The organism is Agrobacterium sp. O3.4 (assembly GCF_041414895.1).
In the GTDB taxonomy this organism is placed as follows: Bacteria; Pseudomonadota; Alphaproteobacteria; order Rhizobiales; family Rhizobiaceae; genus Agrobacterium; species Agrobacterium cucumeris.
Map to the genome: position 1 here is coordinate 455,037 of NZ_JALPZP010000001.1, position 114,611 is coordinate 569,647.

104 protein-coding genes and 2 other RNA genes (2 of these 106 cut by a window edge) are annotated in these 114,611 nt (G+C 59.5%); 65 read left to right on the forward strand and 41 right to left on the reverse strand.

The features are described from left to right. The 6 genes from M0412_RS02135 to M0412_RS02160 all read right to left on the reverse strand — a co-directional run. On the reverse strand, positions 1–364 hold the 5' end (the start) of the coding sequence (locus tag M0412_RS02135; protein ID WP_269703250.1) for a zinc-dependent alcohol dehydrogenase family protein. 680 nt of this gene lie to the left of the window's left edge; the window shows 364 of its 1,044 coding nt (coding positions 1–364); its start codon is at positions 362–364; its stop codon lies beyond the left edge, outside the window. A gap of 77 nt (positions 365–441) precedes the next feature. Then, complete coding sequence (locus M0412_RS02140) at positions 442–1,500, reverse strand: ABC transporter ATP-binding protein (protein ID WP_269703248.1); 1,059 nt, start codon at positions 1,498–1,500, stop codon at positions 442–444. A 13-nt stretch (positions 1,501–1,513) separates the two neighbouring features. Next, complete coding sequence (locus M0412_RS02145) at positions 1,514–2,296, reverse strand: iron ABC transporter permease (protein ID WP_065113804.1); 783 nt, start codon at positions 2,294–2,296, stop codon at positions 1,514–1,516. Continuing rightward, positions 2,293–3,177, reverse strand: a complete 885-nt coding sequence (locus tag M0412_RS02150; RefSeq protein WP_269703246.1) for an ABC transporter permease subunit — start codon at positions 3,175–3,177, stop codon at positions 2,293–2,295. The genes M0412_RS02145 and M0412_RS02150 overlap by 4 nt, the downstream gene beginning before the upstream one ends. A gap of 102 nt (positions 3,178–3,279) precedes the next feature. Next, a complete protein-coding gene (locus tag M0412_RS02155) occupies positions 3,280–4,386 on the reverse strand; it encodes an ABC transporter substrate-binding protein (RefSeq protein WP_269703243.1) in 1,107 nt (368 codons plus the stop codon). 290 nt (positions 4,387–4,676) lie between these two features. Further along, a complete protein-coding gene (locus M0412_RS02160) occupies positions 4,677–5,555 on the reverse strand; it encodes a MurR/RpiR family transcriptional regulator (protein ID WP_046798027.1) in 879 nt (292 codons plus the stop codon). A 178-nt stretch (positions 5,556–5,733) separates the two neighbouring features. Between M0412_RS02160 and M0412_RS02165 the strand changes: the two genes are divergently transcribed. From M0412_RS02165 to M0412_RS02200, 8 genes are all read left to right on the forward strand, one after another. Next, a complete protein-coding gene (locus M0412_RS02165; protein ID WP_269703240.1) occupies positions 5,734–6,507 on the forward strand; it encodes an N-formylglutamate amidohydrolase in 774 nt (257 codons plus the stop codon). A 213-nt stretch (positions 6,508–6,720) separates the two neighbouring features. Next, positions 6,721–8,235 (forward strand): amino acid permease, encoded by a 1,515-nt coding sequence (locus M0412_RS02170; protein ID WP_269703238.1) that lies wholly within the window; start codon positions 6,721–6,723, stop codon positions 8,233–8,235. Between the two features lie 63 nt (positions 8,236–8,298). Beyond that, the gene (locus M0412_RS02175) at positions 8,299–9,666 is read left to right on the forward strand and encodes a glutamine synthetase family protein (protein ID WP_080818662.1); all 1,368 of its coding nucleotides are present in this window, start codon (positions 8,299–8,301) and stop codon (positions 9,664–9,666) included. Between the two features lie 18 nt (positions 9,667–9,684). Beyond that, positions 9,685–11,073, forward strand: coding sequence for an aldehyde dehydrogenase family protein (locus M0412_RS02180; protein WP_137452950.1), 1,389 nt, complete (start codon positions 9,685–9,687; stop codon positions 11,071–11,073). Continuing rightward, entirely contained in the window at positions 11,070–12,215 is a 1,146-nt protein-coding gene (locus M0412_RS02185; protein WP_269703232.1) for an iron-containing alcohol dehydrogenase, read from the forward strand. The genes M0412_RS02180 and M0412_RS02185 overlap by 4 nt, the downstream gene beginning before the upstream one ends. 381 nt (positions 12,216–12,596) lie before the next feature. Further along, the gene (locus tag M0412_RS02190) at positions 12,597–13,313 is read left to right on the forward strand and encodes a ParA family protein (RefSeq protein ID WP_269703230.1); all 717 of its coding nucleotides are present in this window, start codon (positions 12,597–12,599) and stop codon (positions 13,311–13,313) included. Positions 13,314–13,457: 144 nt separating this feature from the next. Next, a complete protein-coding gene (locus tag M0412_RS02195; RefSeq protein ID WP_269703295.1) occupies positions 13,458–14,105 on the forward strand; it encodes a TetR/AcrR family transcriptional regulator in 648 nt (215 codons plus the stop codon). A gap of 46 nt (positions 14,106–14,151) precedes the next feature. Next, positions 14,152–15,357, forward strand: a complete 1,206-nt coding sequence (locus M0412_RS02200; protein WP_269703228.1) for an MFS transporter — start codon at positions 14,152–14,154, stop codon at positions 15,355–15,357. A gap of 69 nt (positions 15,358–15,426) precedes the next feature. Here M0412_RS02200 and M0412_RS02205 read toward each other — a convergent pair whose 3' ends face one another. Beyond that, entirely contained in the window at positions 15,427–16,818 is a 1,392-nt protein-coding gene (locus M0412_RS02205; protein WP_269703226.1) for a L,D-transpeptidase, read from the reverse strand. 156 nt (positions 16,819–16,974) lie between these two features. Between M0412_RS02205 and M0412_RS02210 the strand changes: the two genes are divergently transcribed. The 3 genes from M0412_RS02210 (at position 16,975) to M0412_RS02220 (ending at position 18,665) form a co-directional block, all read left to right on the forward strand. Continuing rightward, a complete protein-coding gene (locus M0412_RS02210; protein WP_269703225.1) occupies positions 16,975–17,808 on the forward strand; it encodes an aldose 1-epimerase family protein in 834 nt (277 codons plus the stop codon). 127 nt (positions 17,809–17,935) lie between these two features. Continuing rightward, positions 17,936–18,274: a TIGR01244 family sulfur transferase gene (locus tag M0412_RS02215; RefSeq protein ID WP_065113791.1), complete on the forward strand. Its 339-nt coding sequence runs from the start codon at positions 17,936–17,938 to the stop codon at positions 18,272–18,274. A 49-nt stretch (positions 18,275–18,323) separates the two neighbouring features. Beyond that, positions 18,324–18,665 (forward strand): RidA family protein, encoded by a 342-nt coding sequence (locus M0412_RS02220; protein WP_052818029.1) that lies wholly within the window; start codon positions 18,324–18,326, stop codon positions 18,663–18,665. A gap of 211 nt (positions 18,666–18,876) precedes the next feature. On the opposite strand, the gene M0412_RS02225 is transcribed toward M0412_RS02220, so the two are convergent. The 4 genes from M0412_RS02225 to M0412_RS02240 form a co-directional block, all read right to left on the reverse strand. Next, positions 18,877–19,641, reverse strand: coding sequence for a HugZ family protein (locus M0412_RS02225; RefSeq protein WP_269703221.1), 765 nt, complete (start codon positions 19,639–19,641; stop codon positions 18,877–18,879). A gap of 187 nt (positions 19,642–19,828) precedes the next feature. Next, entirely contained in the window at positions 19,829–21,481 is a 1,653-nt protein-coding gene (locus tag M0412_RS02230; RefSeq protein ID WP_269703219.1) for a thiamine pyrophosphate-binding protein, read from the reverse strand. Beyond that, a complete protein-coding gene (locus tag M0412_RS02235; protein WP_269703217.1) occupies positions 21,478–22,680 on the reverse strand; it encodes a CaiB/BaiF CoA-transferase family protein in 1,203 nt (400 codons plus the stop codon). Before M0412_RS02235 ends, M0412_RS02230 begins: the two co-directional genes overlap by 4 nt. Before the next feature lie 168 nt (positions 22,681–22,848). After that, positions 22,849–23,829: an alpha/beta fold hydrolase gene (locus tag M0412_RS02240; RefSeq protein WP_269703215.1), complete on the reverse strand. Its 981-nt coding sequence runs from the start codon at positions 23,827–23,829 to the stop codon at positions 22,849–22,851. A gap of 147 nt (positions 23,830–23,976) precedes the next feature. Here M0412_RS02240 and ettA point away from each other — a divergent pair, with 147 nt between their 5' ends. The 3 genes from ettA to metF all read left to right on the forward strand — a co-directional run bounded on the left by ettA (position 23,977) and on the right by metF (position 27,695). Further along, complete coding sequence (ettA, locus tag M0412_RS02245) at positions 23,977–25,626, forward strand: energy-dependent translational throttle protein EttA (protein ID WP_046798039.1); 1,650 nt, start codon at positions 23,977–23,979, stop codon at positions 25,624–25,626. A gap of 160 nt (positions 25,627–25,786) precedes the next feature. After that, positions 25,787–26,800, forward strand: a complete 1,014-nt coding sequence (locus M0412_RS02250) for a metalloregulator ArsR/SmtB family transcription factor (RefSeq protein ID WP_142840290.1) — start codon at positions 25,787–25,789, stop codon at positions 26,798–26,800. A gap of 1 nt (position 26,801) precedes the next feature. After that, a complete protein-coding gene (gene metF, locus M0412_RS02255; RefSeq protein ID WP_161991240.1) occupies positions 26,802–27,695 on the forward strand; it encodes a methylenetetrahydrofolate reductase [NAD(P)H] in 894 nt (297 codons plus the stop codon). 465 nt (positions 27,696–28,160) lie between these two features. Here the strand turns inward: metF and M0412_RS02260 are convergent, their stop codons facing one another. From M0412_RS02260 to M0412_RS02295, 8 genes are all read right to left on the reverse strand, one after another. After that, complete coding sequence (locus M0412_RS02260) at positions 28,161–29,387, reverse strand: lytic murein transglycosylase (protein ID WP_046798042.1); 1,227 nt, start codon at positions 29,385–29,387, stop codon at positions 28,161–28,163. Positions 29,388–29,510: 123 nt separating this feature from the next. Beyond that, the gene (locus M0412_RS02265) at positions 29,511–30,290 is read right to left on the reverse strand and encodes a GH25 family lysozyme (protein WP_142840289.1); all 780 of its coding nucleotides are present in this window, start codon (positions 30,288–30,290) and stop codon (positions 29,511–29,513) included. Between the two features lie 252 nt (positions 30,291–30,542). Then, on the reverse strand, positions 30,543–31,259 hold the full coding sequence (locus M0412_RS02270) for a class I SAM-dependent methyltransferase (protein ID WP_269703209.1): 717 nt from the start codon (positions 31,257–31,259) through the stop codon (positions 30,543–30,545). Further along, complete coding sequence (locus M0412_RS02275; RefSeq protein ID WP_046798044.1) at positions 31,256–32,506, reverse strand: DUF3419 family protein; 1,251 nt, start codon at positions 32,504–32,506, stop codon at positions 31,256–31,258. Before M0412_RS02275 ends, M0412_RS02270 begins: the two co-directional genes overlap by 4 nt. A gap of 258 nt (positions 32,507–32,764) precedes the next feature. Further along, positions 32,765–33,847 (reverse strand): transglycosylase SLT domain-containing protein, encoded by a 1,083-nt coding sequence (locus M0412_RS02280; RefSeq protein ID WP_269703206.1) that lies wholly within the window; start codon positions 33,845–33,847, stop codon positions 32,765–32,767. A 125-nt stretch (positions 33,848–33,972) separates the two neighbouring features. Continuing rightward, entirely contained in the window at positions 33,973–34,608 is a 636-nt protein-coding gene (locus M0412_RS02285; RefSeq protein WP_269703204.1) for a LysE family translocator, read from the reverse strand. A 51-nt stretch (positions 34,609–34,659) separates the two neighbouring features. Beyond that, complete coding sequence (locus M0412_RS02290; RefSeq protein ID WP_269703202.1) at positions 34,660–35,871, reverse strand: pyrophosphate--fructose-6-phosphate 1-phosphotransferase; 1,212 nt, start codon at positions 35,869–35,871, stop codon at positions 34,660–34,662. 24 nt (positions 35,872–35,895) lie between these two features. Next, the gene (locus M0412_RS02295; protein WP_269703200.1) at positions 35,896–36,165 is read right to left on the reverse strand and encodes a hypothetical protein; all 270 of its coding nucleotides are present in this window, start codon (positions 36,163–36,165) and stop codon (positions 35,896–35,898) included. Positions 36,166–36,202: 37 nt separating this feature from the next. Between M0412_RS02295 and M0412_RS02300 the strand changes: the two genes are divergently transcribed. The 21 genes from M0412_RS02300 (at position 36,203) to M0412_RS02400 (ending at position 57,730) form a co-directional block, all read left to right on the forward strand. Beyond that, positions 36,203–36,943: a DnaJ family molecular chaperone gene (locus M0412_RS02300; protein WP_035220735.1), complete on the forward strand. Its 741-nt coding sequence runs from the start codon at positions 36,203–36,205 to the stop codon at positions 36,941–36,943. Further along, positions 36,940–37,719, forward strand: a complete 780-nt coding sequence (locus M0412_RS02305) for an N-acetylmuramoyl-L-alanine amidase (RefSeq protein ID WP_269703198.1) — start codon at positions 36,940–36,942, stop codon at positions 37,717–37,719. The genes M0412_RS02300 and M0412_RS02305 overlap by 4 nt, the downstream gene beginning before the upstream one ends. Before the next feature lie 247 nt (positions 37,720–37,966). Next, on the forward strand, positions 37,967–38,506 hold the full coding sequence (locus M0412_RS02310; RefSeq protein WP_269703173.1) for a lytic transglycosylase domain-containing protein: 540 nt from the start codon (positions 37,967–37,969) through the stop codon (positions 38,504–38,506). A gap of 153 nt (positions 38,507–38,659) precedes the next feature. Next, complete coding sequence (locus M0412_RS02315) at positions 38,660–39,847, forward strand: FAD-dependent oxidoreductase (RefSeq protein ID WP_269703171.1); 1,188 nt, start codon at positions 38,660–38,662, stop codon at positions 39,845–39,847. 59 nt (positions 39,848–39,906) lie between these two features. Continuing rightward, positions 39,907–41,097 (forward strand): FAD-binding oxidoreductase, encoded by a 1,191-nt coding sequence (locus tag M0412_RS02320; RefSeq protein WP_269703169.1) that lies wholly within the window; start codon positions 39,907–39,909, stop codon positions 41,095–41,097. A 56-nt stretch (positions 41,098–41,153) separates the two neighbouring features. After that, positions 41,154–41,555: RNase P RNA component class A (rnpB, locus tag M0412_RS02325), an RNA gene on the forward strand. A 118-nt stretch (positions 41,556–41,673) separates the two neighbouring features. Next, positions 41,674–41,952, forward strand: coding sequence for a type II toxin-antitoxin system ParD family antitoxin (locus M0412_RS02330; RefSeq protein ID WP_142840281.1), 279 nt, complete (start codon positions 41,674–41,676; stop codon positions 41,950–41,952). Positions 41,953–42,031: 79 nt separating this feature from the next. Beyond that, the gene (locus M0412_RS02335) at positions 42,032–42,376 is read left to right on the forward strand and encodes a type II toxin-antitoxin system RelE/ParE family toxin (RefSeq protein ID WP_269703166.1); all 345 of its coding nucleotides are present in this window, start codon (positions 42,032–42,034) and stop codon (positions 42,374–42,376) included. A gap of 417 nt (positions 42,377–42,793) precedes the next feature. Then, a complete protein-coding gene (gene mraZ, locus M0412_RS02340; protein WP_142840279.1) occupies positions 42,794–43,234 on the forward strand; it encodes a division/cell wall cluster transcriptional repressor MraZ in 441 nt (146 codons plus the stop codon). Between the two features lie 14 nt (positions 43,235–43,248). Further along, a complete protein-coding gene (rsmH, locus tag M0412_RS02345) occupies positions 43,249–44,274 on the forward strand; it encodes a 16S rRNA (cytosine(1402)-N(4))-methyltransferase RsmH (protein ID WP_269703164.1) in 1,026 nt (341 codons plus the stop codon). Between the two features lies 1 nt (position 44,275). Then, on the forward strand, positions 44,276–44,830 hold the full coding sequence (locus tag M0412_RS02350) for a hypothetical protein (protein ID WP_269703162.1): 555 nt from the start codon (positions 44,276–44,278) through the stop codon (positions 44,828–44,830). Then, entirely contained in the window at positions 44,830–46,572 is a 1,743-nt protein-coding gene (locus tag M0412_RS02355) for a penicillin-binding protein 2 (protein ID WP_142840277.1), read from the forward strand. The genes M0412_RS02350 and M0412_RS02355 overlap by 1 nt, the downstream gene beginning before the upstream one ends. A 59-nt stretch (positions 46,573–46,631) precedes the next feature. Then, the gene (locus M0412_RS02360) at positions 46,632–48,092 is read left to right on the forward strand and encodes a UDP-N-acetylmuramoyl-L-alanyl-D-glutamate--2,6-diaminopimelate ligase (protein WP_269703160.1); all 1,461 of its coding nucleotides are present in this window, start codon (positions 46,632–46,634) and stop codon (positions 48,090–48,092) included. Continuing rightward, positions 48,089–49,522, forward strand: coding sequence for a UDP-N-acetylmuramoylalanyl-D-glutamyl-2,6-diaminopimelate--D-alanyl-D-alanine ligase (locus M0412_RS02365; RefSeq protein WP_142840275.1), 1,434 nt, complete (start codon positions 48,089–48,091; stop codon positions 49,520–49,522). The genes M0412_RS02360 and M0412_RS02365 overlap by 4 nt, the downstream gene beginning before the upstream one ends. Positions 49,523–49,545: 23 nt before the next feature. Further along, positions 49,546–50,646, forward strand: coding sequence for a phospho-N-acetylmuramoyl-pentapeptide-transferase (gene mraY, locus M0412_RS02370; RefSeq protein WP_046798061.1), 1,101 nt, complete (start codon positions 49,546–49,548; stop codon positions 50,644–50,646). A gap of 3 nt (positions 50,647–50,649) precedes the next feature. Next, positions 50,650–52,059 carry a UDP-N-acetylmuramoyl-L-alanine--D-glutamate ligase gene (gene murD, locus M0412_RS02375; RefSeq protein ID WP_269703156.1) on the forward strand — a complete coding sequence of 470 codons (1,410 nt, stop codon included), beginning with the start codon at positions 50,650–50,652 and terminating at the stop codon, positions 52,057–52,059. A gap of 5 nt (positions 52,060–52,064) precedes the next feature. After that, positions 52,065–53,219 carry a putative lipid II flippase FtsW gene (ftsW, locus tag M0412_RS02380; RefSeq protein WP_003522198.1) on the forward strand — a complete coding sequence of 385 codons (1,155 nt, stop codon included), beginning with the start codon at positions 52,065–52,067 and terminating at the stop codon, positions 53,217–53,219. Between the two features lie 6 nt (positions 53,220–53,225). After that, positions 53,226–54,362 (forward strand): undecaprenyldiphospho-muramoylpentapeptide beta-N-acetylglucosaminyltransferase, encoded by a 1,137-nt coding sequence (gene murG, locus M0412_RS02385; RefSeq protein ID WP_269703154.1) that lies wholly within the window; start codon positions 53,226–53,228, stop codon positions 54,360–54,362. Next, positions 54,359–55,774 (forward strand): UDP-N-acetylmuramate--L-alanine ligase, encoded by a 1,416-nt coding sequence (murC, locus tag M0412_RS02390; RefSeq protein WP_142840271.1) that lies wholly within the window; start codon positions 54,359–54,361, stop codon positions 55,772–55,774. Before murG ends, murC begins: the two co-directional genes overlap by 4 nt. After that, a complete protein-coding gene (gene murB / locus M0412_RS02395) occupies positions 55,771–56,736 on the forward strand; it encodes a UDP-N-acetylmuramate dehydrogenase (protein ID WP_046798066.1) in 966 nt (321 codons plus the stop codon). The genes murC and murB overlap by 4 nt, the downstream gene beginning before the upstream one ends. Before the next feature lie 184 nt (positions 56,737–56,920). Further along, positions 56,921–57,730 (forward strand): GGDEF domain-containing protein, encoded by an 810-nt coding sequence (locus M0412_RS02400; RefSeq protein WP_269703151.1) that lies wholly within the window; start codon positions 56,921–56,923, stop codon positions 57,728–57,730. A 75-nt stretch (positions 57,731–57,805) separates the two neighbouring features. Here the strand turns inward: M0412_RS02400 and M0412_RS02405 are convergent, their stop codons facing one another. Next, positions 57,806–59,110 carry an MFS transporter gene (locus tag M0412_RS02405; protein WP_269703149.1) on the reverse strand — a complete coding sequence of 435 codons (1,305 nt, stop codon included), beginning with the start codon at positions 59,108–59,110 and terminating at the stop codon, positions 57,806–57,808. Positions 59,111–59,653: 543 nt separating this feature from the next. On the opposite strand from M0412_RS02405, the gene M0412_RS02410 reads away from it, so the two are divergent. From M0412_RS02410 to M0412_RS02450, 9 genes are all read left to right on the forward strand, one after another. Then, on the forward strand, positions 59,654–60,580 hold the full coding sequence (locus M0412_RS02410; RefSeq protein ID WP_269703292.1) for a D-alanine--D-alanine ligase: 927 nt from the start codon (positions 59,654–59,656) through the stop codon (positions 60,578–60,580). After that, positions 60,568–61,500 carry a cell division protein FtsQ/DivIB gene (locus M0412_RS02415; protein ID WP_161991238.1) on the forward strand — a complete coding sequence of 311 codons (933 nt, stop codon included), beginning with the start codon at positions 60,568–60,570 and terminating at the stop codon, positions 61,498–61,500. Before M0412_RS02410 ends, M0412_RS02415 begins: the two co-directional genes overlap by 13 nt. Next, positions 61,497–62,828, forward strand: a complete 1,332-nt coding sequence (ftsA, locus tag M0412_RS02420; protein ID WP_003522206.1) for a cell division protein FtsA — start codon at positions 61,497–61,499, stop codon at positions 62,826–62,828. The genes M0412_RS02415 and ftsA overlap by 4 nt, the downstream gene beginning before the upstream one ends. Before the next feature lie 92 nt (positions 62,829–62,920). Continuing rightward, positions 62,921–64,672: a cell division protein FtsZ gene (gene ftsZ, locus M0412_RS02425; protein ID WP_269703146.1), complete on the forward strand. Its 1,752-nt coding sequence runs from the start codon at positions 62,921–62,923 to the stop codon at positions 64,670–64,672. 270 nt (positions 64,673–64,942) lie between these two features. After that, a complete protein-coding gene (lpxC, locus tag M0412_RS02430) occupies positions 64,943–65,902 on the forward strand; it encodes a UDP-3-O-acyl-N-acetylglucosamine deacetylase (RefSeq protein WP_142840265.1) in 960 nt (319 codons plus the stop codon). Positions 65,903–66,137: 235 nt separating this feature from the next. Next, positions 66,138–67,004: an outer membrane protein assembly factor BamD gene (locus M0412_RS02435; protein WP_142840264.1), complete on the forward strand. Its 867-nt coding sequence runs from the start codon at positions 66,138–66,140 to the stop codon at positions 67,002–67,004. Positions 67,005–67,019: 15 nt separating this feature from the next. Next, a complete protein-coding gene (gene recN / locus M0412_RS02440) occupies positions 67,020–68,693 on the forward strand; it encodes a DNA repair protein RecN (protein WP_269703144.1) in 1,674 nt (557 codons plus the stop codon). Between the two features lie 126 nt (positions 68,694–68,819). After that, positions 68,820–70,994 (forward strand): NAD-dependent DNA ligase LigA, encoded by a 2,175-nt coding sequence (gene ligA / locus M0412_RS02445; RefSeq protein WP_142840262.1) that lies wholly within the window; start codon positions 68,820–68,822, stop codon positions 70,992–70,994. Positions 70,995–71,058: 64 nt separating this feature from the next. Then, positions 71,059–71,955, forward strand: a complete 897-nt coding sequence (locus M0412_RS02450) for an aminoglycoside phosphotransferase family protein (RefSeq protein WP_269703141.1) — start codon at positions 71,059–71,061, stop codon at positions 71,953–71,955. Positions 71,956–71,959: 4 nt separating this feature from the next. Here the strand turns inward: M0412_RS02450 and M0412_RS02455 are convergent, their stop codons facing one another. Next, positions 71,960–72,496 (reverse strand): GNAT family N-acetyltransferase, encoded by a 537-nt coding sequence (locus M0412_RS02455; RefSeq protein ID WP_269703139.1) that lies wholly within the window; start codon positions 72,494–72,496, stop codon positions 71,960–71,962. Positions 72,497–72,789: 293 nt separating this feature from the next. Next, on the reverse strand, positions 72,790–73,716 hold the full coding sequence (locus tag M0412_RS02460) for a DMT family transporter (RefSeq protein ID WP_065113750.1): 927 nt from the start codon (positions 73,714–73,716) through the stop codon (positions 72,790–72,792). A gap of 199 nt (positions 73,717–73,915) precedes the next feature. Between M0412_RS02460 and gcvA the strand changes: the two genes are divergently transcribed. From gcvA to M0412_RS02475, 3 genes are read left to right on the forward strand one after another with little or no spacing between them, the layout of a single operon-like run. Then, positions 73,916–74,818, forward strand: a complete 903-nt coding sequence (gene gcvA, locus M0412_RS02465; RefSeq protein ID WP_142840259.1) for a transcriptional regulator GcvA — start codon at positions 73,916–73,918, stop codon at positions 74,816–74,818. A 43-nt stretch (positions 74,819–74,861) separates the two neighbouring features. After that, a complete protein-coding gene (locus tag M0412_RS02470) occupies positions 74,862–75,470 on the forward strand; it encodes a 3'-5' exonuclease (protein WP_174029814.1) in 609 nt (202 codons plus the stop codon). Between the two features lie 46 nt (positions 75,471–75,516). After that, entirely contained in the window at positions 75,517–76,008 is a 492-nt protein-coding gene (locus M0412_RS02475) for a CreA family protein (protein ID WP_269703135.1), read from the forward strand. A gap of 212 nt (positions 76,009–76,220) precedes the next feature. Here the strand turns inward: M0412_RS02475 and M0412_RS02480 are convergent, their stop codons facing one another. Next, complete coding sequence (locus tag M0412_RS02480; protein ID WP_003522339.1) at positions 76,221–76,688, reverse strand: chemotaxis protein CheW; 468 nt, start codon at positions 76,686–76,688, stop codon at positions 76,221–76,223. A 224-nt stretch (positions 76,689–76,912) separates the two neighbouring features. Here M0412_RS02480 and M0412_RS02485 point away from each other — a divergent pair, with 224 nt between their 5' ends. The 3 genes from M0412_RS02485 (at position 76,913) to M0412_RS02495 (ending at position 78,784) form a co-directional block, all read left to right on the forward strand. Then, complete coding sequence (locus tag M0412_RS02485; RefSeq protein ID WP_237681375.1) at positions 76,913–77,071, forward strand: hypothetical protein; 159 nt, start codon at positions 76,913–76,915, stop codon at positions 77,069–77,071. A 141-nt stretch (positions 77,072–77,212) separates the two neighbouring features. Continuing rightward, entirely contained in the window at positions 77,213–77,812 is a 600-nt protein-coding gene (gene sco, locus M0412_RS02490) for a cytochrome oxidase assembly protein Sco (protein ID WP_046798081.1), read from the forward strand. A gap of 93 nt (positions 77,813–77,905) precedes the next feature. Further along, positions 77,906–78,784: a 50S ribosomal protein L11 methyltransferase gene (locus M0412_RS02495; protein ID WP_269703121.1), complete on the forward strand. Its 879-nt coding sequence runs from the start codon at positions 77,906–77,908 to the stop codon at positions 78,782–78,784. Positions 78,785–78,932: 148 nt separating this feature from the next. Here M0412_RS02495 and M0412_RS02500 read toward each other — a convergent pair whose 3' ends face one another. Continuing rightward, positions 78,933–79,106 (reverse strand): hypothetical protein, encoded by a 174-nt coding sequence (locus M0412_RS02500; RefSeq protein ID WP_193559508.1) that lies wholly within the window; start codon positions 79,104–79,106, stop codon positions 78,933–78,935. Between the two features lie 293 nt (positions 79,107–79,399). On the opposite strand from M0412_RS02500, the gene M0412_RS02505 reads away from it, so the two are divergent. Further along, a complete protein-coding gene (locus tag M0412_RS02505; RefSeq protein WP_269703119.1) occupies positions 79,400–81,241 on the forward strand; it encodes an aminopeptidase P family protein in 1,842 nt (613 codons plus the stop codon). Here the strand turns inward: M0412_RS02505 and M0412_RS02510 are convergent. Both M0412_RS02510 and M0412_RS02515 read right to left on the reverse strand, forming a co-directional pair. Continuing rightward, positions 81,238–81,552 (reverse strand): AzlD family protein, encoded by a 315-nt coding sequence (locus tag M0412_RS02510; protein WP_269703116.1) that lies wholly within the window; start codon positions 81,550–81,552, stop codon positions 81,238–81,240. The genes M0412_RS02505 and M0412_RS02510 overlap by 4 nt on opposite strands. Continuing rightward, positions 81,549–82,268, reverse strand: coding sequence for an AzlC family ABC transporter permease (locus tag M0412_RS02515; protein ID WP_269703114.1), 720 nt, complete (start codon positions 82,266–82,268; stop codon positions 81,549–81,551). The genes M0412_RS02510 and M0412_RS02515 overlap by 4 nt, the downstream gene beginning before the upstream one ends. Positions 82,269–82,448: 180 nt before the next feature. On the opposite strand from M0412_RS02515, the gene M0412_RS02520 reads away from it, so the two are divergent. Next, the gene (locus M0412_RS02520) at positions 82,449–82,685 is read left to right on the forward strand and encodes a DUF2164 domain-containing protein (RefSeq protein WP_046798086.1); all 237 of its coding nucleotides are present in this window, start codon (positions 82,449–82,451) and stop codon (positions 82,683–82,685) included. An 8-nt stretch (positions 82,686–82,693) separates the two neighbouring features. On the opposite strand, the gene pncA is transcribed toward M0412_RS02520, so the two are convergent. Beyond that, complete coding sequence (pncA, locus tag M0412_RS02525) at positions 82,694–83,320, reverse strand: bifunctional nicotinamidase/pyrazinamidase (protein ID WP_142840252.1); 627 nt, start codon at positions 83,318–83,320, stop codon at positions 82,694–82,696. A 451-nt stretch (positions 83,321–83,771) separates the two neighbouring features. On the opposite strand from pncA, the gene M0412_RS02530 reads away from it, so the two are divergent. After that, positions 83,772–85,040, forward strand: coding sequence for a DUF2778 domain-containing protein (locus M0412_RS02530; protein WP_142840251.1), 1,269 nt, complete (start codon positions 83,772–83,774; stop codon positions 85,038–85,040). Between the two features lie 16 nt (positions 85,041–85,056). Here M0412_RS02530 and M0412_RS02535 read toward each other — a convergent pair whose 3' ends face one another. From M0412_RS02535 to M0412_RS02555, 5 genes are all read right to left on the reverse strand, one after another. Then, positions 85,057–85,482: a DMT family transporter gene (locus tag M0412_RS02535; RefSeq protein ID WP_142840250.1), complete on the reverse strand. Its 426-nt coding sequence runs from the start codon at positions 85,480–85,482 to the stop codon at positions 85,057–85,059. Next, the gene (locus M0412_RS02540; RefSeq protein WP_142840249.1) at positions 85,479–85,961 is read right to left on the reverse strand and encodes a DMT family transporter; all 483 of its coding nucleotides are present in this window, start codon (positions 85,959–85,961) and stop codon (positions 85,479–85,481) included. Before M0412_RS02540 ends, M0412_RS02535 begins: the two co-directional genes overlap by 4 nt. 286 nt (positions 85,962–86,247) lie before the next feature. Continuing rightward, positions 86,248–87,060, reverse strand: a complete 813-nt coding sequence (locus tag M0412_RS02545) for a glycosyltransferase family 25 protein (RefSeq protein ID WP_269703108.1) — start codon at positions 87,058–87,060, stop codon at positions 86,248–86,250. Positions 87,061–87,165: 105 nt separating this feature from the next. After that, entirely contained in the window at positions 87,166–89,640 is a 2,475-nt protein-coding gene (locus M0412_RS02550; RefSeq protein WP_269703105.1) for an ATP-dependent helicase, read from the reverse strand. A 102-nt stretch (positions 89,641–89,742) separates the two neighbouring features. Next, on the reverse strand, positions 89,743–90,153 hold the full coding sequence (locus tag M0412_RS02555) for a carboxymuconolactone decarboxylase family protein (RefSeq protein WP_269703103.1): 411 nt from the start codon (positions 90,151–90,153) through the stop codon (positions 89,743–89,745). Positions 90,154–90,379: 226 nt separating this feature from the next. Here M0412_RS02555 and M0412_RS02560 point away from each other — a divergent pair, with 226 nt between their 5' ends. Together M0412_RS02560 and M0412_RS02565 are read left to right on the forward strand one after the other, a co-directional pair. Beyond that, positions 90,380–91,546 (forward strand): efflux RND transporter periplasmic adaptor subunit, encoded by a 1,167-nt coding sequence (locus M0412_RS02560; protein ID WP_269703101.1) that lies wholly within the window; start codon positions 90,380–90,382, stop codon positions 91,544–91,546. Beyond that, entirely contained in the window at positions 91,543–94,692 is a 3,150-nt protein-coding gene (locus M0412_RS02565; RefSeq protein ID WP_269703099.1) for an efflux RND transporter permease subunit, read from the forward strand. Before M0412_RS02560 ends, M0412_RS02565 begins: the two co-directional genes overlap by 4 nt. A 97-nt stretch (positions 94,693–94,789) precedes the next feature. Here M0412_RS02565 and M0412_RS02570 read toward each other — a convergent pair whose 3' ends face one another. Continuing rightward, positions 94,790–95,692 (reverse strand): hypothetical protein, encoded by a 903-nt coding sequence (locus tag M0412_RS02570; protein ID WP_269703097.1) that lies wholly within the window; start codon positions 95,690–95,692, stop codon positions 94,790–94,792. A 294-nt stretch (positions 95,693–95,986) separates the two neighbouring features. Between M0412_RS02570 and M0412_RS02575 the strand changes: the two genes are divergently transcribed. Both M0412_RS02575 and M0412_RS02580 read left to right on the forward strand, forming a co-directional pair. Then, a complete protein-coding gene (locus tag M0412_RS02575; protein ID WP_269703094.1) occupies positions 95,987–97,399 on the forward strand; it encodes an FAD-binding oxidoreductase in 1,413 nt (470 codons plus the stop codon). A gap of 91 nt (positions 97,400–97,490) precedes the next feature. After that, positions 97,491–101,192, forward strand: a complete 3,702-nt coding sequence (locus tag M0412_RS02580) for an AsmA-like C-terminal region-containing protein (RefSeq protein ID WP_269703092.1) — start codon at positions 97,491–97,493, stop codon at positions 101,190–101,192. Positions 101,193–101,437: 245 nt separating this feature from the next. Here the strand turns inward: M0412_RS02580 and M0412_RS02585 are convergent, their stop codons facing one another. From M0412_RS02585 to ssrA, 5 genes are all read right to left on the reverse strand, one after another. Then, on the reverse strand, positions 101,438–101,767 hold the full coding sequence (locus M0412_RS02585) for a hypothetical protein (protein WP_269703089.1): 330 nt from the start codon (positions 101,765–101,767) through the stop codon (positions 101,438–101,440). A gap of 213 nt (positions 101,768–101,980) precedes the next feature. Next, positions 101,981–102,190 (reverse strand): ribbon-helix-helix domain-containing protein, encoded by a 210-nt coding sequence (locus M0412_RS02590; protein ID WP_269703087.1) that lies wholly within the window; start codon positions 102,188–102,190, stop codon positions 101,981–101,983. Between the two features lie 106 nt (positions 102,191–102,296). Continuing rightward, positions 102,297–102,500 (reverse strand): DUF4169 family protein, encoded by a 204-nt coding sequence (locus M0412_RS02595; RefSeq protein WP_269703085.1) that lies wholly within the window; start codon positions 102,498–102,500, stop codon positions 102,297–102,299. A 42-nt stretch (positions 102,501–102,542) separates the two neighbouring features. Then, positions 102,543–103,055, reverse strand: a complete 513-nt coding sequence (locus M0412_RS02600) for an SspB family protein (RefSeq protein ID WP_142840237.1) — start codon at positions 103,053–103,055, stop codon at positions 102,543–102,545. A gap of 229 nt (positions 103,056–103,284) precedes the next feature. Further along, positions 103,285–103,658, reverse strand: a transfer-messenger RNA (tmRNA) gene (gene ssrA, locus M0412_RS02605). Between the two features lie 142 nt (positions 103,659–103,800). On the opposite strand from ssrA, the gene M0412_RS02610 reads away from it, so the two are divergent. The 7 genes from M0412_RS02610 to M0412_RS02640 all read left to right on the forward strand — a co-directional run bounded on the left by M0412_RS02610 (position 103,801) and on the right by M0412_RS02640 (position 110,401). Then, positions 103,801–104,109, forward strand: a complete 309-nt coding sequence (locus M0412_RS02610) for a DUF2853 family protein (RefSeq protein ID WP_035242256.1) — start codon at positions 103,801–103,803, stop codon at positions 104,107–104,109. Between the two features lie 91 nt (positions 104,110–104,200). Beyond that, positions 104,201–104,995, forward strand: a complete 795-nt coding sequence (locus M0412_RS02615) for a thymidylate synthase (RefSeq protein ID WP_269703082.1) — start codon at positions 104,201–104,203, stop codon at positions 104,993–104,995. Continuing rightward, complete coding sequence (locus M0412_RS02620) at positions 104,992–105,519, forward strand: dihydrofolate reductase (protein ID WP_269703081.1); 528 nt, start codon at positions 104,992–104,994, stop codon at positions 105,517–105,519. Before M0412_RS02615 ends, M0412_RS02620 begins: the two co-directional genes overlap by 4 nt. Before the next feature lie 143 nt (positions 105,520–105,662). Further along, positions 105,663–106,784 (forward strand): FtsH protease activity modulator HflK, encoded by a 1,122-nt coding sequence (hflK, locus tag M0412_RS02625; protein ID WP_142840234.1) that lies wholly within the window; start codon positions 105,663–105,665, stop codon positions 106,782–106,784. Position 106,785: 1 nt separating this feature from the next. After that, complete coding sequence (hflC, locus tag M0412_RS02630) at positions 106,786–107,712, forward strand: protease modulator HflC (protein ID WP_142840233.1); 927 nt, start codon at positions 106,786–106,788, stop codon at positions 107,710–107,712. A 305-nt stretch (positions 107,713–108,017) separates the two neighbouring features. Then, positions 108,018–109,562: a Do family serine endopeptidase gene (locus tag M0412_RS02635; protein WP_269703078.1), complete on the forward strand. Its 1,545-nt coding sequence runs from the start codon at positions 108,018–108,020 to the stop codon at positions 109,560–109,562. 89 nt (positions 109,563–109,651) lie between these two features. Further along, positions 109,652–110,401: an SDR family oxidoreductase gene (locus M0412_RS02640; RefSeq protein WP_269703076.1), complete on the forward strand. Its 750-nt coding sequence runs from the start codon at positions 109,652–109,654 to the stop codon at positions 110,399–110,401. Positions 110,402–110,425: 24 nt separating this feature from the next. Here M0412_RS02640 and M0412_RS02645 read toward each other — a convergent pair whose 3' ends face one another. Together M0412_RS02645 and serB are read right to left on the reverse strand one after the other, a co-directional pair. After that, positions 110,426–110,998 (reverse strand): GNAT family N-acetyltransferase, encoded by a 573-nt coding sequence (locus M0412_RS02645; protein ID WP_269703074.1) that lies wholly within the window; start codon positions 110,996–110,998, stop codon positions 110,426–110,428. Further along, positions 110,995–111,885, reverse strand: a complete 891-nt coding sequence (serB, locus tag M0412_RS02650; protein WP_269703072.1) for a phosphoserine phosphatase SerB — start codon at positions 111,883–111,885, stop codon at positions 110,995–110,997. The genes M0412_RS02645 and serB overlap by 4 nt, the downstream gene beginning before the upstream one ends. Between serB and miaA the strand changes: the two genes are divergently transcribed. Then, positions 111,884–112,780: a tRNA (adenosine(37)-N6)-dimethylallyltransferase MiaA gene (gene miaA / locus M0412_RS02655; RefSeq protein ID WP_269703071.1), complete on the forward strand. Its 897-nt coding sequence runs from the start codon at positions 111,884–111,886 to the stop codon at positions 112,778–112,780. The genes serB and miaA overlap by 2 nt on opposite strands. A gap of 9 nt (positions 112,781–112,789) precedes the next feature. Here the strand turns inward: miaA and M0412_RS02660 are convergent, their stop codons facing one another. After that, a protein-coding gene (locus M0412_RS02660; RefSeq protein ID WP_269703070.1) for an ATP-binding protein crosses the window boundary here: on the reverse strand, positions 112,790–114,611 show its 3' portion. 188 nt of this gene lie beyond the right edge of the window; the window shows 1,822 of its 2,010 coding nt (coding positions 189–2,010); its start codon lies beyond the right edge, outside the window; the stop codon is at positions 112,790–112,792.

Consider the following 114,611-nt stretch of genomic DNA (forward strand, 5'->3'; position numbering starts at 1 on the left):
CATATTCGGCGAAGGAACCCCAATGGGTGAAGCCCGGCTGGAACTGCGCCTCGCAGACCTGCTGGTTGCCGGAGCGGCATTCATGGCAGTGGCCGCAGCCGGAAACGAAAGGCACCGTAACACGGTCGCCTGTCTTGAAACGGGTGACGTTCTTGCCGACCGCGGCTATGACGCCGGCGAATTCATGGCCTGGAACATGCGGCAGGCTAATATCCGTGTCATGCCCCATCCAGCCATGCCAGTCGCTGCGGCAGAGGCCTGTCGCTTTTACCTCGATGACCACGCCACTATCGGTCGGTTCCGGATCGGGCAGGGATGCAACGACAGGGGTCTCGCCGAATCGTTCGTAAAAAAGCGCGCGCATCATGGCCTCATATCGCTGGCATGCAGGTTCGAGTTCAATACCTGCTCTAGCCTCTTCCCCCAATGGAGAAAAGCGGTTTAGTCCTTGATCACCATCAGATCGCCTGCTGCGAATTTGAGCGTCACCTGTTCGCCAAGGGCAGGCGGCGCGGTGCCGGGATCATTGAACATGTCGAAAGACAGGGTCGAGCCGCCGAGATCGAGACGGGTGCGGATGACGGAGCCGAGGAACTGACTGGAGGTGACGGTGCCGGAAATGGCGACATCGCCTTTCGCGTCGTTGCCGAGCGAGCCCGCTTCCGGACGAAGCGCGAGGGTGATTTTTTCGCCGTTTACGGCTTCGACCGGTTTGTGCAGCGTCACGTTTTGCTCTCCGACACGAATGGTGTTGGTGGAGGAGTCCATGACCGTGGCGTCGATGAGGTTCAGCGTGCCGACGAAGGAAGCGACGAAACGGGTCGCGGGCTTGTTGTAGATATCGAAGGGCGTGCCGATCTGGTCGGCGCGGCCGGAATTCATCACCACGATACGGTCGGAGATCGACAGCGCTTCTTCCTGATCGTGGGTTACGAAGATGGTGGTGATGCCGAGCTTCTGCTGAATCTGGCGGATTTCCTCGCGCAGCGATACGCGGATCTTGGCGTCGAGCGCGGAAAGCGGCTCGTCCAGCAGAAGCACTTCCGGTTTCGGCGCCAGAGCGCGGGCAAGCGCCACGCGCTGCTGCTGGCCACCCGACATCTGGTAGGGATAACGGTCTGCCAGATGTTCCAGATGGATGAGCTGGAGCATTTCCTTCACGCGGGCGTCTATCTCGGCTTTCGGCTTGCCGGCGACTTTCAGGCCAAAGGCGACGTTTTCGTAGACATTCATGTTCGGAAACAGCGCATAGGCCTGGAACACCATGCCGATATTGCGCTGGTTGGGGCGCAGCGTCGTCTGGTCCTTGCCGTTGATGACGATGGAACCGCCGGTCGGGATTTCGAAGCCGGCGATCATGCGCAGCACGGTGGTCTTGCCGCAGCCCGATGGCCCGAGGAAGGAGACGAATTCGCCCTTTTCGATGGCCATGTTGAAATCATGCACGACCTGCACGGCGCCGAAGGATTTCTTGATGTTGCTAAGTGTCAAAAAGCTCATGAAAATCTTGTCCTCAGGCCTTGGGAGGCGCGCCCTTCTGGTAACGTGAAACGAGTTGGATCAGACCAAGGCAACCCCAGGTGATGCCGAAGGAAATCACGGCAAGGGCTGCCGGTTCATAGGCGCGGTTGGCGCCAAGCAGCTGCATGTAGGGGCCGAAGGCCGGGCGGTTCAAAAGCGCCGCCATGGTGAATTCACCGATGACGATGGCGAAGGTCAAGAACGCACCTGACAGCACGGCGACCAGAACATTGGGCAGGATGATGCGCGACAGGATGGTCGTCCAGCCGGCACCGAGGCTTTGGGCGGCTTCCGTCAGCGTCGAGACATCGATGGTTCTGAGGCCCGTATCGACGGCGCGGTACATATAGGGCAAAGCGAGTGTGGCATAACCAAACATCAAGAGCAGGTTGGTGCCGGAGGTGGTGCCGGTCAGCGGCAGCCAGCTGGAGGTGTTGTAAAGCCGGATATAACCGAAAACGATGACGATGGCCGGAATGACCAGCGGCAAAAGCGTGATGAATTCGATATAGGGCCGCAGGCCCGGCAGTTTCAGCCGTACCCAATAGGCGGTGGGCACGACCAGCAGGACCCCGAAAACGATGGTGAACAGCGCCATCACCACCGAATAGCTGAAGGTTTCCTGGAAACGCGGATCGGTCAGCACCTTGCCATAGGCGTCGAAGGAATATTCGCCGCGCCGCATTTTCAGCGAGAAGTTGGTCATGCCGATCAGCGGCAGGGCGAAATAGAGCAGGCCGAAGATCAGCGCGCCCCAGGCGAAAAAACGCTTCATTTCAGCCACCTTTCGCTGCGGGCACGCAGCCAGATATACAGCGCATTGGCGATGCCGGTGACGACGATCATGCCGAAGGCGAGTGCGTAACCAAGATGCGGATTGCCGAGAACGTCGCCGCGGATCTGCGCGAAGAGCAGGATCGGTACGATGTTGAGCGAGGAGCCAGTGAGCGCGATTGCGGTTGCCACAGCGCCAAAGGCATTGGCAAACAGAAGCGACATGGTGCCGAGCAGCGATGGCAGCAGGATGGGGAAGGCCACCATGCGCCAATATTGCAGGCCGGTTGCGCCGAGAATTTCCGCAGCCTCGCGCCATTCGCGCTTCAGACCGTCCAGTGCCGGCGTGATGATGAGGATCATCAGCGGTATCTGGAAGAACAGATAGGTGACCGTGAGGCCCCAGAAGGACAGGATGTTGAAGCCGAGGAGCCGAAGATCAATGCCGATCTGCGTCTTCAGGAAGACGGTGAGCAAGCCGACAGGGCCAAGCGTGGCGATGAAGGCGAAGGCGAGCGGCACGCCGGCAAATTGCGAGGCGACGCCCGAGAAGGTCAGAAGCGGCCCGCGAATGCGCTGCGGCAGACCGCCCAGCACCACGGCGGCGGCCACGGCAAAACCGATCAGGCAGCCGAGAGCCGCCGAAGCGAGGCTGATCTTGATCGAAATCCAGTAGGCCGAAAGAATGGACGGGGTGAAAAGCCCGGCGATGTTTTCCAGCGTGAAGCTGCCATCGGCATGCTGAAACGCGCCGATGACGATCTTCATCGTCGGCAGGATCAGGAAGAGCAGAACAAAGACGGCAAAAGGTACGACGCCTATCCAGTGCAGCGGCAACTTTCTGCCCGCGTCGGATGGTCCGCCGGTGTTGGTTGATGGCATGCCTTGTCCCCAAACGCCGTTTTCGAACGGTCTGTCTATTAAGGTCTTTATTATTAGAGAAACACCCCGGCTTTTTGATCAGCCGGGGTGCGTTTTCAACAATTACTTCACGTTTGCGCCGACGACGCTGTCCCAGCCGGCCGTAACGGCCGCCTTGTTGGCGTCAACTTCCTCGAGCGTCGGGAAGATCGCCTTTTCATAGGCTGCTGCCGGCGGCAGGCTGTCGATCAGTTCCTGCGGAACCTTGCCAGCCTTGACCATGGCGTTGAAGCGGATCGGGTGGCAATAGCCCTTCAGCCAGCCGAGCTGACCGTCGTCGGAATAGAGGTGTTCCATCCACAGCTTGGCGGCGTTCGGATGCGGCGCGTAAGCGGAGATGCCCTGAACGTAAACGCCGGCCAGAACGCCCTTCTCAGGGACGACGACTTCTGTCGGCGGGTTGTCGTTCAGCGTCTTCTTCCAGGACAGGGCGTTATAGTCCCAGGCGATGATGATCGGAGTTGCGCCCTGTGCCAGCGTGCCGGCCTTGCCGATAACCGGCAGGAAGTTACCGGCCTTGTTGAGGTCGGCGAAGTACTTCAGGCCGGCTTCACCGGCTTCCTTGCCGGATTTCGCACCGGTGGAAAGACCAGCGGCGAGAACGCCAAGGATTGCCTGGTTGGAAGCGCGCGGATCGCCTGCGAGTGCTACCTGACCGGAATATTCCGGCTTCAGCAGGTCAGCCCAGTCCTTGGGAGAGTTGGTGACGAGGTCCTTGTTCACGAACATCGACATGACGCCGTAATAGTCGCCGTACCAGTAACCGTCGGCATCCTTGACGTTGTCAGGAATTTCGTCCCAGGTGGAGACCTTGTAGGGCTGCAGCAGGCCTTCGGCCTTCATCTGCGGGCCGAAAGCAAGGCCGACGTCGACGACGTCAGGAGCCTGCGGGCCCTTGTTGTCCTTGTTTGCCTTGATTGCTTCCACTTCGTCGGCGGAGCCGGCGTCGGGGTTCAGTTCGTTGACGGTGATTTCCGGGTACTTCGCCTTGAAGGCGGCGACGACGTCGCCGTAACCGCACCAGTCGTGCGGCAGCGCAACGGTTGTCAACATGCCTTCCTTCTTGGCGGCAGCGATCAGTTCGGCGCTCGGTTCAGCGGCGGCGATCGCGGTGGAGGCGATGACCAGTGCAGTGGTCGTAGCAAGCAGTCGGCGGCAGTGAGAGATCACTTTTTTCTCCTCTTCGTGTTCTCATATTGCGGACGCTGATACGGATTCTAGATGAAGCTAATGTGACGGCTGGATTACAATTTATTTATCCGGATTCCGCCACTTTACGCCCATTTTCCGCCATCGTCAGGCTTTTTGCCTGCAATTGCGGGATAATCCCCTCATCATCCTATTGGCCAGATCTGTTCCCCAGCTTGGTTATGTACCCTGTTTTTCGTGCTGGTAGCGATCACAGGTATCCAATCAGCGCGCAGCATTCTCGTCAAGCAAGTTGCCGGCTATATAATTTCTCATGTTCTGTCCGGTCGGCGAAACAGCCGCGTCTGCTCGAACAGGCCCTCCAGCGCGTTCATGCGCTGCTTGGTTTCATCCCAGGTGCCGCTTTGCACCGCTTCGATCAGCGCTTCGACCACGAATAATGTGACGACCGAGGAATCCCAGGCCGAGGGCGCCTCGATCTTCACACGAAAGGTGTGCAGCGCGTGGCGCGCCACCGGCGATGTCCATTGATCGGTGAAGAGAATGATCTGCACGCCGTTTGCTTTCGCGACTTCGGCGAGCGTCGTCATATCGTGTTCGTAACGGCGGATGTCGAAAATCACCAGCACGTCGCCGGCGCTCATATTCAGCATATATTGCGGCCAGGCGCTGGAATTTGATGACATCAGCGTCGTTTTCGGCCGGATCACCTGCATATGGGTGAAGAAATATTCGGCAATGGCGCCGGTGATGCGGCCGCCGACGAAATAGATGCTGCGTTTGCGGTCGGAAAGCAGGGCCGCGGCATTGTCGAAGACGGCGGTGTCCAGATCGCTCAACGTGTCGCGCAGATTGCCGGTGATGGCATCGGCAAAGCGGTTGAGGATATGCAGCCCCGGCGCATTGGTGGCCCAGCGGTCGTGTTTGGCAACCGGGCCGGAGATTGTCGCTTCAAGCTCCTGGTGCAGATGCGCCTGAAATTCCGGATAACCCTTGTAGCCAAGCTTCTGCACCATGCGCGCCACCGTCGGCGTCGAAACGCCGGCATTTTCAGCGATGGTGGTGATGCTGCCGAGGCCGGAGACGGGATAGTTGCCGAGCAGGCTTTCTGCCAGCCGTTTTTCCGAACGGGTCAGCGCATCGTAATGGGCATGGATGACATCCGACACGGTCGCCGTCGTGCTGCGCAAATCTTTCCCCCTTCCGGTCTTTCTGCCGGTACTTCCACTAAAATAAACATCTGTGTCGGCGATCGAGTCAATGGGAAAAATGAAGAGAAAATTTCAAAATTCCATTTGACACTGGCAATAATGTGAAGAATTCTTTTCGTCGTTGACGGAACAGCGGGTTTCCGGGTGGGGTTCGTGCATGACGGTGCGTTCACGGTTTTTCACAGAAATGGAAGGACAGGCGGTTGGCGTCGAGAACGCTGCGGGAAAGGGCGACGTCCTTCTCGTCTGCGAACACGCTTCCGCCACCATCCCTGAAAAATACGGTACGCTTGGTCTTTCGCCGGAGGTTCTCTCGAGCCATGCGGCCTGGGATCCAGGTGCCCTTGCCGTGGCGCGGCTGCTTTCGCAGAGCCTTGACGCCACGCTCGTCCATCAACGGTTTTCGCGTCTGGTCTATGATTGCAACCGGCCACCCGAATCGCCTTCCGCCATGCCGGTGAAAAGCGAGATTTATGATATTCCCGGCAATCTCGATCTTTCCGAAGTGGAGCGATTTGCCCGCACTTCTGCGCTCTATGTCCCATTTCACGACCGCGTCAGCGAGATCATCGCCGAGCGGCAGGCCTCCGGGCGCAGGGTGGTCGTGGTGACGATCCACAGTTTCACGCCGGTCTATCACGGCCAGTTTCGCGCCGTTCAGATCGGCATCCTGCATGATAGCGACAGCCGTCTGGCTGATGCGATGCTGGCGGGCGCCGAGAGGTCGGCGCTCACGGTCAAACGTAACGATCCCTACGGCCCGGAAGATGGCGTGACGCATACGCTGAGGCTGCATGCGCTGCCGGACGGGCTTTTGAACGTCATGATCGAGATCCGCAACGATCTTGTCACCAATGAAGGGGAGCAGGCGGCAATTGCCGGGTTCCTCCACGAGCTTATGGGGAAGGCGCTCTCATCAATCGATGAGTGAGGGAGCAAGGGCTGGCCAATGGTGAAAACACCGGGGCCGGCCACCAAACGAGACTGCCGACATTCAAGGAAAGCCGGAAAGGCATGAAGCGGCAAGGGAACAGCAAGTGCGTGCGGCACAGCGCGGAAACCTTCCGCAGGTGCTGAAAACTGGGGCACAATCGGCCAATAACGGCTGACTGGCTTGTTTTTTTCTTATTCAGGAGAGAAGGGCATGGACAGTTCATCGTCAGGCGTCAGCTATAAGAAGGCTGATGCATCCTATTTCGAAAAACGCGGACTTTCCCGTTATGCGGGCGTCTGGTCGCTCTGGGCGCTCGGCGTCGGGGCGGTTATTTCCGGGCATTTTTCCGGATGGAATTTCGGCTTTTCCACCGGCGGCTGGGGCGGCATGCTGGTGGCGGGCATCATCATCGCCATCATGTATCTCGGGCTGACATTTTCGATCGCGGAAATGAGCCCGGCCTTGCCGCATACGGGTGCGGCCTATTCCTTCGCCCGCACCGCGATGGGTCCCTGGGGCGGCTTCGTCACCGGACTTTGCGAGAATGTCGAATATGTGCTGACGCCGGCGGTCATCGTCACCTTCATCACGGCCTATATAAATTCCATTCTGGGGCTCGATCCGGCCTATTCACCATTTGTGTGGATAGGTTTTTATGTGATCTTCCTTGCGCTCAACGTTTTCGGGCTGGAGCTTTCCTTCAAGGTGACATTGGTCATCACGCTGATTTCGCTTGGTGTTCTGGTGTTCTTCTGGATCAGCGCCATTCCGAACATGGATTTCTCGCGTTTCGCGCTGAATATCGGCGTCGGTCCCGACGGCAAGGCCGTGGAACTGCCGGAGGGTGGCGGTTCATTCTTCCCCTTCGGTTTTTCAGGCGTTCTCGCCACGCTGCCTTTTGCGGTCTGGCTGTTCCTTGCCATTGAACAGCTGCCGCTGGCGGCGGAAGAATCGGTCGATCCGAAACGCGATATGCCGAAGGGCATCATTCTCGGTGTCATCACACTGATGGTTTCGGCCTTCATGATCGTGCTGCTCAACCCGTCGCTGCCGGGTGTTGGCGCCTTCCATCTCGGTTCTTCGCTCGAACCGCTGCTGGATGGCTTCAAGGCGATTTACGGTGATGGCGGCGTGGTGCTGCTCGGTCTCGTGGCGCTCACCGGCCTGATCGCCAGCTTCCATACGATCCTCTATGCGCAGGGTCGGCAGATCTATTCGCTGTCGCGTGCGGGCTATTTCCCGACCGTACTGTCGATTACCCATCCGAAATACCGCACGCCTTTTGTGGCCAACATCGCCGGTGCGCTTGTCGGTCTGGCGGTCATGCTGGTCATCTGGTTCTCGCTGGGCGCGGAACAGGGCGGCAGCATCATCGGCAGCGTGCTTTTGAACATGGCCGTTTTCGGTGCGATGTTCTCCTATATCCTGCAGGCGATTTCCTTCATTCTGCTCCGCAGGAACCTGCCGCATATCGAGCGGCCGTTCCGTTCGCCCTTCGGCATTCCGGGTGCGGTGCTGACGATCATCATCGCCATCGTCACGCTGCTTTATCAGATCCAGGATCCCAACTTCAGCAAGGGCGTGCTGTGGGTAGCGGTCTGGTTTGCCGTGGCGATCGCCTATTTCGCCTTTGTCGGACGCCATCGCCTCATCCTGTCGCCGGAAGAGGAATTTGCGCTGGAGCACAAGCAGGCTGCTATGGCAGCGGCGGCTGCAAAGGCCTGATGCCCAAACAAACGGGCGGCCGTATCCGGCCGCCCGGCCAGGACAATAAAGGGAACGGACAAAATGACGAGCTACACATTCGACGCGCTTAAGATGGATGTCGCCGAGGGGCGCATCGACACGGTTCTGGCCTGCCTTGTCGACATGCAGGGGCGTCTGATGGGCAAGAGATTTCAGGCCGAATTCTTCGTTGAAAGCGCCTTTGAGGAAACCCATAGCTGCAATTACGTGCTTGCCACCGACATGGAGATGGAGACCGTTCCCGGCTATAAATCCTCCAGCTGGGAAAAGGGTTATGGCGATTATGTGCTGAAACCCGATCTTTCGACGCTGCGGCGCGTGCCGTGGCTGGAAGGCACGGCGCTGGTGCTGTGCGATGTGCTTGACCATCACACCCATGAAGAAGTGCCGCATTCGCCGCGTGCGCTGCTGAAAAAGCAGGTGGCGCGGCTGGAGGCCATGGGGCTGAAAGCCTTCATGGCGACCGAGCTGGAATTTTTCCTGTTCGACCAGACCTTCGATGCGGCGCGCGCCAGCGGCTACAAGGGGCTGAATCTCGCCAGTGGTTACAACGAGGATTACCATATCTTCCAGACCACCAAGGAAGAGGACGTGATGCGGGCGCTGCGCAAGGGCCTGCAGGGCGCTGGCATTCCGGTTGAAAACTCCAAGGGCGAGGCGTCTCCCGGCCAGGCGGAAATCAACGTGCGTTATGCCGAAGCGCTGACCATGGCCGACCGGCACGCCATCATCAAGAACGCCACCAAGGAGATCGCCTGGTCCAAGGGCAAGGCGGTGACGTTCCTTGCCAAGTGGAACTACAATGCCGCCGGCAGTTCCTCGCATATTCACCAGTCGCTGTGGAGCCTCGATGGCAAGACGCCGGCCTTCCTTGACAAGGATGCCAAGCATGGCATGTCGGAGCTGATGCGGCATTATGTTGCCGGGCTTCTGGCTCATGCCAGCGAAATAACCTATTTTCTGGCGCCCTATATCAATTCCTACAAGCGGTTCATGGCCGGCACGTTTGCGCCGACCAAGGCGATCTGGAGCCTCGACAATCGCACGGCCGGATATCGCCTGTGCGGCGAGGGCACGAAGGGCATCCGCATCGAATGCCGCGTCGGCGGATCCGATCTCAATCCCTATCTCGCGATGGCTGCTCTTCTTGCAGCGGGCATTGACGGCATCGAAAATAAACTTGAACTTGAGCCCGCTTTTGTCGGTGACGCCTATGGCGGCAAGGACGTGCGCGAGATACCCAAGACCCTGCGTGACGCCACTGCCTTTCTGGACGGATCGAAAATGCTGCGCAACGCCTTCGGCGACGATGTGATCGATCATTACGTCCATGCCGGACGGTGGGAACAGGAAGAATACGACCGCCGCGTGACCGACTGGGAAGTGGCGCGCGGTTTCGAACGAGCCTAATCATTACGGGAAAACATCATGACCATGATCCAGAATATCTCGCCCATCGATGGCTCGGTTTATGCCGAGCGGGAGGCGATGTCGCTGGAGGCGGCGCGGGCCGCCGTTTCGAAAGCGCGCAAGGCGCAGAAAGACTGGGCTCGACGTCCACTTGAGGATCGCGTTCAGCTGGTTCTGAAGGGTGTGGCGCGCCTCAACGAAATGGTGGCGGAGGTTGTGCCGGAACTGGCGCATATGATGGGCCGTCCGGTGCGTTACGGCGGCGAGTTCAAGGGCTTCAACGAGCGCTCCAATTATGTCGCGTCGATTGCGGCTGATGCGCTGGCGCCGCTCGTCATCGAGGAAAGCGGCAATTTCGAACGTCGCATCGAGCGCGAGGCGCATGGCGTGGTCTTCGTCATCGCGCCGTGGAACTATCCTTACATGACGGCGATCAACACCGTCGCGCCCGCTTTGATGGCCGGCAATACGGTGGTCATCAAACATGCGGCGCAGACGTTGCTGGTCGGCGAACGCATGGTGCGGGCTTTTGTCGAGGCTGGCGTGCCTGACGATGTCTTCATCAACGTCTTCCTCGACCATGGCACGACCTCGGCGCTGATTTCCGAGGGCCTGTTCAACTTCGTCAATTTCACCGGTTCGGTGGAAGGCGGCCGTGCCATCGAACGCGCCGCTGCCGGCACCTTCACCGGCCTCGGGCTTGAACTCGGCGGCAAGGACCCCGGTTACGTGATGGAGGATGCCGATCTCGACGCCGCCGTCGATACGCTGATGGATGGCGGCACCTATAATTCCGGGCAATGCTGCTGCGGTATCGAGCGCATCTACGTCAATGAAAACCTCTATGACGAATTCGTCGAGAAGTCGGTGGCGTGGGTTTCGAACTACAAGCTCGGCAATCCGCTGGAGCAGGAAACCACGCTCGGGCCGATGGCCAACAAGCGGTTTGCCAAGGTGGTGCGGGCGCAGATTGCCGACGCCGTTGCCAAGGGCGCAAAGGCGCTAGTCGATCAGACGCTTTTCCCGGCCGATGATGGCGAGAGTGCTTATGTCGCGCCGCAGATCCTCGTCAATGTCGATCATTCCATGGAATTCATGACCGAAGAGACTTTCGGTCCCGCCATCGGCATCATGAAGGTCAAGAACGACGATGAAGCCATTGCGCTGATGAATGACAGCAAATACGGCCTCACCGCTTCGCTCTGGACGCAGGATGCGACACGGGCCGCGAGGATCGGTCGCGAAATCGAGACCGGAACCGTGTTCATGAACCGCGCCGATTATCTGGATCCGGCGCTTTGCTGGACCGGTGTGAAGGAAACCGGCCGTGGCGGTTCGCTTTCCGTCCTTGGTTTCCAGAACCTGACCCGCCCGAAATCCTACCATCTGAAGAAAGTCACGAAATGAATATCGTCGCCAACTGGAGCTACCCCACCGCCGTCAAGCTTGGCCGTGGCCGGATCAAGGAACTGGCGGAAGCCTGCAAGACGCTTGGCATCAAGAAGCCGCTTCTCGTGACGGATCGCGGGCTTGCCAATATGGCGATCACCGCGCATGCGCTGGATGTGCTGGAAGAGGCAGGCCTTGGCCGGGCGATCTTCGCCGAGGTCGATCCGAACCCGAACGAAATCAACATGGAAGCCGGCGTGAAAGCCTATCGCGATGGCGGCCATGATGGCGTCGTAGCCTTCGGCGGCGGCTCGGGTCTCGATCTCGGCAAAACCATCGCCTTTATGGCAGGACAGACGCGTCCGGTCTGGGATTTCGAGGATATTGGTGACTGGTGGACCCGGGCGGATGCCGCCAAGATCGCGCCCATCGTCGCTGTGCCGACGACGGCCGGTACCGGTTCCGAAGTCGGCCGCGCCAGCGTCATCACCAATTCGCAGACCCATGTGAAGAAGATCATCTTCCATCCGAAGCTCTTGCCGGGCGTCGTCATCTGTGATCCGGAGTTGACGGTCGGCATGCCGAAGGTCATCACGGCCGGCACGGGCATGGATGCCTTCGCGCATTGCCTCGAGGCTTATTCGTCGCCATTCTTCCATCCGATGAGCGCCGGCGTGGCGCTGGAGGGCTTACGTCTCGTCAAGGAATTCCTGCCGCGCGCCTATAGGGACGGCACGGATATCGAAGCGCGCACCAATATGATGGCAGCGGCAGCGATGGGGGCGGTGGCGTTCCAGAAGGGTCTCGGGGCCATTCACTCGCTCTCGCATCCGATCGGCGCGGTTTACAACACCCATCACGGCATGACCAATGCTGTCGTCATGCCGGCGGTGCTGCGCTTCAACCGCCCGGCCATCGAGGACAAGATTGCCCGCGCGGCCGCCTATCTCGGTATCTCCGGCGGTTTCAATGGTTTTTATGATTACGTGCTGGAACTTCGCAAGGAACTCGGCGTACCGGAAAACCTGACCGCCATGGGCATCAAGCCGGATCGTATCGACGAACTGGCGGCGGAAGCGATCAAGGATCCGAGCTGCGGTGGTAATCCGGTGCCGATGACGCTGGAAAATACCAAGGCGCTTTTTGAGGCTTGCTTTTAAGGAGCTACCTTTATTCATCAGGTTTGTGAGAGGTTGAGAGGGTGCTGCTTGTTTCTTCTCCCCGAGGGGGAGAAGTCCGCGGCAGCGGGATGAGGGGGCAAGCTCTCCGAAATCCGGCAAGGTTTCCCCCTCATCCGACCCTTCGGGCCACCTTCTCCCCGGCAGGGAGAAGAAACATGCCGCGCCTTCGTGCCATGCGAACTAAGCTCGAAGAGGACGCCGCTCTTTATCGACAGCCCGCGATTTATCGCGGGCTTTTCGTTGCCCGGCATAACCGTTCTTAGCCTTTTATTAACCCTGTTCGTTAAGATTATGGAAAGCACCATGAATTGCTTCGGTGCGTGAATGAGCATGAAACGGCTCTGACCAACAGGGGGTGTCATGTCAGTCATCACTTTCGCCAATACCAAGGGCGGTGCCGGAAAAACCACGGCCGTGCTGCTTCTGGCAACCGAACTGGCCCGCAGCGGTCACCGCGTGACGGTTCTGGATGCCGATCCGCAATTGTGGATTTCCCGCTGGCACGAATTATCAGGCGATATCGAAAATCTTTCGGTGATTTCGCATGTGACGATGGTGTCGCTTGAGGGTCATATTCGCGAGAATAAAACCAGCACCGACTGTTTCATCATCGATCTGCCGGGAGCGAAGACCCCGCTTCTGACCATGGCTCTTGGCATTTCCGATCATGTGCTGATCCCGGTTCAGGGCTGCGCCATGGATGCGCGCGGGGCCGCCGAGGTTCTGGACCATATCGAATTTTTGAACCGCAAGATGGGCAAGGAGATTGCTCATTCCATCGTGCTGACACGGGTGAACGCCATGGTGGCGACGCGTTCGCTGCTGCTGGTCAAGATGCTGCTGGCCGAGAAAAATGTCTCGGTTCTCAACACCCCGATCGTCGAGAGAGCCGCCTATCGCGATATTTTCGACCTTGGCGGCACGCTTCTCTGTTTCGATAAGACCAAGGTGAGCAATATCGACAAGGCGGTCGAGAATGCCAGAGCATTCGCGGGCGAAGTGCTTGGCCTGCTGCCGAAACGCCTGTTGCGGCTCGGTACGCCACCCGCGCGCCTTTTCACCCGTAAAGCCGCCTGAAACATTGCTTTCAACTTTCGATCCGTCTGCGGCGCTCATAACCGCAGACGGGTGATGATGCCTTGGACCATCGCGGCCATCAGGCTTGCCGGCGTGTCAGTCGTCGCTTTTCAGCGATGGCTTCATTATTCGCTTGATTTGGAAATGATCGTTTCCTATATTCCGGCCATGAGCAATATCAGCCACAACCAGTCCGAGGAACAGCGCCATCGCGGCAGGCCGCGCGAGTTCGATATCGACCGCGCGCTCGATGGTGCGATCCGGGTTTTTTCCAGGCGCGGTTATCACGCCACCTCTGTGGGCGACCTTACCGATGCGATGGAGCTGGCGCAGGGCAGTCTTTACAAGGCCTTCAAGGACAAGAAGGCCATCTTCATCGCCACGATGGAGCGCTACAGGATTGTGCAGACCGAGCGTTTCGAGGCGGCGGTGGCCGGTTACGATACCGGTCGCGAACGCCTGCGGGCAGGGCTGATGTTTTACGCGGAACGGTCGCATGGCGGTGCCGGGTCTGATGGATGTCTGGTTGTCGGTGCCGCTGCCGATCTGGCGGCGCTGGATGACGACATTGCCGTTGTGGTCGAGCGGGCCGTGAAGGCGAGGGAGCGGATCGTCGCCCGCCTCGTTGCCGAGGGGCAGAAGGATGGTTCGGTGAATTCCAAGGCCGATCCCGATGATCTTTCCCGGGCGATGCTCTGCATGATGTACGGCATGCGAGTGGTGGGAAAGACAGGGCGCAGCCTCAAGGACATGGTGGCCGTGGTGGATATCGCCATGAAGCTTGCCGAGTGATTTTATGTCTATTTAGGAAACGTTCGTTTCCATATTGGAGAAAATGATGACGACGCGTGTAATTGAAGGGGAGGATGTTGATGCAACATCCCTTTCCCCGGCTTTGACTTTTCTGCTGGCGACAGCCTGTGGGTTGATTGCCGCCAATCTCTATTATGCCCAGCCGCTTGCCGGCATCATCGGGGCGGAGCTTGGTCTTTCCGCCGGCGCCACCGGCCTGATCGTGACCCTGACGCAGATCGGTTACGGTGTCGGCCTGCTGTTCGTCGTGCCGCTCGGCGATCTCGTTGAAAACCGCAGACTGGTTGTCAGTGCCGTCTTGATGGCGGTGCTTTCCCTTGTGGCAGCGGCATTCGCGCCGCATGCGGCCCCGTTTCTGATTGCGGCCTTTCTGGTCGGCGTCAGTTCGGTCGCGGTGCAGGTCATCGTTCCCTATGCCGCCCACATGGCGCCGCACGCCATTCGTGGCCGGGTGGTCGGCAATGTCATGAGCGGGCTGATGGCCGGCATCATGCTGGCGCGGCCGGTCTCCAGCCTGCTGTCGGAAGTGGTTTCATGGCGCGGCGTCTTTCTGACGTCGGCGGCAGTCATGGCGCTTCTTGCCGTCGTGCTTTTCCGGCTTTTACCGCCGCGCATGCCGGAGGCAAGGCTGGGTTACGGCTCGCTGATGGCCTCGATGGGCAGACTTGCCCTCCACAAGCCGATCCTGCGGCGGCGGGCAATTTACCATGCCTTCCTGTTTGCAGCCTTCAGCCTGTTCTGGACCACGACGCCGCTTTATCTGAGCGGGCCGCATTTCAACCTGAGCCAGGGTGAGATCGCGCTGTTTGCGCTTGCCGGTGCTGCGGGCACTGTGGCTGCGCCAATTGCCGGGCGGATGGCCGATCGCGGCTGGACCCGTGCGGCCACTTTCCTTGCATTGGTGGCGGTGGCGCTCTCCTTCGCCGTCACGCATCTTGCGCCCGAAGGCTCGCATCTGGCGCTTGCCATTCTGGTGGTCGCTGCCATCGTTCTGGATTTCGGCGTCACCACCAATCTGGTGCTTGGCCAGCGCGCCATCTTCACGCTGGGGGCGGAATTCCGCAGCCGTCTGAACGGCATATACATGGCGACGTTTTTCATGGGCGGCGCAATCGGTTCCGCCGTGGGTGGCTGGGCTTATGCTGTCGGCGAATGGCAAGCCGCCTCGTGGATCGGTTTCGCCTTGCCGGTGGCCGCCCTGCTGTATTTCCTGACGGAGAAGCGCGACTGAAACACCACTGAATGAAAAAAGCCCGACGGACCAAACCGCCGGGCTTTTTCTCTTTTATTCCGGTCGATCCTATTCCGCGAATTCGACCACAACGCCGGGACGGACCATCTTTGCCAGTTCGGTCGCATCCCAGTTGGTCAGGCGGATACAGCCATGGCTGTTTGTCTTGCCGATCTTCGAAGGTTCCGGCGTGCCGTGAATGCCGTAGGTCGGCTTCGACAGGGCAATCCAGACCGTGCCGACCGGGCCGTTAGGACCCGGCGGGATCTGCAGGATCTTGTCGTTCTGGCCCTGCTTGAAGTTGATCTTCGGATTATAGGTGTAGCCGGGATTGAGCGCGATCCGCTCCACCGTGTGCGTGCCGCTCGGCGAAGGCGTATCCGTGGAACCGATGGTGGCGGGATAAGCGGCGATCAGATTGCCGTCCTGGCCATAGGCGAAGACCTGCTTGATGCCCTTATGCGCGACGATGCGGGCCACCTGTCCCTTTTTCGTCTCGCCCGGATTGACCACCTTGATGATGGTGCCGGGCACCGTGAAGTCGATGCCGGGGTTCAGTTCCTTCAGATAGTTCTCATCCATATGGAAGCGCTCGGCCAGCGCCTCGGAGGTGGAGGTGAAGGACAGCGCGGGCAGCTGCGACTTCTCGGCATAGTCGTCCGGAATGGAGGCGACATAGGGGCCGGCGGCATCGGCGGCGGTGATGGTGTAGTCGACGATCGGCATGCCGCCGGAAGAGCGCAGGCGTTCCAGAATGTCGTCGGAATTGTTCGGGTCCAGCTTTTCGCCGGTCATGTCCTGCCAGGCGGCAATGGCCTTGTTGACGTTGTCACCCATCTTGCCGTCGATCACGCCGGGCGAGATGCCTTCACGGTCAAGGAAAGTCTGCAGTGCGACGATTTCCTGACGGGAACGGTTGACCGGTGTCGTCACCGGTGTGTGGCGTTCGATCAGGTGATCCGGCTGCGGAACGGCGGCTGTGGTGCTTTCGCCCGGCATGGGCTGGCCGAGCGGTCCGCTTTCCACCGCGCCGGGGCCGGGAACGGAGCCGGTATAGACATTGTCGTCGGAGCCATCACCGCGATATTCGCGGTAATCACGCACGCTGCCATTGTCCTGATAGCCGTAGTCGCGCTGTGGTTCGCGATACTGGCCGCCGGGGGCGGGCGGATAATAGGTGGTGTCGCGCTGTTGGCGCGCCTGCTGCCGCTGCTGATAACCAGAGGGCATTTCGGTGGCGAGCAGATTGCCGTACTGGTCGTAAAACACCGTGCGACCCATGGCATCGCGGCTGATGACGATATCGCCGCGCTCTGGCATGAAGTCGAGCACGCGACCGTCAGGTGTCACCAGCATCGTTTGCTGGTCGCCATAACGCTGCTGCGCGCCAGCCTGCAGCGGGGCGAAAGCTGCCACTACCGCGACTGTCAGACCCAGAGCTGCGTTAAGAAACTGTTTCACGATTCTGCTATCCTTGCTTCGTTCGCCCATAAACACACCGCAATCTTGACCCTATTGTGAAAAAGGTGAATTCGCGGTTAATGCAATCTTAATTTCCGTCACGACTAGTAGCGTTTCCGTGATTCATGCGTTTTTACTGCCACAGGAGAGGTTGTCTTGCGTTCGTTTCAGGCCGGCAGATCGCCCCATATTTTCCTCGATGAAACCTCTGTTTTCGATATTGGTTCGTGTATCGTCGATGGCATCGACATTGCGCCTGGTCGCGCCATTCCCGATGATGGCGATGCGCGCATCGACCATTCGCTGGAAGGCTTTCTCTTCACCTGCGGTCCCGATCATATCCGCCATCCCGAACCGATTGATGGTGACGGCGAGGGGCGTCGATATCCGTTGCATGGGTCCTTTTCCTCGCATCCGGCAAAGATAGTCGCCTTCGACGTTCATGAGACCAATGCACTGGCGCGCGTCAAGGTTCCCGTAAAGCTTGCCGATGGCGGCACTGCGTCGCTGGAGCGGACGTGGCGCATCGATGGCGAAAGCGGCGAAGTCAGCCTTGAGGACAGGATCGTCAATACGTCAGACCGGCCGATGCCGGTGTTCCTTATGTATCACATGAATGTGGGTGCCCGTCTGTTTGACGATGCGGTGCGGCTGGAAGGCGCAATGCTGGATGGCGGCGGCCATGGCTGGCGATTCGGCGAGGAGCCGGGCAATGTTTTCTGTGTTCCCGCCGGTAATGATGATTGGGCGGAATTGAAGCTTGGTCCCGTCGCGGCCATTGGCGGGAAGACGCTGACCGTGCGTTTTAGCACCGAGACGCTGCCCTATCTGCAGATGTGGCGTAACCAGCAGGAGCCGGCCAATGTGCTCGGAATCGAGCCGGTTTCGCATCGCTGGGTGGGGCGGAGCGAACTTGAGGCTGCAGGCGAATTCAACATTATCCAGCCCGGTGAAAGCCGCTCCTTCGGCCTGCGCTTTTCCATCCTCTGAATGCCGTACCGAATGAGGACTCCGCATCATTGACGCATGGGTTTTGAGCCCTTACATCGGATGCGGATTTCTAAGGGTGGCGAGAGCGTGCCAGCGGCGCGGATGCCGATTTCAGCGGAGGCATAAGATGGATATCAGGCGCATAGACGACGAATATTCGGTAACGGGCCAGATCAGCGTCGCCGATCTGGATGAGGTCAAGGCACTCGGCTTCAAGTCGATTGTCTGCCACCGCCCTGATGGTGAAGAGGACGGCCAGCCGCTTTTCGCCGATATTGCCGAGCGCGCGGAGCAGCTCGGTATTACCATCATGCATGTGCCTGTCGGCCGTTATGGCGTCGATGCTGATGCCGTTGCCGGCATGGTGGACGCGCTGGACGAATTGCAGCGCCCGATGCTCGGCTATTGCCGTTCCGGCGCGCGCTCGACGGCGATCTACGAAAAGACCCATCACCTGCGCGGCTGATTTTTCGCGCTTCATTTTGTTTTCAAATGCCAATCAACAGGAGTTCTCCATGACCATCAAGCGTATCGAGCCGGGCAAGCGCATGAGCGGCGCCGTCGTTCACGGCAACACCGTTTATCTGGCCGGCCAGGTTGGCGAAGGCACCAGCGTGACGGAACAGAGCAAGTCTGCGCTGGCTGAAGTCGATCGCTTGCTGGCCGCTGCCGGCTCCGACAAGTCGAAGGTCCTGCAGACCATCATCTACCTCTCCGACATGTCCACCTTCGGCGAAATGAACGCCGTCTGGGAAGGCTGGATCGACCCGGCAAACCCGCCGGCCCGTGCCACCAGCGAAGCAGCGCTGGCAACGCCGGACTACAAGGTTGAATTCATCGTTACTGCGGCTCTCTGAGCATCAGTCTGATTTCCAAAGAAAGGCCGGGTCGCGGAATGCGGCCCGGCCTTTTTTGATGGGAAATTCGAAACGCTCGTTTCGTCATCCTCGGGCTTGTCCCGAGGATCCACTCACGTATCACAACTTGATAGGTGGCACATGCTCGGGACAGGCCCGAGTATGACGGAAGAGAGACGATTGTCCCAAGTTTGTGAATCGTTTGCGCCCTTCATTTCAGAAGCAAAGCAAGCGCCTTCTCAAACTGCTTCAACGTCTCCACCCGCTCCGCAAACCACAGCCGCGCCAGATCATTTACCGAGGCGAGATCGATACCATCCGGGTCGATGGAGGTGATCGTCCAGCGGCCGGCCTTTGTGCCGGCGAGAACTGCCAACCGCGACGCTTCGCCCTTGATGGCGTTGAGGCGGGCCGCTTCGCTTTCCGTCGCAGCCATCAGTTCCGCCGCGCCTGAGAGATCGGTGCGCAGGTCGGCCGGGGTGATGTTGCTGGCATTGCGGGCCGGGCCGCCATTGATCTGCACACCTTCCGTCCGCAGCCGGTAAAGCCTCGTGTCGGGAAGGGAGAGATAAAGCTTCGCTTTGGGGTAACGGGCAATGTAGCGCCTGATGGCGAGTTGCGTCTCATCCGGGCCGAGCTGTTCCACCTTGCCCACCAGTGTCAGCCGCGGCAGCGTCAGCGCATCGCCCTTGCCGAAGGGCGCGAGCGTCAGCGAGATGCGCGGGTCGGCCTCCATGTTGCGGGCGTGCAGCGTCAGGCCGGCCGCGAAAAAAAACGGCGTACCGTCCGGCTCGATGCCGATATTGGTGGCGGTCGTATAGGGATAGCTGCTGACCGGATCGAGCGTGGCGAGCGCCGCCGTGCGGGATGTGTGCAGCACATCGCGGGCCACGCGCACCGCCTCGAAAGGTGCGCCGGCCGAGGGCTCGATCTTCGCGCCGCGTGGGGTGATGACGGGAGGGGCAACGTCCGGCATGTCTTATCCTGAGTTAGTGGATGCTGAGAGAAGCGTAAAACCTCTCCACGTCATGCCCGAGCCTGTCCCGGGCATCTGCAACCGATCGGTTTAACGCGACGAGGTTGGATCCTCGGGAGAAGCCCGAGGATGACGTCAAGCGAGCGTCAGGATTTACACCATGCCGGAGGCATGTCCATGCGTCATGTCAGCTTTTTGTCCTGATCTGTGTCAGCGTGCGCGTTGGCGTGATCGCTTCCGGGTCCAGCTTCACCTCGATGATGGCGGGCTTGCCGCTTGCACGCGCCCGCTCGAAGGCAGCGGCGAAGTCCTGCGTTCTTTCCACCGTTTCGCCGTGGCCGCCATAGGCTTTGGCGAAAGCGTTGAAATCCGGATTGACGAGATCGGTGCCGCTCACACGGCCGGGATATTCCCGTTCCTGATGCATGCGGATGGTGCCATACGTGCCGTTATTCACCAGTACGGTGATGATCGGCAGGCCATAGCGCACGGCGGTGATGAATTCCTGCCCGTGCATCATGAAGCAGCCATCGCCGGCAAAGCAGATCACCTCCCTCTCCGGGAAAAGGTGCTTTGCGGCAACCGCCGCGGGTAAGCCATAACCCATCGAGCCGGAGGTTGGCGCTGATTGCGTGTTGAAGCGGCGGAAGCGGTGGAAGCGGTGCACCCAGGTGGCATAATTACCCGCACCATTGGTGAAGATGGCGTCCTCAGGCACATTGGCTTCGATCCAGTCCATGATCGGACCCATCTGCACCGGGCCGGGGCCGGTCTGCGGCGGCGTGGACCAATTGAGGTAAGCCGCGTGTATGGCGGCCGTGCGCTCGGCCCATGCGGCGTTTGCCGGAAGCGAGATGGAGGAGAGGGCGGCGACGAAATCATCCGGTGCGGCGCAGATCGCGAGATCGGGACGGTAAACGCGGCCAAGCTCTTCGGCTTCCGGATAGATGTGGATGAGTTTCTGCGACGGGTAGGGGATGTCGAGCAGCGTATAACCGGAAGACGGCATTTCGGAGAGGCGGCCGCCGAGAAGGACCACGAGATCGGATTCCTTGATCTCCTTTGCCAGCGCCGGGTTGATGCCGATGCCGACATCGCCCGCATAGGAGGGGCTTAAGTGATCGAACAGCATCTGGCGGCGGAAGGAACAGCCGACGGGCAGCTTGTGGTTTTCGGCAAATGCCCTGAAGCTCGCCACGCTTTCCTCGGACCAGCGCGTGCCGCCGATAATGAAGATCGGCCGTTTTGCCTCGCCCAGCATTTTCGCGAAGGCCGCGATCTGTGACGGGCCGGGATGCGCTTCGACTGATGTGTAGGGCTTTGCCTCGGGCGCTTCGACCTCTTCCACCAGCATGTCTTCGGGCAGCGTCAAAACCACCGGGCCAGGGCGGCCGGAGGTGGCGACAGTGAAGGCGCGGGTGACGAATTCGGGGATGCGGCGGGCATTATCGATCTCGCCCACCCATTTGGCAAATTCGGTGAAGGCGCGGCGATATTCCACTTCCTGAAAGGCTTCGCGCTCGCGGGCCTCGCGCTGCACCTGGCCAATGAACAGGATCATCGGAATGGAATCCTGCCTTGCGATGTGCAGGCCGGCCGAGGCGTTGGTGGCACCCGGACCGCGGGTTACCATGCAGATGCCGGGTTCACCCGTCAGCCGGCCCCAGGTGTCGGCCATCATGGCGGCGCCACCTTCCTGGCGGCAGACTACGGTTTCGATACCGCTTTCATAAAGCGCGTCCAGCACCGCCAGATAGCTTTCGCCCGGAACGCAGGAAACGCGCGAGACACCATTGGCCTTCAGCGCTTCGACGATCAGTTGCCCACCGGTTCTTTTCATGGCGTCGTGGTCCTTTCGATGTTTTCCAGTTCGGCCAGCACCTGCGCCTGATGTTCGCCGAGCTTCGGGCTCGGGCGTTCATAACGCAGCGGCGTCTGTGACATGATAATCGGTGTCCGCACACCGGGGATGACGGTGCCATCCTGAGCTTCGAGATCAACACGCAGGCCGCGTGCCTGAACCTGTGGATCGGCGAACATTTCCTCGATGGAGTTGATAGGCCCGGCCGGTACGGCATTCTGCTCGCAAGCGGTCAGAAGATCGCGCTTCTGCCATTTCAGCGTTTCGGTGGAAATGATCTGCCGGACTTCTTGCCTGTGCGCCACGCGGGTCTTGTTCGTCGCGTAACGCTCGTCATCGGCAATCGTGCCTATGCCGAGGATATTGCAGAGGCGGCGGAACTGGCCGTCATTGCCAACCGCGAGGATGAGGAAACCATCGGCCGTCGGCACCACCTCATAGGGGGAAATATTTGGATGGGCATTGCCAAGCCGGACGGGCGGCTTGCCGGAAATCAGGTAATTCATGTTCTGGTTGGCGAGCACGGCCGACTGCACATCGAGAAGCGCCATGTCGATATGCTGGCCTTCGCCTGACCGTATGGCGTGGATCAGCGCGGCCTGAATGGCTGTCACGGAATAGATGCCGGTGAAGATATCGGCAACAGCCACGCCAGCCTTCATCGGCTGGCCATCCGGTTCGCCTGTTATCGACATGAAGCCCGACATGCCCTGCACGATATAATCATAACCGGCGAAATCGGCATAGGGACCGGTCTGGCCGAAACCGGTGATGGAGCAGTAGATCAGCTTCGGATTGAGCACCTTCAGGCTCTCATAATCGAGGCCGTATTTGGCAAGCCCGCCGCGCTTGAAGTTTTCGATGACGACATCGGCGGTGCGCACCAGCCGGCGCACGAGTTCGCAGCCCTCAGGCGTCTTCAGATCGGCAATGATGGAGCGTTTGCCGCGATTGGTGGCGTGATAATAGGCGGCGGAGAGGTTTTCGCCTTCCGCGCCTTCAACGAAGGGCGGTCCCCATGTGCGGGTGTCGTCACCGCCTTCGGGGTTTTCCACCTTGATGACGTCAGCGCCCATATCGGCCAGCATCTGCCCCGCCCAGGGACCGGCCAGAACACGCGCCAGCTCGATGACGCGGATGCCTGATAGTGGCGGTTTCCTGTTCGGCATGTCGGTCATCTGTCCCCCGGTCTTTTGTGCCTGCCGGTTATAGACCGGGCGTTGCCCCGCCGCATGTGATTTTATCTCATGGACTTATTCCGTTTTGGAACGGCACTAAACTGGGGCTGACACGGCAGCTTAGACATTCGTTGTGTTTTGAGAGTCCCCTAATTCCGTCATTCCGGGTCAAGGTCGGAATGACGGGGAGGGCGTTTTACTGTCATCCACGACGCGGCCGCACCAGGCGGCGAAATCCGCCGCTACCGCCTGCCAGCCGATCTCGTTCAGGGTCTCGTGCCGCATGCCCTTGTAGATGGTGTGTTCGACATGGCTGAAACCTGCCTCCCGAAACCGCTCTGCTAGCCAGACGATCTCCCTGCCGTCATTGGTCGCGGCGTCCTGATCGCCGCTGACCAGCAAAAGCGGCAATGTCTTCGGCAGGCGCTCAATGAGTTTCGGGGCGCGATAGGAGAGTTCGAAGACGTCCTGCCACAGGGAAACGCTGGCCTCGAACTGGCAGAGCGGGTCTTGCACATAGGCGTCCACTGCCAGCCTGTCATGGCTCAGCCAGTCGGCATGGGTGCGCCTTTCCGGCATTTTTGCATTCCAGGCGCGAAAGGTTGCTTTCGGCAGGATGGCGCTTGGCACATCGGAGCCTTTCAGCATTTTTTCAAGCCGCAGCACCACCTGCGCGAGGCGGCCCATGACACCAGGATTGAGATTGGAATTCCAGATTGACAGGCCGTCGAAGGCATCCGGATTGCTGACGGCGGTGTTGAGTGCCACGAGGCCACCCATGGAATGACCGAACAGGATGACCGGCAGGCCGGGATGTCTTTCTCCGACCATGATGCGCATCGCCATGACATCGGCGACCACTTTTTCGGCGCCATCCTTCCAGGCGAAGCGGCCGATCGGTGCGTCCGCCGCTTTCGTGCGGCCGTGGCCGCGATGGTCGTGAGCATAGACCTCGAAGCCCTGCTGCGACATGACGTCGGCAAAACGCCGGTAACGGCCCGCATGCTCCACCAGGCCATGGCAGATCACCAGCACGCCGCGGGCCGGGACAAGGGCGGAAGGCTGGTGGCGAAAGGCGATGGATGCGCCGGAGGGAGCGTCCAGTCTCTGGATCTGGCTGAACGCGAAGTTATCGGTCGTCTCATTCATCATCGCACCCGTCGTGTCATCACGCAGCTTGTCATAATCATGGGGTCATAATCGTGCCAGAGGTTGCCCCACGGTCCTATTTACCCTACATAGCGGCAAATTTCCCGATACGTACTCTTAAAAATCCGATGTGGAGCATTCGCTACAATGGCACGTCAATTCATCTATCACATGGCTGGGCTGAACAAGTCCTATGGCGCGAAGAAGGTTCTGGAGAACGTCCATCTCTCCTTCTACCCCGATGCCAAGATCGGTATTCTCGGCCCGAACGGCGCTGGTAAGTCGACCGTTCTGAAAATCATGGCCGGCCTCGACAAGGAATATACCGGTGAGGCCTGGCTCGCCGAAGGTGCGACGCTCGGTTATCTCGAGCAGGAGCCGAAGCTCGACGAAAACAAAACCGTGATGGAAAACGTCATGGAAGGCGTGGCGAGCAAGACGGCGATCGTCGACCGCTACAACGAACTGATGATGAACTATTCCGACGAAACGGCGGATGAGGGCGCAAAGCTTCAGGACATGATCGACAGCCAGAACCTGTGGGATCTGGAAAATCAGGTCGAAATGGCCATGGACGCCCTGCGTTGCCCGCCCGGCGATTCGCCCGTGACTGGCCTTTCGGGTGGTGAGCGCCGCCGCGTTGCGCTGTGCAAGCTGCTGCTTTCGCAGCCCGACCTGCTGCTGCTCGACGAACCGACCAACCATCTGGACGCAGAAACCATCGCGTGGCTGGAAAAGCACCTGCGCGACTATCCCGGCGCCGTGATGATGATCACCCACGATCGCTACTTCCTCGACAACGTAACCGGATGGATTCTCGAGCTCGACCGTGGCCGCGGCATTCCTTACGAAGGCAACTATTCCGCCTATCTGCAGGCAAAAGCCAAGCGTATGCAGCAGGAAGCCCGCGAAGACGCCTCGCGCCAGAAGGCCATCAGCCGCGAACAGGAATGGATCGCTTCCAGCCCCAAGGCTCGCCAGACGAAGTCCAAGGCGCGTATCCGCGCTTATGACGAGCTGGTGGAAGCCGCTGAAAACCGTCGTCCCGGCGACGCGCAGATCGTCATCCCCGTCGCCGAGCGTCTGGGCCGTGTCGTTATCGAGGCGGAAAACCTCACCAAGTCCTATGGTGACCGGGTGCTGATCGAAAACCTCACCTTCAAGCTGCCTCCGGGCGGCATTGTCGGCGTCATCGGCCCGAACGGTGCGGGCAAGACCACACTGTTTCGCATGATCACCGGTCAGGAACAGCCCGATAGCGGTTCGGTGACTGTCGGTGAAACGGTACAGCTGGGTTATGTCGACCAGAGCCGCGATACGCTGGCGGGTGACAAGACCGTGTGGGAAGAAATCTCCGGCGGCAACGACATCATCAAGCTCGGCAAGTTCGAAGTGAACTCGCGCGCCTATTGCGGCGCCTTTAACTTCAAGGGCGGCGATCAGCAGCAGAAGGTCGGCAATCTCTCCGGCGGTCAGCGCAACCGCGTTCACCTTGCCAAGATGCTGAAGGCCGGCGGCAACGTGCTGCTGCTCGACGAACCGACCAACGACCTTGATACGGAAACGCTGGCGGCGCTTGAAGAAGCGCTGGAAGCCTTCGCCGGTTGCGCCGTTATCATCAGCCACGACCGCATGTTCCTCGACCGTCTGGCCACCCACATCCTCGCTTTTGAGGGTGACAGCCACGTGGAATGGTTCGAAGGCAACTTCGAAGACTATGAAAAGGACAAGGTCCGCCGCCTCGGCCCAGAAAGCATCAAGCCCGGCCGGGTGAGCTACAAGCGCCTGACGCGCTAATCCTTTTCCACACCGCTTCAGAAAGGCCCGCCGCAAAGCGGGCCTTTTCTCATGTAATAAGTGGACTTGATGGCGGCGCACCACAGTTTGCGCTTGCATCGAGCACCACATCGACATAAAGATATCTTTATATGTTGATTGGCTTGCGAGGCGCGGCAGAGTGGCGTTCGGTTTAGACAAATTGGTGGATCTTTTGAAGGCGGCGGGTGAACCGACGCGCTTTCGGTTGCTGGCGCTTTTGGCTGCCGGCGACCTGACGGTCACCGATCTTACCGAAATCCTTGGTCAGTCGCAGCCGCGCATCTCCCGTCATCTGAAGCTTTTGACGGAAGAGGGGTTGATCGAGCGTTATCAGGAAGGTGCCTGGGCCTATTTCCGTCTGCGGCAGGATGGTGAGCCCGCCGTTGTGGTCAGGCAGCTGCTTGGCGCTGCATCGCCCTCCGATGCCGTCCTCCAGCGTGACAACGAACGGCTTTCTACCGTCAAGCGGGTGCGGGCGGAGCGGGCGCAGGATTATTTCAGCCGCAACGCGTCCGCCTGGGACGAGTTGCGCCGGCTGCATGTGAGCGATGAAGCCGTGGAAGGCGCGTTGCTGAAGCTGGTCGGCACCACGCCCGTCGATTCGCTTCTCGATCTCGGCACGGGGACGGGCCGCATTCTCCAACTTCTGAGCGGCATCTATCGCCGGGCGATCGGCGTCGATGCCAGCCGTGACATGCTGTCTGTGGCGCGCGCCAATCTCGACAAGGCGGGTGTGGTCAATGCGTCCGTCCGCCATGGTGATATTCTCAACCTGCCGCTGGAAGGACAGGATTTCGATCTGATCGTCATCCATCAAGTGCTGCATTTTCTTGACCAGCCGGAGATCGCGCTTTCCGAAGCCGCGCGTATGCTGCGTCCCGGCGGGCGACTGATCGTCATCGATCTTGCGCCGCATTCCTTTGAATATCTGCGTGACGAGCATGCGCATGTGCGGCTCGGCTTTTCGCATCCGTTGATGGAAGAATGGCTGAAAAAGGCCGGGCTTGCGCCTGACCGCGCCGTCGATCTTCATTCTGAAAGGGCGTCCGAGGAGTCTCTGGACGTGACGATATGGGTTGCCCGCGACCAGCGGCTGCTGATGGCAGACGATGTGGTGCAAGAGGCGGTATTACTTGGCTCCCGGAGGGCATGATATGTTGAGGTCGGAAACCGCGCGCCGTGATGGCGATATCCGGTTATCTTTCGAGTTTTTCCCGCCCAAGAATGCCGAGATGGAGACCCATCTCTGGGAAACGGTTGCCGAGCTGAAAAAATGGAACCCGGATTTCGTCTCCGTCACCTATGGCGCGGGCGGTTCCACCAAGGCGCCGACGCTGGATGCGGTGCGCCGGATGATTGGTGACAGCCATCTGCCGACAGCTGCGCATCTGACCTGCGTGGATGCCAGCCGTGACGATGTGCATCAGGTTGTCGAAGAGTTTCGCAATGCCGGCGTTCGCCATTTCGTGGCGCTGCGCGGCGATCCCTCCACCGGCATCGGCACGGCGTACAAGCCGCATCCGGAGGGTTATGAAAACGCCGCCGCACTGGTGAAGGGCCTGCGCGAGATCGGCGATTTCGAGATTTCCGTATCGGCCTATCCGGAGAAGCATCCTGAGAGCGCGAGCGAGGCGGTTGATATCGACATGCTGAAGCGCAAGGCGGATAATGGCGCAACCCGCGCGCTGACACAGTTCTTCTTCGATAATGACGTGTTCGAGCGTTATATGGAGCGGGTGACGGCGGCAGGCATCACCATTCCGGTGGTTCCGGGCATCATGCCGATCCAGAACCTTACCCAGCTCAAGCGTTTTGCCGGTCGTTGCGGCACCAGCGTTCCCGGTTTTCTGGATGAGCGTTTCGAAGGTTACGATGAAGACCTTGAAGGGCGCGCCCGCGTGGCTGCCGAAGTTGCCGCCGAGCAGATCGCCGATCTGCAGCGGCGCGGCGTGAACGAATTCCATCTCTACACCATGAACCGCGCGCCGCTGGTTGAAGCAGTGCTGGAAAATCTCGGGCTGGAACGTCTGCGCCGCAGCGCCGCCTGATTTTTAAAAACTCTATTTTCGACATGAAAAAAGCGCAGACCCGAAAGGATCTGCGCTTTTTAAATTCGTGTCATCTACGGTTCTTATCTGCGTTTGGTCTTCACGTCTCGTCAGATGAAAAGCATCATCGCTACGAACAAAAACGCCAAACCGACTGCCAAGGCATTGAGAGATTTTGTAAGTCCCATGGGTGCCTCCTGTTGTTGACAGGTTCGATAATATGACCGTTTTGTGGCAGTTGAAAAGCGGTTTCTGTGATGCAGTGCAGCACGCTTTGAGGCGGCATAAAAAAGAAGATTCTGTAATTATCTGAAAATAAAAGATTATTTCTCTTTCACGCAGTGCTTCATACGTTTAAAAAAAGTAAATGACCGGGGTGTTATCCCCAGTCATCCAGTCGAGATTAACGATTTCGCCTTGATTCCGTCGGAGAGATTAAAGGCCCGACGGCGTCGTTAAGATTGCTTAAAGCGCCTGCAGAAGTGCAGCTGACGGCCAGCCATCCGCGGGCATGCCGAGGCGCTGCTGTTCCTTCTGGATGGCGACACGGGTGCCGGAACCCAGGATGCCATCGACCTTGCCGACATTGTGCCCGCGCGCCTCAAGCTTGGTCTGAAGTTGCTTCATGGTCGCGTCATCGAAGCCCGGCTCGGGATTGCCCTTGTTGTAGACGGGAGAACCCATCAGGCGGGTGGCGAAATAGGCCGCCGACGTCGTGTAGATGAACGACTGGTTCCATTCCAGATAGATGTTGAAATTCGGATAGGTGATGAAGGTCGGCCCCTTGCGGCCCTGCGGCATGATGAGAGCTGCGGGCAGGGAGGCGAAGTTTTTGTTGCCGTCACGCGGCGTCACGCCAAGAGCGAACCATTCACCGGCGGTGAGCGGACCGCCGAGGCCGGATTTTTCCCATGGCAGGTTTTCCGGCAGGGAGACTTCCTGAATCCACGGCTCGCCCTTCTTGAAGCCGAGATGCTGGATGAATTTCGCAGCCGTCAGGATGGCATCCGGGGCGCTATCCTTGACGTTGATGTGGCCGTTGCCATCACCATCAACGCCGAAAGCAATGATGTCCTTGGGCAGCATCTGCACCTGGCCGATTTCACCGGCCCATGCGCCAGTGTTGGCGGCAGGGTCGAGATCGCCATGCTGAACCATTTCAATGAGCGCCAGCAGCTGCGGACGGAAAAGTTCCGGGCGGCGGCAATCATGCGAGAGGGTCACCAGCGCGTTGCGGGTGTTGAAGTCACCCTGAACGGCGCCGAAATCAGTTTCCATGGCCCAGAAGGCGGCGATGACGCCAGCCGGTACGCCATATTCACTTTCGGCGCGGGCGAAGGTGGAGGAGAGCTCCTGCAGCTTCCTGCGGCCTATATCCAGACGGGCCTGGCTGACGGTGCGCTGGGAGAATTCCAGGAAGGTCTGGCGGAAGACGCCCTGTGCCCGGTCACGCGAAAGCACTTTCGGATCGATCTGGGCGCCGGCAAGCGCCTTCTGGATCGCGTCGGCCGGAATGCCCTTGGCCAGCGCATCGGCTTTCACGCCCTCGAGAAATGCCCCGAGATCACCGCCGCAGGCGACCTGCTTGGGATCGTCAGGCGAGGCAACGGGCGGCGTGGCAAGGGCGGAGCCAGTGGAAAGGAGCGACAAAGCGGCGGCAAAAATGATGCTGCGCGACCGGAAGGTAGACATGGGAATTTCCTCAATGGGTTGTAGGCCCGCTTTACCCATATGTTTGCGACAAAAAAACGGGTCTCGCAGCCAGACGACAGGAGAGAACGCGGTTTTTTCGAATGTGTTGCTTCTTGGCCGTGTTTATTTGGCGGAAGCGACCCATTTCCGCCAGTTTTTCTCGCTGCCGGCAAAAACATTGATGTCGGTCGGGCCGTTTACGCCGGGCACAACGCCGGTTGCCGTATATTGCCAGAAGGCCCATTGGCGTTCTTCGTAGATCTTGGCCGGATGGGCTGCGACGGAGCGCACCCAGAAATGGTAATTCTTGAACTGGCCGACGAGATTGTCGCGGTGGAAATCGACCGACGTGTAGATGATCGGGCGTTTGCCATAATGCGCCTCCAGGCGATCAAGGAAACGCTGCATCTCGGCACGCACGATGCCCGGCGCAGGTCTTGTCTTGCAGGTGGGGGAGGCGGGGTTCCATTCGACGTCGAGAACCGGCGGCAGGGTGACGGCTTCCTTCGGCACGTTGCGAATGAACCAGTCGGCCTGGGCATCGGCCGTCGAGCAGAAATAATAGAAGTGATAGGGCGCGTGGAGGATATCCGCCGCTGCGGCGCTGCGCCAATGGTCGCCGAATTTCGGATCGATGCGGTCCGATCCTTCCGTCGCCTTGATGAAGACGAAGGAAACGCCTGACTTGCGGACGGTCTGCCAGTCGACATCGCCATTCCATTTGGACACGTCGATACCGTGCACCTCGTGGCGATGCGGGTTGTTCATGCCGAAATCCTGCGGGTCGGTATCGGCGAATTTCGGCTTGGAAACGGACGCGGTTTCAAGCAGGTCGTAGCTCGTGGACGTGCAGCCGCCGATCAATAGCAAAGCCGACAATAGTGCCGATAAACGCAGCCGCATTGGAACCCTGATGAAAGTGTTGTTGCCCATCCCGCAGCCGCAACATGGTGCGCCGCATCTCCCGATTTACCCATAACATGGTAAACAAACTGATATGGCAAGGGGCACCGGCCCTTTTAGGCTTTGCAAGCCGCTGGATTCGAAGCGATTTGTGGTGCGGCGGCGGGAATAACGGCAAAGTGCTGCAAAGGGGAAGTCGTGTTGGCGGGGCCGCACCTTCTCTTGCGGAGGTGCCGGAATCCCTTTCGAGAATCAGGCGTCCGCCAGCATCCGGCTGATTTTCGGCTGCACTTCGGCGACCGGAAGCGTGATGACGGCCCGCCATGCGTAACCGCGGGCGATCTCTTCGAATTCAAGATTACCGTCAAAGCGGCCAGCCATATTGGCCATGATATAACGAAGATTGGCGCGCGGCGTGACGTGGAAACGGGTGAGCCACGCCTGCAGGAGGCTGCGGAACCACTTCGGCAATTGTTCCTGCTGGCCAAAATCGACAATATGCAGGGAGCCGCCGGGTTTGAGCGCCATGAGCGCCTGTTCGATCGCCTTTTCCCACTCCGGTATCATGGAGAGTGCATAGGGGATCATGACGCGATCGAAACCGTCCGGCTGGCCGAATTCAGCGGCGCGGAAGGCGGTGGCATCGGCTACACGCAGAATGGGACGCTCGGCCTCGCCGGCAAAGTTTTCCGATGCGGTCAGCAGCATTTCGGACGAAATATCGAGGCCGAAGAGTTTTGCCTGCGGAAATTTCCGGCTGGCCAAAAGCAGATTACGGCCGGTGCCACAGCCGACTTCGAGCAGCGTGCCGCCATTGGGCACATCGAGACTGGAAATGGTCCTGTCGCGGCCCAGGAGATAATATTTGCGTGTCATATCGTAGATATGCCGCTGGTGGCGATACATGCGGTCCATCAGGCCCGCATGCGCGCTGTCTGCAAGGCCCACATTCTCGCCGATGGTTTTCATGCCATAGCCCTCTGGTAGATATGGAAACCGCCGTAAATGGCCGATCGATCCATGGCGTTCAGCTCTTGCGACCGCTCTTCGAGATAGACCCACTGGTTGCGGATGTCGGTGGAGAGCCGGCCTTCGATAACGCTCTTTTCGGCAGCGGTGCGGAAGATGACGCGTGCGCCGGGAGCGGCGGTGCGACTGATCTGTGACCACAATTCGTTGAGCTGCCCGTCTGTCATCCAATCCTGCGCGTCGAGGAGAATGTATCGATCGACACCGCTTGCCGGCTTTTTGGAAAGAAGCTCGGTATAGGTGGCGTGGTGCACGGCGACGCGCGCGGTATTGTTGCGGATCGTCTCGTAATATTCCGGCTTCAGATAGGCGGGCAGGGCGCCCTCATGCGGCTCGGGATAACGGCGCGCAAAGGCCTGCCAGGCGAAATAATTGTCACTGAGCGGGAAGTTGCAGGCAAGCTTCTCCAGTCTTTCCTTGAGCACGGCGGCAACCGTGCCGTTAGAGGAAAGGCTCGCCAGTTCGTCATATTGACGGGGCGGAATACCGAGGCCGAACAGCGAGCTTTTGCGCTTCGTCAGCCAGCGCACCACCGGCTTGTCGAACAGGGGGGCGACCTTGCTGTCGAAAAACTGGCGTTGTTCGTCCAGCGTGCGGGTCTTGGCCATTTCGGTGAGTTTTACGCCGTGCAGGCGCGCCATCAGATGGCCGGCGCCGATGAAACGGCCGAGCAGGCCGGTGCGATAGATGTTCCGGTCGAACACCGAAATCCGGCGGCGGCCGGAGAGGGTGCGCTTCGACCAGTAGGCCTTGGTCGTATCATCGAGATGGTCGGCGATGAAGCGATCGTAGCCATGGCTGTTGCTGCGCGTATTGGCGCGGCCGAAGTGACGCACGACGTCCTGATGGGCAGGCAGGTGGCGGAAGGCGGCGAGCTTCAGTTTGTTGAGGGCAATATGATGCGGGTTCAAATCCACGACATCGATGCTGGCAGGGTTGCGGGAGAGATAGGCCAGCATGTTGCAGCCGCCCGAACCGATGGTGACGACACGGTGGCCTTCGCCAAGCTCCATCGCTTCCATGTCGATTTCCGGGTCTTCCCAGATTTGCGGATAAACGAGACCGGAAAAAAGAACTCCGAAGAATCGTTCGGAAAGGCCGCTTTTCGAGAGTGCCTTGTGCTGGAGCAATGCAGACTTCAGTTTCGTGTTTTTGCTGAAGCCGGTCTTGGGTGCCGCACTCGTCATATGTTCACCTCTCAGTCGATTGAGAGGCGTCTACAGCCGTGACGCTACAGTTTGATGACAGGGGCTGTGGGTGAAAGCAACGAAGCAAAGAGACTGTGGGAAACCATCGGCGTCTAGATTGCCAACGAAACCTCGTGACACACGACGTCATCCTCGGGCTTGACCCGAGGAAGACGGAGAGAAAATTTCAGGCGCTTTTGTCGCCGGCCTCGAGAAGCCGAATGAATTCAGACGGCATTCTCAATGCAGCCGGAGCTATTATTTCCGCAGAACGTGCAGCATGCCCTTGCGCTTGGCATCGTAATAATAACCGCGGGCATAAAGACGGACCGCGTTGTCGCGGTTGTTATCGGCCACCACCCATGCGCCGCTCAGATATTTGACGGCGTATTTTAGGTTGGTTTCGGCATCGAACAGACCGGAGGCAGGGCCATCAAAGCCCATGGAGCGGGCCGTGGCGTGCCTGATCTGCATCAGGCCGAAGTTGCCGCTGTTATAGGCGCCGGGATTATACATGCTTTCACGCTGCACCACGCGGTGAACCAGATCTTCCGGCACATTATACATGACGGCATATTTGGAAATCAGCCCGCTCAGCTTTTCGCGCCCGGCCGGTGCCGCTTTGAGCGGCGTGGTCATCGCTTCGTTCTGCCGGATGGCGGCAAGGGCAGCGTTTGTGGGGCCGGAGGCGTAGGCGAGAACCGTGCTGTCGGGCTTCGGCAGCGGAATGACTTTCCGCTCCGCCGTCAGTTCCGTGCCGATGGAGGGCGTACCGGGCGGCGGCGGCGCGGGCGGGAAGCTGCCCTTCACGGCAACGACCTGCGGCAGATCGGCTGCGGCGTTGTGGATGGTCGGCTGTGCCGCTGCACCAGCGGTTTCAATCGCGGCTGCTGCCGGAGTGACGCCTGTCGGTGCGAGAGCCGCGACCGTGGTCGGCGCGGATGTCATCACCGCGGCTTGAGCCACTTCATTCTGCTGCGGCTGCATCTGCGCGCTAATGGCGGCGGCCGCTGCGATTTCAGAGGCCGGCGGCAGGGCCACGCGTCCGCCCTTGACGGCGACTGCGGTGGGAAGTGCTGCAGGCTGGGAAGAGGTTGCCGCATCAGCGGTCTGGGTCGCCGGTGTGGCGGCTGTTGCGCCGGGTACCGTTTCGGCTGCCGCCGTCTGCGTCGATGCCTGGGCGGGTGCGGTCGCGGGGTTGACTGTTGCGATTTTCGGGCCGTTCGGACCTTCCTTCGCGGTATATTCGACGCTGGTACAGCCGCTTAATGCCAATGCCAGACCCACGGTGGAAGACAGAAGAAGTGCACTTCTTCCGCGGAATTTGCCCGAATTTCGCATGTTGCCGCCTTCGTTATGCCTGTCTCTCGATACCCCCGCGTCAAGCGAAGCAGGCAGTGTCCCGTCGAGCCTTCATTAACCTATTGTAAGGATAGCGGCAAGCCGGGACGTGGCATCGCGGTTTTTCAGGCTGCAATGCGCCTGTAACCGGCGCTGACGGCGCGGCCGGAAATGAAGTGCGTGCGGTACTTTGGCCGGATTTTTTTCTCGCCCGACATGCGGCGCACCAGCGCCAGTGTGGAGCCGGCAAACAGCGCCTGTGCGGTGAGAACGGCAAGTGCCAGAAGCAGGATTGCGGCCTGCGCCACCGCCAGTGTTTCCACGGCGTTACCGGAGGTGGAAATGAATTGCGGCAACAGCGCCAGAAAGAATGTGAAGTAACGCGGGCGCAACGCGGCAATGGCGTAACAATCGCGGAAAATGCCACTCCATGATTTGCCCGGCAGATTGTCGTTATCGGCATTGGCCGCCTGGGCGGCGGGTGTCGCAAAAGTCCACAACAGGAACAGCATCAGCCAGCCGATGCCGGCCCATTGTACTATGCCTAAGAAGGATTGCGGCAGATAAGCCAGACCGGCCACCGGAATGGCCGAAATCGTCATGGCCGTGACGATGCCGAGCGCCCCGCCGCTGACGGAGGCGAAGATGGTTTTTTTGCCGCGGATGGCGGCATAGGAGGCGACAGAGAATACAAGTGGGGAGGGAAGTGCGAACACAACGGCACATGCTGCACAAAAAATCAGCCAGGCCTGTCCAGACATTCTCTTCCTCCTTGCCCTCCCTGTCACCGCATTAATTAGCCTATCGTAAAATTAGGCCGCTGTGAACGGTTGACCGACGTGTTCCATCACTTCGGTAAACCATTTTGCAGAAAGGTCGAAATGCTTTCCACCCTTGATACGCGGAAACTCGATGGTCCGCAATTTGCCGTTCTGGTCTTCGTCATGGCCGGTGACGCCGGAGACCTTGTTGAGCGCGCTTTCGACGGCGAGATCGACCATGCCCTGGATGAGGCGCAGATCATCGCCATTGGCCGGCGCGGAGCGGGCGAAATAGCCTGACTTCTGCACCATGGAGCGTTCTGCGCCGATGAGGCCGGCGAACTGCTTCTGGAACCAGCCGCCGACATTGATGGTGTCGATCTTCACATGGCCGAAGGCGTCGCGCTTGACGGCTTCGCCCGAGGCTTCCCGTTCGGCAACGATGGAATCCAGGCCGGCACCTTCGGAAACAAACAGCGTAACGTAGCCGTGTCTGTCCATGATCGCCTTCAGGCGTTCGGCTTCCGCTTCTATGTCGAAGGCCATTTCCGGCAGGTAGATGCCGTCGATGTTCTTCATCTGCGTGTTCATCATCAGGCCTTCGACATATTCATTGCCGCTGGTCTTCTGGATATAGGCGCGGGCGGTTGCCGCCGTCAGCCAGCCGCAATGGCGGCCCATGACTTCATGGATGACGAAAGTCTTCGGCGCAGCGCTCTGTTCGTTGCTGACATTGTCGAAGAACGACGCGCCAACTTCGGCAGCGGTCCAGGCGCCGAGAGACTGCTTGATCGGCACCACGTCATTGTCCACGGTCTTCGGCAGGCCGACGACGGTGAGGTCGTAACCATTGGCGCCGAGATAGGCGGCGAGGTCCGCGGCCGTCGTATTGGTGTCGTCACCGCCGATGGTGTGGAGAATGGTGATGCCGTCAGCGGCCAGCCGTTCGGCGGCGACGCGAAGCGGATTGTCGCCTTCCTTGACCAGGCCGCGCTTGGCGCAATCGGCAGCATTGGTAAGCTTGACGCGGCTGTTGCCGATCGGCGAGCCGCCATAACGGTGCAGCAAAGGGGCCTTTTCACGCATGTCCCTGGTGATCTCGATGCGATCGCCCAGAAGCACGCCCTGATAACCGGAGCGATAGGCCACGATGTCGATTTCAGGCGCAATGTCGTTATAGCGCTCGATCAGGCCGCCGACGGCCGAAGAGAGACAGGGCGCAAGGCCACCCGCGGTCAGCATTGCGACTTTCTGTTTGGCCATCATGGCTCTCCTTTTTGCATAAACTCAAAGACATGTCTGGCAAATGGATGCGACAGCCGCGTGTAGGTGTAAAGTGAATTTATCAAGAAAAACGCCGATTTCTCGCGGCTTTTCAGCGGCTTGAGGAAACTGGCCGAATATAATCGTTTCAATCCGCATCGAGGCCACCAGCTGCCTGTATCCGCTTGCGGCACCTGTGGAAAACCCCGGGCGTGCTGTTTGCCCCGCTCTTGTTCCTGAAGCAAAACTGTCGCAAAGATGAATAAAAGTTAATGCCGCCGCACTGCCGGACATATTGCATTCACGGCAATATCCCGTCATGCTTGACGGCATGATGTTCGATTTTGCCTGTCTGCAAATTTCATCCCTGTGGGAGCGGCTGCTCGGCGCAATCGGCGACGCGGCAGGTGGTGCGCTTGGGCGCGTGGTTGAAGCCATCCGCACCCTCTTTGAGGGAGACCCGGAGACGCGGCGCAAGGTTTCCTTTTCCGTAGCGATTATCGCACTCTCCGCCAAGATGGCGAAGGCTGATGGCGTCGTCAACGACGCCGAGGTGCGTGCCTTCCGGCAAATCTTCGATTTTCCCGAAGAAGAAGCGCGAAACGTTGCCCGTCTTTACAATCTCGCCCGTCAGGACGTTGCCGGTTACGAAGCCTATGCCGAGCGGCTGGCCGGTCTCTGCGGTTCCGGGCACGACAATTGCGAGATGCTGGAAAGCGTCATCGACGGACTGTTCCATATCGCCAAGGCCGATGGGCTGATCCACGAGCGGGAACTGGCCTTCCTTGGCCGTATCGCCGAGATATTCCATATCACCGAAGACCACTTCGAAACGATCATGGCGCGGCATGTCCATATGGACGGACGCGATCCTTATCGCGTGCTTGGCGTTTCGCCCTCGGACGACTTCCTGGATATTCGCAAGCGTTACCGTTCGCTGGTTGCCGAACACCATCCCGACAAGCTGATTGCGCGCGGCGTGCCGATGGAATTGCATGCTGCCGCCAATGAGCGTATGGCGGCTCTCAATGCCGCCTATGCGGCCATCGAGAAAGAACGCCGCGTCGCATGAGTGAATGTCTGCCGGATTTTACCCCGGATTTTCCGGGCGCAGCCGTTGCGCCGTCGCCTAACCATGGCGAAAGACTTGATGTGGCCGGTCCCGATATCATTCTTCTGCATTATACCGGCATGACGACGTCGGACGGCGCACTGTCGTGGCTCCGCAACCCCGAAAGCCAGGTCTCCAGCCACTACTTCGTCTTCGAGGACGGCCGCGTCATCCAGATGGTGCCGGAAGGCCGTCGCGCCTGGCATGCGGGCAAAAGCACCTGGGCAGGGGATCAAGACATCAATTCCCGCTCCATCGGCATCGAAATCGCCAATCAGGGTCACCCCGGCGGCCTGCCGGAATTCCCTGGAAAACAGGTGGCTGCGGTCATCGAATTGTGTCGCGATTGCGGCCAGCGCTGGAATATTGCGCCTGAACGGGTGCTTGCCCATTCGGACGTAGCGCCTGTCCGCAAGGTCGATCCGGGCGAAAAATTCCCGTGGGACATCCTGTCGCAGAACGGTGTCGGCCACTGGGTGGAGCCTGCGCCGATCCGCGGCGGGCGCTTTTTCCAGCGCGGTGACCACGGGCAGCCGGTGGAAGCACTTCAGTCGATGCTGTCCATTTACGGATATGGCGTTGAAATAACAGGCGCTTATTGCGAAAAGACCGAAGGTGCCGTTGCTGCCTTCCAGCGGCATTTCCGCCCGGCTCTGGTGGATGGCATCGCGGATTTTTCCACCATCGACACGCTTCACCGGTTGATTGCCAGCCTGCCGAAATTTTCGGCCGCCTAAACGCGGATTCTGGAAAATAGTTCCCCGTTTTCCGGGCGTTCAAGTCGCTTTTTTTGATGTGCCACAGTTAATCCGCATTGAGGAAGTTTAAGAACAGCACTGCATGCGGTGTCGTTCTTCAGGGGAACCAGCCGTCAATATCAATCAAGGAGACTGGACTGCGGAAGGTCGCGATCGACTTTCCGGGCGCTGAATATTTGTGTCGCTTCATTGGTTCAGTCATCCGATCTGGAGACTTTTTCTACATATGAACAGGGTTGTTGTTGCTGTTGCGGCGGGCGTTGTTATGCTCGCTTCACAGGCGGGGATTGCTTTTGCCAAAGACGAGGACGTGAAGACCAAAACCGTGACGATGGAGACCTTCTTCCGCAAGCCCGGTTATCCCATTCCGGAAAAGAGTCTGCCTGCGTCGCTGAAGAACGACTATTCCGATCTGATCGTCAAATATGCCAAGCGTTATGGCGTTCCCACCAATCTGGCGCATGCCGTGGTTTCGGTGGAAAGCAAGTTCAACCCCAAGGCTCGCGGCAGCGCAGGCGAGGTCGGGCTGATGCAGATCAAGCCGGCAACGGCGCGCATGATGGGCTTTCGCGGCACGACAAAAGCGCTCTACGATCCCGAGACCAATATTCGCTGGGGCATGCAATATCTGGCGACCGCCCACCAGCTTGGCGGCGGGCAGGTGTGCAGCACGATCCTGCGTTACAATGCCGGCCATGGCGCCACACGGATGAACCCGGTGTCCAAGCGTTATTGCGGCAAGGTGCAGGCGCTGCTGGCCAGCTGAGGTCTGCGCGGATCTTTTCAGGAAGCATTGCCTGAAAAAGCTGAACCGATTTTTCCGCCCGGAAATCCGACAACGCCCACGGCTTTTGCGAAAAGCGATTCCGGTTCGTGCGGGCATGCTGTAGTCAGGAATAAATCTGATACGGAGCATGTCATGCCGGATTTCAAATATATCGTGGTCGGGGCCGGGATGATGGGTGCGGCCGCGGCGCGGCACCTTTCGGCGCAAACGGATGGCGTTGCGCTGATCGGGCCGGCCGAGCCCGCCGATCGCAAGACCCATAAAGGCGTGTTTTCGAGCCACTACGACGAAGCGCGCATCACCCGTGGGTTTGACGGTGATCCGGTCTGGGCGGAACTGGCGCAACGTTCGATCCGCCGTTATGCGGAGATCGAAGCCAAAAGCGGCATCCGTTTCTTTACCGAATCGGGCTGCCTGTTCACCGGGAACGGCAAGGGGCTTGCCGGAGATTATGTGTCGCGGGCGCTCTCCTCTGCCAACCGTCTCGGTCTTGGTGTGGAAACGCTCGGCACCGACGCGCTGGCTGGCCGGTTTCCGATGTTCTCGCTGCCCGCCGATCACGGTGGCAGCTTCGAGGCCCGTAACGCCGGCCATATCAATCCCCGCGCCTTGGTAAAGGGGCAGTGCTCGATTGCCTGGGCGCAGGGTACGCATCTGGTGCGCGAGACCGCGGCGCATGTTCGCGATACCTCCCGCGGTGTCGAGGTGGTAACGCGGGAAGGTACTGTTCATACCGCTGAAAAGGTCATCGTGGCCGCAGGCGGTTTCACCAACATGGCTGAGCTTTTGCCTTCCCCGGTCGATATGGCGGCCACCGGTCGCACCATCGTATTTTTCGAACTGGATGAGGCAAGACAGGCGATATTCGGCGCCATGCCGTCGACCATCGTGCTGGCGGAGACGGAGGACGACATCGTCTACATCCTGCCGCCCGTGCGGTATCCCGATGGCAAGGTCTATCTGAAGATCGGCGGCGAAAGCGAGAAGGGCAGGCTTGAGACACTGGCCGAGGCGGTGGACTGGTTCCATTCCGACGGCACGCCGGGTGAGGTGGAATTCCTGACGAGGAAGGCCCTGTCGCTGATGCCCGAACTTGCCGGCTGCCCCGTGACCTCCGGCTCCTGTGTCGCATCCATTACCCGCAGCGGTTATCCCTATATAGGCTATACGCAATCCTCCAATATCGCAGTTCTGACGGGTGGCAATTTCGTCTCCGCCAAGTCTTCGGATGAGATCGGGCGGCTGGGCGCAGTGCTGCTTGCGAGTGGTCAACTGACCGAGGATGAGTTCGCGGCCGAAATGTCGCCGGTTTTCGTCTGACATCCTTCTGCGAAGCGGCTACAAGGTTGCTACTGAACAGGGCGGATGAAGAGGGCAGCATGTCGGGACATTTCAACTATATCGTCGTTGGTCGCGGCATGATGGGTGCCGCCGCCGCCCGCCATCTGGCGGAAACGGTGGATGGCGTGGCGCTGATCGGCCCCGGAGAACCTGCCGATATCAAATCACATCAGGGTGTTTTTGCCAGTCACTATGATGAAGCGCGGATTACCCGCACCATCGATGGTGATGCCGACTGGGCGCTGCTCGCCAACCGCTCGATTGCGCGTTATGCCGATATTGCCGCGAAAAGCGGCGTGGAATTTTACGCGCCGGTCGGTTGCCTGATGGTGGGGCCTCAGCGGGGCGGCGACAATCCCTTTATCGATGATGTTTCCAAAGCGGCGTCGCGGCTCGGTGTTTCGACGGAATTGCTGGATGGCGAAAACCTGAAAAGCCGGTTTCCCTATTTCTCTTTCGAGCCGGGCTGCGAAGGCGTCTTCGAAAGGGACAATGCCGGATACGTCAATCCACGTGCGCTGGTGAAGGCGCAGGCGGTTCTGGCGGAAAAGGCCGGCGTTACGCTGATCGACGATATCGTCGTCTCGACGCGGGAAGAGGATGGCCGGGCATCGGTGCGGACGGCTTCCGGTGCGGTTTATACCGCAGACCGAGTGCTGGTGGCGGCCGGCGGTTTCTCGATCGCGAAAGACCTGCTGCCACAGCCGGTCGCGCTCAATGTCTATGCGCGGACCGTCGCCTTCTTCGAGATTGATGAAGCCGATCTTGGGCAATATGCGGCTATGCCGTCGCTGATCTACGAGCCGCGCGACACCACGAAACATATCTATCTTCTGCCGCCGGTGCGTTATCCCGATGGCAAGTTCTATCTGAAAATCGGCGGTGATCCCGACGACAAGGCGGTCGGCAGCGACCCGGAAATCCGGGAATGGTTCCGGTCCGGCGGACGTGAAAGCGTGCGGGATCATCTGTCGGCCATCGTCGAAACACTGGTACCTTCCGTCGATCTCTCGCGTGTCTCGATGGCCGCCTGCGTCGTCTCCAAAACCCGGAGTGGTTATCCCGCCATCGGTTTTACCGCCTCACCGCGTATCGCGGTTCTCACCGGCGGCAATGGCACCGCGGCGAAGAGTTCCGACGAGATCGGGCGGCTGGGTGCCACGCTGCTGCGGGATGGAAAAATCACCGATCGTGCTTTCACAACGGATTTCACGCCGGCATTTCTTTGATCCTTGATTACGCTTTTCGGTGGCTTTCGCTCCGGAACATGGTTATGGAGCCCATGCCAGTTGGCCGGGCAGCCGCGCTTTACCAATGTCGAAAGACGGTAAGGTGAGGAAAGTCCGGGCTCCACGGAAATACGGTGCCGGATAACGTCCGGCGGGGGCGACCCCAGGGAAAGTGCCACAGAGAGCAAACCGCCATGCTTTGCATGGTAAGGGTGAAAGGGTGGGGTAAGAGCCCACCGCGCCGCTGGTGACAGTGGTGGCAAGGTAAACCCCACCGGGAGCAAGACCGAATAGGGATGACACGGGATGGGCGAAAGCCCGTTTACAGCCGGTTTCCGGGTCCGTCATCCGGGTGGGTTGCGAGAGGCGGCATGTAAATGCCGTCCCAGATGAATGGCTGCCACGTTCCGGGTCAAACCGGGGCCATACAGAACCCGGCTTACAGGCCAACTGGCGAATTTTCCTCAATATATGCAGCGATCCTCTTGGATGCCGGGTCGCTTTGACCAATGCGCGAACGTGTATGATTAAATCATATGCCGTGATATGAAAGGCGTAGGAACGAAAGGCAGAACCATGCGCACTACTCAGGCTTTCAGTATCACTCTTCCTCTGGATATGGCCGAGATGGTCAAGGCAAAAGTAGCCTCTGGTGAATATGCGACGGAAAGCGAAGTTATTCGTGATGGCCTGCGCACCCTAGTCGCACGCGATGCAGCTGTGGAGCGTTGGCTGCAGGAAGAGGTCGCAGCCGCATACGATGCTCACAAAGCCGACCCGAACCGTGCGAAGCCGCTCAATGAAGGTATGGCTGAGGTGAAGGCGCGGATCGCCAAGGGCGAAGGGCGCACGTAGCATATTTCCACTTCAACTCCTTGTTTTTTAAATAATTCATAATGCAAAGCTGCTGCAGATTTTTGCTGGAATTGCTTCAATGAAATATTACGTCGTGCGTTTGTCCCCTGAAGCGCAAACCGATCTGGTGCAAATCCATAGCTATGTTATTCGCAAATCTGGCTCAGCTGTCACGGCGGATCGGTATATTGAACGTGTTGGTGCTTTTCTCGCGTCGCTGAACGTATTCCCCGAGCGTGGCACGGTGCGCAATGAGGTACGATCAGGGCTGCGCATAATCGGTTTTGAGCGAAGTGCCAGCATAGCCTTTGTCGTAGAGCACGATGATGTGGTTGTTCTCCGCGTCTTGGTCAAAGGTCAGGAGTTCGAAGGAGAGGCGCAGAGCTTGTGGCGAGGAGAACCGGTCGCCGCTTCGCCCGATTGATTTTCGGTATTTTCGAATATTGGTGTTTGTTCTATCGCGTGGGAACGCAGAGGCGTTCATTCACACTCTTGTTTCAAAAAAGAAAAACGTCAATTTCACCGCATTTTCATGTGCCGTGAAAGCGCATCTGTGCGCCCGAAGTAAACCATTCGTTAAACTTAACGGCTTATGAATTTCCGATGCGAAGTCGGTATCGTGCCGGCTTCTCCCATTGACGCCCATAGTGTCCCATGATATCCCAAATACACACCACACTGGGTCGTGTTTTTGACCCGCAATCGCTGAAACGAGTGAGGAGCCTGCAAGGGGCTGCTGCAGGGCATGTTGCCCTGGCGCTTGGCGATGTGTCGTGCGTACCGGTGTTGTCTGTGGGGCGGATGGTTCGCCTGGCGGATTGCGGTTTGGGCGAGTTGAGTAATGGACCGCTTTTTATCGAACGTGACGAACAGGATCGACGCCAAGGGGCGCGTTTCGGTTCCGTCTCCGTTTCGTTCGGTGCTGGTGAGGCGCGGTATCCAGGAGCTTTATTGCCTTCAGGATTTCGCTTTCCCGGCAATCAGTATCGGCGGTCCGGATTTGCTGGAGCGCTACGAGCGGCAGATCGCGTCGATGGATGCCTTCTCGCCGCAAGCGAACGCGATGTCGCTGCTGGTTCACGGCGGCGGTGTCTTCATGAAGCTCGACCAGGAAGGTCGGTTGATGGTGACGGATTTCGTGCGGGAATTTACCGGCATATCCACCGAGGTCACCTTCGTCGGACGGGCGGATCATTTTCAGCTTTGGCAACCGCAGGCGTTTTTGGGCGCGCAGGCGGAAGCAAGAGCGGGGCGCGGTTTTTCGGCTGCTCGCCCCGCATAGGACGGGGACACGGAATGGCGGCGAATTCTGGTGGGCGATCTTCTGATGCCGATGGCGGACCTCAGCGTCACATCCCTGTCCTGCTTCGCGAAGTTATCGCCGCGCTTGAACCCGCATCCGGAAAGATCATCCTTGATGGCACTTTTGGTGCCGGCGGCTACACCCAGGCCATTCTCGATCAGGGTGCCAATGTCATCGCGCTCGACCGCGATCCGACCGCGATAGCTGGCGGTCAGGCGATGGTTGCCGCCAATGGCGGCAGGTTAAACCTCATTCAATCACAATTTTCCGATCTGGCGAGGCACGCGCCCGAGGGCGGCCTTGACGGCGTCGTACTTGATATCGGCGTTTCCTCCATGCAGATCGACGAGGCAGAGCGCGGCTTTTCCTTTCAGAAGAACGGTCCCCTTGATATGCGCATGTCCGCGTCCGGCGTTTCGGCGGCGGATGTCGTCAATCGTGCCAAGGTCGGCGATCTGATTCGTATTTTCGGTTTTCTCGGTGAGGAAAAGCAGCCGGGCCGCATTGCCCGCGCCATCGAGAAGAGGAGGGCGGAAGAGCCCTTCCGCACCACGCGTGATCTCGCCGGTCTCATCGAGATCGTCACGCCGCGCAAGGCGAAGGACAAGATCCATCCCGCGACTCGGGTGTTTCAGGCGCTTCGGGTTTTCGTCAATGATGAACTCGGCGAGTTGGCGCAGGCGCTTTTCGCTGCAGAGCGGTCCCTGAAGCCCGGTGGTCGCCTGGTTGTCGTCACGTTCCATTCGCTGGAAGACCGCATCGTCAAGAAATTCTTCTCCGACCGTTCCGGCAAGGCTGCCGGTTCCCGGCATCTGCCGATGGTCGAAGACAAGCCGGCCATTTTCGACAATATCGGCAAGCCGATGATCGCCGCCAGCGACGCGGAGGCGGAACTCAATCCGCGTGCCCGGTCAGCCAAGCTGCGGGCCGGTCTGCGCACGACCGCGCCAGCGCGCGCGGCGGATTTTTCGATCTTCGAGCTTCCCGATCTCGCCAGCCTTGAAAAGATGGGAGGCTGATATGCTGCGCACTTTCGATGTCATCTTGATGGGGGTCATGGTTGCTGCGGCCGTCGTGACCTATTCGATCAAGCACAAGGCCGATCTGAAGCTCGAAGAGGTCCGCAAGCTCGAGGCCGAAATCAAGCTCGAGAAGGATACGATCGATCTGTTGCGGGCCGACTGGGCGCTCCTGACGCAGCCGAACCGTCTGCATCGCCTCGTCAATGCCTATCAGGACGAGCTTGGCCTTTCGCCGACGCTGCCGACGCAATTGGCGCAGCCGCGTGAGTTGCCCATGCTGCGCTCGCAATTGCCGCAACCGCCGGAGCCGGAAGGCATGAGCGTCGAGGATGTGATTGCCGCCGCCGTCAACGGTTCCAAGCCGGGCGCGACGCTTGGCGCGGCCACCAAAAAGAAATCGCCGCCGGCAGGCCAGATAGCCGCCAATGGCGCCCCGGTTCCGACGCCGAGGGCCCGCGTTTCCCGTTCCCCAGCGGCTCCGGCCGTCTCCGCCGTCGCCGGTGATGAAACCGATGACATGGATGACACGATAACAGGATCGGTGAACCGCTGATGTCTTTTCTCTCCCGCGTCATGGTTTTGAAGAGCAAGGCTCATTTTTCCGCCAGCACCACCGGTGTTTATACCGATCATGCGGCTTTTGAGGGAGCCCGCAAGAAACGTGCTGCCCAGGCGAAAAGCCGGGTTGGCCTGATCATTTTTGGTTTCGTGGCCTTTTATGCCGTCGTTGGTGGGCGTCTCGTACAATATGGCATGGCGGAACAGGAAACCGTTTCGAGCATCGCGCCCGCAGACCGGTTGATGGCGTCGCGCCCGGACCTTCTCGACCGCAATGGCGAGGTTCTCGCCACCGACATCCGCACCGTCTCGTTGTTTGCCGAGCCGCATCGCATCGTCGATATCGACGAGGCGATCGAGAAGCTGCGCACCGTTCTGCCTGATCTCGATCAGCGTGGCACCTATCAGAAGCTCACCTCCAATTCCCGTTTCCAGTGGCTGCGCCGTCAGTTGACGCCCAAGCAGCAGAGCCAGATTCTCGCACTCGGCATTCCCGGTGTGGGGTTCCGTCCGGAAAAACGCCGGTTCTATCCGGGTGGGCCAACGGCTGCCCACGTCGTCGGTCATGTGAACATCGACAATCGCGGCGTGGCGGGTATGGAGCGATATGTCGACAATCAGGGACTTGCCGATCTGACGGCACTTGGCATGACCAGCGATCAACCGCTGGAGCCGGTAAAGCTTTCGATCGATCTGCGCGTGCAGTCCATCGTGCGTGAGGTCGTAACCTCCGCGATCGCCAAATTCCAGGCAATCGGTGCCGGTGCCGTGGTGCTGGACGTGCATACGGGTGAAGTTCTCGCCATGGCCTCGGTGCCGGATTACGATCCGAACAACCCGGCCGAAGGCGCAAAGGAAGGCTGGCTCAACCGCATGTCGAACGGCACGTTCGAAATGGGATCGACCTTCAAGTCCTTCACCATCGCCATGGGCCTCGATTCCGGTCGTGTGCGTCTGGGTGACAGTTTCGATGCCCGTTATCCGATCCGGATCGGCGGTTTCACCATCAAGGACTTCCATGGCAAGAACCGCGTTTTGTCGGTGCCGGAAATCTTCCAGTTTTCGTCCAATATCGGCACTGCCAAGATCGCCGACACTGTCGGTACCGAAGGCCACAAGGAATTTCTGACGAAGCTCGGGCTTTTGACCCGCATGCAGACGGAATTGCCGGAGGTGGCGCTGCCATCGCAGCCGCGTGAATGGAAGAAGATCAACTCCATCACCATTTCCTTCGGTCACGGTGTTTCGACGACGCCGCTGCAGACGGCGGTTGCCGGCGCGGCGCTCGTTAATGGCGGCAAGCTGATCGAGCCGACCTTCCTGCCGCGCACCCGCGAACAGGCCGATCTGGTGGCCAAGCAGGTTCTGAAACCCACCACCAGCAAGGACATGCGTTTCCTGTTCGAGTGGAATGGTGTGAACGGATCGGGCCGTAATGCGCGCGTCGACGGTTTCAACGTCGGCGGCAAGACCGGCACGGCGGACAAGGTCGTAAATGGCCGCTATGTCCGCGACAAGAACTTCAACGCCTTCCTGTCAGCTTTCCCGATCGACGATCCGCAATATGTGGTGTTGACCTTTATCGATGAACCGAAGACGGACAAGGGCAATGGCGCGGCACTCGCCGGCACCTCCGCAGCGCCGATGGTGCGCGATATCATCGCCCGCACCGCAGCGGTGCTGGGCGTGAAGCCGAAGTTCGGCAAGGATGGCTCGGCCTTGCTCGTGTCTTATTGATTGTTAGAGCTTATGATGTTCCGGCGATTCGCGCCGGGGGGACAAGACGGACACAGTCGATGAATTTGCGAGATATATCCGGAAACGCGTTTCCGGAATTGAATGAATTGCTCCTGTCTGAGATCGGGGCGATCGAAATCGGGGGAATAACCGCAGACAGCCGCAAGGCTGCGCCAGGCAGCCTGTTCGTGGCAGTGGCGGGAACCAAGGCGGATGGCGCGACCTATGTGAAGGACGCGATTGCCAAGGGTGCGGTTGCGATCGTTTCCGCACATGCGGTGGAGGCCGATGTACCGGTTCTCGCTGTCACCGATCCGCGCCTCTATCTCTCCCTTGCCGCTGCCCGGTTCTACGGAAAACAGCCTGAAACCATGGTTGCTGTTACCGGCACGGCTGGAAAGACGTCCGTCGCCTCTTTCGTGCGGCAGATCTGGGCCTTTGCGGGCCATGCCGCCGCACAGATCGGCACGACGGGTGTCATTGCGCCCGGCCGCGAGGATTATGGCGCGCTGACGACGCCCGACCCTGTGACGTTGCATGCACTTCTGGCCGAGCTTGCCGCCGAAGGTGTAACGCATGCGGCGATGGAAGCTTCGAGCCACGGCCTTGACCAGCGCCGCCTCGATGGCGTGACGCTTGCAGCGGCCGGTTTCACCAATCTCGGCCGCGATCATATGGATTATCATCCGACCGTTGAGGACTATATGGCCGCGAAGATGCGGCTGTTCGACACGCTGATGAAAAAGGGCGCACCGGCAGTGATCTTCGCTGACGATCCCTGGTCGCAGCAGGCCATCCGCGCCGCTGGTGATGCGGGCCTTGATGTTCGCACTGTTGGCCGCAAGGGCGATTACCTGACGCTGAAACGGGTGGAGCATTTCCGTCATAAACAGATGATCGAAGTGCATCATGACGGCGTGATTCACGAAGTCGATATTCCGCTTGCCGGCGATTTTCAGGTGGCCAACGCGCTCGTGGCAGCCGGTCTCGCCATGTCCACGGGGGTTTCCGCCACTGTGGCGGTGAAGGCGCTTGAAAAGCTGATCGGTGCGGCCGGTCGTCTGGAACTCGTAGGCCAGACGAAAAACGGGGCGCTTGCCTATGTGGATTATGCCCACAAGCCGGATGCGCTGGAAAATGTGCTGACCTCAGTAAGACCCTTCACCTCCGGACGTATCATCACCGTCTTCGGCTGCGGTGGCGACCGTGACAAGGGCAAGCGCCCGATCATGGGTGAGGTTGCAACGCGGCTTTCCGACATCGTCATCGTCACCGATGACAATCCGCGCTCGGAAGATGCCGCAACGATCCGTTCCGAGGTCATGGCGGCGGCGCCGGGTGCAGTGGAAATCGGCGACAGGTCGCAGGCGATCCACCATGCGGTGTCGCTGCTTTCAAATGGCGATACGCTGATCGTCGCGGGCAAGGGGCATGAAGAGGGGCAGATCGTCGGTTCCGTAACGCTGCCGTTTTCCGATCATGAACAGGTGCGCGCTGCGCTGGAAGGATTGAAGATTTGAGCTGGTTATGGACAGTCGCCGACATGATCGCCATCACGGCAGGACGCCCGGTGGGCAACCTGCCGACCGGAATCACCGGCATTTCCATCGACAGCCGGACCGTTAAACCCGGAGAGGCCTTCTTCGCCATCAAGGGTGATCGGGTCGACGGCCATGATTATACCAGCTTTGCCGTTGCCAATGGCGCCGGTCTTCTGGTGGTGGCCGAAGGCAAGCTGCCGGCGCTCGGCCGGCTGACCGTGCCGATGATCGTGGTGGAGGATGTTCTCGCCGCACTTGGCAAGCTCGCTATTGCAGCACGGGAAAGAACCTCGGCGCGCATCATCGCGGTGACCGGTTCGGTCGGCAAGACGACGACGAAGGAGATGCTGCGGCAGGCTCTGGAGCCGTCGGGTCGGGTTCACGCGGCGGTCGCTTCCTTCAACAACCATTGGGGCGTGCCGCTGACGCTGGCGCGCATGCCCGCCGATACCGAATTTGGTGTGTTCGAAATCGGCATGAACCATTCCGGCGAAATCCGGCCGCTCGTGAAGATGGTGCGCCCGCATGTGGCGATTATCACCACCATCGCTGCCGCCCATCTCGGCAATTTCAAGAACATCGAAGAGATCGCTGCCGCCAAGGCGGAGATATTCGAAGGTCTGGAGGAGGGCGGCTCCGTCATCCTCAACCGCGACAATGCCCAGTTCGAGCAGCTTGAAGAGGTCGCACAGGAGCAGGGCATAGAGCATGTTCTGACCTTCGGGCAGCATGCAAAAGCCGATTTCCGGCTAGCCGATTTCGAAAGCACACCGTCGGGTTCAACCATCTGGGCGATCCTGAACGGCGAGACCAGCGAATTGCACCTGAACGTTCCCGGTCGTCACATCGCCGATAATGCCATGGCCGTGCTTGGCGCTGTTGCCGTGACCGGCGCCAATCTCGACCGTGCTTTTGAAGCGCTTGGAACACTCGAAGCGGTGAAGGGGCGCGGCCAGCGCCACCGCCTGACGATCGACGGCGGCTCCTTCCTGCTCATCGACGAGAGCTATAATGCCAATCCGGCTTCCATGCGGGCGGCGATTGCCGTGCTGGCGGAAACCGAAACGCAGGGCCACGGCCGACGCGTTGCAGTTCTCGGCGACATGCTGGAAATGGGTGAATTTTCCGCGCAGCTGCATGAAGAGCTGGCCGGGCCGCTGCTTGCGGCGGGTATCGAACATGTCTGGCTGGCGGGAGAGGCGATGGCCGCTCTTCGCGATGCGTTGCCGGACAGCGTCACCGTCATCTGGTTCCCGACGACGGCGGAACTCACCGATTTCGCCCTGCAATGGGTGCAACCGGGAGACGCGCTCATGGTAAAATCGTCACTGGGGCTTGGTTTCGGCAAGATTGTCGCCGCCCTGCTTGACAAGTATCCGGCATTCCCCGAGACGGAACGCCAAGTCTGAAATAGCCTTTTGAAAGGGCAAATATGCTGATCTGGCTCGTCGAACTGTCGGATAAAGTTCAAGTCTTCAACCTCTTCCGGTACATCACCTTCCGGGCGGGCGCCGCAATGTTCACCTCTGCGTTGATCGTCTTCCTGTTCGGACCGGCAATCATCAACTCGCTGCGCGTTCGCCAGGGCAAAGGCCAGCCAATCCGCGCCGACGGGCCGCAGACCCATTTCAAGAAGGCCGGTACGCCGACCATGGGCGGGCTGATGATCCTTGCCGGTATTCTCGGTGGTTCGCTGCTCTGGGGTGACCTGTCGAATGTCTATGTCGTCGCCGTTTTGATGGTGACACTCGGTTTCGGCGCAATCGGCTTTTACGACGATTATCTCAAGGTGACGAAGCAGAGCGACAAGGGTTTTTCCGGCAAGGCCCGTCTCGGCATCGAATTCGTGATTGCGGCGATTGCCGTGTTTTTCATGATGAAGATGGCGCTCGCTTCCGCACCGCATGGCGGCACGCTCGGCAGTTCCATCGCCTTTCCTTTCTTCAAGGAATTCGTGATCAATCTGAGCTACTTCTTCGTGCTGTTCGGCGCATTTGTCATCGTCGGTGCCGGCAATGCGGTGAACCTGACGGATGGTCTCGATGGTCTCGCCATCGTGCCGGTCATGATCGCTGCCGCCACCTTCGGCGTGATTGCCTATCTCGCCGGTAACGCGGTTTTTGCCAACTACCTGCAGATCAATTTCGTGCCGGGCACCGGCGAACTTGCGGTCATCGTCGGTGCGGTCATCGGCGCGGGCCTCGGCTTCCTGTGGTTCAATGCACCGCCCGCCGCCATCTTCATGGGCGACACGGGTTCGCTGGCGCTCGGCGGTCTTATCGGCTCCATCGCAGTTGCCACCAAGCATGAGATCGTCATGGTCATCGTCGGCGGCCTGTTCGTCATGGAGACGCTGTCGGTCATCATCCAGGTGTTCTGGTTCAAGCGCACCGGCCGGCGCGTCTTCCTCATGGCGCCGATCCATCACCATTTCGAGAAAAAAGGCTGGACGGAAAGCCAGGTGGTCATCCGTTTCTGGATCATCTCCGTGGGTCTCGCGCTGCTTGGCCTCGCCACCCTGAAGCTGAGGTGAGCGATGATCCCGGTCACGTCGTTCAGAGGTAAGAAAGTCGCCCTTTTCGGGCTTGGCGGTTCAGGTCTTGTCACGGCCAGGGCGCTGGTTGCCGGTGGTGCGGAAGTCGTCGCTTTCGACGACAATCCCGACAGCGTTGCCAAGGCTGAGGCCGAGGGCATCGTAACGGCGGACCTTCGAACGATAGACTGGCCCTCGTTTTCTTCCTTCGTGCTGGCGCCCGGCGTGCCTTTGACACATCCAAAGCCGCACTGGTCTGTGGACCTTGCGAAAGCAGCGGGCGTCGAGGTCATCGGCGATATCGAGCTTTTCATTCGCGAACGTCGTGCCCATGCGCCGGATTGCCCGTTTATCGCGATTACCGGCACCAACGGTAAATCCACGACGACGGCGCTGATCGCCCATATTCTCAAGGCTTCAGGCCGCGATACGCAGCTCGGCGGCAATATCGGCACGGCGGTGCTGAGCCTCGATCCGCCGAAAGCGCAACGTTTTTACGTGGTCGAATGCTCGTCCTACCAGATCGATCTGGCACCGACGATCAATCCGACTGCCGGTATCCTGCTCAATCTGACGCCAGACCATCTCGACCGGCATGGCACGATGCAGCATTATGCCGACGTCAAGGAGCGGCTGGTGGCGGGCAGCAACACTGCGATCGTCGGTGTGGATGACAGCCATTCGACGCTGATTGCCGACCGTATCGAGCGCGCCGGCGTCAAGGTGGAGCGCATTTCCAAGCGCAACATCGTTTCCGAAGGTCTTTATGCCGAAGGCAGCCGCATCCTGCGGGCACATGGCGGCACGTCTTCGCTGCTGGTCGATCTCGACGGTATCCAGACGCTTCGTGGCAGCCACAATGCGCAGAACGCGGCGGCGGCAATCGCTGCCTGCCTTGCGGTCGGCGTGTCCGAAGACGAGGTTCGCGCCGGTCTCAAATCGTTCCCCGGCCTCAAGCATCGCATGCAGCCGGTCGGCCGGCGCGGTAACGTCACCTTCGTCAATGACAGCAAGGCGACCAATGCCGATGCCGCGGCACCTGCGCTTTCAAGCTATGAGCGGATTTACTGGATCGCCGGCGGTCTGCCCAAGGCGGGTGGCATCACCAGCCTGTCGCCGCTGTTTCCTCACATCGCCAAAGCCTATCTGATCGGTGAAGCGGCGGCAGAATTTGCCGCGACGCTTGGCGAGGCGGTGCCTTATGAAATATCCGGCACGCTGGACAAGGCCGTGCAGCACGCGGCAGCCGATGCGGAAAAAGATGCGACGGCCGGCAACGTCGTGATGTTATCCCCGGCTTGCGCAAGCTTCGATCAATATAAGAACTTTGAAATCAGAGGTGATTCGTTCGTCGCACAGGTCGCGGCGCTCGACGGCATGACGATGCTCGTTCACTCTGGAAAAGGGGGCTGAAGGCCATGGTAAGCCGAGTTGATCGCGGTCCGGTCGCAGAGTGGTTCTGGACTATCGACCGTTTCTTTCTGGCGGCGTTCATCGCACTGATGGGCATCGGCCTGATGCTGTCGTTTGCGGCGTCGCCTGCGGTTGCCGAGCGTATCGGTCTCAACAGCTTCTTCTTCGTTGAACGTCAGGCGATGTTCATGGTGCCGTCGCTGGCGATCATGGTCGGCCTTTCCTTCCTGTCGCCCCGTCAGGTCAGGCGTGTCGCGGTCATCATGCTGATCGCTTCGCTGTTGATGATGATCTTCGCGCTGTTCTTCGGCATCGAGGTCAAGGGTGCACGGCGGTGGATTTCCATCGGCACCTTCTCGATCCAGCCTTCGGAATTCATGAAACCTGCCTTTGTGATCGTCTGCGCCTGGCTGTTCGCTGAACGGGCGCGCCATCCTGAAATTCCCGGCAATCTCTTCGCCATCATCACCTTCGGCATCGTGGCGGCACTCCTGATCGCCCAGCCGGACTTCGGCCAGACGATCCTGACCTCGGTTGTCTGGGGCGGCATGTTCTTCATGGCCGGCGTGCCGTGGTTCTGGATCATCATGCTCGGTGGCGTCGGCGTCGGCGGCATCATTTCCGCCTATCTGATGTTGCCACACGTCGCCGGTCGTATCGACCGCTTCTGGACCGGTGAAGGCGATACGTTCCAGGTGGATACGGCGCGTGAGGCGATCATTCGCGGCGACTGGTTCGGGCGCGGCCCGGGCGAAGGCATCGTCAAGCGCATCATTCCCGACAGCCATACCGACTTCATCTTCTCGGTTGCGGCTGAAGAATTCGGCATCGTTTTCTGCATGTTCCTCGTTGCGATCTTCGCCTTCATCGTGCTGCGCGGCCTGTCGCACGCCTTCAAGGAAAAGGATGATTTCTGCCGCTTCGCCGTGGCTGGTCTCGTGCTGCAGATTGGCATGCAGTCGATGATCAATATTGGCGTTAATCTGGAGCTGATGCCCGCCAAGGGCATGACGCTGCCTTTGATTTCCTATGGTGGTTCGTCGATGATGGCGATCTGCGTCACGGCTGGCTTCCTTCTGGCGCTGACACGCCACAGACCTGAAAAGCGGGCGCAGGAGCGCAGCTTCTTCCGCGTCGGTTCCGGCGTTCCAGCGGAGTAAACGATCATGAGCAAGGGTATTGTTCTTCTTGCCGCCGGTGGAACCGGCGGCCATGTATTTCCGGCAGAGGCCCTGGCGCATACGCTGACGGCGCGCGGTTATCAGGTGCATCTCGTCACCGACAGCCGCGCCGAGCGTTATGCCGGCAAGTTTCCGGCGGATGAAATCCATGTCGTGCCATCCGCCACCATCGGCTCGAAGAACCCGATTTCCGTCGTGCGCTCGCTCTGGAAGCTGTGGGTGGGTCTTCGCGCAGCGCGTCGGCTGGTTACGAAACTGAAGCCAGTCGCGGTTGTCGGCTTCGGCGGTTATCCCACCGTGCCGCCGCTTCTGGCATCGACCGGGCTTGGCGTTCCCTCAATCATTCATGAGCAGAATGCGGTGATGGGCCGCGCCAACAAGGCGCTGGCTGCCCGCGTGAAGGCAATTGCCGGCGGTTTCCTGCCGCCCGCCAACGGCCAATATTCCGACAAGACGGTGGCGACGGGCAATCCGGTGCGCCCGGCGGTGCTGGCGGCCTCGGAAATTCCCTATACGCCGTCGCAGACGGGGGAGCCTTTCCAGCTGGTGGTTTTCGGCGGAAGCCAGGGTGCGCAGTTCTTTTCGAGCGCCGTTCCGGCGGCGATCTGCCTGATGAAGGACGAGCAGCGCAAGCGCGTCGTCGTGACCCAGCAGGCCCGACCCGAAGACAAGGACAGCGTGATAGCCTCCTACCAGAAGCTCGGTGTGAAGGCTGACGTTTCGCCCTTCTTCGGTGACATGGCCTCGCGCATCGCTGAGGCCGATCTTGTTATCAGCCGCTCCGGCGCTTCGACGGTGTCGGAGCTTTCGGTGATCGGTCGTCCGTCGATCCTTGTGCCCTATCCGCACGCGCTCGATCACGATCAGGCGGCCAATGCGGCCGCACTTTCGGCCGCCGGCGGCGCAAGCGTCATCAAACAGTCGGAACTGTCGCCGCAGAAACTGTCGAGCCTTTTGTCTTCAGCACTTTCGGAGCCGGACAGGCTTTCTACGACGGCAGCGGCTGCCAAGGCAACCGGAAAACCGCATGCGGCGGATGTGCTGGCCGATCTGGTGGAAGCGATTGCCGAAGGCCGGTCCGTACAGGAATTTAAAAAGAAGAATGAAGGAGTTGGGGCATGAAGATGCCGAAAGCCATAGGCCTTGTCCATTTCATCGGCATAGGCGGGATCGGCATGAGCGGCATTGCCGAAGTGCTTCACAATCTCGGTCATCGCGTACAGGGGTCGGATCAGGCTGACAGCGCCAATGTGCAGCGCCTGCGCGACAAGGGCATCGAGGTGTTCGTCGGACATACCGCTGACAATCTCGGTGACGCCGAAGTCGTGGTTGTTTCCACCGCCATCAAGAAGAACAATCCGGAACTGATCTCGGCGCGGGAAAAGCACCTGCCGATCGTTCGCCGCGCCGAAATGCTGGCCGAGCTGATGCGTTTCCGCAATGCCATCGCCATTGGCGGCACGCATGGCAAGACCACGACGACCTCCATGGTCGCGACGCTGCTGGAAGCCGGCAATCTCGATCCGACCGTCATCAATGGCGGCATCATCAATGCCTATGGCACCAATGCCCGCATGGGTGAGGGCGAGTGGATGGTGGTGGAGGCCGACGAGTCCGACGGGACTTTCCTGAAGCTTCCGGCCGATGTGGCCGTCATTACCAATATCGATCCGGAACATCTTGACCATTACGGTAATTTTGATGCCGTGCGCGCCGCGTTCCGGCAATTCGTCGAGAATGTGCCGTTCTACGGCTTCGGCGTCATGTGTCTCGACCATCCCGAGGTTCAGGCGCTGGTTGGCCGGATCGAGGACCGCAAGGTCATCACCTATGGCGAAAACCCTCAGGCGGATGTGCGGTTTTCGAATGTACGCATTGACGGCACGCGGTCCATTTTCGATGTGGAAATCCGCCGTCGCCGCACCGGCAAGATATTCTCTTTCACGGATCTCGTTCTGCCGATGCCCGGCCGCCACAATGTGTCGAATGCGACGGCGGCGATTGCCGTTGCCAATCGCCTCGGTATTTCGGAAGCCGACATCAAGAAGGGGCTTGCCTCCTTTGCCGGGGTCAAGCGTCGCTTCACGCTGACGGGCGAAGCCAATGGCGTGCAGGTCTTCGACGACTACGGTCATCATCCGGTTGAGATCAAGGCTGTGCTGGCGGCTGCGCGGGAAGCCTGCAAGGGCCGCATCATCGCCGTGCACCAGCCACACCGTTACAGCCGTCTTTCCAGCCTGTTTGACGATTTCGCGCATTGCTTTAACGATGCTGACACGATTATCCTTGCTCCGGTCTATGCCGCGGGCGAAGATCCGATCGAAGGCGCAAGTTCGGAAGCGCTGGTTTCGGCCATCAAGGCCGCCGGCCACCGCGACGCCCGTTTTCTCGAAAAGCGGGAGGACCTTGCGTCACAGGTTGCAGCCATTGCGAAACCGGGTGATTTCGTGGTTCTCTTGGGGGCTGGAAATATCACGCAATGGGCAGCGGTGCTGCCTTCGGAATTGAAGAGCATATCAGGAAAGTCTGAATGAGACAGGTCGATGGGGTAAAATTGCTGGGGAGGCTCGGCGACGGGGTAAAGGAATTGCGGGGACGTCTGACACCGGATGCGCCCATGGACCGCGTGACGTGGTTCAGAGCCGGCGGTCTGGCGGAAGTCATGTTCCAGCCGCACGACACGGATGATCTGATTGCCTTTCTGAAAATTCTGCCGGAAGATGTGCCGTTGACCGTGGTCGGCGTCGGCTCGAACCTTCTGGTGCGTGATGGTGGTATTCCGGGCGTCGTCGTCCGTCTGTCTGCCAAGGGTTTCGGCCAGGTGGAGCTTGCCGGCGAGAACCGTATCAAGGCGGGCGCGATCTGCCCGGACAAGCATATTGCCGCCATGGCCATGGATAATGGCATCGGTGGGTTCCATTTCTTTTACGGCATTCCCGGTTCCATCGGTGGCGCGCTGCGCATGAATGCCGGCGCCAATGGCGGTGAGACACGCGATCGCGTCGTGGAAGTCTATGCGGTCGACCGTCAGGGCAACCAGCATGTGCTGTCAAACGCGGATATGGGTTATAGCTACCGCCATTCCGGCGCCGATGCCGGCCTGATCTTCACCGGTGCGCTGTTTGAAGGTTATCCGGAAGACAAGGCGAAAATCCGCGCCGATATGGACGCCGTGCGCCATCATCGCGAAACCGTCCAGCCGATCCGCGAGCAGACGGGTGGTTCGACCTTCAAGAATCCCGAAGGTCATTCCGCCTGGGAACTGATCGACGAGGCGGGCGGCCGTGGTCTCGTTATTGGCGGGGCGCAGATGTCATCGCTGCATTGCAATTTCATGATCAATACCGGCCACGCGACTGGCTACGATCTGGAATATCTGGGCGAGACCATCCGCAGGCGGGTGTTCGAGAAATCGGGCATCCGGCTTGAATGGGAAATCAAGCGCCTTGGCCTGTTCATGCCGGGCCGGGAAGTGGAGCCGTTCCTCGGGGCATAAGTCTCGGCGAATGCTGCCAATTGCAAGAAAGTCCTGCTGTTGATCTGGCCGTTTCATGTATCGTAACGGTCGATCAACAATTTTTGCAATATTATCGGGGTGAGGCGGCGTCTTGTCCTTCAATATTAAATGACTTTTTATCAGGAAATAACAACGGCATTACGTGATCTAGGTGCTTTTGAGCATGATGTTGGGTCTCTGGAAAAAACCGATCGAAATGATAAGTTTTTCGGTCGCCACGTCGGAGGGCCGCAGGCGGCTCGAGCCGCTGGAATTCTCCATTCGTATCGCTTGTCTCGTGACGATCATTGTCATTCTGATGTGCATGGGTGGCCTGACGCTTCTCGCGCAGTTCGGGCTGGTAACCGATCTCTTCAACGGCATCATGTTGAGTGTGACGCTCGGTGGGGCGGTGGCGTTTACGATTACATTGCTGGTCTGCTGGCTGAATGCCAGGGAAGTGAAAATTCTCGTGCAATCCCACGAGCGCTTCCTGCATCTGAGCCATACGGACGCCCTGACCGGCCTCAGCAACCGGCTCGGCCTTTATGCTGCATGCGCTGAACTGGGCAGCGACTATTGTGTTGCCTTTCTCGATATCGATCATTTCAAGTCGGTGAATGACAGATACAGCCACCTTGCCGGTGATCTCGTCATCTCGAGTGTCGCCCGCAGGATAAGAGAGCAATTCGATCCTTCTGCGCATGTCGCCCGTCTGGGTGGCGAGGAATTTGTCGTTGTGCAGGAAACCAGTCCGCTCGCCTTTCTGCAGTTGTGCGAAAGGGTTCGCGCAGCCATCGAGACCACCCCGGTGGCGTATCAGGATTTGCGGATCACGGTGACGATTTCGATTGGCGTGGCCTTTCGCGGCGACGCCGACATTTTCGACAAGGTCATGCACAATGCCGATCTGGCGCTCTATCGGGCAAAGGGAGGAGGGCGCAATCGCGTCTGCATGACTGGTCACGTCGAGCGACGCCAGGCCGTGGCGTAAGCGTTAAAGCAGGCAAACAAAAGCCCGCGAAACGAAGGTCTCGCGGGCTTTTTAATGTCAGGAAATCCGTTCGGATCAGACTTCGTCCTTGCGGGACAGAAGAATGCAGGCGAGCGTGATGATGGCGGATACGCAAAGGTAATAACCGACGTAACCCATGCCGTAATTCACCTGCAGCCATGTGGCGATATAGGGCGCCAGCGATGCGCCGAAGATGCCGGCCATGTTGAAGGTGATGGACGAGCCGGTGTAACGCACGCGGGTCGGGAAGGGGGCGGCGAGCGCCGTTCCGATCAGGCCATAGGTCATGCCCATCAGCGTCATGGCAAGAGCTGCGAAGATGAAGATCGAGCCTTCACCACCCGTCATTAGGCTGGGCAGCAGGAAGGAGAACAGGCCGATCAGCACCGTCGTCAGGATCAGGATTTCACGACGGCCGAATTTCTCGGCAAGCTTGCCGGCGATCGGGATGAAGATACCGAAGACGATGGAGCCGAGGATCTGCACTTCCAGCGCGTCGAGGAACGGAATTTTCAGAACCTTGACGTTGTAGGACAGAAGATAGGCAGTACCGATATAGAACAGCACGAAAGTGGCCAGCGCCACGAAGGTGCCGAGCACGAGGCTGCGCTTGTGGTTGCGGAAGAGTTCGGCGACCGGTACGGCAACACGTTCTTCCTTTTCGATGGCCTTCTGGAAGTCGGGCGTTTCGGTGATCGACAGGCGAACCCACATGCCGACCGCGATCAGGATGATCGAGGCGACGAAGGGAATGCGCCAGCCCCAGCTGAGCAGCGATTCCTGCGACATGAAGTGCAGGAGGATCCAGAACACGCCGGACGAAAGGAACAGGCCGACGGGTGCGCCGAGCTGCGGGAACATGCCGTACCAGCTGCGTTTGCCGGGAGGAGCATTTTCGGTGGCGAGAAGCACGGCACCACCCCATTCTCCGCCAAGGCCAAAGCCCTGACCGAAACGGCAAATCGCCAAAAGCAGCGGGGCAAGAACGCCTGCCGTCTCATAGGATGGCAGAAGGCCGATGATGACCGTCGAAACACCCATGGTTAGGAGTGCTGCGACGAGGGTCGTCTTGCGGCCAACGCGGTCACCATAGTGGCCGAACACCACCGCGCCGAGCGGGCGGGCGAAAAAGGCGATGGAGAAGGTGGCGAAGGACGCCAGAAGTGCCGTCATCGGGTCGTTGTTCGGGAAGAACAATGCCGGGAACACGAGCACTGCGGCCGTGGCGTAAACGTAAAAATCGAAAAACTCGATGGTCGTGCCGACCAGGCTGGCAGTGAGAACTCGTGCAGGCGAATTTGTCTTTACAGCGTTCGAATTGCCAGCTGTCGACGATACCGGAGATATCGCGTCAGTCATGGTTTGGGTTCCATTTCAGATGATTGGAATGTCATGCCTTGGGAGGCAGGGACTGCGTTAACGCAATTTTTGTTCTTATGGAATGCTAAAAAAGAAATAATGCAAATAATGTGATCTTTGAATGCGAGATCCCGACGGCGAAGCTTTTTCACGCGCTCCAGTGATTGAGAGACTGATTCAGGTCGCGGATTTAAAACGCTGAAACGCCAGATAATTTTCGCTGGGGAAAAACGCCTTTCGTTAACGTTTCAACCTTGCCTTCAGCGGGGCGCCGTTGTCGCGCTGGCGCGGCTTTATTTCCGATCATTGAAAACCTGCATGTTGCAATCGGTGCAACTCTCTGATTCCAAGGAGGGAATCCGGATCGATGCTGATTCTTTAATGGAACTCGGCATGTTGGGCGCGGCGGTTAACGAAAGTAAACGATTCATTAACCTTAATGGCGTTTAACTGATCTCAAGGATCATGTGCCAGAATCACCGTCCGTCAAATTCGGTCGGTTCGGGCGTGGTTCGTAACGGAGAGTTGGTGTCAGAGGGTTCGATGGGCGGCAAGCACGTAGCTGTTCTTTTGGGTGGGTTTTCGTCGGAGCGGCCGGTCAGCCTCTCGTCGGGCAACGCTTGTGCGCTTGCGCTCGAAGGCGAGGGCTACAAGGTCACCCGTGTCGATGTAGGGCGCGATGTCGCTGCCGTTCTCGCGGAACTGCGCCCGGATGTCGCCTTCAATGCACTGCACGGCCCCTTCGGTGAAGACGGCACCATTCAGGGCATTCTCGAATATCTGGCCATTCCCTATACCCATTCCGGCGTGCTGGCTTCCGCCCTTGCCATGGACAAGGCGCAGGCCAAGAAAGTTGCTGCCGCCGCCGGCATCCCGGTTGCTGCCGAGCGCGTCATGAACCGCTTCGATTTCACCAGCGAACATCCGCTTGCGCCACCTTATGTGGTGAAGCCGGTGCGCGAGGGATCGAGCTTCGGCGTCGTCATCGTCAAGGAAGATCAGTCGCACCCGCCGCAAATCCTCACCTCGTCGGAATGGCGTTATGGGGATCAGGTCATGGTCGAGCGCTATATTCATGGGCGCGAACTGACCTGTGGCGTGCTTGATGGCGAGGCGCTGGGCGTCACCGAAGTGGTGCCGCTTGGTCACAATTTCTACGATTACGATGCGAAATACGCGGCTGGTGGCTCGAAACATGTCATTCCCGCAGAAATTTCACCGAAAATTTACCAAAAGATTCAAACATTGGCGGTTATGGCGCATCAGGCGATCGGGTGCCGTGGCGTAAGCCGTTCAGACTTTCGTTACGACGACCGTTTCTCAGAAGATGGCGAAGTTATCTGGCTTGAAGTGAATACACAGCCGGGCATGACGCCGACCTCCCTGGTGCCGGAAATGGCGGCCCATGCTGGCCGCTCCTTTGGTAACCTTGTCAGCTGGATGGTGGAGGACGCTTCGTGTTTGCGGTGACCGGCAAAAAGTCGACGGCAAAAAAGCGCGAGCAATATGCGGCGGCAGCCAATGCCGACGATCGCAGGGTGCTGCCGCGTCCGCTGCGCCGCTTCGTGCGTTTCGGTGTCAGCCTTGCGACCGGACGCATTCACATTCCCGCCCATACCGGTACGATTTCGGCCATTGCTTTTTACGCGGTGACCGGGCTTTACGGCATGTCGCTTGGCGGACACACCAACATCGTCACCCAGACCACGACATCTGCCGCGGGCTTTGCGGTTGAAGACGTGAAAGTTTCGGGCAATCGCCAGACGTCGGAAATCGAAGTCTTCCAGCTTCTTGGCCTTGATGGCAGCACCTCGCTCATCGCGCTCGATATCGATGCGGCGCGCCGCAAGCTCGTCCAGCTTCCCTGGGTGGAAGATGTCGATATCCGCAAGGTCTATCCGAAGACCGTCGAGGTTCGCCTGAAGGAGCGTGAAGCCTTCGGCATCTGGCAGCACGGGACGGAACTGTCGCTGATCGAAAAAAGCGGCAGCGTGATTGCGCCGTTGCGTGACAATAAATTCGCCGAGTTGCCGCTGTTTGTCGGACGTGACGCGGAAACCGGTGCTGCCGGTTTCGTCGGGCAGCTGGCCGACTGGCCGGAAATCCGCAACCGTGTCCGCGCCTATGTCCGCATTGCCGGCCGTCGCTGGGATCTGCATCTCGATAACGGCATCGTGGTCAAGCTGCCGGAAGAAAACCTGCCGCAGGCGCTGCAATTGCTGGCGCGGCTCGATCTCGAGGAAAAGGTTCTGTCGCGCGATGTCGCCGCGGTTGATCTGAGGCTCGCGGACCGCACCACGATCCAGCTGACCGAGGGTGCCACGGAACGCCGTCAGGCCGCCGTCGATGCGCGCACCAAGGCTCTCAAGAAGGCGGAGAAGAACACATGAGCTTATTCGGTTCTTCCCATTTCGGCCTGCCTCGGCTGAAGCCGCTTTCCTCCAAGCGCAGCCACATCGTGTCGGTGCTGGATATCGGCTCGACCAAAGTCGTATGCATGATCGGCCGGCTGACGCCGCGTCAGGAAAGCGAAATTCTGCCGGGCCGCACCCACAAGGTCGAAATCATCGGCATCGGCCACCAGCGCTCGCGCGGCGTGAAGTCAGGCGTGATCGCCGACCTCGACGCGCTGGAAGGCGTCATCCGTCTTTCGGTCGATGCGGCCGAGCGCATGGCGGGTCTCACCGTCGACAGCCTGATCGTCAATGTTTCCGCCGGCCGGCTGGCAAGCGATATCTATACCGCGAGCATCGATCTCGGCGGCCAGGAAGTGGAAGCCAGCGATCTGCGCAAGGTTCTGGTGGCGGCAAGCCAGCAGTCCATGCGTCAGGACCGGGCGATCCTGCACTCGCTGCCGACGGGTTATTCGCTGGATGGTGAGCGCGGTATTCGTGATCCGCTCTCCATGTATGGCGACCTCCTTGGCGTCGACATGCATGTGGTGACGGTCGAGCGCACGGCGCTGAAGAACCTCGAGCTTTGCGTCAACCGTGCGCATCTTTCCGTCGAAGGCATGGTGGCGACGCCCTATGCCAGCGGTCTTGCAGCGCTGGTGGACGATGAAGTCGAACTTGGCTGCGCGGCCATCGACATGGGTGGCGGCACCACGACGATCTCGGTTTTTGCCGAAGGCCGTCTCATTCACACCGACGCGATCGGCCTTGGCGGCCATCACGTGACGACAGATCTTGCACGTGGCCTCTCGACACGAATCGAAGATGCGGAGAGACTGAAGGTGGTGCATGGTTCGGCTTTGCTGAATGGCGCGGATGAGCGCGACATGATTTCGATCCCGCCGATTGGCGAAGATGATCGCGATCAACCATCGCAAGTTTCAAGAGCCCTTGTAACCCGCATCGTGCGGGCGCGTATTGAAGAGACGCTGGAATTGATCCGTGATCGTATCCAGAAGTCCGGCTTCAGCCCCATTGTCGGCAAGCGCGTGGTCCTGACCGGCGGCGCAAGCCAGCTGACGGGGCTGCCGGAAACGGCACGGCGCATTCTCGCCCGCAACGTTCGTATCGGCCGCCCCATGGGCGTGGCCGGTCTTCCGGTAGCGGCGAAGGGGCCGGCATTTTCAACCGCCTGCGGACTGATGATCTATCCGCAGGTGGCGGACATCGAAATTCATGCGGCGCAAGGCGGAATGTTCTCGCCGTTTGGTACGGGCAGCGGCCGGATAGCCCGGGTTGGGCAATGGCTGAAAGAGAGTTTTTGAGTGGCCTTGTGGCGTAAGCCGGAGGTTTCAGAGTTGAGTTTTCAAGAATCGGCCAGCGGGGCGATGCGGCCAGAGAAAGAAGGAATGCTAAAATGACGATACAGCTGCAAAAGCCTGATATCACCGAGCTGAAGCCACGCATCACCGTTTTCGGTGTTGGCGGCGGCGGCGGTAACGCTGTCAACAACATGATCACGGCTGGCCTCCAGGGTGTCGATTTCGTCGTCGCCAACACGGATGCCCAGGCGCTGACCATGACGAAGGCAGATCGGGTCATCCAGCTCGGCGTCAACGTCACCGAGGGTCTCGGCGCCGGTTCCCAGCCGGAAGTCGGCCGCGCCGCTGCTGAAGAATGCATCGATGAGATCATCGATCACCTTAACGGCACCCACATGTGCTTCGTCACCGCCGGCATGGGCGGCGGCACCGGCACCGGTGCTGCCCCGGTCGTTGCACAGGCTGCCCGCAACAAGGGTATCCTGACGGTCGGCGTCGTCACCAAGCCTTTCCACTTCGAAGGCGGCCGCCGCATGCGTCTTGCCGAACAGGGCATCGAGGAACTGCAGAAGTCCGTCGATACGCTGATCGTTATTCCGAACCAGAACCTCTTCCGCATTGCCAACGACAAGACGACCTTCGCCGACGCCTTCGCCATGGCTGACCAGGTTCTCTACTCCGGCGTTGCGTGCATCACCGATCTGATGGTGAAGGAAGGTCTCATCAACCTCGACTTCGCCGACGTTCGCTCGGTCATGCGCGAAATGGGCCGCGCAATGATGGGTACCGGTGAGGCTTCCGGTCCGGGCCGTGCAATGCAGGCTGCGGAAGCGGCAATCGCCAACCCGCTGCTCGACGAAACCTCGATGAAGGGCGCACAGGGCCTGCTGATCTCCATCACCGGTGGTCGCGACCTTACCCTGTTCGAAGTCGACGAAGCGGCCACCCGCATTCGCGAAGAAGTCGATCCGGATGCCAACATCATCCTCGGCGCCACCTTCGACGAAGCTCTGGAAGGTCTCATCCGCGTCTCCGTCGTTGCCACCGGCATTGACCGTGTTGCCGGCATCGGCGAACAGAACGTCGCCGAAATGCGCGCTGCTGCTGCGAAGCCGCTTATCCGTCCTTCCGCGGCCGTTGCTCCCGCTCCGGCCGCAGTTCAGCCTGCACATGCAGTATCGCAGGCACCAAAGACCGTAGACCAGATCGCCCAGACCATCCGTTCGGCGGAAGCTGAAATGGAACGCGAACTCGGTTTTGCCGCTCACCAGCAGCCGTCTCAGGACTTCCGTCCGCAGAGCAAGCTGTTCGCATCGTCCCCGGCTGAAGCGCCGGCTGCTCTTCGTCCGGCCCAGCCGGTTCAGCAGGTCGCTCCGGCACCGGTTGCTCCGGCACCCGTCTACCATGCGCCGGAACAGGTTGCCGCTCCGGCTCCGCGCATGCAGCAGCCGCAGGTTCCGGTCTACCAGGAGCCTGCTCCGGTTGCCCGCCAGCCAGAACCGGTACGCATGCCGAAGGTCGAAGACTTTCCGCCGGTCGTGAAGGCCGAGATGGAACATCGCACCCATGCCGCTCCTGCCGCCCAGGAAGAGCGTGGCCCGATGGGTCTTCTGAAGCGCATCACCAACTCGCTTGGTCGCCGCGAAGAAGAAGAAGTTCCCTCCGACATGATGGATGCGCCGAGCATGGCGCCGCAGCGCCGCGCGCCGCTTTCGCCGGAAGCCAGCCTCTACGCACCGCGTCGTGGCCAGCTTGACGACCACGGCCGTGCAACGCCCGCATCGTCCAGTCATCATGATGACGACCAGCTGGAAATCCCGGCGTTCCTGCGCCGCCAGTCCAACTAAAGGCGATTCCATCCGCCTCTTCAAACGCCCGGGTTTCACGACCCGGGCGTTTTGTTTATTTTGCGTGATTAACACTAAATTAATTTGCGTTTTCAATAGTTTATGCGTGTAACAATCCGAAACGAACAGTGATTTGTCGTGGCACCTACATGTGCGTATGTATGAGGCTGGGTAAAGGAAAATACGGACTTGGCCGGTCGCCAAAACCGGCTTTAAAACTTGAACGGCGCTTCACCAAACGGCGCGGTTTGCAAAACAAGGCATATACGCATGACTATCGGACTGCTCGGATTTCAGACAACTATCGCAAATGCTGTTCAGCTTAAAGGCATTGGCGTGCATTCCGGCAATCCGGTCTCTATGACGTTCCAGCCCGCAGAAGCCGGGACGGGCATCGTATTCCATCGCCTTCATGACAATGGCAACGTCACCGAGTTGAAGGCGGTTTCGGCCAATGTCGGCAATACCGACCTGTGCACCGTGCTCGGCCGTTCGCTGTCCCAGTCAGTGGCGACGATCGAGCACGTCATGGCCGCCATCTACGCCATGGGCCTCGACAACCTCGTCGTTGAGGTTGACGGTCCGGAAGCACCGATCATGGATGGCAGCTCTGCTCCCTTCATCGAAGCCATCGAATCGGTCGGCATCAAGAACCTTGGTGCGAAGCGCCGCTATATTCGCGTCACCAAGCCGGTGCGCATCGACTCTGGCGCGTCCTGGGCGGAATTCCGTCCCTATGACGGCACACGCTTTGAGGTCGACATCGATTTCGACACGCCGCTGATCGGCAAGCAGTCCTGGAAGGGCGACCTGACGGCTGAGACGTTCAAGAACGAATTGTCGCGCGCCCGTACCTTCGGTTTCATGCGTGACGTGGAGCGCCTGTGGGCTGCCGGTTATGCGCTCGGCTCCTCGCTTGAGAATTCCGTCGTCATTTCCGACGATAACAGCGTCATCAACATGGAAGGCCTGCGTTACGCCAAGGACGAATTCGTCCGTCACAAGACGCTGGACGCCGTGGGCGACCTGGCGCTTGCCGGCGCGCAGTTCATCGGCTGCTATCGCTCCTATCGCGGTGGCCACAAGGTCAATGCCAATGCGCTGAAGGCACTGCTGAGCGACCGCACGGCTTACGAGATCGTCGAAGCACCGGCTGCCCGCAACCAGATGGTGCGCGCCCGCGAATTCGTACCGGTCAACATGCCGGAATTTGCGCCCTGGTCTGCTTGAGTTTGTTCGCAGGCTATCGATTGACAGAAAAAGCCGCTCCCCTGGGGGCGGCTTTTTTATGATGCAGGGCAAGATGTTTCGTCATATCGCCTGATATTCATGCGATTGCGCGCGCGGATGCCATAAAAATGCGTTAATGCGTCATCATTGCGTTGCCCTGCGGATGCTTTTATGGCTAGAAACGCCAGTGCAAAGCCGATGCTTATGTATTTGCGCGGGAAGTGGGAACTGTCGAATGAAGCATGTAGGGTCTGGTGCGATGAAGGGTACGATGCGGGGGATCGCCGTTTCGTTGTTGTTGGTCGGTGCAAGTGTCGCCGTCACGGCCTGCCAGTCCGATCCGGATATCGACATTACCAAGCTCGGTTTCGAATCCGATCCGCCTGACGTTCTGTACAAGCAGGGGCTTGCCAACATGAACGCCGGCAACATGACGGAAGCCTCACGCAAGTTCGAGGCGATCGACAAGCAATATCCATTCACCGAATGGGGCCAGAAGGCGCTTGTCATGCAGACGTTCATTGCGACGCGCACCAACAAGAATGATGTGGCCATCACCAATGGCAGCCGCTTCCTGCGGCAATATCCGCGTTCCAAGGATGCGGCTTATGTTCAGTACATGATCGGCCTTGCCTATTCGAAGCAGATTTCCGACGTGACGCAGGACCAGCGCGCAGCACAGCGTACGGTCGAGGCGATGAGCAAGGTCGTCAACGACTATCCCGATTCGGAATATGTCGCCGATGCGCAGGCCAAGATCCGTTTCGCCCGCGACCAGCTCGCCGGCCGTGAAATGCAGGTCGGCCGTTATTACCTTGAGCGCAAGGAGTATCTCGCCGCCGTTTCGCGTTTCCGCATCGTCGTCGAGCAGTACCAGAACACCAACCAGATCGAGGAAGCGCTGGCGCGTCTGACGGAGGCCTATTATGCGATGGGCCTGGTGGAAGAAGCGCAGACCGCGGCCGCCGTTCTCGGCAACAACTATCCCGACAGCCAATGGTATGCGGACTCCTACAAGCTGCTGAAGGGCAACGGGCTGGAGCCGCGTGAAAACAAGGGGTCCTGGATTTCGCGCGCCGGCAAGAAGCTTATCGGCGCCTGAGACGGGGCATAGGCCATGCTGGTCCAGCTCTCGATTCGCGATATCGTCCTGATTGAAAGGCTCGACCTCGGTTTTGAGGCGGGCCTTTCCGTGTTGACGGGGGAAACGGGCGCGGGCAAATCGATCCTGCTCGACAGTCTTTCCCTTGCGCTGGGTGGCCGGGGCGATGGCGGCCTTGTACGCCATGGCGAGGACAAGGGGCAGGTGACTGCCACGTTTGAAGTCCCCAACAATCATCCGACACGGCTTCTTCTGCGGGAAAACGGTCTCGATGACGACGGCGACCTGATTTTTCGCCGCGTGCAATCCTCCGACGGACGTACCAAGGCCTATATCAACGATCAGGCCATCAGCGTGCAGATGATGCGGCAACTCGGGCAATTGCTGGTGGAAATTCACGGCCAGCATGATGACCGTGCGCTTGTCGATACCGATGCCCACCGCACGCTGCTGGATGCCTTTGCCGGGCTGAGCGATGAGGCCCGCGCCGTTCAGGGTTTCTACCGCACCTGGAAAGACGCCGAGCGCGCCCTGAAGACCCACCGCGCCAAGGTGGAGGCTGCCGCCCGCGAGGCGGATTACCTGCGCTCTTCCGTCGAGGAACTCGAAGGGCTTTCGCCGCGTGACGGCGAAGAGGAGGAGCTTGCCGAGCGCCGGGCGGTGATGCAGAAATCCGAGCGCATTGCCGGCGATATCGCCGAAGCCAGCGAGTTTCTGAATGGCAATGCTTCTCCCGTGCCTGTCATTGCATCCATGATGCGCCGGCTTGAGCGCAAGAGCCACGAAGCGCCCGGCCTGCTGGAAGACACCGTGCAGTTGCTGGATGCCGCGCTGGACAGCCTTTCCAATGCACAGATGGAAGTGGAGGCGGCGTTGCGCCGCACCGAATTCGATCCGCGTGAACTGGAGCGGGTGGAGGAGCGACTGTTCGCGCTGCGTGCCGCCGGCCGTAAATATAATGTCGCGGTGCCTGACCTGCCAGCTCTAGCCGAAAAAATGGTGGCTGATCTTGCCGATCTCGATGCCGGTGAGGAAAAGCTCGGCAAGCTGGAGGCCAATCTCGGCGTCGTCAAAGCCGATTTCGACCGTGCCGCCCAATCGCTTTCCGACAAACGCCGCCATGCGGCGGATGCGCTTTCCGATGCTGTGATGGCCGAGCTGCCGGCGCTGAAGCTGGAGCGGGCACGGTTTACCGTCGAGGTCACCTCCGATACCGAGCAGGCGACGGCCGACGGCATCGATACCGTGGAATTCCACGTGCAGACCAATCCGGGCACACGGCCGGGACCGATCATGAAAGTTGCCTCGGGCGGTGAATTGTCCCGCTTCCTGCTGGCTTTGAAGGTTGCGCTGGCGGATCGTGGTTCGGCGCCGACCCTGGTGTTCGATGAAATCGATACGGGTGTTGGTGGTGCCGTGGCGGATGCTATCGGCCAGCGGCTGCGTCGCCTGTCGAAGACGGTGCAGGTTCTCTCCGTCACCCATGCTCCGCAGGTGGCGGCGCGGGCGGCGACCCATCTTTTGATTTCCAAAGGCCCATCCGGCGATGGCAGCGAGCGCATCGCCACCCGCGTGGCGACGATGGAGCCGAAACACCGCACCGAAGAGATCGCCCGCATGCTTGCCGGCGCATCGGTGACCGACGAGGCGAGGGCGGCGGCGGCCCGTCTGCTGGCTGCCAAGGACTGATCGTTCGCCAAAGCGTTGCGAGAGCACCTTCGGCATTGTGGGTCTTGTGAGTCTGGCGGCAAAACTGATTTTATTGCTGTTTTATTTCGGCTAAAAGCGTTCGGTAATTCCGAAAAGAGGCTGCCCATGTCGAAAGACCAGATTCCCGTCGAAAACCTGACTGAGCTTGAAGCCTCTTCCGAGCTGGCATTTCTGGCAGCCGAGCTTGCCCGTCATGACGCGCTTTACCACGGCAAGGACGCGCCGGAGATTTCCGATGCTGACTATGATGCGCTGAAGCGGCGCAATGATGCCATCGAGGCGGCTTTCCCGGCATTGGTGCGGGCTGACAGCCCGTCGAAAAAAGTCGGTTTTACACCGCTGCCAACCTTTGCGCCCATCGTGCATGCCCGCCCGATGCTGTCGCTCGACAATACATTTTCGGAAGAGGACCTGCGCGATTTCGTCAGTTCCGTCTACCGCTTCCTCGGTCATCTGCCTGACGATTCCATCGCATTTACCGCCGAGCCGAAGATCGACGGCCTTTCCATGTCGATCCGCTATGAGAAGGGCAAGCTGAAGACGGCGGCGACGCGCGGCGATGGCACGACCGGCGAGAACGTCACCGCCAATATCAGGACCATCAAGGAAATCCCGAACGAATTGCCTTCGGACGCGCCCGATGTGGTGGAGGTACGTGGCGAGGTCTATATGGCCAAGAGCGACTTCATGGCGCTCAACGCCCAGATGGAGGCCGAGGGCAAGCAGACCTATGTGAACCCGCGCAACACGGCATCCGGTTCGCTGCGCCAGCTCGACGCCAATGTGACGGCGAAACGCAAGCTGCGGTTCTTCGCCTATGCCTTGGGTGAAGTTTCAAATGGCGGCCAGCCGGCGCGGATTGCCGATACGCAATATGGCATCGTCGAGAAATTCCGGGAGTGGGGTTTTCCGGTCAATCCGCTGATGAAGCGATTCACCTCCGCCCAGCAATTGCTTGAGCATTATAATGAAATCGGCGTCGCACGGCCTGATCTCGATTATGATATCGATGGCGTTGTCTACAAGGTCGACCGGCTTGATCTGCAGGAACGGCTGGGCTTTCGTTCGCGCAGCCCGCGTTGGGCTACGGCGCACAAGTTTCCCGCCGAACAGGCTTTCACCACGGTCGAGAATATCGAAATCCAGGTAGGGCGCACCGGGGCGCTGACGCCGGTGGCGCGCCTGACCCCGATCACGGTCGGCGGCGTCGTCGTCACCAATGCGACACTGCACAATGCCGATTATATCGAAGGCATTGGTAACAGCGGCGAGCGCATCCGCCCTGAGGATCATGACATTCGCATCGGCGATACGGTCATCGTGCAGCGCGCTGGCGATGTCATTCCGCAGGTGCTGGATGTGCTGCTGGAGAAGCGCCCTGCTGAAGCCGTGAAATATGCGTTTCCGGAAAAATGTCCGGTCTGCGGCAGCCATGCGGTGCGCGAACGTAATGAAAAGACCGGTAAGCTCGATTCGGTCACGCGCTGCACCGGCGGTTTCGTCTGCCGGGCGCAGGCGGTGGAGCACTTAAAACATTTCGTCTCGCGAAATGCCTTCGATATTGAAGGGCTGGGCACCAAGCAGATCGATTTCTTCTTCGAAAGCGATGATCCGGCGCTCTCGATCAAGACTGCGCCCGATATCTTTACGCTGAAGGCGCGGCAGGAAGCATCCCACCTGACCAAGCTCGAGAATATCGACGGTTTCGGCAAGGTCAGCGTCAGGAAGCTGTTTGATGCCATCGATGCCCGCCGCGAGATCGATCTGCATCGGCTGATCTTTGCGCTTGGCATCCGTCATGTCGGCGAAACCACGGCGAAGCTTCTGGCGCGTTCCTATGGCACCTATGAACATTTCGAAGAGGCCATGAAGGCGGCGGCGGATCCGGCAAGTGATGCCTGGGCGGAGCTCAACAGCATCGACGGTATCGGCGAGGTGGTGGCTCGCGCCATCATCGAGTTCTATAAGGAACCGCGCAATCTCGACGTCATCGACCGGCTGATACGGGAGTTGCAGCCGAAGGAGGCCGAGAAGCCGTCCACCGAAGGCAGTCCTGTGGCGGGCAAGACGGTGGTCTTCACCGGCTCGCTGGAAAAATTCACGCGGGATGAGGCGAAAGCCCGGGCCGAAAGCCTCGGCGCGAAAGTGGCTGGTTCCGTTTCGAAAAAGACGGATATTCTGGTGGCCGGGCCGGGGGCGGGCTCCAAGCTTGCCAAGGCAACGGAACTGGGCGTGCAGACCATGGACGAGGATGAATGGCTGGCGCTGATCGGCGGCTGATATGCCGTCATCGCCGTGTTGTTCTGCACCGCTAGAGGTTTGCGCCTGAGACGGGGAACGCATCATGGATGACCGTATTGTCGTCACCGTTCAGCAGGCCCGCAGGCTTATTGCCAGCCAGTTTCCGCAATGGGCGGCGCTCGATGTTCGGCCGGTGGAATTGAGCGGCTGGGACAATCGCAGCTTCCGCCTTGGCGACGACATGCTGATCCGCATGCCAAGTGCTGAGCGCTATGTGGCGCAGGTGGAAAAGGAACATCGGTGGCTGCCGGCCCTTGCGCCGTTCCTGCCTGTTCCGATTCCCGTACCCTTGGCGCTTGGACAGCCGGGTGAGGATTATCCGTTCTGCTGGTCCGTCTATCGCTGGCTGAAGGGTGAATCTCTCGCCCGGCAGCTGGACTGCATAAATCTTTCGGCCATCGCCAGTGATGTTGCGGGGTTTTTGAAAGCCCTGCATGACATCGATGCTTCGGATGGGCCGCATGCGGGCGCGCATAATTTCCATCGCGGCGGATCGCTGGCGGTCTATGATGGCGAGGCGAGAGCCTCGGCGGCGCGCCTTTGCGATGAGGTGGATCAGGGGCTGGCCATGGAGATATGGCAGCTTGCGCTTTCGAGCCGTTGGCAGGGGCAGGGCGTGTGGGTGCATGGCGATATCGCCGAGGGCAATCTGTTGGTGCTGGACGGGCGCCTGTCGGCCGTCATCGATTTCGGCAGTTCCGGCGTGGGCGATCCGTCGTCCGATCTCATTTTCGCGTGGAATGTGCTTGATGCGGAAAGCCGGGCTGTTTTTCGCCGGGCGCTGGATCTGGATGAGGCCACATGGCAGCGCGGGCGCGGCTGGGCACTGTGGAAGGCGTTGATCGTACTGGATGCCGAGCGCGGGCGGAATGAAGAAATGGCCGAATGGTCGCGGCGGACCATTCGGCGCGTGTTTGAGGATCATTGCTTGGCCGTCTGAACCATTACCGCAGACGCGCCATGCAATAGGCATCGATATATTCGCCATCGCGGAAGGCGAAGGATTTTAGATGGCCCTCGACCTCGAAACCGAATTTAAGATAAAGCGCCAGCGCCGGCTCATTGTCGGTGAAAACGGTCAGTTCGATCCTTTTCAGGTCCAGCCAGCGATCCGCAATGGCGAGGATTTCGCCGATCATGGCGCTGCCGATTCCCCGTCCCGTATAGGCATCATGAACGCCCATGCCGATGCTGCCCGCATGGGCCCGGCGGTTGGTGTGGCGCGTCAAGCCGATATCGCCGACGGTCTTGCCGTCGAGGATGGCGACCAGCGCAAAGCTGTTGGCCGACTGGGTTTCGATCCCTTTGCGAATATCTTCCGGATTCTGATGTGGCCAGCGCAGCGTCCCGTTGCGAAATCCGGCCATGTTGTGCAGTGCCGTTATCCCCGGAGCATCTGCCGGGGTGCGGGCGCGGATGCACAGGCCTTCGGGCCAGCGCGCATCGGGATCCAGGGGTGAGGGTATATCGCATTCAGGCATGTCTGCTCTCCTTGGATATTTCAGCCGAGGCAGAGCGGGAACACCAGACCCTGCCAATATGCGGCAGGGTGGTGGACGGATGACCAGTTGACTAACGCACTGACACCGCCACGCGCCCTGCGGGGCGAATGGTCACGGTGAGATGCATGTGGGTCGCAAAGCTGGTCATGGCGGCATAAGGCCAGAGGAGCCGCCGGGCGTCAAGACGGCACGGAAGCGTTCATTCCCGGAAAACACCGGGCTGAGAGGAAAAGAACGAGGCCGTCTCGCAAGTCGGCCTCGATCTTCCGGCCTCATTGCAGACGTTGCCGAGGCTGGCGCAATCTGGAAAGCAATCTGCCATCGATTGCGGCAAGACCGGCAGCGATCATCGCCATGCCGGCGAAATGCTTCATTTCCAGTTGCTCGCCGAGAAGCAGCGAACCGAGCAGGATGGCGCTGACGGGAATGAGGAAGGTGACGAGGGCGAGATTGGTGGCGCCCGCGCTGGCAAGGATGCGGAAGAAGATGAGGTAGGCGAGGGCTGTTGACAGCAGGGCGATGCCGATCAGCGCGCCCCAGGTGCCGAGGCTTGGCATGGTGAGTGTCCATGGCCTGTCGACGAGAAGGGCGACCGGGATCAGCATCAGCGTCGAAGAGGATATCTGGCCGGTGGCGGTCATCAGCGGCGGCACGCCCATGGCCTTGAAGCGGCGGCCGAATATGCCGGCGAAGGAATAGGAGATGGCTGCGCCGAGAATGGCGATCTGGCCCCAGAGGCCGGATGATCCGCCAAAGGCTGCAGGGCCGATCATCGTCGCCACGCCGGCAAAACCGATCAGTACGCCGACGAGCTTATTACCGGTCATCTTTTCGTCAGCGGTCAGGAAATGCGCGACGATGACGGTGAAAAGGGGCGTGGTGGCATTAAGGATTGAGGCAAGCCCGCTGGCAATATGGGTCTGACCCCAGACGATCAGGCAGAAGGGAATGATGTTGTTAAGCAGCCCCATGCCGAAAAAGGCGCGCCACACCGCCCATTGGCGCGGCAGGTGAAGGCCCATGATACGGCAGACGATGAGAAGCGCCGCAGCGGCAAGCGTGACCCGCAACGTGACGATGGTGACGGGCGGCAGTTCCTTGACCGCGACGCCAACGAAAAAGAACGATCCGCCCCAGAGTAGTGAGAGCGCTATGAGCATTGCCCACTCTCGGGCATCCATCTGTTTCTGTATCGCCATCGTCGTCTCCCACGCTATATGAATATCGACATGATTGCAGGAAGGCACGTTGCCATCCACCCGATATCGGTTGAGTTTACCTCAAGCCGATATTGCGGCCTTTTCTCCGCCCCCCATATCCTGTTGCGTCTATTTACTCCCTGTTTTATTGTGTTTTCAAACGATAGTTTCTCTCGCGATAATTGAGCTCAGCTAAATCATGGCAACGGAACTTCCATCGCTTAAAGGGTTGCAGGCCTTTGAAGCCGCGGCGCGGTATCGCAGCGTCACGCTTGCTTCCAACGAGCTGAATGTCACCCCTGGCGCGGTCAGCCTGCAAATCCGGGAGCTGGAGACGCGGCTTGGCGTGCAGCTGTTTTTCCGCAAGCCGCGTAGTATCCAGCTGACGCGGGAGGGGGAGCGTTATTACGGCGCGCTCCGCACCGCCTTCCGGATGATGCGCGAGGCGACGGCGGAACTGACGGCACGCTCCGAAATCACGGTTCTGACCCTCAGCTGCACGCCGACTTTCGCCATACAATGGCTGATGCCGAGATTGCCGGCCTTTCAGCAGCAACACCCCTATGTGGACGTCCGCATCAGCGTGACCAACCGGCTCGTGGATTTTTCGCGGGACGATGTCGATCTGGCGGTGCGGCACGGTTTTGGCCGTTATGAAGGGCTGGAGAGCATCCGTTTCATCGATGACAGCACTTTGCCGGTCTGTTCGCCGCAGCTTCTTGAGAAATACGGACCGCTTCAGGAGGCGGGGGACCTGAAAGCAGTGCCGCTTCTGCATGATGAAAACCGCAATGAATGGCGGCGCTGGCTGGAGGCTGCGGGAGCATCCGATGTCGACGCCTCCGGCGGCACGGTGTTCATCGACAGCAATGGCGCGCTGGATGCGGCGAAAGCCGGGCATGGCATTGCGCTGACGCGACGCTCGCTCGTTTCCCGCGAGCTTGCGGAAGGTGCATTGATCGCGCCCTTTGGAAAAGACATGGCCAGCACGCTTGCCTATTTTCTGGTTTATCCGCGGCGCATGCTTGATAATCCCGATCTGGTGACGCTCATCGAATGGATGCTTTCGCAAGCGCGTTCAGCCGAGGCCGGTTCTCTTTGATGCCAATCCGGTCTATGCCGGAATGAAACAACGGGAATCACTCTTGAAAACCATCGCCATCGATTTCGAGACCGCCAATGAGGAACGGGGCAGCGCCTGCTCCGTCGGGCTTGCGTGGATAGAAGACGGTAATATCGTTCGTGTCGAGGAACGTCTTATCCGGCCGAAGGACATGCGGTTCTCGCCCTTCAACATTGCCGTGCACGGAATTCGGCCTGCTGATGTCGAGGATGCGCCGGAATTTCCTGAGGTGATGGAAGAGTTCATTGATGACTTCCATGGCGCCACCATGATCGCCCATAATGCCGCCTTTGATTTCAGCGTCATGCGGGCGTCCTTCGACAAATACCGGCAGTCCTATCCTGATCTTTCCTATCTGTGCAGCGTCAAGATTGCCCGGCATGTCTGGCCACATCTGGAATCGCACAAGCTGAATGTGATTGCCCACCATCTGCAGCTGCGCTTCGTGCACCACAATGCCGCCGAAGACGCGGTTGTCTGCGCTGCCGCATCGATTGCGGCGGCGAAGGCCTTGCGTGTCGCCCATATCCGCGATCTGCCGGAAAAGATCGGCATGGTCGCCGGCCGTCTCACCTCCACCGGCTACCAGCCCTGCAGCATGAAAAAACGCGCCGTCGCCCGGGTTGCTTAATGGTGTCGCCCACCTATGTTTGAAGCAGCGTAACGGAGAAGATGCGATGACGATGAAAACTCTGTCGGGTTTGTTTGCGGGCTTTCTGGCATTGCTTCCGGTGACAGCGGCGCATTCGCAGGTCGTGGGTGAAGTCGGGGTCGACTGGATCGGCAATGATATCGTCATCGAGGCGATCGCCGATCCCAAGATCAAGGGTGTCACCTGCCACGTTACCTATTTCGAGCGTGGCGTCATCGACCGGCTGAAGAACGGCAACTGGTTCGAAGACCCTTCCAACAACGCCATTTCCTGCAGCCAGACGGGGCCGGTCGAGATCGGTGACATCGATCTGTCGAAGGGCGGGGAAGAGGTATTCCGGCAGGGCATGTCACTGGTCTGGAAGAAGCTCGTCGTCAGCCGTGTATATGACAAGGCGAACGATGCGCTGATCTATCTGGTGCATGCGCGGGAACTGACCGACGGTTCGGCCAAGATGGCGATTTCCACCGTGCCGCTCTATAATCAGCAGGTGACCTGGCAGAAGGGCAAGCCGTAAGCTCTTCCGGTATTTTGATAAGGAATTCCAATGTATTATCCGTCATGCCGGACTTGATCCGGCATCCAGCCACGACGCGTCCGCGTCGTGAAGGGGCTCTTTTGCGATCAAAGACTTGATCGCGCTGGACCCCGGATCCAGTCCGGGGTGACGGGTGCTCAGGTGGTGCCAAACCCTACGGTTCTGCATGCAGCCCGCATGGCTTCAGCTGATCAGGCCGCTTCGCGCGCCAGTTCGTCCGCAATGACGGTGTCGAGGTTGAGGAAGCAGACCATGCTCTTTTCCAGCGCCACGATGCCGCGGCAGAAGCTGCGCTGTTCTTCCGGAATGATATCCGGCGCGGGCTGCAGGTCTTCGGAGCGGATGGTCATCATGTCGGAGACCTGTTCTACCAGCAGGCCCACCAGCTTGCCGCCGATATCGGTGACGATGATGGCGGAGCGTTCGGAAGGTTCGGTCATCTTCATGCCGAGGCGGCCGGCCATGTCGATGACGGGAATGACGGCGCCGCGCAGGTTGATGAGGCCGAGAACATAAGGCGGCGTGTGCGGCATCGGGGTAACCGGCGCCCAGCCGCGGATTTCGCGGATCGCCATGATGTCGATGCAGAATTCCTGATCGCCCAGATGGAAGGAAACGATTTCGAGATATGCGCCGGATTGCTTGATGGCGTTGGACATGACGGCAGGTTTCCTCTGATGGCTCTCTAACAGGCCCACGCAGGATTGAGCTTTATGCGGTGGCCGGCATGGGCCGGGAGACATCATGTCGAGGCTTTAAAAACCGCTATGGTCATAATGCACAGCAAGATTTTAAACTTTCCCTAACAATTGCCGCGCTCTCCCACGCAAAACCCGGTATTTTGGCGGTTTTCGCGTCGGTGCAAAAAGGTTATGATGGTGGTATGAACGCACTCGTTTCCAACCCGCTGAAGTTTGTTCTGGCAAGTCTTGCGGTCGTCGCTTCGCTTGCCATCGTGCTTCTTGCCTTCGACGGCTGGGTGCGGCACAGCACGGATATTTTCCTTTCCACCGTGCAGAGCGGTATCGCCTGGTGTCTGTGATCGTTTGGGCCGTCTGCGCTTTGTGACAAATCAGCGCGGTTGCCGCAAATACGTCCAGTTGATTTGCCGTCGCCGTCGTCGTTCGTTATCAGTCTGCCAAGGCCTGCGATATGCTGCGGGCTTTCGGGGTAGGATTGGACAATGAGAAATATTCGCATCGTATTGTGGGCCGTGGTGGTCGTTCTCGCCGGTGTCGTCAGCTGGCTGACGATCGAAATGACGAAGACCCGTGAGGAGATGGTGGAAACGGCCTATGGCGTGCCTTTCGCGCTGACCGCGCAGGACGGCCAGCCGATCACCGAAAAGGCGTTTCAGGGCAAACCGACGGCCTTGTTCTTCGGTTTCACCCATTGCCCGGAAGTCTGCCCGACGACATTGTTCGAGCTGAACGGCTGGATGGAAAAGGTGGATCCGGCCGGCGACAAGATGCAGGCCTATTTCGTTTCCGTCGATCCAGAGCGTGATACGCCAGAGATCATGCAGCAATATGTTTCCAACGTTTCAAAGCGGATTACCGGTATTACCGGTCCGGCCGACAAGATTGCCGAGACGCTGAAAGGCTATCGCATCTATGCCAAGAAGGTGCCGGTGGATGAGAAGGATCCGAATGGCGATTACACCATGGATCATACTGCCTCCGTCATCCTACTTGATGCCAAGGGCCGTTTTTCAGGCACCATCGCTTATGGCGAAAACCCTGAAGTTGCCGAGCAGAAGCTCCAGAATCTTCTGAAGGGCTGATAGAGCCGGCATAATTGCGCCAGGCTTATTGGACTGGCGCAGCTTTTGTGGCAAAGGCAAGACAACAACCTCAGCCAGAGAAAGCAGCCCGCCGTGAGCGAAATCCGACTTTACGTCACCACGACCGAAATCAAGGCCGGCGAAATCCTCGATCTCATGTCGGATTATTTCGGCGAGGAGGATGTTGCGATCGCCACGACCGAGGTGGATGAGAAGCGCGACATCTGGGAAGCCTCCGTCTATTTGATGGCCGAGCAGGAGGATGAGTTCCGCGAGCGTGTCGGCGCTTTGCTTGCACCTGACTTTCCCGGTCTCGTCATCGAAAAAGAGATCGTTCCCGATGTTGACTGGATCGCCAAGTCGCTCGAGGGGCTGAAGCCGGTGCAGGCAGGGCGCTTCATCGTGCACGGCGCGCATGATCGCGACAAGGTGCAACCGCATGATCTGGCTATCGAGATCGAGGCGGGGCAGGCTTTCGGCACCGGCCATCATGGCACGACGGCGGGTTGCCTTGAAATGATAGAGGATGTTCTGCGGGCACGGACGGTCCGCAACGCGCTCGATCTCGGCACCGGCAGCGGCGTGCTGGCGATTGCCGTGCGCAAGATGCGCCCCATTCCCGTACTGGCGACGGATATCGACCCCATTGCCGTCAAGGTGGCCAAGGAAAATGTACGGCTGAACGGCATCGTGTCAGGAATGGCGCTGGAAACCGCACCCGGTTTTCACTCCGATGCTTTCCGCAAGCATGGTCCATTTGATCTCATCATCGCCAATATTCTGGCGCGGCCGCTGATCAAGATGGCGCCGCAGCTTGTCACGCATCTGGCGCCCGGCGGCACGGTCATCCTGTCGGGTATTCTTGCGTCACAGCGCTGGAAGGTTCTCGCCGCATATAATGGCGCGCGGCTTTCCCATATCCGCACCATCTGGCGCAACGGCTGGGTGACGCTGCATCTGCGCAAAGACTGACGCTTTTTCGACCTTGCTTTCTGGCAAAAGAAAAGGCGGCGCTTTCGCGCCGCCTGGAACCCGCGAGCATATGGGAGGAGCTTGCTCAAGCGGGTCGACGTATTCCTGTTCAGACGCGGTGGAGGGAGGATCGCCGCGCCTGACTTGATCAGAATACGTAGCTGGACTTTGCCTTGCGACGCAGATCGGCGCGGTTCATGCCCAGCGCTTCGAGCGACTTGTCGTCAAGGTTCAAAAGTGCTGCGTTGACGTGGCGGCTGACCTGACGCTCGCGTGCTTCAACAACACGATCGAAGGCGGCGCGGAGGAAAGATTTTGCCATTGCTTCAAATCCCTTTTTGCCAGGAGAGTGTTTCTCTCGCTGTGTTGATCTTGATATAAGCGATGTGATTTTGTTTGGTTAGATGGGATATTTCACGGTTGATATGCGTAAAATGCATGTCACTTGCTTTCTAGTATTACTTATTTCGCAAAATATGCACAATTTATCGCCGTAATCGGTTCTGTCATATATGGCTTGAAACCGGGTTTGCCCACGTGGCATTGTCGTTGTGCGCCAATGATTTGACGGCGTGAATGAACCGCTTTCCTCATGACAGTTCCCGAAAGACACCCATGTTCCAGACCTTCGAAAACAAATCCGCGCCGCAATTTGGCAAGGCCCGTGTCGAGGCGCTGCGCGCCGGTTTCGACGCGCTGGCTATCGACGGTTTTCTGGTGCCGCGCGCCGATGAATATCAGGGGGAATATGTGCCGGAATGCGCCGAGCGCCTGTCCTGGCTGACGGGCTTCACCGGTTCGGCCGGCATCGCGCTGGTGACACGCAGCGAGGCCGTGGTTTTTGTCGATGGCCGGTATACGACACAGCTCAAATCGCAGGTCGACCAATCCGTCTTCACGGGCGGTGATCTGGTCGGGGCGCCGCCCTCTGTCTGGTTATCCGAACATGCAGCGCAGGGCTTCCGACTGGGGATCGATCCGTGGCTGCATACCGGCGCTGAATTGAAGCGGCTGGAAAAGGCGCTTGCGGCCAAAGGCGGCTCCGTCGTGTTGCTGGAGCGCAATCCGCTTGACGCCCTGTGGCAGGACCGTCCGTCCGAGCCGCTGGAGCCCGTTATTATCCAGCCGGAAGCCTTTACCGGCAAGCTGGCGAAGGAAAAGATCGCGCTGCTGGCGGAGACGGTTTCGGCCAAGCAGGCAGATGCCCTGCTGGTTACCGATCCGTCTTCCATTGCCTGGATTTTCAATATTCGCGGCAATGACGTGCCGCATACACCGCATCCGCTTGCCCGTGCCATCATCTATGCCGATGGCAGGACGGATATTTTTCTCGACAAGCGCAAGACCGGCATCGAGGTCGAGGCCTATCTGGCGCAATTGGCGACGCAACTGCCGCCATCGAAAATTGCCGACCGCCTGCATGCGATTGCCAGCGCCAAGGGCCGGGTCATGGTCGATGCCGATCTGACGCCGGTGGCGCTGACGGGCGCAATCACGACAGCGGGCGGTATACTGGTGGAGATGTCCGATCCGGTCCGCCTGCCGCGCGCCTGCAAGAACAAGGCGGAGCTTGCCGGTTCGGCCGCAGCACACGTGCAGGATGGCGCGGCCATGGTCGAATATCTGAGCTGGCTGGATCGCCAGCAGCCGGGCAGCGTCACCGAAATCGCTGCGGTCAAGGCGCTGGAGGCAGCGCGGGCCAAAGTGGGGCAGGCGATGCAGAACCCGTTGAAGGATGTGTCTTTCGACACGATTTCCGGCGCTGGCGAACATGCCGCCATCATCCATTACCGTGTCACCACCGACACGGATCGCACACTTGCCGATGGCGAGATGTTCCTCGTCGATTCCGGCGCGCAATATGTCAACGGTACTACTGATATTACCCGTACCGTCGCAATCGGCACGGTGCCGGAAGAGCAGAAGCGTTTCTTCACGCTGGTGCTGAAGGGGGTGATCGGCATCAGCACCGCACGGTTTCCGAAGGGAACGCGCGGTTGCGACCTCGATCCCCTGGCGCGCATCGCGCTGTGGAAGGCAGGCGCCGACTATGCCCATGGCACCGGCCACGGTGTCGGTTCCTACCTTTCGGTGCATGAGGGACCGCAGCGTATCGCAAGGCTTTCGACGCAGGAGCTGCTGCCGGGCATGATCCTGTCGAACGAGCCGGGTTATTACCGCCCCGGTGCTTTCGGCATCCGTATCGAGAATCTGATCTATGTGCGTGACGCGCAGGAGGTAGCCGGCGGCGACCAGCCAATGTTCTCCTTCGAGACGCTGACCTGGTGCCCCATCGACAACAGACTTGTCGTCGTGTCGCTGCTGACCGACGAGGAACTCGACTGGCTGAACGCCTATCATGCCGACGTTCTGGAAAAGCTCTCTCCGCTAATCACTGATGAAAAGGTGAAAGCCTGGCTTGTTGCCGCGACCAGGCCACTGGAGAGGGTCGCTTAAAGCAGCCCGAAATGCCTGATGGCGATGACGACGGCCCAGCCGATTGCCAGCATCGTCAGGCCGGGAAACCGCAGGCAGACCAGAAGGGCTGCCAGCATGCCGATCTTGACCTCGTATCCGCCTTCGAAAAAGGCGGGTGCGACAAGCGTGGTCAGAACCGCAACCGGTACGGCGTTAAGTCCTGCTTCCATGCGCGGCGGGATGGATTTCATCCGCGTCATCAGCACATAACCGCCGATGCGGGTGAGATAGGTGGCGACGGCGGCGAGCGCGATCAGGATCATCGTGTCGGTATGGAGCATGTCGCTCATGGCGTTTCCACCCTATTTTCAGGATTGGCCTCGCCGTTGGGTTTGGGCGGATAGAGGACGGCAACGAGAATGCCGGCAATCGCCCCGAGGCTGACTTGCCAGGGCGAGCCGACGAAGTGATAGGCGACTGTTGCGCCGGCTGCGCTTGCCAGCATCACGGGGTAGAAATTCTCCCGCTGGCGGAAGCTCAGGACCATGCCCATGAAATAGATCGGCAAAAGCACATCGAGGCCGATGGCTTTGGGATCGCCGACGAGATTGCCGAGCGAGGCGCCGAGAATGGTCATGGCCAGCCACAGCACATAGACCGGTGCGGCAAAGCCCATATACCAGGAAAAGCCGACTGTGCCGGTGTTCTCGTATTTGCGGACCGATTCGGCGAATTGCGGATCCACCAGCACAAAGAAGCCGGCAGCTTTCTGCATCAGCGACCAGCCGGAGATCATTCGGGCGATGGCTGCCGAATAAAGGATATGGCGGAAATTGACGGCGAAGACGGAAAGAACGATCAGCCATGGGGCGACCTTCTGGCCAAACAGTTCGATGCCCACAAGCTGGCTCGCGCCGGCATAGACGGTGCCGCTCATGATCGTGGCTTCGGTGACGCTCAGGCCGTTATCGACTGCAACCGCGCCGAACAGCGCGCCAAAGGGGGCGGCGGAAAGGGCGATCGGAAAACCGGTCCTCAGTCCCTCGCGAAAATCTTTATTGAACATTCTCTGGAAACTCCTTGCCGCCGCTCTATCGCCGTCCCGGCCGGCTGGCAAACGAATTGCATGAATGGATCGATTGATTCCCTTGAAGCTTCCGTTACGGTAACGCCGACAGTCAGCGCCGCACGAAAGACCTCATCGGATTTTGTCTGCGCACCCACACCGTGAAATCATGGAAGATCAATGCTCGAAAAGCAGGAAAAGGCGGTCTTGGCCGCGCGTATCAAGGACTACCTTGCCCGGGAGACCGAAACCGAGATGGGGCTTCTTGAGGCGGAAATCTTCGTGGAGTTTCTGGCCGAGGAGGTCGGATATGTTTTCTATAATCAGGGGCTGAAGGATGCACATGCTGCAATCCTGCGGCGTCTTGAGGACGCGGCGGGTGACATCGATGTGCTGGAAAAACCGCGGCTGCGTTGAAATGGCGGTCAGTCGCGCAATATGTCGCGGCTGTTGACGATTGCTGCGCCCTTTTCCCGCATGGCCGCAATCGCGGCCTTTATGCCCTGCGGATCGATGCCGCGGCTTGCATCCTCGATGAAACGGACCTTGATGCCGGGCAACATGTCGATGGCATCGAGCACCGAAAAACTGACGCAATAATCGGTGGCGAGGCCGCATATATCGAGCTGCGTCACGCCCTGACGGGCCAGATAATCGGCAAGGCCTGTCGTCGCCGACTGGTCATTGTCGCGAAAGGCGGAATAGCTGTCGACGGCGGGGTTTTCACCCTTCTGCTGAATATAGTCGAATGCGTCCGTCTTCAGGTCGGGGTGGAATTCCGCATCCTGCGTGCCCTGCACGCAATGGTCCGGCCACATCATCTGCGGTTTGCCGGAAAGCTCGCCCATGTCGAACGGTTTTCTGCCGGGGTGCTGGGAGGCGAAACTGCCGTGGTTTTCCGGGTGCCAGTCCTGTGAGGCGACGATGAGATCATAACCGCCATTGTCGATGAGGGCATTGGCGGCGGGTACGATCCTGTCCCCTTCGGCAACGGCCAGATTACCGCCGGGGCAAAAGCCGTTCTGGATGTCGATGAGCAACAGCGCCTTCATGATGTGCCTCCCTTTTGCCAGCAGGATGCCAAGCCGGCTTTGGCTGATCAAGTACCCATTCAACCTTTGTGCGCACGTGGCTGGTTGATGACGACAGCTTGTCCCGTCGCAGTCCTGCCGCATTTACAGCAAATTTCCGGCCAAGTCGGAATTTACCTGACGATGCGGCGACGGAAATTTTAAAGGCCGATGACGCCCCGCGGGGCATTTTTTGGGACGAGCGATGCAGTGTACGCCGTCCCCACAAGGTCATCGTTTCCCCTTCGCCTGACATGCGCAGACCTTAACGAAGTATTTTTGCAGGGACTCGTAAACACTTTGGTTACCATAATTCGTCATGCTTCGAACCAGTCAGTTCCGAAAGCGGCGTGGTGTTCACCCGCTCTTTGGATGCCCCAAAATCCCACCGGCATTGGCCGGGTGTGCGTGAACGGTTCGAGTAACGAGTATCATGGCGTTTTCTGCTGCGGCCTATAATGGCGCCGGTGTTGCCGGGTCGTCCTGCCTCAAGAAAGGCAAATCCTTTTCGCTTGGCCGAATGTCCGCGCTGCTCGGTGGCGGTGCCTTTGCCGGTCTTTTTGCCTTTGCTGCCTTCGCATCGCTGCATAGCATGGCAGCCGCCTCGCATGGCGTCGGGCAATTTGAAAAGACGCTGGTGGCGAGGCTTGATTCTGCCGAGACGGCGATCGGCCACGCGACTGGGCGGGATATTCACGTCCGCAAATTTTCCCGCCTGAGCGATCACAGCCATGGCCCGCAGAAGGCCGTTCGCCTTGCCGGCATCATGCCGGAGATCGGCGCGAAGGAATTTCGCGAGCGCTTTGGCGCGGCGGCAAATGCCAAAGGGCAGGCGTCGGTGAAGGAACTTGCCGCGCTCAGGCCTTCGGCAATCGTCGATTCGGCGCTTGGGCGCACCACCGAGGTCGCCTATCAAAGCGCTGCCTCGCAACATCCGGCATTCGAAGTGGCGCTGGCGCGCCCGCAGATCGAGGAAGAGGCGAGCAGCCTGCTTCCCGATGATGTACCGCTTCCGAGCTTCCGGCCCGAAGTGGCGGCGGCCGAGACGGTGGAGCCGTCGCCGCGTCCCGCCCTTTCCAAGGCTGCGGTTGCGTCAGCCCCCGATTTTGATGCGCCGGTTCCGCTGCGCGCGCCGCAGCAGCCGAAGCAGAGCACCGGCGCCATGCTTGCCTTTGCAAAGCCTGATAATCCGATGCGCGAGCCGAGCAAGATGGATGCGGTTCCGTGGCCGGATCGCGGCAATGGCACGGCGATTTACGATATTTCCTCCGGGACGGTTCACATGCCGAATGGCGAGAAGCTGGAAGCGCATTCCGGCATCGGCAAGATGCGTGACAATCCCGACTTTGTTCACGTCAGAATGCGTGGCTCTACGCCGCCCTCCAGCTATCGCTTGACGATGCGCGAAGCGCGGTTTCATGGCGTAGAAGCCATTCGCCTGACACCGGAAAACGGCGTCAACCCGCATGGCCGCGATGGGCTTCTTGCCCATACCTACATGCTGGCGAAACGCGGTGAATCGAACGGCTGTGTCGTGTTTCGGGATTATTCGCGCTTCCTGGCCGCCTTCAAGCGCGGCGAAGTCAAGCGCATGGTCGTGGTGCCAAAACTGAACGGCAACCGTCCGACGCTTGCCAGCAGCAGCGGGAAAAGTGGCGGCAAGACGCTGCTCAGCATGTTCTCGCGCGGCAACGATTCCTGAGTTTATTTGAATTTCATCAACGGCTGCGCCGTTGCGTCAGCACCATGCCGGCGATGATGAGAAGAATGCCAAGCGCGCTTGCCCAGATTTTCGGCGGATGATCGCCGAAGAGATCGAGCACAACGCCTGACACCATCTGGCCGCTGATGACCAGAAGGGCGGTATTGACCGCGCCGATGCGCGGAATGAGCCAGCTTCCCGAGGCGATGAAGACGACGCCGATCGGGCCGCCGATAAAGGCAAGCCAGGGCGCATCGGCCGCGCCGGGCGGAATGAGGCCGCCGACGATGAGGCCGATGACGGTCAGCACGGCAAAGCCAACGATATGGTTCCAGAATGAAGCGATAAGTGGTGAGTTCGACAGGCTCAAGCGGCCGTTGATCTGACGGCTCAGCGCCACGAAGACGCCGCCGGCAAAAGCCATGGCTATCCAGACGATCATGCCGTTCTCCCGACAAGAATGATGAGCGCGCTGCCGCAAAGGATCAGTGCCACCGCTGCCATGTCCCGCATATCCGGCCGCCGTTTCGGCAGGCCGAAAAGGCCGAAAAGATCGGCCAGCAGGCTGAAAATCACCTGTCCGCCGAGGCCGAGCGCGATGGTGCCGGAAAGCGCCAGCGGCGAATTGACGGCGGTGGAGGTGAGGATGACGATGGCCGCACCCACAACCCCGCCGCAATAGGCCCAGAGCGGTGCCTTCGGTTTTGCCGGTGCCGTGGGGTCGTTCTTCGGGCGCATGATGGCGAGATAGATCAGCGCCGCCACCGTACCTGTGCCATGCGCCGTCCACGAGGAAAACAGCGCGCTGCCGTAATGGGCAAGCTGGCCGTTGAAATGCACCATCAACGTCAAAAGACAACCGCTAGCGAAGGCGGCGGCAAGATGCAGCGGGTTGAGGCGGGGATGCGTCATATCTGTCATGGCGGGTCTGTTGTGGCGTGCCGGGAAAGCTGAAGAAGTATCCGAGCTTTAGCCGATATGTGCCTGAAGCGGAATCGAATTGCGCCGTTTCGCGGCTTCACGTGGCATTATCCTGTGCGCTACGGAACCAGTGACCCTGCCGCGCATTATTCCAGCATGAAGAAAACGACACGCAAGCCATTGAACCGGATGACGATTTTCGTCATTTCGATTTTCATTCTCGCAGCCGTGATCGCTGCGGTTTATCTCATCGGCTTTACGCCCGGCGAGGCATGATCCAGCTTGTTCAATTGCCGGCGGGAGCAGTCTTGCCCTTGCCGCCTTCGAGCGTAACGCTCAGCCTGGCGATGGCGAAGCGGAGGCCGCGCAGAAGAAAACGGCTGGTTTCCAGATAGGCGCGATAGGGCAGCACCGTAAAATAACGCCAGCGCGGCAGGCGATAAATGCGCAGGTTGTTCTGAATCTGGCTTTCGCCATCCGCATCCTGCGTGGCGCAGAGCGGATAGATGAAAGCCCCCTTCAGGCCTGCCAGATATTCCAGATCGAATGCGATATCATAAGCGAGCCGCATGGGGATCAGTTTCGATATCCATTTTCCGGCGCGACGATTGACGAGATAGGCGCCTGAGCCTTTTTCCCGCGTCAGGGCAATGGCCAGCGAACGGCCATTGGAAAGCGGGCGAAACTGGAATTTGCGGCCGTTGCTGACCGTCGTCAGCCGTAGCAAATCCCAGTCACCGCCGTTCAGTACCGCCTCATCGATTGCATTCAGAAAATCATTGTCGAAGACCACGTCGTCTTCAAGGATGAGCGCGATATCGGCATCGCCAGCCATGAATTTATTGGCGCAGGCGACATGGCTGAGATAACAGCCGATTTCCGGCGGCGAGGTGCGCCGGCCATGCATGAGCATGTAGGAAATCTCGCTGAATTCCGGGATCGGATAATTGAGCTCGCGGCCATTTACGCCGGCGATACGCTCCGCCTGCAGTCCGATCGCGTCGAGCCTGGCGGTCATATCCTCAAGGCGCTTCGTGGCGCTATCCATGTTGATCAGGAAAACGGCAAGCTTGCGCTGGCTTTTCGGTAAAATATGCAAAGCGGTCCTCGCCCGGTTTTCGCTCTCGTGTAGCAATTTCTTTATTGCAACGATGTGACGCGGGCTATGGAAAAAGCTGTCTTGAACCTGTCTTAACCGCTCGAATCAAACCTTTTCCACAAATCCATCCAGCACGCGCTTTTGTCCTGCGCGGTCGAAATCGATGGTCAGCTTGTTGCCCTCGATGGCGGAGATGTTGCCATTCCCGAATTTGAGGTGGAAGACGCGGTCGCCGACCACGAATTTCGACGGCGTGTCGGCAACGGATTTGGCCACCAGCTCGCCATCAATCGTGCGGGTGCGCGGGCCGCTTTCGCCATAACCAATCCGCTCGACCGCATGGCCGGAGCGTGTGCCCCAGTTATCGCGGGTGGCATCTGATTTGTTGGCCTGCGCCCGTTTCCAGCCGGGAGTGGAATAATTATTGGCGAAGGGTTCCGCCTTATCGAAGCGGGACTGGCCATAGCCGCCGCGCCCGCCATAACCGCCGTAATTGCTGTCGGATGCCGCGACATCCACATGGGCGGGCGGCAGTTCTTCCAGAAAACGTGAGGGCAGGGTGGATTGCCATAAGCCATGGATACGCCGGTTCGATACGAACCAGATATGGCAGAGTTTCTTGGCGCGGGTGATGCCGACATAAGCCAGACGGCGTTCTTCTTCGAGACCGGAGCGGCCGCCTTCATCCAGCGCCCGCTGGTGCGGGAACAGGCCTTCTTCCCAGCCGGGCAGGAAGACGGTGTCGAATTCCAGACCCTTGGCGGAATGCAGCGTCATGATGGATACGGCATCCATCTCGGCATTTTGTTCCGCATCCATGACGAGTGCGACGTGTTCGAGAAATCCACGCATGCTTTCGAAGGATTCCATCGACCGGATGAGTTCCTTCAGGTTTTCCAGCCGCCCGGGTGCTTCCGCCGTCTTGTCGACCTGCCACATGGCGGTGTAGCCGCTTTCGTCGAGGATCTGTTCGGCAAGCGTGGTGTGCTCGGTGTTTTCCAGGAGGCCCTGCCAGCGGCGGAAATCCTGCACCACGTCGAACAGCGCCTTGCGCGCTTTCGGTTTCAGCTCGTCGGTTTCGATAATGTCGGCCGCTGCCGCCAGCATCGGAATATCGCGGGCGCGGGCATAGTCATGCAGGTTGCGGATCGTCGTATCACCAAGACCGCGCTTGGGTGTATTGACGATGCGCTCGAAGGCGAGATCGTCGGCCGGCTGGCAGACCAGCCGGAAATAGGCCATGGCATCGCGGATTTCGAGGCGCTCATAAAAACGCGGACCGCCGATGACGCGGTAATTGAGACCAAGCGTGACAAAACGGTCTTCGAATTCGCGCATCTGGAAGGAGGCGCGAACGAGGATGGCCATGTCGTTCAGCTTGTGATTCTTGCGCTGGAGCTGCTCGATCTCCTCGCCGACGGCGCGGGCTTCCTCCTCGGAATCCCAGGCGGCATGCACCATGACCTTTTCGTCATCAGGGCTGCTGCGTTCGGTGAACAGGGTCTTGCCGAGACGCCCTTCATTATGGGCAATCAGATGGCCGGCCGTGCCGAGAATATGTTCGGTGGAGCGGTAGTTACGTTCCAGCTTGATGACCTTGGCGCCGGGGAAATCCTTGTCGAAACGCAGGATGTTATCCACTTCGGCCCCACGCCAGCCATAGATCGACTGGTCGTCGTCACCAACACAACAGACGTTCTGCGGCTCGCCCTTGGCGCGCTGTGCGAGAAGCCTCAGCCACATATATTGCGCCGTGTTGGTGTCCTGATATTCGTCCACCAGAATGTAACGGAACTTCTGGTGATACTCCTTCAGAATATCGGTGTGGCGGCGGAAGATACTGATCGGGTGCATCAGAAGATCACCGAAGTCACAGGCGTTCAGCGTCTTCAGCCGGTTCTGATAGGCGGTGTAAAGCTCGCGGCCCTTGCCATTGGCGAAGGCGCGGCTGTCGCCTTCCGGAATATCCGGCGGCGTCAGGCCCTTGTTCTTCCAGCCGTCGATCATGCCGGCGAATTGTTTTGCCGGCCAGCGCTTGTCATCAAGACCTTCGGCCTGGATGAGCTGCTTGATCAGCCGCACGACATCGTCCGTATCGAGAATGGTGAAATCCGATTTCAGGCCGACGAGTTCCGCATGGCGGCGCAGCAGCTTGACGCCGATGGAGTGGAAGGTGCCGAGCCAGGGCATGCCCTCGACAGCGCCGCCAACCAGCACGCCGATACGTTCCTTCATCTCGCGGGCAGCCTTGTTGGTGAAGGTCACGGCAAGGATCTGGCTCGGATAGGCACGGCCGGTTGCCAGAATATGGGCGATGCGGGTCGTCAGAACGCGCGTCTTGCCGGTGCCGGCGCCCGCGAGCACGAGAACGGGTCCGTCCAGCGTTTCCACGGCATCGCGCTGTTCCGGGTTGAGGCCGGACAGATAATCGGGCGCGGCACGTGTCTGGTCGCGCGCCGCCATGGCACGGGCGGCAATGCCAAGCCCGCCGCCGTTTTCCGAAGGGGCATTGTTCGTTGCCCTGCGCGGTGCGGCGGGTTCTTCATCGAAGAACGGCATATCGTCAAAACTGTTGCTCATGCGGCCCAATGTAGTGATTCGGGATATAAAGGCCAGAACCGTGTTCTGCTTTTATTCCGGTATCGTCAGTCAAAACGCCTATTCCAAGGCATTTTCTTCGTCTCAAGCCCGTCTGTCGGCATCGAACGCGGCGTCAACGGGCACTTGCAGCGCCACGGCAAGCTGGTTGGTCTTGGCTGCAAGCGCGATGATGCGCAACAGATCGGCATGTTGTTCAATGGTCATGCCCTTGGCTTTTGCGGCGGCCGTGTGGGAATGGGCGCAATAGGAGCAGCCATTGGTGACGGAAACGGCGATATAGAGCATTTCCTTCACCAGGGGATCAAGCGCCGAAGGCGTCGCCATCACGGCCTTGACCTCGGCCCAGGTCTTTTCCAAGAGATCAGGATCAAAGGCGAGGTAGAGCCACATATTATTGATGAAATCCGATTTGCGGGTGGTGCGGATATCATCGAACACCGCTTTGACGCGTGGGTCGGCTTCGGGATTTTCGGCTTTCGTCACGGTGCTCATGGCTTCCTCCGGAAATGGTTTTCGGCTTTTAGAGTAACCGATCGGCGGAGATTTGCGACAGAAACGGTTGCGCCATGCGTCCCGACGAAAATTCATCACAAATTACAATTACGTAAGGAACGGTTTTGTGCGTTGCCTTCGTCAAGGCGAGCGGGAATACTTTGCACGTTCCAACAGGGTTCGGTTTGGAACTCCATTTTACTGCGCGGATCAACCGGAGAAATACATGCGGGTCTGGAAACAGGTGGGTGTCAGTGTTGCCGTGGTGGGAGCGGGGCTCTGTCTCTGGGGCTTTTATTCGCCCGATGCCCGCAATGTTCTCGCTGCCATCGGGCTTGGCAAAACGCCGGCCGGTGCGATCGAGGTTGCCGCATCCGGCGCCGGAGCCTCCGGCACGCCAGCGGGCCAGAATGCCGGCGGCGCGCATGGCAACAGCAACGCGACCCTGGTGGTCATGGCTCCCGTCAAGAAAGGTACGGTCAATGACCGGCTGAACGCCATTGGCAATGGTGAGGCGATCCAGTCGGTTGTCGTCATGCCGCAGGCCTCCGGCACCGTTTCGGAAATCCGCACCTCCTCCGGTGCCCGCGTCGTGAAGGGGCAGGTGCTCGCGCGGCTCGATGATGAGGAGCAGGTGATCGAGCGCGACAAGGCGCAGGTCACACTGCGCAGCGCGGTTGAAAAATCCAACTCCTACAAGAACCTGAAATCGGTTTCCCGGCTTGACGTGCTGGATGCGCAGATTGCCGAAGAGGCTGCCAAGCTTGCGCTGAGCACTGCCGAACTCAATCTCAAGCGCCGCGACATCGTCGCGCCCATCGAAGGCGTGGCCGGTATCGTCGCTGCCAATATCGGCGACAACGTTACCACGCAATCGACCATCGTCAGCATCGATGATCGTTCTGAAATTCTCGTCAATTTCTGGGCTCCGGAGCGCTTCGCAACCGCGATCAAGGTCGGCATGCCGGTGGAGGCGACGTCGATTTCCCGCCCCGGCGAGGCCTTCAAGGGTGAGATCGAGGCCGTCGATAACCGTGTTGACGAGGCAAGCCGGACGATCCGCATCCGGGCGAAGTTCGGCAATGAGAAGGATGAGCTGAGGGCCGGCATGTCCTTCGGTGTTACCATGCGTTTTGCCGGGGAGACCTATGCTTCGGTCGATCCGCTGGCCGTGCAATGGGATGCGGAAGGCTCTTATGTCTGGCGCGTTGCCGACAGCAAGTCGAACAAGGTGCGCGTGCAGATCGTGCAGCGCAACCCCGATGCCGTTCTGGTCAAGGCCGAGTTGGCGGAGGGCGAGCCTGTCGTGATCGAGGGTCTGCAGCGTGTGAGAGAAGACGGCGCGGTCCGCGTCAACAATCAGCCGAAGCCTGAAGAGGTTGCCAGCCAATGACGACGCAGCCACCCTCCGGGCAGGATTCCAAGCTCGCCTTTACTGCCCTGTTCGTGCGCCGGCCCATTCTGGCGGCGGTTCTCAACACGCTGCTGGTCGTCGCCGGCCTTGCCGCGCTGGTTGGCGTCGAAGTGCGCGAATTGCCCGATGTCGACCGGCCGACGATCAGCGTCAGGACCACCTATGAAGGTGCCGCGCCGGAAACCATTGATCAGGAAGTGACGCAGACCATTGAAGGTGCTGTCGCCCGTGTCAGTGGCGTCAAGTCCATCTCGTCCAATTCGCAATTCGGCACCAGCCGCGTGACGCTGGAATTCGGCGATAATGTCGATCTCGCCGTCGCCGCCAATGATGTGCGCGACGCCATCGGCCGCGTCACCAATCAGCTGCCTGACGATGCCGACGAACCGCAGATCATCAAGGCGGATTCCGACAGCCAGCCGATCATGCGCCTTGCCGTCACCTCGACCACACTCAGCATGGAAGACCTGACCAAGCTGGTGGATGACGAGATCATCGACCGTCTGGCCGCCGTTGATGGCGTGGCGGATGTGGAGCTTTACGGCGATCAGGAAAAGGTTTTCCGCGTCGATCTCAATCAGGCGGCACTCGCCAGCCGTGGTCTGACGGTCACCGATGTCTCGAACGCGCTTGCCAGCGCTGCGCTTGACGTGCCGGCGGGGTCGCTGAAAAGCACGACGCAGGACATCGTCGTGCGCGCTACGGCGAGCCTGACGAAGCCCGAAGACTTCTCCAATCTTTTGATCAAGAACAATATTCGTCTCAGGGACGTGGCAACCGTCATGCTCGGGGCAGATGATGAATCCACCTCGCTGCGCTCCAATGGCGTGCAGGGTGTCGGTCTCGGTGTCATCCGCCAGGCGCAGTCGAACACGCTCAGTATTTCCACGGGCGTGAAGGCCGCTGTTGATACCATGTCGGCCAACCTGCCGGAAGGCACGCGTATCGTCGTGACCAGCGATGACGCCGTCTTCATCGAAGGCGCACTGCACGAGGTTGAACTGGCGCTCGGACTTTCCGCGCTTATCGTCGTCGTGGTGCTTTACCTGTTCCTGCGCGACTGGCGCGCCACTCTCATTCCGGCGATCACCATGCCGGTGGCGCTGATCGGCACCATTGTCGCCATCTATATGGTTGGCTTTTCCATTAATATTCTGACGCTGCTTGCCATCGTTCTCGCGACCGGCCTGGTTGTCGATGACGCCATCGTGGTGCTGGAAAACATCGTGCGCCGCCGCACGGAAGGCATGGGGCCGCGGGCCGCTGCCGTTCTCGGCACGCAGGAAGTCTTCTTCGCGGTCATAGCAACGACGGCGACGCTTGCCGCCGTGTTCATTCCGCTCTCCTTCCTGCCCGGCCAGCTTGGCGGCCTGTTCCGCGAATTCGGCTTCGTGCTGGCCTTCGCGGTGGGCTTGTCCTCGATCGTCGCCTTGACGCTTTGCCCGATGCTCGCCTCACGCATGCTGAAGGAAGGGTTGAAGGAGCCGACGGGGCCGCTCGCCTGGTTCGGCAATGTCTTTGCCTCCACCTATAAGTCAACGCTTTCCGCCTGCCTCAACAATCCGCTGATCGTCATCGTTGTCGCGCTGATCTTCTCCGGCCTGTCGTGGATCGCCTTCGGCATGATCCAGAATGAGCTGACGCCGCGTGAAGACCGCGCCTCGATCATGATGCGGGTGACAGCGCCGCAGGGCGTCAGCCTCGAATATACCCGTGACCAGTTGCAGCGGATCGAGGAAAACCTGCAGCCGCTGCGCGACAGTGGCGAAATCCGCAATATCTACTCCATCACCGGCATGAACGGTTCGTCCAATACCGGCTTCATGGTGCTGACGCTCGCCCCCTGGGCCGATCGTGAGCGTACGCAGAACCAGATCGCTGCCGACGTTACCTCCGCTGCCAACAGTGTGCCGGCGCTGCGTGGGAATGCGATGCAGCCGAACAGCCTCAGAATTCGCGGCGCCGGCAACGGGTTGCAGATGGCGATGGTCGGCAGCAATTATCCGGCGCTGACGGCGGCGACGCAGAAATTGCTGCTTTCCATGGAAGAAAGCGGCCTGTTCGACACGCCGCGCTTCGACAACGAGCCCAATCAGGCGCAGATCTCCGTCTCCATCGACCGCGAACGCGCGTCGGATCTCGGTATCGATATCACCGGCCTGTCGCGTGCCATGCAGTCGCTGCTGGAGGGACGCTCGATCGTTGATGTCTTCGTGGATGGCGATGCGATCCCCGTACGGCTCCTGTCTTCGACCCGGCCGATCAACGATCCGACCGATCTGGAAAACGTCTTCCTGAAAACGGGCGACGGCAAGATCGTGCCGATGTCGGTTATTGCCACGCTCAAGGAAAATGCGGTCGCGCCGCAGCTGAACCGCGAGCAGCAGCTTCCCTCCGTTGGCTTTACCGCCAACCTCAAGGATGGCGTTTCGCTTGGTGAGGCCCTTCAAAAGGTGAATGAGCTTTCGCAATCCGTGCTGCCGCCGGGCGCTCGCCTGCTGCCGCTCGGCGAAGCGGCGACGCTTGAAGAAAATTCGAGCGGCATGTTGCTGACCTTCGGTTTCGCCATCGCCATCATCTTCCTCGTGCTCGCCGCGCAGTTCGAAAGCGTTCTGAGTTCGGTCATCATCATGACCACGGTGCCGCTCGGCCTTGCCTGCGCAGTCATCGCCCTGCTGGTCACCGGGTCCAGCCTCAACGTCTATAGTCAGATCGGTCTCGTGCTGCTGGTCGGCGTCATGGCCAAGAACGGCATCCTCATCGTCGAATTCGCCAATCACCTGCGCGATCAGGGCGCCACCGTGCGCGAAGCCATCGAAAAGGCCACCAGCATCCGTCTGCGCCCCGTGATGATGACGATGATCGCCACCATTCTCGGCGGCGTGCCGCTGGTGCTGGCGCAGGGGGCAGGTGCGGAAGCTCGCATCGCGCTCGGCTGGGTCATCGTCGGCGGTCTCGGTTTTGCGACGCTGGTGACGCTATACATCACGCCGGTCTCCTATCTGCTGATTGCCCGCTTCGCCAAGCCGCAGGCGGATGAGGAAATCCGCCTCCACCGCGAACTGGAACTTGCAGCCCGTCGCAAGGCGCTGGAGGAAGACAAGCCGCTGCTTGCTGCCGAGTAGGAAGGCGATGGGCAAACCGGTTGCGAGTTTCGCCATAACTTGAGCGGAAGCCTGTTTTCTCAGGCCACCGACAGAATTAAGCAGACCTGCCAGCTGATTAATCCCCGTTCGGGCGATAAATCTGGACACCTTTGTAAGACAGTTCAAAGGCTCCGACGCTGACTCTGCCGTTCGCGTCCGTCTCAATCAGGTTCCCTATTCTGTCATAGCTATTGAACAGGCTGGAAATCGTCCGGTCGAGTTGGTCTTTGGCGCGTTTTTTCCAGTAGTTACTGGTGTCTTCGAGCATTTTACGAGTTGCTCGCTGTTTATCTGTCAGAGTTTCCGAATCTACCTTCTGAATTTCAGTTTTGTGCGTGCTGTTGTAAAAATCGATTGCATTCTGAAGCGTTTGTATGCTTCCGGGAACGCCCATGGCTGCATAGGCCGGGTTGTCTACGCCTGCCACATAGGCGTCGAAATCGCGGCCGTGATATGCCCAACTCTCCCTCTGTTCGCGCTGCGAAGCGTTGTAGTATGCTTTACTTAGCTCAGCTTGATATGCCTCCGGTGTCAGTTCATACACACTCTCTTTGGTCATGCCTTCTGGAACGAAATTGCGAATAATATCTTGAGGCCGTACGCCTAGGATGTGGATAGCCTTATTGAACCGCAATTCCTCTCCCCATATGTCGCGTCTGCTGGAGGCCGGGGAAACATCAAAGCTGGTGGTTCGGATAATTTCTTCCTTCCAATCTGTTTCGCCCTCTGCGCCTGATTTGTCCTTTGCGTTTTCAACATCCGCGCTGCGTTTCTCTGGCATGCTTTCGATCCTGCCTGTCCTGTCGTAGGTGAGGTCGCCGGTTTCATTGTCCAGGTCGGACGCAAGCAGCACGGTAAGAGGATCGACGCCTTTCGTGGCGTGTGAGGGGGAGCTTGCCTGGTCTCCGGGGGAAATGTTTTCGGTCAGCGGCCGAAAAGAATTCGATGCGGTGAAGGGCTGACTTGTAATTGTAGTCATCTTGAAACCCTGATGTTTGAACGCGGACATGCTTTTCCAGGATCCGCATTCCGGTTGTAATTCATATGCATTTATGAGTGTCGATGAATAAATTCACGTATAAGGTGTATGCGGGGCGGAGCTTGCTCGGGGCTGGCAATACGCCGAGCAACGAAGCCGCGGCGGTAGCAGTTCGTTCTTGCCGTTCGGGCGGCTGATCGGCTGGACAAAGCGTTAACCTTATCCCATACCACCTGACGGAATTTCGTAACGGATCTGCTCCGTTACGGGCGGATGTTGCGGTGGAGACAGACGATGGCGCTGAAAGATGTGGTGGCGGGAAAGCGGAACGAAGAAGGTATTGCCTCGGTGCTCGCGATGCTGAAGCAGCAACTGGGCGAAAGGCTCCAGACCGGGCAGGCGTTTCGCGAACAGCACGGCCACACCACCACCTATCTGACCCTGCAGGCGCCTGACGGCGTTGTCTTTGCCGAAAACGCTGATGACGTGAAGGCCGTGGTGAAGGCTTGTGCACAGTACAAGGTGCCGGTCATTCCGTTCGGAACGGGGTCTTCGCTCGAAGGGCAGGTAAATGCGCCCAATGGTGGAATCTGCATCGATTTCAGCCGGATGAATCGCATCATTGAGGTGAATGCCGAAGATCTTGACGTGACGGTGGAGCCGGGCGTGACGCGCGAGGACCTGAATGTCTACCTGCGCGATACCGGCCTGTTTTTCCCGATCGATCCGGGCGCCAATGCCTCGATCGGCGGCATGGCCTCGACGCGGGCGTCAGGCACCAATGCCGTGCGCTACGGCACGATGAAGGACAATGTGCTGGCCGTCACCGCCGTCGTCGCCAATGGCGAGGAAATCCGCACGGCCCGCCGCGCCCGCAAGTCGTCTGCGGGTTACGATCTGACACGGCTTTTCGTGGGGGCGGAGGGGACGCTCGGCGTCATCACCTCGGTCACGCTGCGGCTGCAGGGCATACCGGAAAAGATCGCCGGCGGGGTCTGCACCTTCGATAGTATCAAGGCGGCCTGTGATGCCGTCATCATGACGATCCAGATGGGCGTTCCGGTTGCCCGCATCGAACTGCTTGATGAGGTGCAGGTGCGCGCCTGCAACGCCTATTCCGGCCTGAACTACGCGGAAAAGCCGACGCTGTTTGTGGAGTTTCACGGCACGGAAGAAACGGCGGCGCTGCAATCGCAGCAATTTGCCGAGATCGCGGCCGAATGCGGCAGCGTCGATTTCCGCTGGACGGGCGATGCTGCCGAGCGCAACAAGCTGTGGAAGGCACGGCATGACGCCTATTGGGCATCGCGGGCGCTTGCGCCTGACCTCGACGGGCTTTCCACGGATGTCTGCGTGCCGATTTCAAGGCTGGCGGATTGCGTAGTGGAAACGCAGCGGGACATCGAGGAAAACGGTTTTCTGGCGCCAATCGTCGGCCATGCGGGGGACGGAAACTTTCATGTCCTTATTCTGTTCGATGGCAAGGATGCCGAAAGTGTCGCGAAAACCGAAGCTTTCGTCGCCCGCCTCAACCGCCGGGCGATTGCCATGGACGGTACCTGCACCGGCGAACACGGCATCGGCCAGGGCAAGATGAGTTTTCTGGCCGAAGAGGCTGGAAATGCACTGGATGTGATGCGTGCCATCAAAACGTCGCTCGATCCGGATAATATTTTCAATCCGGGCAAGCTGTTCCGGCTTGTCTGATCATTCTCACAATTGATTGGTACAAAAGGCTGCTTGCCGTTAAGGCAGAAAAGAATAGGTTTGCAGCGTTCGCGAAGGGAGATGCAGGTCAGTGCTCGGGCGTATTCTGGTTTTTCTGGGCGGACTGCTGGCCTTGGTGCTGTTTTCGGCGCTGCTCATTCCCTATTTCGTCGACTGGACGGATTTCCGCCGCGACTTTGAAGACCAGGCAAGCCGCATTCTGGGCAAGAAGGTGGTGGTGCACGGCCGGGTCGAGGCCCGTATCCTGCCTTTCCCTTCGGTAACCCTGCATGATGTGCGCGCCGGAACGGATGCGGATGGATCGCCGCTCATCCAGGTCGCCCGTTTCTCCATGGATGCCGAGCTTGCACCTTTCCTTTCCGGCGAAGCGCGTATCTTCGACATGCGCATCGAGGAGCCCAAAGCCAAGATCAGGCTGTTGAAGGACGGCACGCTGGACTGGATGCGTGGCAGCCGGGCGGAAATTCCCGCCCGCACCGTGGTTCTGGAAAGCGTGCAGATCGAAGGCGGGCAAATCGAATTCATCGATGAGCAATCCGGCCGCAACCGTGTCGTGACCGGCCTTAACGCCGACATGTCCGCCAATTCGCTGGCCGGGCCGTGGAAGGCGGAAGGGCGTGCTGCTGTTGACGGGCATCCGGGTTCCTTCTCCCTTTCCAGCAGCGAGCCCGATTATGTCGCCGGCCGCATGGGGCTCAGGGTGCGGGTGGTGCCGGATGAACATCCGGTCGAGGTCGATCTTGATGGCGCGATTGCTGCAACGGCGGGCAAGCCTGCCTATAGCGGCTCTTTCGCTTTCAGCTTCCGGGAAGACGAAAAGCAGAAACAGGCCGGACAATCGCTGTTTTCTTCGCCGCGTACACGCGGCAGTTTCGAACTGACCAATGAAAGCGTGCGCATATCGAGCTACCGCATGGAGCTTGGTGGCAGCGAAAACCCCTATGTCGTGACCGGCGAGGCGACACTGGACACCGGTGCGAAACCGGAATTCCTGCTGACGGCGGACGGTCAGCAGATCGATGTCGCGCGCTTTGCGCCACCCGTCGTGCAGACGGGCAAGACCTCGCGCCAGCCCACCGTCTCCGTGCGCCAGCGCATCGAGGCCTTTGCGGCCATGGTGGCGCGTATTCCGGTGCCGCAGGTGCCGGGCAAGGCCAGCATCAGCCTTCCGGCGCTGGTTTCCGACGATACGACCATTCGTGACATCAGGCTGGATGTGCGCCCGGAAGGCAGCGGCTGGCAGGTGGTGAATGCGGTTGCGACACTGCCGGGCAGGACGCAGCTGGAAGCCAAGGGATCGCTGACATTGCTTGGCGGCCCGGCCTTCAACGGCAATCTGCTTCTCGCCTCCAACCAGCCTTCGGGGCTTGCCAACTGGCTCTCCGGCTCGGTCGATCCGGCGATCCGGCAGCTTAATGCGGCCGGTTTTTCCGCCGATGTCTCGCTGACGACGCTCAACCAGCGTTTCAACAATCTCGAGCTTGCCATTGGCGACGCTTCGCTGAAGGGTGAGCTGGAGCGGCGCTCCGATGGCAAGACGTCCAATCTTTCCATCGATCTGGCCGGCAATGAAATCGATCTTGATGCGCTGAAGGCGCTCGGCAGTCTGGCGCTGGGCGATCAGGTTGGAAGCTCGGTTCTCGATCATCGCATCGACGCCAAGTTCAAGGCCGACCGGTTCAACATGGCCGGCGTAACCGCAAATCATGTCGAAACCGCCTTCACCATGGCCGGCGGTGTTCTGACGCTCGAAAAGATGACGGCTGGCGATATTGCCGGTGCTGAGGTCAAGGCCACGGGACAGCTGCAGGGTTCGTTGCTAAAATATGCGGGCAAGGGCACGGTAAACCTGCATGCTCCGGATATGCAGCCGTTCTTCACCATGCTGCAGCAGAAATTGCCCAACCATCCCTTCCTCAGCCGTTTGGCCGCCAGCGCGCCGTGGTACGCCAATTCCGACCTTGCCGTCGATGTTTCGGTGAATAGTGAAAATGGCGGGGCCAATGTGGCCGTGTCAGGTACCGTCAATGGCAGCCGTCTGTCGGCCGTTGCCAAGATGCCGGATTTCCTGTCGATCACCGATGATACGGCGATGTCGCTGGAAGCGGTGTTGAAAAACCAGTCGACGGCGATCCTGTTCGGGCAGGCGGGGCTTGATCCGCTGCCGTTCGATGCGGATGGCGAGGGGCTTCTTTCCGTCAAGCTCAATGGCACGCTCGGCTCGCCGGCCCAGACCGATATCCGCTTCTCGACGGAGCGTACGCATTTTTCGATGAACGGCTCCTTTGCCGTTGCTGCCGCCAATTTCGGTGAGGGCAGCGCGGATGTGGCGCTCGAAAGTGCTGATATCGAACCATATCTCATCATGAACGCGGTGGGTTTGCCGCAACTCGGCGGCGGCATGGCTGTGAAAGCCAATGCGAAAGTGGCGGTCGATGCGCAGAAGATCGCTTTTTCCTCCGTGGGCGGGCAAGTGGGCGGCAATCCGTTCTCCGGCAATCTCGCGGTTCAGCGCGCCGCGCCTTATCCTGTCAGCGGTGATCTGTCGGTCAGGACCGCCGATCTCGCCTGGCTGGGTGATGCGATCTACGGGCCGGTGATCGATCCGGAAAGTGGTGCGCTGAACGCCAAGCCGCTGGCCATGGCCGCTTTCCCCCAGCTCAAGGCCTCGGTGTCGCTGAAGGCGGAGAATTTCGAAGCGGGTCCGTTTGGCACGATCACGGGTCTGGCGGCCAAGGTCACACATGATTCGGGCAGTCTTTCGCTCGATGATGTCACGGGCGGCTTCATGGGCGGCAAACTGACGGGCCGGCTTGCCATGTCCACGGGTGAAGGGGCGGGGATTTTCCGCACCAAGATCGCGGTGACCGACGCCAATCCGGAGCCTATCCTGTGGGCGAACGCCAATGGCCCGGTGGCGACCGGCCGGGTTGCCATCGACCTGACGGCCGAATCGACGGGCAAGAGTGTCGGCGAAATTCTGAAATCGGCGGGTGGTTCAGGTGAAATCCGCGCTGGCGGGTTGGTGCTGAAGGGGCTTAACCCCGGCGCCCTGCCGCCGATCCTGCAGGCGGCGGATGGTTTGCAGCAGCCGATCGATGCGCCCAAAGTTCGGCCGCTGGTGGACCAGAACCTGTGGCAGGGCGAAATCGGGCTCGGTGATGTGGCCCTGCCGTTCTCGCTGAATGGCGGCGCGCTTCATTTCCAGAATCTGCGCGCCGGGATCGATCCGGTGACGCTTACCGGCGATGCGACGGTGGATATTGCCGCATCGACCGTGAATGGCGATCTCGACCTTCTCTTCAATCCCGGCACCGAAGCGGTTGCCGGAGCCGAACCGTCTCTGCGCCTCAACTACAATGGTCCGCTGGCGGCGCCGGCTTTGACGATCGATGTTTCGACGCTCAGCAATTATCTCTCGCTCAGGGCTTTCGAAAAGGAGCGCCGTCGGGTGGAGGCCATGCAGGCCAGCGTTCTTGAAAAGCAGCGTTTGCGCCGCGAGGTGGCGCTTTATCGCTCCCAGGCGGCCGAGCGGCAGGCTGAAAAGGAACGGGTGGAGGCGGAAGCCAAAGCAAAGGCGGAAGAGGAGGCCCGGCTGAAGGCTGCGGCCGAGGAGCGTCTTCGCCAGGAAAAAGAACAGCAGGAGCGGTTGCAGCAACAGCAACAGCAGCAACCCGTGCCGGAGCGGCAATCGGCGCCGATTTTGGTCGTGCCACCGACGGAAAATGCAATCCGGGACCTGGCGCCGGAAAATGCTCCGGTCAATCCATAGCTTGTTTGAAATCTGAGGGTGGATCGCCTTCAGATTTGCAGGATGTCTAGGCTGGTACCCAAAAACGGGGCCATTCCCTTCCCGGGCATGCATGGCCAGCGTCGCACCCGGTCGCGCAACCTCGGATCAAATGAGAGGAGGGGTGTCTGGCAACGGCTCATGGCATTGCCTCAGAACAAATGTTGGTGCGGTGGTCTGGACAGCTGTGTTTTTTGGCGGTCTTTCCAGCGTTACCGGGCAGCCGATTAAATCCAGCTCTCGCGTTCGCCGAAGGGCGTATCGGCATCGAAGTTTTTCGTGCCAATCCTGCTGCTCTCTCCCGAGAGGCTGGGTTTATCCGTACTGCTGCCCGACGCTGCCGATTTCTCGGCGCTGTTTTCGATAGCTTCAAGCTGAGCCTTGAGCGAGGCGATGGCGCTCTTCAGTTCTTCCTGGGCTTTCGCTTCGGTCGTCTGGGCCAGCTCCGACTGCTTTTCGGCAATCTGCGATTTCAGCTCGGAAACGTTTGAAGAAGAGGTGGATGAAGAGGAAAGGGCGGAAACAGCAGCGCTTGTTCCCGAAATGACAGAAACCATGGGTCGCCTCGTGGCGGATGTGGGGATTGGAAAAACTATGAAACAAAGACTGAAAACAAGGCTACGCAATACGGGAATGCCTTGCAGCGCAGATTAGGCCGCGAATGTTTAATGAATGCTTTCGCGACGTTACGAGTTTTCTGGCCGGAATGTTTGTAGTCTGTGGGCTGGAAGATCAGGGCCAGTGACCATGTCGTCGGCTTGATGGAAAGATTACCGGCTCTTCAGCCAGTTCAGCACATAAACGCGCAAAGACGAGGACAGATTACTGTCGGCGGGCCGGTTGTCATCTATTTCCGCGAGCAGGGCGGCGAAGCTGATCTTGCGCCTTTCGGCAATCGTCTTCAGTTCTTCCCAGAAGGCATCTTCAAGTGAAATGCTGGTGCGGTGGCCGTGTAATGTGGCTGAGTGCTTGCGGATCATCAGATCGGCCTCCGGCTGGAAATCTGAATCATGTTTCGCCGGCAAGCCTCTGTTTCGCGATTGGTTTCCGATTTTGCGGGGGAGTTGGCTGCGGCAGGTCCGATCGTCAGTCCCTGTCGGTCCCGCCATCATCCTTTTCGAGTCGTCCCTGATCGAGCGCCTTTTCAGCTTTCTCATTAAGGGCCGATGTCAGGTTTTTTTCGGTCTTGCTGCGACCGAAGGACAGGCGGTTCTGTTCCGCCTGTTTTTCCTTTTCGCTGCGGGCCTTCTGCTTCCGAAACTGACGCAGATTGACGATATCGGCGGCCATGCGGATATGTCTCCTTGGGTTTCGGGTGGCGGAAGAACGGCCTTATTGCTTCTTGCGGAAGGCATCCAGCGAAACGACGGAGCCTTCCTTCTTTTCCTCGCCGGCCTTGGGGGCCTCGGAGGTGGAAGCGGGCTTTGCCTCGTTGGAAACGGGATAGGCGGTGATTTCGGCCTCTTCAATCTCTTCTTCATCGGCCAGAGGCACGTCGAATTCAAGCTCGAAATTGACGGAAGGATCGTAGAAACCGCGAATGGCGTTGTAAGGGATAACCAGCTTTTCCGGCGTATCGGAGAAAGACAGGCCGATTTCGAAGCCGGTTTCCGTTACCTTCATATCCCAGAACTGGTGCTGGATAACGATGGTCATCTGCTCGGCATATTTCGACTTGAGGTGCTGGGAAATCCGCACGCCCGGCGCGCCGGTCAGGAATGTGATGAAGAAATGATGGTCGCCGGGCAGGCGGCCGGTGGCGGCCACTTCACCCAAAACCTTACGAATAACGCCGCGAAGGGCATCCTGTGCGAGAATGTCGTAACGGATATGATCCTGCCCCATGCGGTCCTGTCTTTCCCTTATTCGAACGTCTTTTAATGCGCTGCGCGCCTTGCGCGCCAAGGACGCTGTAACACTTTGAATCTTTGCGCAATCCTGAACCGGAGATCGAACTCGATCCAGACGGCTGCGCGTTGCCCAAGTATACGCAATGTCCCGAACGGCAGCAACGGAAAAGCCGATGCCGTTCGCAAGTCAGCTATCATATAACAAATTCAGGCAAAATGGAGAAGGTGGAGGTTTCTGTTGCCAGGTACCTCCGAACCCCGCCTTACGGGGCTAACCGTAAGGACTTAGAGCGGAATTCCCGCACCGCCATTAGGCAGCGAGAGCATATTCCTTAGCGTTGTTGTCGTTTGCAACTACACTTGTGACCCGATAACGGCGGTATCATGCCGAGCAAAAGTTCGATCTTTACGCCCTTGTCGATCCTATTTCGCCCCCATCAAAAGCCGGCCTTCCCTTTAAAGAAGTCCGCCGGTTTTTGGTGGAGGCGCCGGGTACCGCCCCCGGGTCCAATAGGTTTATTACACCGACCGTTTATCGCCATAGCCGGGTTGCCCCGGCAAAGCTCATATAGGCGTTTCGCCCGGCGGAGAAAAGGGGGGCTATGACAATTCCATGAAAAGGTTTCGTGTTTGACGTTGACGATTTAGACAATTCTTGACGACGAGAGATTGCTGTCACATTCTCCATGCAACCGGTCACCAGAAGCAACGTGGCGCCGGGGACACACGAAGGAGTTGATATGACCGACTATCTCGCAGATGTGAAGAAATACGATGCGGCAGCCGACGAAGCCATCGTTGGCAAAATCGTCAAGCATCTCGGCATTGCGTTGCGCAACCGGGATTCATCGCTGGTGTCTGCTTCCGATCCGGAAGAACTTGCGCGTGTCAAGGCAAGCTGGTGCGGCAAGAAGCTCGGCGTGACCGACGACAGCGCCGACAAGGCGATCGACGCCACCGCGAAAGCCATGGCTGCTGACCGCTCCAAGTCGCGCGTGACCTTCTATTATCTGGTGGCCAAGGAACTGGGCAAACTCCAGTCGCTTTGATTTGAGCCGGGGATAGCCCGCATTAGGTGATTGGTTCTGCCGCCCTGTGCTATTATATTCTCCTGATATCAGGGAATCGGCGGCAGAACGCATGAAACAATATCTCGATCTTCTCCGGCATGTGATGGATATCGGCTCCGACCGCGGAGACCGCACCGGCACCGGTACGCGCTCGGTCTTTGGTTACCAGATGCGTTTCGACCTTTCGCAGGGCTTTCCGGTCCTCACCACCAAGAAGCTGCATCTGCGCTCGATCGTCCATGAACTGCTGTGGTTCCTGAAGGGCGACACCAATATCGCCTATCTCAAGGAAAACGGTGTTTCCATCTGGGATGAGTGGGCCGATGAAAACGGTGATCTCGGCCCGGTCTATGGCGCGCAGTGGCGCTCGTGGCCGGCACCGGATGGTCGTCATATCGACCAGATCGCGCTTTTGATCGAGGCGCTGAAAACCAACCCCAATTCCCGCCGCCACATCGTTTCGGCCTGGAACCCGGCGCTGGTGGACGAAATGGCGCTGCCGCCCTGCCATTGCCTGTTCCAGTTCTATGTTTCGGACGGCAAATTGTCCTGCCAGCTTTACCAGCGCTCGGCTGATATTTTCCTTGGCGTGCCCTTCAACATCGCCTCTTACGCGCTGCTGACGCTGATGGTGGCGCAGGTGACCGGTCTGAAACCGGGTGATTTTGTCCATACGCTTGGCGACGCGCATATCTATGCCAATCATTTCGAGCAGGCGCGGCTGCAGATGACGCGAACCCCGAAAGCCTTGCCGACAATGCGCCTCAACCCTGATGTGAAGGATCTTTTCGGCTTTAAGTTCGAAGACTTTACGCTGGAGAATTACGAGGCCGATTCAAGCATTAAGGCACCGATCGCAGTATGAGCGAGCCACGCGTCACCATCATCGTCGCCGTCTCGGAAAACGGCGTCATCGGCCGCGACCTCGATATGCCGTGGAAGCTCTCCACTGATCTCAAGCGCTTCAAAGCGATGACGATGGGCAAGCCGCTCATCATGGGCCGCAAGACGTTTCTGTCTGTCGGTGAGCGCCCCTTGCCGGGCCGGCCGCATATCATCGTCAGCCGCAATGCCGATTACAGGCCGGCGGGCGTTGATGTGGTCTCGTCGCTGGACGAGGCTTTGAAGCTTGCCAAAGACAAGGCTGCGGAAATGGGTGTCGATGAGGTTTTCGTGGCCGGCGGCGGCGAGATTTATCGTCAGGCCATGCCATTTGCCGATCAACTTTCCGTCACCCATGTGGCGGTAAAGCTCGATGGCGACACTTTTTTTCCGGAAATCGATCCTGAGGTCTTTGAAAAAACCGACGAGAATGCCGTTCCCGCAGGGGAAAGGGACAATTATCCGGTTCTGTTCACCACTTATTTGCGAAGAGCCGCGTCAAAGTGAACTATTTACCCTGATTGGGTATTTAGTTACCACCTCTGCGTTGAAACGGACGCTTCTCCTTCCTATAACGGGTCGATATTCCCGCCGCACGCGAGCAATCGCTTTCGAACGGAACCGGGAGAGGCTTTTATAAAGAGGTATTGATGCCCTGGAGCAATCAGAATGGCGGCGGCGGCCCTTGGGGCGGCGGCGGTGGAGGAAACAACCAGGGTGGCGGTGGCGGCCCGTGGGGACAGGGGCCTAACCGGCCTCGCGGCGGCGGTGGCGGCAACAATGGCGGCCCACCTGATCTGGAAGAGATCATCCGGCGCAGTCAGGACCGTTTCAAGAATGTCCTGCCGGGTGGCTTTAACGGCGGCGCGGTTGCGATCCTCGTTCTGGTCATCCTCGTTTTCCTTGGCATCCAGTCCATCTATACCGTCCAGCCGGACGAGCGTGGCGTTGAGCTGCGTTTCGGCCGTCCCAAGGATGAAATCTCGATGCCGGGCCTGCATTTCCATCTGTGGCCGATCGAGACGGTTGAAATCGTCAAGGTCACCGAGCAGCAGCAGAATATCGGTTCGCGCGCCTCGTCTTCGTCATCGAGCGGCGTGATGCTGACCGGCGACCAGAACATCGTCAACGTGCAGTTCTCGGTGCTCTATACCGTTTCGGATCCGAAATCCTATCTCTTCAATGTCGACAGCCCGGCGGAAACCCTGCAGCAGGTTTCTGAAAGCGCCATGCGCGAAGTGGTTGGCCGTCGCCCGGCGCAGGATATTTTCCGCGATAACCGTCAGGCGATTGCGGGAGACGTGCGCACCATCATCCAGTCCACCATGGACGGTTATGGCGCCGGCATCTCCATCAATGCGGTCGCCATCGAAGATGCGGCACCGCCGCGCGAAGTGGCCGATGCCTTTGATGAAGTGCAGCGCGCCGAGCAGGATGAAGATCGCTTCGTTCAGGAAGCCAACCAGTATGCCAACCAGAAACTGGGTGCGGCACGCGGTCAGGCGGCACAGATCGTCGAAGAGGCGAACGCTTACAAGTCGCGTGTCGTCAACGAGGCTGAGGGTGAGGCACAGCGCTTCATCTCCATCTACGACCAGTATCGCACGGCGCCGGATGTGACCCGTCAGCGCATGTTCCTTGAAACCATGGAACAGGTCCTGAAGGGCTCCAACAAGGTCATCATCGACGAAAAGCAGGGCGTGGTGCCTTATCTGCCTCTGAATGAGATCATGCGCGGCAATACAGGCGCAGCACAGCAGGGAGGCAACTGATATGGGTAACCGTCTTACGGCCATTCTCGTCGGTCTCGCCGCCGTGCTTTTCCTCGGCTATTCATCGATCTTCGTCGTCAACGAGCGCCAGCAGGCCATCGTCGTGCGCTTCGGTCAGATCCAGGATGTGAAAACCGCGCCGGGCCTCTATTTCAAGCTGCCCTTCGCCTTCATGGATGCCGATCGGGTGCAATATGTCGAGAACCGGGCGCTGCGCTTCGATCACGACAATATCCGTGTTCAGGTTTCGGGCGGCAAGTTCTATGAAGTAGACGCCTTCGTCGTCTATCGCATTACGGACGCACGCCGTTTCCGCCAGACGGTCTCGGGTGACCAGATGTCGGCCGAATCGCGTCTTCGTACCCGTCTCGACGCATCTTTGCGCCGGGTCTACGGTCTTCGCGGCTTTGAATCGGCGCTTTCGGATGCACGCGCATCGATGATGCAGGAAGTGCGGGACGATCTGCGTCCTGACGCGGAATCGCTCGGCATCAGCATCGTGGATGTCCGCATCCGCCGTACCGATCTGACGCAGGAAGTGTCGCAGCAGACCTTCGAGCGCATGAAGTCGGAACGTCTGGCTGAAGCAGAACTCATCCGCGCCCGCGGTAATGAAGAAGCCCAGCGCCGCCGCGCTATCGCCGACCGTCAGGTCGTCGAGTTCGAGTCCGATGCGCGTCGTCAGTCTGAAGTGCTGCGCGGTGAAGGCGATGCCAACCGTAACCGCATATTCGGCGAGGCTTTCCAGCGCGATCCGAACTTCTTCGAGTTCTATCGCTCGATGGCCGCCTATGCCAATTCGATGACCGGTACCGGCACGACGCTGGTCCTGTCGCCGGATTCGACCTTCTTCCGTTATTTCAACAACATCAACGGCGCTCCGTCTGCGGCTCCGGCCGCACCCGCGGCGCCCGCGCCGGCGAACTGATATCGGATCAAGAGAGTTTGAAAGGGCCGGTTTTACCGGCCCTTTCTTTTTGACAGCCTCCGCACGACGTCGTCCTCAGGCACGACCCGAGGGATGGCCGAGGGGAGGGCTTGGCGGCCGTTGTTGGTAATCTGAGGACTGGTTTTGGCCGGCCCTTTCTTTTCACTCCCGTTTCGTGCCAATGCTGTGGGCAGGGGCAAGGCATCATCCGCCTGTTCACGAAAAGGTATTTTTACACTTCATCATTCCGCCTTATGCTTTGTCGATATATGCAAGGCGAGACTATCTGAAACGCGAGGACGCTTATGGCCGTGACCCTTCTTTCGCCTTTTCGCAACAGCATTGCCGCAGTCGCGGGCATCGCGCTTGTGGCGGGCAGCCTTTCGGCGCCGGTTGCGGCAAGGGCGCAGAGCCATGGGCCGGAGTCTGTGGCCGATCTTGCCGAGCCGCTGCTGGATGCGGTGGTGAATATTTCGACGTCACAGAACGTCAAGACCGAGGGCAAGGGTCCTGTTCCGCCGAAGCTGCCGGAGGGGTCGCCCTTCCAGGAATTCTTCAAGGATTATTTCGACAGCCAGAAGCCGGAGGGCGGTGAAAAGGTCAACTCGCTGGGTTCCGGTTTCGTCATCGATCCCGCTGGCTATGTCGTCACCAACAATCACGTCATCGAGGGTGCTGATGCCATCGAGGTGATTTTCCCGAACGGCTCGAAGCTGAAGGCAACGCTTGTTGGCACCGATACCAAGACCGACCTTTCGGTCTTGAAGGTAGAGCCAAAAACGCCGCTGAAGGCCGTCAAGTTCGGCGATTCGCGCAGCATGCGCATCGGTGACTGGGTAATGGCCATCGGCAACCCCTTCGGCCTTGGCGGTTCGCTGACTGTCGGCGTCATTTCCGCGCGCGGCCGCAACATCAATGCCGGCCCCTATGACAATTTCATCCAGACGGATGCGGCGATCAACAAGGGCAATTCGGGTGGTCCGCTCTTCAACATGAAGGGCGAGGTAATCGGCATCAATACCGCGATCATTTCGCCGAGCGGCGGTTCGATCGGTATCGGTTTTGCCGTTCCGACGGAGCTTGCGCAGAATATCGTGCAGCAGCTGATCGAATTCGGCGAGACCCGTCGCGGCTGGCTCGGCGTTCGTGTTCAGCCGGTCACCGACGATGTGGCCGCAAGCCTCGGCATGGAAAGCGCCAAGGGTGCGCTTATCTCCGGTGTGGCCAAAGGCGGCCCGGTGGAGAACGGCCCTATCCAGGCCGGCGATGTCGTGCTGAAATTCGACGGCAAGGACATTCATGAAATGCGCGACCTTCTGCGGATCGTGGCGGAAAGCCCGGTTGGCAAGGAAGTCGATGTGGTGATCCTGCGTGACGGCAAGGAGGAGACCGTCAAGGTCAAGCTCGGGCAGTTGCAGGATACGACCGACGAAAAGGCCGCGACCGAAGACCCGCAGGCCGAAGACGGTGATGGCGGCGTGGTTGCCCCTGATGATGATGGCGGCACCGACGATCAGGCACAGGACCAGACGCCGGAAGTGCGTGAAGCACCGCAGAGCGTGCTTGGCATGAACCTGGTCGTCCTCAGCAATGAGCTGCGCACGGAAAAGGGCATTGCTGAAAGCGTTGAAGGTGTGCTGGTCGCAAGCGTCGATACGGGTTCGCCGGCCGAACAGAAGGGCATGAAACCGGGCGATATCATCGTCGAAGTTGGTCAGGACTTCATGGAAGTTCCCGGCGACGTGCTGGTTCGCATCAACGGCCTGAAATCCGAAGGCCGCAAGAATGCGCATATGATGGTTGCCGATGCGCAGGGCAATCTGCGCGTGGTGGCGCTGCCGCTGGAGTAAAGCGCTTTCCACCCGGTTCGGCAGGAATCGGGTGGTTGTGATCCCGGCCCCTCTCTAATCCTTGGTCTCCATCAACGGAGGTCAAGGATATGAAATTACTCGAAAACAAGGTTGCCATCATCACTGGCGCGTCATCCGGCATCGGCCGGGCGACGGCGAGGCTGTTTGCCTCGCAAGGGGCAGCCGTCGTCATCAATGCGCGGGGTGCTGCGGCACTGGAAGAGGTTGCCGCCGGGGTTCGCGAGACCGGTGGCCGTGTCCATGCCGTTGTCGGTGATGTCAATCTTGAGGAAACTCATTCCCGGCTGGCGGATGCTGCCGTCAGCATTTTCGGCGGTCTCGATATCGCCGTCAACAATGCAGGCGCGGTCGGCGCCATGAAGCCGCTGGCTGAGATTTCCGCCGAGGAATGGGATCATGTAATCACAGCCAATCTCACTTCCTCATATCTCGGTGCGCGTCACCAGATTCCGTTGATGCTGAAGCGGGGCGGTGGCTCGATCGTCTTTATCTCGAGCTTCGTCGGTACCAGTGCAGGCATACCGGGCATGGCGGCCTATGGCACGTCGAAGGCGGCGCTGATGGGGCTGGTGAAAGGCATTACCGCCGATTATGCCGTGCAGGGCATTCGCGCCAATGGGCTGCTTCCTGGCGGGGTCGACACACCCATGGCCGGAGATGCGGCCCAGAAGGAATGGGCGGCAGGCCTGCATGCGATGAAGCGCATCGCCGAGCCGGAAGAACTGGCGCAGGCAGCCCTTTTCCTCGCCAGCCCGATGTCGAGTTTCGTTGCCGGGGCGGCGCTGTTTGCGGATGGCGGCAATGCGGCGGTGAAGTAAGGTTCCAGACTGGCGGGAAGGGCGTTATTGCAACTGCCGTTCCCGCCATTCCGCCAGCGTCAGCGCATAGGTCACATGCGGACGCAGATGCGGATGGGTGTCATCGGGCACACGCGGATGATCGAAATCGCGTGACGGGTCCCGCTTCAGGCCGATGCGCTCCATCACACGGGTCGAGCGGTGGTTGTCGTGGACGGCGAAGGAGACGATTTCCGGCGTTTCCTTTTCATCAAAGGCCATGACGAGCAGCGATTGTGCAGCTTCGGTGACGTAGCCGTGGCCCCAGAAGCGGGTGGCAAGCCGCCAGCCGATCTCCATGGTGCCGAGCGGGAAAGGCGGATCGAGGTTCATGACGGGCGATATGCCGCAGAAACCCATGACTTCGCCGGTTTCGCGCAGTTCCATGGCGTAGAAGCCATAACCGCTGCCACGGATCATGCCGTTGATGGTTTCCAGTACGGTGTCCGCTTCCGCGTGGCTGCGACGGAAGGGAAAAAACTCCATGACCTTTTCGTCTGCGTTGATTTCGCGGAACAGGTCGCGGTCGCTCTCCTTCCACTCGCGCAGAATGAGCCTTGGTGTTTCGCGGATGATCATGGAGTGACAAAATCCGTCTTGCGGTAACCCTGAATGTAAAGAAGCGCGGTCAGGTCGCCGTGGTCGATGCGCATCTGTGCTTCGGCCGCCACGGCGGGCTTGGCGTGCAGGGCAACACCCGCGCCGGCCAGATGCAGCATGCCGAGATCGTTGGCGCCATCGCCGACGGCCATCGCCTCTTCCGGAGAGATGCCAAGCTTTGCGGCGATGTCGTTCAGCGCATCCACCTTGGCCTGCTTGCCGAGGATGGGTTCGGCAACGGTGCCGTCAAGCTCGCCATTGGCTTCGCCGAGCAGATTGGCGCGGTTTTCATCGAAACCGAGCATCGCTGCGACGCGGCCGGTGAAAACCGTGAAGCCACCGGAAACCAGCGCGGTGTAATAGCCTTTGGCCTTCATGGTGGCGATCAGTTCTTTGCCGCCTGATGTCAGCGTGATGCGCTTTTCGATGACGTCGTCGATGACCGAAACCGGCAGGCCTTTCAGCAGCGCCACGCGTTCCCGGAGCGCCGGCTCAAAAGCGATCTCGCCATTCATGGCGCGGGCGGTGATGGTGGAGACCTTGTCCTTCAGGCCGACTTCGGCGGCCAGCTCGTCGATGCATTCCTGGCCGATCATGGTCGAATCCATATCGGCGATCAGCAGTTTCTTGCGGCGCTGGTCCTGCTCCTGGATGACGATATCGATCGGCTGGCCAGTCAGCGCGCCGGCAATCGCGTTGCGGGCCTCTTCGGCACTGGTGCCGGAAGGCAAAGCGATATCGCAGGCGACACCATCCGCCAGCCAGTAAAGACCTGACGCATTGACGGCCTTTGCGGCGGCTTCGCCGAGGGCCGGTGTAAGAACAGGATTTGACGGATTGGCGATAAGCGTGGCAACGAGAGCCATGATGAAAAACCTTGATGAGAATTTTGATGCGATCCTGATAACCGGCCCGACGGCAAGCGGCAAGTCCGCGCTTGCGCTTCGTCTGGCGCGGGAGCGGAATGGCGTCGTCATCAATGCCGACAGCATGCAGGTTTACGACACGCTGCGGGTGCTGACCGCCCGGCCTTCGGAAGAAGAAATGCAGGGCGTGCCGCATCTGCTTTACGGCCATGTGCCGGCGAGCAGCCTTTATTCCACGGGTGAATGGCTGCGGGATATTTCAATGCTGCTTTCGGATCTGCGGGGGCAGAGACGTCTTCCCGTCATCGTCGGCGGCACGGGGCTTTATTTCAAGGCGCTGACCGGGGGACTGTCAGATATGCCTGTCATCCCGGACGAAATCCGCGACAGGCTGCGCGGCCGGCTGGTTGAAGAAGGGCCGGCGGTTCTCCACACGGAATTGTCGCGACGCGATTCCGAAATGGCAGAGGCTCTGCAGCCAGGAGATGGCCAGCGGATCGTCCGGGCGCTGGAAGTGATCGAAGCGACCGGAAAATCGATCCGGGATTACCAGAAAGCCAGCGGCCCGGTGATCGTTGATCCCGACCGGGCGCAGAAATTCGTCGTTTTGCCTGACAGGCCGGTGCTGCATGACCGCATCAACCGTCGTTTCGAGGCCATGATGGAAAGCGGCGCGGTGGAGGAGGTGGAGGCGCTTCTGGCTCTCAAGCTCGCGCCCGATGCGACGGCAATGAAGGCGATCGGCGTTTCCCAGATCGCCGAGATGCTGACCGGACGCATGAGCGAGGCGGAGGTGATCGAAAAATCAGCCGCTGCGACCCGCCAATATGCCAAACGGCAGATGACCTGGTTCCGCAACCAGATGGGGGAGGACTGGACGCGTATCCAGCCCTGAAGGCTGGCATCAGTCCTTGCGATAGAGGCTGCCGAGCGGCTTTTTCAGGAGGCTTTCGCGCAGCGACGGGCGTGTATCGGCTGGCGGGGGACCATTTTGCGTCTGCATCTGGAAACCGGCCCGGCGCAAGTCGTTGACGGCACCGGAGGCGCTGTCCATCCTCTCCGGGTTTTGTGGCGGTGGCGCTGTGCGTCCGGGCAGCATGTCCGGGCGGTAGGGCTCATAGCCCTCCGCTGCGGGTGTTCCCAATTCTCGCTTCCAGCGATCGATATCGTCCGCTTCTCCGGGCGCCACCAGCGATTCCGGCAGATCGGAAAAGGCCGCTTCGACACTTTGCTGGAAGCCGGTGATAACCGGCCGGGCGGTGGCGCGCATGCGGGTGACAATGGTGTTGAGATCGACGGTATCGGGTGTTTCATGCGGTACGTGGCTGACCGTGCCGCTTGCCTTCGGCAATTTGATTGTCGGCACACGGTCAAAACGCATGCGCATCGGCACACCCACTGCCTCACCGAAAGCGATGGCTTCGCCATTGCCAATGGAGGACAGAAAGCTGGTGGTCGAGGCCGAGGCGTTGGGCACGGCCGACAGAATGATCTTCTGGTCGATCTCGTTTGACAGCCGCATGGCGAAAACGGTCGAGCATTGCGACAGGATGGTCTGATCCAGTTCGCTGGGCCGCTGACTGATGACGCCGAGCGAAATGCCGTATTTGCGGCCTTCCTTGGCGATCTGGGCGATCGCCTGCCGGGTCGGGAAAAAGCCGCGCTCGGGGTCGGCAGGAACATAACGGTGGGCTTCTTCGCAGACGACAAGCATATGCAGCGAGCCGCGCGCCAGCACCGCCAGCTCAAACGACATGCGGCAGAGAACGGAGACCACCGAGTTCACCACCTCGGAGGGGATGCCCGAGAGCTGGAACACTGAAATGGGCTTGCCTTCCCCGGGAATACGGAAAATATGCGCCACCGTCTCCAGGATGGTGTCGCTGATCGTATTGCTGGAGAACATGAAATTGTAGCGCGGATCGTTGATGGCCGAGAGGATGCGGCTTTTCAGGGAACGGAGCGCCGGCTTTTCACCACGTCCTTCCAGCCGCCCGATACGCTCGTCGATGGAAGCCAGAAGATCGGCCATGCGGTAGGGCACAGGCGAATCCGGTGTGATCGCGCTCTTGTCGGAGGTGCGGCGGACGGCGGAACCATCCGTGCCGCGAAATGCCTTTTTCGCCTCGGGTATGACGTCACGCAGAACGTCCATCTCTTCCGGCACAGGCTTGCGGCCACGGAAAACCACTTCCGCAAATTCCTCAAGGCGCATCAGCCAGAAGGGAAGGTCGAGCGTATCGGTATCGATGACAACCGAATGATCGGGAAAAGCGGCTGCAAATTCGTTGTGCGGATCGAGAATGAGGACGCGCAGTTTCGGGTCCGTCTCGATTGCCTTGTTCAAGAGCAGGGAAACCGCAGTGGTCTTGCCGACCCCGGTCGAACCGACGACGGCGAAATGCTTCGAAAGCATCTGCGGAATATTGATGGCCGCGCCGATCGTATCATCCTGCGTCAGCTTGCCGATGATGCAGCTGTCACGCTTGCCGCTGTCGTAGATCCTGGCAAGGTCGCCGGTGCGGATGCGGTGGGCCACGGCACCAAGATAGGGATAACGCGAAATACCGCTGGAAAACCGTTCGCTGCCGTCATCGGTGCGGTAAACCTCTCCCATCAGTTCGACGTCGATCAGCAACCTGTTCGACCTGTCCGAGGACCATTGTCTCTCATCGGTGCGCATGGCGAAGACGAGGGCCGCGACACGGCTCGTGCCCATTTCGATG

Coding starts and splice junctions, on each gene's coding strand:
- M0412_RS02410 (WP_269703292.1), top strand. CDS start 59,654: ATGGGCGGCAAGCACGTAGCTGTTCTTTTGGGTGGGTTTTCGTCGGAG.
- M0412_RS02235 (WP_269703217.1), bottom strand. CDS start 22,680: ATGACCGACATGCCGAACAGGAAACCGCCACTATCAGGCATCCGCGTC.
- murD (WP_269703156.1), top strand. CDS start 50,650: ATGATCCCGGTCACGTCGTTCAGAGGTAAGAAAGTCGCCCTTTTCGGG.
- M0412_RS02590 (WP_269703087.1), bottom strand. CDS start 102,190: ATGATCCGCAAGCACTCAGCCACATTACACGGCCACCGCACCAGCATT.
- M0412_RS02145 (WP_065113804.1), bottom strand. CDS start 2,296: ATGAAGCGTTTTTTCGCCTGGGGCGCGCTGATCTTCGGCCTGCTCTAT.
- M0412_RS02320 (WP_269703169.1), top strand. CDS start 39,907: ATGTCGGGACATTTCAACTATATCGTCGTTGGTCGCGGCATGATGGGT.
- M0412_RS02265 (WP_142840289.1), bottom strand. CDS start 30,290: ATGCGGCTGCGTTTATCGGCACTATTGTCGGCTTTGCTATTGATCGGC.
- M0412_RS02260 (WP_046798042.1), bottom strand. CDS start 29,387: ATGTCTACCTTCCGGTCGCGCAGCATCATTTTTGCCGCCGCTTTGTCG.
- M0412_RS02270 (WP_269703209.1), bottom strand. CDS start 31,259: ATGAAAACCATCGGCGAGAATGTGGGCCTTGCAGACAGCGCGCATGCG.
- M0412_RS02300 (WP_035220735.1), top strand. CDS start 36,203: ATGATGTTCGATTTTGCCTGTCTGCAAATTTCATCCCTGTGGGAGCGG.
- M0412_RS02620 (WP_269703081.1), top strand. CDS start 104,992: ATGAGCGAGCCACGCGTCACCATCATCGTCGCCGTCTCGGAAAACGGC.
- M0412_RS02565 (WP_269703099.1), top strand. CDS start 91,543: ATGACGACGCAGCCACCCTCCGGGCAGGATTCCAAGCTCGCCTTTACT.
- M0412_RS02195 (WP_269703295.1), top strand. CDS start 13,458: ATGATCGTTTCCTATATTCCGGCCATGAGCAATATCAGCCACAACCAG.
- murB (WP_046798066.1), top strand. CDS start 55,771: ATGAGACAGGTCGATGGGGTAAAATTGCTGGGGAGGCTCGGCGACGGG.
- M0412_RS02640 (WP_269703076.1), top strand. CDS start 109,652: ATGAAATTACTCGAAAACAAGGTTGCCATCATCACTGGCGCGTCATCC.
- murG (WP_269703154.1), top strand. CDS start 53,226: ATGAGCAAGGGTATTGTTCTTCTTGCCGCCGGTGGAACCGGCGGCCAT.
- M0412_RS02355 (WP_142840277.1), top strand. CDS start 44,830: ATGTCTTTTCTCTCCCGCGTCATGGTTTTGAAGAGCAAGGCTCATTTT.
- ftsZ (WP_269703146.1), top strand. CDS start 62,921: ATGACGATACAGCTGCAAAAGCCTGATATCACCGAGCTGAAGCCACGC.
- ligA (WP_142840262.1), top strand. CDS start 68,820: ATGTCGAAAGACCAGATTCCCGTCGAAAACCTGACTGAGCTTGAAGCC.
- M0412_RS02460 (WP_065113750.1), bottom strand. CDS start 73,716: ATGGCGATACAGAAACAGATGGATGCCCGAGAGTGGGCAATGCTCATA.
- metF (WP_161991240.1), top strand. CDS start 26,802: ATGTTGAGGTCGGAAACCGCGCGCCGTGATGGCGATATCCGGTTATCT.
- M0412_RS02180 (WP_137452950.1), top strand. CDS start 9,685: ATGACCATGATCCAGAATATCTCGCCCATCGATGGCTCGGTTTATGCC.
- M0412_RS02645 (WP_269703074.1), bottom strand. CDS start 110,998: ATGATCATCCGCGAAACACCAAGGCTCATTCTGCGCGAGTGGAAGGAG.
- mraZ (WP_142840279.1), top strand. CDS start 42,794: ATGGACCGCTTTTTATCGAACGTGACGAACAGGATCGACGCCAAGGGG.
- M0412_RS02480 (WP_003522339.1), bottom strand. CDS start 76,688: ATGTCCAACGCCATCAAGCAATCCGGCGCATATCTCGAAATCGTTTCC.
- M0412_RS02220 (WP_052818029.1), top strand. CDS start 18,324: ATGACCATCAAGCGTATCGAGCCGGGCAAGCGCATGAGCGGCGCCGTC.
- M0412_RS02400 (WP_269703151.1), top strand. CDS start 56,921: ATGATGTTGGGTCTCTGGAAAAAACCGATCGAAATGATAAGTTTTTCG.
- M0412_RS02535 (WP_142840250.1), bottom strand. CDS start 85,482: ATGATCGTCTGGATAGCCATGGCTTTTGCCGGCGGCGTCTTCGTGGCG.
- serB (WP_269703072.1), bottom strand. CDS start 111,885: ATGGCTCTCGTTGCCACGCTTATCGCCAATCCGTCAAATCCTGTTCTT.
- M0412_RS02240 (WP_269703215.1), bottom strand. CDS start 23,829: ATGAATGAGACGACCGATAACTTCGCGTTCAGCCAGATCCAGAGACTG.
- mraY (WP_046798061.1), top strand. CDS start 49,546: ATGCTGATCTGGCTCGTCGAACTGTCGGATAAAGTTCAAGTCTTCAAC.
- M0412_RS02140 (WP_269703248.1), bottom strand. CDS start 1,500: ATGAGCTTTTTGACACTTAGCAACATCAAGAAATCCTTCGGCGCCGTG.
- hflK (WP_142840234.1), top strand. CDS start 105,663: ATGCCCTGGAGCAATCAGAATGGCGGCGGCGGCCCTTGGGGCGGCGGC.
- M0412_RS02515 (WP_269703114.1), bottom strand. CDS start 82,268: ATGTTCAATAAAGATTTTCGCGAGGGACTGAGGACCGGTTTTCCGATC.
- M0412_RS02360 (WP_269703160.1), top strand. CDS start 46,632: ATGAATTTGCGAGATATATCCGGAAACGCGTTTCCGGAATTGAATGAA.
- M0412_RS02295 (WP_269703200.1), bottom strand. CDS start 36,165: ATGTCCGGCAGTGCGGCGGCATTAACTTTTATTCATCTTTGCGACAGT.
- murC (WP_142840271.1), top strand. CDS start 54,359: ATGAAGATGCCGAAAGCCATAGGCCTTGTCCATTTCATCGGCATAGGC.
- M0412_RS02615 (WP_269703082.1), top strand. CDS start 104,201: ATGAAACAATATCTCGATCTTCTCCGGCATGTGATGGATATCGGCTCC.
- M0412_RS02575 (WP_269703094.1), top strand. CDS start 95,987: ATGGCGCTGAAAGATGTGGTGGCGGGAAAGCGGAACGAAGAAGGTATT.
- M0412_RS02485 (WP_237681375.1), top strand. CDS start 76,913: ATGAACGCACTCGTTTCCAACCCGCTGAAGTTTGTTCTGGCAAGTCTT.
- M0412_RS02585 (WP_269703089.1), bottom strand. CDS start 101,767: ATGGTTTCTGTCATTTCGGGAACAAGCGCTGCTGTTTCCGCCCTTTCC.
- M0412_RS02280 (WP_269703206.1), bottom strand. CDS start 33,847: ATGCGAAATTCGGGCAAATTCCGCGGAAGAAGTGCACTTCTTCTGTCT.
- M0412_RS02330 (WP_142840281.1), top strand. CDS start 41,674: ATGCGCACTACTCAGGCTTTCAGTATCACTCTTCCTCTGGATATGGCC.
- M0412_RS02435 (WP_142840264.1), top strand. CDS start 66,138: ATGAAGCATGTAGGGTCTGGTGCGATGAAGGGTACGATGCGGGGGATC.
- M0412_RS02520 (WP_046798086.1), top strand. CDS start 82,449: ATGCTCGAAAAGCAGGAAAAGGCGGTCTTGGCCGCGCGTATCAAGGAC.
- M0412_RS02215 (WP_065113791.1), top strand. CDS start 17,936: ATGGATATCAGGCGCATAGACGACGAATATTCGGTAACGGGCCAGATC.
- M0412_RS02595 (WP_269703085.1), bottom strand. CDS start 102,500: ATGGCCGCCGATATCGTCAATCTGCGTCAGTTTCGGAAGCAGAAGGCC.
- M0412_RS02500 (WP_193559508.1), bottom strand. CDS start 79,106: ATGGCAAAATCTTTCCTCCGCGCCGCCTTCGATCGTGTTGTTGAAGCA.
- M0412_RS02350 (WP_269703162.1), top strand. CDS start 44,276: ATGCTGCGCACTTTCGATGTCATCTTGATGGGGGTCATGGTTGCTGCG.
- M0412_RS02570 (WP_269703097.1), bottom strand. CDS start 95,692: ATGACTACAATTACAAGTCAGCCCTTCACCGCATCGAATTCTTTTCGG.
- gcvA (WP_142840259.1), top strand. CDS start 73,916: ATGGCAACGGAACTTCCATCGCTTAAAGGGTTGCAGGCCTTTGAAGCC.
- sco (WP_046798081.1), top strand. CDS start 77,213: ATGAGAAATATTCGCATCGTATTGTGGGCCGTGGTGGTCGTTCTCGCC.
- M0412_RS02555 (WP_269703103.1), bottom strand. CDS start 90,153: ATGAGCACCGTGACGAAAGCCGAAAATCCCGAAGCCGACCCACGCGTC.
- M0412_RS02305 (WP_269703198.1), top strand. CDS start 36,940: ATGAGTGAATGTCTGCCGGATTTTACCCCGGATTTTCCGGGCGCAGCC.
- M0412_RS02455 (WP_269703139.1), bottom strand. CDS start 72,496: ATGCCTGAATGCGATATACCCTCACCCCTGGATCCCGATGCGCGCTGG.
- M0412_RS02450 (WP_269703141.1), top strand. CDS start 71,059: ATGGATGACCGTATTGTCGTCACCGTTCAGCAGGCCCGCAGGCTTATT.
- M0412_RS02190 (WP_269703230.1), top strand. CDS start 12,597: ATGTCAGTCATCACTTTCGCCAATACCAAGGGCGGTGCCGGAAAAACC.
- M0412_RS02310 (WP_269703173.1), top strand. CDS start 37,967: ATGAACAGGGTTGTTGTTGCTGTTGCGGCGGGCGTTGTTATGCTCGCT.
- M0412_RS02635 (WP_269703078.1), top strand. CDS start 108,018: ATGGCCGTGACCCTTCTTTCGCCTTTTCGCAACAGCATTGCCGCAGTC.
- M0412_RS02165 (WP_269703240.1), top strand. CDS start 5,734: ATGACGGTGCGTTCACGGTTTTTCACAGAAATGGAAGGACAGGCGGTT.
- hflC (WP_142840233.1), top strand. CDS start 106,786: ATGGGTAACCGTCTTACGGCCATTCTCGTCGGTCTCGCCGCCGTGCTT.
- M0412_RS02315 (WP_269703171.1), top strand. CDS start 38,660: ATGCCGGATTTCAAATATATCGTGGTCGGGGCCGGGATGATGGGTGCG.
- M0412_RS02610 (WP_035242256.1), top strand. CDS start 103,801: ATGACCGACTATCTCGCAGATGTGAAGAAATACGATGCGGCAGCCGAC.
- miaA (WP_269703071.1), top strand. CDS start 111,884: ATGATGAAAAACCTTGATGAGAATTTTGATGCGATCCTGATAACCGGC.
- M0412_RS02185 (WP_269703232.1), top strand. CDS start 11,070: ATGAATATCGTCGCCAACTGGAGCTACCCCACCGCCGTCAAGCTTGGC.
- pncA (WP_142840252.1), bottom strand. CDS start 83,320: ATGAAGGCGCTGTTGCTCATCGACATCCAGAACGGCTTTTGCCCCGGC.
- M0412_RS02150 (WP_269703246.1), bottom strand. CDS start 3,177: ATGCCATCAACCAACACCGGCGGACCATCCGACGCGGGCAGAAAGTTG.
- M0412_RS02230 (WP_269703219.1), bottom strand. CDS start 21,481: ATGAAAAGAACCGGTGGGCAACTGATCGTCGAAGCGCTGAAGGCCAAT.
- M0412_RS02550 (WP_269703105.1), bottom strand. CDS start 89,640: ATGAGCAACAGTTTTGACGATATGCCGTTCTTCGATGAAGAACCCGCC.
- M0412_RS02290 (WP_269703202.1), bottom strand. CDS start 35,871: ATGGCCAAACAGAAAGTCGCAATGCTGACCGCGGGTGGCCTTGCGCCC.
- M0412_RS02510 (WP_269703116.1), bottom strand. CDS start 81,552: ATGAGCGACATGCTCCATACCGACACGATGATCCTGATCGCGCTCGCC.
- rsmH (WP_269703164.1), top strand. CDS start 43,249: ATGGCGGCGAATTCTGGTGGGCGATCTTCTGATGCCGATGGCGGACCT.
- ftsA (WP_003522206.1), top strand. CDS start 61,497: ATGAGCTTATTCGGTTCTTCCCATTTCGGCCTGCCTCGGCTGAAGCCG.
- lpxC (WP_142840265.1), top strand. CDS start 64,943: ATGACTATCGGACTGCTCGGATTTCAGACAACTATCGCAAATGCTGTT.
- M0412_RS02475 (WP_269703135.1), top strand. CDS start 75,517: ATGACGATGAAAACTCTGTCGGGTTTGTTTGCGGGCTTTCTGGCATTG.
- M0412_RS02225 (WP_269703221.1), bottom strand. CDS start 19,641: ATGCCGGACGTTGCCCCTCCCGTCATCACCCCACGCGGCGCGAAGATC.
- M0412_RS02505 (WP_269703119.1), top strand. CDS start 79,400: ATGTTCCAGACCTTCGAAAACAAATCCGCGCCGCAATTTGGCAAGGCC.
- M0412_RS02600 (WP_142840237.1), bottom strand. CDS start 103,055: ATGGGGCAGGATCATATCCGTTACGACATTCTCGCACAGGATGCCCTT.
- M0412_RS02335 (WP_269703166.1), top strand. CDS start 42,032: ATGAAATATTACGTCGTGCGTTTGTCCCCTGAAGCGCAAACCGATCTG.
- recN (WP_269703144.1), top strand. CDS start 67,020: ATGCTGGTCCAGCTCTCGATTCGCGATATCGTCCTGATTGAAAGGCTC.
- M0412_RS02275 (WP_046798044.1), bottom strand. CDS start 32,506: ATGACGAGTGCGGCACCCAAGACCGGCTTCAGCAAAAACACGAAACTG.
- M0412_RS02405 (WP_269703149.1), bottom strand. CDS start 59,110: ATGACTGACGCGATATCTCCGGTATCGTCGACAGCTGGCAATTCGAAC.
- M0412_RS02540 (WP_142840249.1), bottom strand. CDS start 85,961: ATGACAGATATGACGCATCCCCGCCTCAACCCGCTGCATCTTGCCGCC.
- ettA (WP_046798039.1), top strand. CDS start 23,977: ATGGCACGTCAATTCATCTATCACATGGCTGGGCTGAACAAGTCCTAT.
- M0412_RS02560 (WP_269703101.1), top strand. CDS start 90,380: ATGCGGGTCTGGAAACAGGTGGGTGTCAGTGTTGCCGTGGTGGGAGCG.
- M0412_RS02285 (WP_269703204.1), bottom strand. CDS start 34,608: ATGTCTGGACAGGCCTGGCTGATTTTTTGTGCAGCATGTGCCGTTGTG.
- M0412_RS02175 (WP_080818662.1), top strand. CDS start 8,299: ATGACGAGCTACACATTCGACGCGCTTAAGATGGATGTCGCCGAGGGG.
- M0412_RS02170 (WP_269703238.1), top strand. CDS start 6,721: ATGGACAGTTCATCGTCAGGCGTCAGCTATAAGAAGGCTGATGCATCC.
- M0412_RS02530 (WP_142840251.1), top strand. CDS start 83,772: ATGGCGTTTTCTGCTGCGGCCTATAATGGCGCCGGTGTTGCCGGGTCG.
- M0412_RS02200 (WP_269703228.1), top strand. CDS start 14,152: ATGACGACGCGTGTAATTGAAGGGGAGGATGTTGATGCAACATCCCTT.
- ftsW (WP_003522198.1), top strand. CDS start 52,065: ATGGTAAGCCGAGTTGATCGCGGTCCGGTCGCAGAGTGGTTCTGGACT.